General features: G+C 62.5%; 113 protein-coding genes, 5 tRNA genes and 1 rRNA gene (1 of these 119 cut by a window edge). 41 read left to right on the top strand and 78 right to left on the bottom strand.

Annotated elements, in window-relative coordinates; genetic code table 11:
- Window positions 1-2,423: the 5' portion of an ATP-dependent chaperone ClpB gene (clpB, locus tag BCL93_RS15205; RefSeq protein ID WP_112056089.1), read on the bottom strand. 181 nt of this gene lie to the left of the window's left edge; the window shows 2,423 of its 2,604 coding nt (coding positions 1-2,423); the start codon lies at window positions 2,421-2,423; its stop codon lies beyond the left edge, outside the window.
- A gap of 162 nt (window positions 2,424-2,585) precedes the next feature.
- Here clpB and BCL93_RS17285 point away from each other — a divergent pair, with 162 nt between their 5' ends.
- Window positions 2,586-2,741, top strand: a complete 156-nt coding sequence (locus BCL93_RS17285; RefSeq protein ID WP_181463112.1) for a hypothetical protein — start codon at window positions 2,586-2,588, stop codon at window positions 2,739-2,741.
- Here BCL93_RS17285 and pgeF read toward each other — a convergent pair.
- Entirely contained in the window at window positions 2,738-3,502 is a 765-nt protein-coding gene (gene pgeF / locus BCL93_RS15200; protein WP_112056088.1) for a peptidoglycan editing factor PgeF, read from the bottom strand. The genes BCL93_RS17285 and pgeF overlap by 4 nt on opposite strands.
- Window positions 3,503-3,530: 28 nt before the next feature.
- Window positions 3,531-4,490: a 23S rRNA pseudouridine(1911/1915/1917) synthase RluD gene (rluD, locus tag BCL93_RS15195; RefSeq protein WP_112056087.1), complete on the bottom strand. Its 960-nt coding sequence runs from the start codon at window positions 4,488-4,490 to the stop codon at window positions 3,531-3,533.
- A 149-nt stretch (window positions 4,491-4,639) separates the two neighbouring features.
- Here rluD and BCL93_RS15190 point away from each other — a divergent pair, with 149 nt between their 5' ends.
- Entirely contained in the window at window positions 4,640-5,449 is an 810-nt protein-coding gene (locus BCL93_RS15190; protein ID WP_112056086.1) for an outer membrane protein assembly factor BamD, read from the top strand.
- A 174-nt stretch (window positions 5,450-5,623) separates the two neighbouring features.
- Here BCL93_RS15190 and BCL93_RS15185 read toward each other — a convergent pair whose 3' ends face one another.
- On the bottom strand, window positions 5,624-7,255 hold the full coding sequence (locus tag BCL93_RS15185) for an NAD+ synthase (protein WP_112056085.1): 1,632 nt from the start codon (window positions 7,253-7,255) through the stop codon (window positions 5,624-5,626).
- Between the two features lie 110 nt (window positions 7,256-7,365).
- Here BCL93_RS15185 and BCL93_RS15180 point away from each other — a divergent pair, with 110 nt between their 5' ends.
- Window positions 7,366-7,629: a PP0621 family protein gene (locus BCL93_RS15180; protein WP_112056084.1), complete on the top strand. Its 264-nt coding sequence runs from the start codon at window positions 7,366-7,368 to the stop codon at window positions 7,627-7,629.
- A 66-nt stretch (window positions 7,630-7,695) separates the two neighbouring features.
- Here BCL93_RS15180 and thiO read toward each other — a convergent pair whose 3' ends face one another.
- On the bottom strand, window positions 7,696-8,805 hold the full coding sequence (gene thiO / locus BCL93_RS15175) for a glycine oxidase ThiO (RefSeq protein ID WP_112056083.1): 1,110 nt from the start codon (window positions 8,803-8,805) through the stop codon (window positions 7,696-7,698).
- Between the two features lie 146 nt (window positions 8,806-8,951).
- Between thiO and BCL93_RS15170 the strand changes: the two genes are divergently transcribed.
- Window positions 8,952-9,497 (top strand): GspH/FimT family pseudopilin, encoded by a 546-nt coding sequence (locus BCL93_RS15170; protein ID WP_112056082.1) that lies wholly within the window; start codon window positions 8,952-8,954, stop codon window positions 9,495-9,497.
- Window positions 9,498-9,514: 17 nt separating this feature from the next.
- Here BCL93_RS15170 and BCL93_RS15165 read toward each other — a convergent pair whose 3' ends face one another.
- From BCL93_RS15165 to rplU, 16 genes are all read right to left on the bottom strand, one after another.
- Window positions 9,515-11,293: a pilus assembly PilX N-terminal domain-containing protein gene (locus BCL93_RS15165; protein WP_112056081.1), complete on the bottom strand. Its 1,779-nt coding sequence runs from the start codon at window positions 11,291-11,293 to the stop codon at window positions 9,515-9,517.
- Window positions 11,241-11,792, bottom strand: coding sequence for a PilW family protein (locus BCL93_RS15160; protein ID WP_112056080.1), 552 nt, complete (start codon window positions 11,790-11,792; stop codon window positions 11,241-11,243). Before BCL93_RS15160 ends, BCL93_RS15165 begins: the two co-directional genes overlap by 53 nt.
- Before the next feature lie 11 nt (window positions 11,793-11,803).
- Window positions 11,804-12,274 carry a type IV pilus modification PilV family protein gene (locus tag BCL93_RS15155; protein ID WP_258396611.1) on the bottom strand — a complete coding sequence of 157 codons (471 nt, stop codon included), beginning with the start codon at window positions 12,272-12,274 and terminating at the stop codon, window positions 11,804-11,806.
- 15 nt (window positions 12,275-12,289) lie between these two features.
- A complete protein-coding gene (locus BCL93_RS15150; RefSeq protein ID WP_112056100.1) occupies window positions 12,290-12,784 on the bottom strand; it encodes a GspH/FimT family pseudopilin in 495 nt (164 codons plus the stop codon).
- Complete coding sequence (locus BCL93_RS15145; protein WP_112056099.1) at window positions 12,775-13,191, bottom strand: type IV pilin protein; 417 nt, start codon at window positions 13,189-13,191, stop codon at window positions 12,775-12,777. Before BCL93_RS15145 ends, BCL93_RS15150 begins: the two co-directional genes overlap by 10 nt.
- A gap of 174 nt (window positions 13,192-13,365) precedes the next feature.
- On the bottom strand, window positions 13,366-14,319 hold the full coding sequence (ispH, locus tag BCL93_RS15140) for a 4-hydroxy-3-methylbut-2-enyl diphosphate reductase (RefSeq protein ID WP_112056078.1): 954 nt from the start codon (window positions 14,317-14,319) through the stop codon (window positions 13,366-13,368).
- Window positions 14,320-14,392: 73 nt separating this feature from the next.
- Window positions 14,393-14,839, bottom strand: a complete 447-nt coding sequence (fkpB, locus tag BCL93_RS15135; protein ID WP_112056077.1) for an FKBP-type peptidyl-prolyl cis-trans isomerase — start codon at window positions 14,837-14,839, stop codon at window positions 14,393-14,395.
- Between the two features lie 13 nt (window positions 14,840-14,852).
- Window positions 14,853-15,395, bottom strand: coding sequence for a signal peptidase II (gene lspA, locus BCL93_RS15130; protein WP_112056076.1), 543 nt, complete (start codon window positions 15,393-15,395; stop codon window positions 14,853-14,855).
- The gene (ileS, locus tag BCL93_RS15125; protein ID WP_112056075.1) at window positions 15,388-18,237 is read right to left on the bottom strand and encodes an isoleucine--tRNA ligase; all 2,850 of its coding nucleotides are present in this window, start codon (window positions 18,235-18,237) and stop codon (window positions 15,388-15,390) included. Before ileS ends, lspA begins: the two co-directional genes overlap by 8 nt.
- Before the next feature lie 10 nt (window positions 18,238-18,247).
- On the bottom strand, window positions 18,248-19,381 hold the full coding sequence (ribF, locus tag BCL93_RS15120; RefSeq protein WP_112056074.1) for a bifunctional riboflavin kinase/FAD synthetase: 1,134 nt from the start codon (window positions 19,379-19,381) through the stop codon (window positions 18,248-18,250).
- Window positions 19,382-19,539: 158 nt separating this feature from the next.
- Window positions 19,540-21,123: a murein biosynthesis integral membrane protein MurJ gene (gene murJ / locus BCL93_RS15115; RefSeq protein WP_258396608.1), complete on the bottom strand. Its 1,584-nt coding sequence runs from the start codon at window positions 21,121-21,123 to the stop codon at window positions 19,540-19,542.
- Window positions 21,124-21,346: 223 nt separating this feature from the next.
- A complete protein-coding gene (gene rpsT / locus BCL93_RS15110; RefSeq protein ID WP_112056073.1) occupies window positions 21,347-21,613 on the bottom strand; it encodes a 30S ribosomal protein S20 in 267 nt (88 codons plus the stop codon).
- Window positions 21,614-21,859: 246 nt separating this feature from the next.
- On the bottom strand, window positions 21,860-22,999 hold the full coding sequence (gene proB, locus BCL93_RS15105) for a glutamate 5-kinase (RefSeq protein WP_112056072.1): 1,140 nt from the start codon (window positions 22,997-22,999) through the stop codon (window positions 21,860-21,862).
- Window positions 23,000-23,088: 89 nt separating this feature from the next.
- Window positions 23,089-24,279 (bottom strand): Obg family GTPase CgtA, encoded by a 1,191-nt coding sequence (gene cgtA / locus BCL93_RS15100; RefSeq protein WP_112056071.1) that lies wholly within the window; start codon window positions 24,277-24,279, stop codon window positions 23,089-23,091.
- Between the two features lie 87 nt (window positions 24,280-24,366).
- Entirely contained in the window at window positions 24,367-24,624 is a 258-nt protein-coding gene (rpmA, locus tag BCL93_RS15095) for a 50S ribosomal protein L27 (RefSeq protein WP_112056070.1), read from the bottom strand.
- 33 nt (window positions 24,625-24,657) lie between these two features.
- Window positions 24,658-24,969 (bottom strand): 50S ribosomal protein L21, encoded by a 312-nt coding sequence (rplU, locus tag BCL93_RS15090; RefSeq protein ID WP_092527040.1) that lies wholly within the window; start codon window positions 24,967-24,969, stop codon window positions 24,658-24,660.
- Between the two features lie 261 nt (window positions 24,970-25,230).
- Between rplU and ispB the strand changes: the two genes are divergently transcribed.
- From ispB to BCL93_RS15025, 12 genes are all read left to right on the top strand, one after another.
- On the top strand, window positions 25,231-26,205 hold the full coding sequence (gene ispB / locus BCL93_RS15085; protein ID WP_112056069.1) for an octaprenyl diphosphate synthase: 975 nt from the start codon (window positions 25,231-25,233) through the stop codon (window positions 26,203-26,205).
- Between the two features lie 116 nt (window positions 26,206-26,321).
- Window positions 26,322-26,398 (top strand) — tRNA-Pro (locus BCL93_RS15080).
- Window positions 26,399-27,648: 1,250 nt separating this feature from the next.
- Entirely contained in the window at window positions 27,649-28,362 is a 714-nt protein-coding gene (locus BCL93_RS15070) for a GntR family transcriptional regulator (protein WP_112056068.1), read from the top strand.
- Between the two features lie 25 nt (window positions 28,363-28,387).
- Window positions 28,388-29,605 (top strand): CaiB/BaiF CoA transferase family protein, encoded by a 1,218-nt coding sequence (locus BCL93_RS15065; RefSeq protein ID WP_112056067.1) that lies wholly within the window; start codon window positions 28,388-28,390, stop codon window positions 29,603-29,605.
- Window positions 29,606-29,617: 12 nt separating this feature from the next.
- Entirely contained in the window at window positions 29,618-30,907 is a 1,290-nt protein-coding gene (locus BCL93_RS15060) for a TRAP transporter large permease (protein WP_112056066.1), read from the top strand.
- A 57-nt stretch (window positions 30,908-30,964) separates the two neighbouring features.
- Window positions 30,965-32,011 (top strand): TRAP transporter substrate-binding protein, encoded by a 1,047-nt coding sequence (locus BCL93_RS15055; protein WP_112056065.1) that lies wholly within the window; start codon window positions 30,965-30,967, stop codon window positions 32,009-32,011.
- Between the two features lie 10 nt (window positions 32,012-32,021).
- Window positions 32,022-32,543 carry a TRAP transporter small permease gene (locus BCL93_RS15050; protein ID WP_112056064.1) on the top strand — a complete coding sequence of 174 codons (522 nt, stop codon included), beginning with the start codon at window positions 32,022-32,024 and terminating at the stop codon, window positions 32,541-32,543.
- The gene (locus tag BCL93_RS15045; RefSeq protein ID WP_112056063.1) at window positions 32,536-34,494 is read left to right on the top strand and encodes an aconitate hydratase; all 1,959 of its coding nucleotides are present in this window, start codon (window positions 32,536-32,538) and stop codon (window positions 34,492-34,494) included. The genes BCL93_RS15050 and BCL93_RS15045 overlap by 8 nt, the downstream gene beginning before the upstream one ends.
- The gene (locus BCL93_RS15040; RefSeq protein ID WP_112056062.1) at window positions 34,494-35,426 is read left to right on the top strand and encodes a hydroxymethylglutaryl-CoA lyase; all 933 of its coding nucleotides are present in this window, start codon (window positions 34,494-34,496) and stop codon (window positions 35,424-35,426) included. The genes BCL93_RS15045 and BCL93_RS15040 overlap by 1 nt, the downstream gene beginning before the upstream one ends.
- A 3-nt stretch (window positions 35,427-35,429) precedes the next feature.
- Window positions 35,430-36,674, top strand: coding sequence for an MFS transporter (locus tag BCL93_RS15035; RefSeq protein WP_112056061.1), 1,245 nt, complete (start codon window positions 35,430-35,432; stop codon window positions 36,672-36,674).
- A gap of 307 nt (window positions 36,675-36,981) precedes the next feature.
- Complete coding sequence (locus BCL93_RS15030) at window positions 36,982-38,133, top strand: alcohol dehydrogenase catalytic domain-containing protein (protein WP_112056097.1); 1,152 nt, start codon at window positions 36,982-36,984, stop codon at window positions 38,131-38,133.
- Window positions 38,130-39,164, top strand: a complete 1,035-nt coding sequence (locus BCL93_RS15025; RefSeq protein WP_112056060.1) for a proline racemase family protein — start codon at window positions 38,130-38,132, stop codon at window positions 39,162-39,164. Before BCL93_RS15030 ends, BCL93_RS15025 begins: the two co-directional genes overlap by 4 nt.
- A gap of 45 nt (window positions 39,165-39,209) precedes the next feature.
- On the opposite strand, the gene BCL93_RS15020 is transcribed toward BCL93_RS15025, so the two are convergent.
- Window positions 39,210-40,679: a sigma-54 interaction domain-containing protein gene (locus tag BCL93_RS15020; protein ID WP_112056059.1), complete on the bottom strand. Its 1,470-nt coding sequence runs from the start codon at window positions 40,677-40,679 to the stop codon at window positions 39,210-39,212.
- A 260-nt stretch (window positions 40,680-40,939) separates the two neighbouring features.
- Between BCL93_RS15020 and speB the strand changes: the two genes are divergently transcribed.
- From speB to BCL93_RS14990, 6 genes are all read left to right on the top strand, one after another.
- Window positions 40,940-41,890: an agmatinase gene (gene speB / locus BCL93_RS15015; RefSeq protein ID WP_112056096.1), complete on the top strand. Its 951-nt coding sequence runs from the start codon at window positions 40,940-40,942 to the stop codon at window positions 41,888-41,890.
- A 119-nt stretch (window positions 41,891-42,009) separates the two neighbouring features.
- On the top strand, window positions 42,010-43,395 hold the full coding sequence (locus tag BCL93_RS15010; RefSeq protein WP_112056058.1) for a YjiH family protein: 1,386 nt from the start codon (window positions 42,010-42,012) through the stop codon (window positions 43,393-43,395).
- Between the two features lie 11 nt (window positions 43,396-43,406).
- Entirely contained in the window at window positions 43,407-45,035 is a 1,629-nt protein-coding gene (locus tag BCL93_RS15005) for a 5-guanidino-2-oxopentanoate decarboxylase (RefSeq protein WP_112056057.1), read from the top strand.
- 81 nt (window positions 45,036-45,116) lie between these two features.
- The gene (locus tag BCL93_RS15000; protein WP_112056056.1) at window positions 45,117-46,433 is read left to right on the top strand and encodes a purine-cytosine permease family protein; all 1,317 of its coding nucleotides are present in this window, start codon (window positions 45,117-45,119) and stop codon (window positions 46,431-46,433) included.
- On the top strand, window positions 46,430-47,179 hold the full coding sequence (locus tag BCL93_RS14995) for an MBL fold metallo-hydrolase (RefSeq protein WP_112056055.1): 750 nt from the start codon (window positions 46,430-46,432) through the stop codon (window positions 47,177-47,179). Before BCL93_RS15000 ends, BCL93_RS14995 begins: the two co-directional genes overlap by 4 nt.
- A gap of 26 nt (window positions 47,180-47,205) precedes the next feature.
- Window positions 47,206-48,651, top strand: a complete 1,446-nt coding sequence (locus BCL93_RS14990) for an aldehyde dehydrogenase family protein (RefSeq protein ID WP_112056054.1) — start codon at window positions 47,206-47,208, stop codon at window positions 48,649-48,651.
- A 145-nt stretch (window positions 48,652-48,796) separates the two neighbouring features.
- Here BCL93_RS14990 and BCL93_RS14985 read toward each other — a convergent pair whose 3' ends face one another.
- Window positions 48,797-49,135: a hypothetical protein gene (locus tag BCL93_RS14985; protein ID WP_112056053.1), complete on the bottom strand. Its 339-nt coding sequence runs from the start codon at window positions 49,133-49,135 to the stop codon at window positions 48,797-48,799.
- Window positions 49,136-49,357: 222 nt separating this feature from the next.
- On the opposite strand from BCL93_RS14985, the gene BCL93_RS14980 reads away from it, so the two are divergent.
- The 4 genes from BCL93_RS14980 to BCL93_RS14965 all read left to right on the top strand — a co-directional run bounded on the left by BCL93_RS14980 (window position 49,358) and on the right by BCL93_RS14965 (window position 52,293).
- On the top strand, window positions 49,358-49,846 hold the full coding sequence (locus BCL93_RS14980; protein ID WP_112056052.1) for a hypothetical protein: 489 nt from the start codon (window positions 49,358-49,360) through the stop codon (window positions 49,844-49,846).
- 210 nt (window positions 49,847-50,056) lie between these two features.
- Window positions 50,057-50,743 (top strand): type 1 glutamine amidotransferase domain-containing protein, encoded by a 687-nt coding sequence (locus BCL93_RS14975; protein WP_112056051.1) that lies wholly within the window; start codon window positions 50,057-50,059, stop codon window positions 50,741-50,743.
- A gap of 138 nt (window positions 50,744-50,881) precedes the next feature.
- Window positions 50,882-51,694 (top strand): 2,5-didehydrogluconate reductase DkgB, encoded by an 813-nt coding sequence (gene dkgB, locus BCL93_RS14970; RefSeq protein ID WP_112056050.1) that lies wholly within the window; start codon window positions 50,882-50,884, stop codon window positions 51,692-51,694.
- A 185-nt stretch (window positions 51,695-51,879) separates the two neighbouring features.
- The gene (locus tag BCL93_RS14965; RefSeq protein ID WP_112056049.1) at window positions 51,880-52,293 is read left to right on the top strand and encodes a hypothetical protein; all 414 of its coding nucleotides are present in this window, start codon (window positions 51,880-51,882) and stop codon (window positions 52,291-52,293) included.
- A gap of 21 nt (window positions 52,294-52,314) precedes the next feature.
- On the opposite strand, the gene BCL93_RS14960 is transcribed toward BCL93_RS14965, so the two are convergent.
- On the bottom strand, window positions 52,315-52,530 hold the full coding sequence (locus BCL93_RS14960; protein WP_112056048.1) for a hypothetical protein: 216 nt from the start codon (window positions 52,528-52,530) through the stop codon (window positions 52,315-52,317).
- Between the two features lie 186 nt (window positions 52,531-52,716).
- Entirely contained in the window at window positions 52,717-53,277 is a 561-nt protein-coding gene (locus BCL93_RS14955; RefSeq protein ID WP_112056047.1) for a DUF1439 domain-containing protein, read from the bottom strand.
- A 163-nt stretch (window positions 53,278-53,440) separates the two neighbouring features.
- Between BCL93_RS14955 and BCL93_RS14950 the strand changes: the two genes are divergently transcribed.
- Complete coding sequence (locus BCL93_RS14950; RefSeq protein ID WP_112056046.1) at window positions 53,441-54,238, top strand: TlpA family protein disulfide reductase; 798 nt, start codon at window positions 53,441-53,443, stop codon at window positions 54,236-54,238.
- 189 nt (window positions 54,239-54,427) lie between these two features.
- The gene (gene rapA, locus BCL93_RS14945; protein WP_112056045.1) at window positions 54,428-57,370 is read left to right on the top strand and encodes an RNA polymerase-associated protein RapA; all 2,943 of its coding nucleotides are present in this window, start codon (window positions 54,428-54,430) and stop codon (window positions 57,368-57,370) included.
- Window positions 57,371-57,567: 197 nt separating this feature from the next.
- Here the strand turns inward: rapA and BCL93_RS14940 are convergent, their stop codons facing one another.
- On the bottom strand, window positions 57,568-58,473 hold the full coding sequence (locus BCL93_RS14940; protein WP_112056044.1) for a TIGR01777 family oxidoreductase: 906 nt from the start codon (window positions 58,471-58,473) through the stop codon (window positions 57,568-57,570).
- 318 nt (window positions 58,474-58,791) lie between these two features.
- Between BCL93_RS14940 and BCL93_RS14935 the strand changes: the two genes are divergently transcribed.
- The 10 genes from BCL93_RS14935 (at window position 58,792) to BCL93_RS14890 (ending at window position 68,224) form a co-directional block, all read left to right on the top strand.
- On the top strand, window positions 58,792-59,808 hold the full coding sequence (locus BCL93_RS14935) for an NAD(P)/FAD-dependent oxidoreductase (RefSeq protein WP_112056043.1): 1,017 nt from the start codon (window positions 58,792-58,794) through the stop codon (window positions 59,806-59,808).
- 178 nt (window positions 59,809-59,986) lie between these two features.
- The gene (locus tag BCL93_RS14930; RefSeq protein ID WP_112056042.1) at window positions 59,987-60,355 is read left to right on the top strand and encodes a sirohydrochlorin chelatase; all 369 of its coding nucleotides are present in this window, start codon (window positions 59,987-59,989) and stop codon (window positions 60,353-60,355) included.
- Between the two features lie 152 nt (window positions 60,356-60,507).
- Window positions 60,508-61,419, top strand: a complete 912-nt coding sequence (locus tag BCL93_RS14925; RefSeq protein WP_112056041.1) for a MerR family transcriptional regulator — start codon at window positions 60,508-60,510, stop codon at window positions 61,417-61,419.
- Window positions 61,420-61,493: 74 nt separating this feature from the next.
- On the top strand, window positions 61,494-62,942 hold the full coding sequence (gene phrB, locus BCL93_RS14920) for a deoxyribodipyrimidine photo-lyase (protein WP_112056040.1): 1,449 nt from the start codon (window positions 61,494-61,496) through the stop codon (window positions 62,940-62,942).
- Window positions 62,943-62,969: 27 nt separating this feature from the next.
- The gene (locus BCL93_RS14915; protein ID WP_112056039.1) at window positions 62,970-63,428 is read left to right on the top strand and encodes a nuclear transport factor 2 family protein; all 459 of its coding nucleotides are present in this window, start codon (window positions 62,970-62,972) and stop codon (window positions 63,426-63,428) included.
- 105 nt (window positions 63,429-63,533) lie between these two features.
- Window positions 63,534-64,337 (top strand): SDR family NAD(P)-dependent oxidoreductase, encoded by an 804-nt coding sequence (locus BCL93_RS14910; RefSeq protein ID WP_112056038.1) that lies wholly within the window; start codon window positions 63,534-63,536, stop codon window positions 64,335-64,337.
- On the top strand, window positions 64,334-65,650 hold the full coding sequence (locus BCL93_RS14905; protein WP_112056037.1) for an NAD(P)/FAD-dependent oxidoreductase: 1,317 nt from the start codon (window positions 64,334-64,336) through the stop codon (window positions 65,648-65,650). Before BCL93_RS14910 ends, BCL93_RS14905 begins: the two co-directional genes overlap by 4 nt.
- Window positions 65,647-66,411, top strand: coding sequence for a DUF1365 domain-containing protein (locus BCL93_RS14900; RefSeq protein WP_112056036.1), 765 nt, complete (start codon window positions 65,647-65,649; stop codon window positions 66,409-66,411). The genes BCL93_RS14905 and BCL93_RS14900 overlap by 4 nt, the downstream gene beginning before the upstream one ends.
- Complete coding sequence (locus BCL93_RS14895) at window positions 66,408-67,676, top strand: SAM-dependent methyltransferase (RefSeq protein WP_112056035.1); 1,269 nt, start codon at window positions 66,408-66,410, stop codon at window positions 67,674-67,676. Before BCL93_RS14900 ends, BCL93_RS14895 begins: the two co-directional genes overlap by 4 nt.
- Window positions 67,673-68,224 (top strand): DUF2878 domain-containing protein, encoded by a 552-nt coding sequence (locus tag BCL93_RS14890; RefSeq protein ID WP_309251239.1) that lies wholly within the window; start codon window positions 67,673-67,675, stop codon window positions 68,222-68,224. Before BCL93_RS14895 ends, BCL93_RS14890 begins: the two co-directional genes overlap by 4 nt.
- Before the next feature lie 49 nt (window positions 68,225-68,273).
- Here BCL93_RS14890 and BCL93_RS14885 read toward each other — a convergent pair whose 3' ends face one another.
- Complete coding sequence (locus BCL93_RS14885) at window positions 68,274-70,136, bottom strand: putative bifunctional diguanylate cyclase/phosphodiesterase (RefSeq protein WP_112056033.1); 1,863 nt, start codon at window positions 70,134-70,136, stop codon at window positions 68,274-68,276.
- A 251-nt stretch (window positions 70,137-70,387) separates the two neighbouring features.
- Between BCL93_RS14885 and fabA the strand changes: the two genes are divergently transcribed.
- Window positions 70,388-70,903, top strand: coding sequence for a 3-hydroxyacyl-[acyl-carrier-protein] dehydratase FabA (gene fabA / locus BCL93_RS14880; RefSeq protein WP_092527144.1), 516 nt, complete (start codon window positions 70,388-70,390; stop codon window positions 70,901-70,903).
- 13 nt (window positions 70,904-70,916) lie between these two features.
- Window positions 70,917-72,134: a beta-ketoacyl-ACP synthase I gene (fabB, locus tag BCL93_RS14875; protein WP_112056032.1), complete on the top strand. Its 1,218-nt coding sequence runs from the start codon at window positions 70,917-70,919 to the stop codon at window positions 72,132-72,134.
- A gap of 172 nt (window positions 72,135-72,306) precedes the next feature.
- Here the strand turns inward: fabB and BCL93_RS14870 are convergent, their stop codons facing one another.
- From BCL93_RS14870 to BCL93_RS14855, 4 genes are read right to left on the bottom strand one after another with little or no spacing between them, the layout of a single operon-like run.
- Window positions 72,307-73,062: a lysophospholipid acyltransferase family protein gene (locus BCL93_RS14870; RefSeq protein WP_112056031.1), complete on the bottom strand. Its 756-nt coding sequence runs from the start codon at window positions 73,060-73,062 to the stop codon at window positions 72,307-72,309.
- Window positions 73,059-73,955 carry a sugar nucleotide-binding protein gene (locus BCL93_RS14865; RefSeq protein WP_112056030.1) on the bottom strand — a complete coding sequence of 299 codons (897 nt, stop codon included), beginning with the start codon at window positions 73,953-73,955 and terminating at the stop codon, window positions 73,059-73,061. The genes BCL93_RS14870 and BCL93_RS14865 overlap by 4 nt, the downstream gene beginning before the upstream one ends.
- A gap of 49 nt (window positions 73,956-74,004) precedes the next feature.
- On the bottom strand, window positions 74,005-74,643 hold the full coding sequence (locus BCL93_RS14860) for a single-stranded DNA-binding protein (RefSeq protein WP_112056029.1): 639 nt from the start codon (window positions 74,641-74,643) through the stop codon (window positions 74,005-74,007).
- A 55-nt stretch (window positions 74,644-74,698) separates the two neighbouring features.
- On the bottom strand, window positions 74,699-76,075 hold the full coding sequence (locus BCL93_RS14855) for an MFS transporter (RefSeq protein ID WP_112056028.1): 1,377 nt from the start codon (window positions 76,073-76,075) through the stop codon (window positions 74,699-74,701).
- 173 nt (window positions 76,076-76,248) lie between these two features.
- On the opposite strand from BCL93_RS14855, the gene uvrA reads away from it, so the two are divergent.
- Complete coding sequence (gene uvrA / locus BCL93_RS14850; RefSeq protein ID WP_112056027.1) at window positions 76,249-79,101, top strand: excinuclease ABC subunit UvrA; 2,853 nt, start codon at window positions 76,249-76,251, stop codon at window positions 79,099-79,101.
- A gap of 213 nt (window positions 79,102-79,314) precedes the next feature.
- Here the strand turns inward: uvrA and rplQ are convergent, their stop codons facing one another.
- The 47 genes from rplQ to rrf all read right to left on the bottom strand — a co-directional run bounded on the left by rplQ (window position 79,315) and on the right by rrf (window position 112,946).
- Window positions 79,315-79,698, bottom strand: coding sequence for a 50S ribosomal protein L17 (rplQ, locus tag BCL93_RS14845; RefSeq protein WP_112056026.1), 384 nt, complete (start codon window positions 79,696-79,698; stop codon window positions 79,315-79,317).
- Window positions 79,699-79,737: 39 nt separating this feature from the next.
- Complete coding sequence (locus BCL93_RS14840) at window positions 79,738-80,736, bottom strand: DNA-directed RNA polymerase subunit alpha (protein WP_112056025.1); 999 nt, start codon at window positions 80,734-80,736, stop codon at window positions 79,738-79,740.
- A gap of 78 nt (window positions 80,737-80,814) precedes the next feature.
- Complete coding sequence (gene rpsD / locus BCL93_RS14835; protein WP_112056024.1) at window positions 80,815-81,435, bottom strand: 30S ribosomal protein S4; 621 nt, start codon at window positions 81,433-81,435, stop codon at window positions 80,815-80,817.
- Window positions 81,436-81,447: 12 nt separating this feature from the next.
- Window positions 81,448-81,834, bottom strand: a complete 387-nt coding sequence (rpsK, locus tag BCL93_RS14830; RefSeq protein ID WP_011505752.1) for a 30S ribosomal protein S11 — start codon at window positions 81,832-81,834, stop codon at window positions 81,448-81,450.
- A 39-nt stretch (window positions 81,835-81,873) separates the two neighbouring features.
- On the bottom strand, window positions 81,874-82,230 hold the full coding sequence (gene rpsM / locus BCL93_RS14825) for a 30S ribosomal protein S13 (protein ID WP_092527180.1): 357 nt from the start codon (window positions 82,228-82,230) through the stop codon (window positions 81,874-81,876).
- A gap of 124 nt (window positions 82,231-82,354) precedes the next feature.
- Window positions 82,355-82,468 carry a 50S ribosomal protein L36 gene (gene rpmJ / locus BCL93_RS14820; RefSeq protein WP_031384759.1) on the bottom strand — a complete coding sequence of 38 codons (114 nt, stop codon included), beginning with the start codon at window positions 82,466-82,468 and terminating at the stop codon, window positions 82,355-82,357.
- Between the two features lie 28 nt (window positions 82,469-82,496).
- Entirely contained in the window at window positions 82,497-83,825 is a 1,329-nt protein-coding gene (gene secY, locus BCL93_RS14815) for a preprotein translocase subunit SecY (RefSeq protein WP_112056023.1), read from the bottom strand.
- Window positions 83,826-84,260: a 50S ribosomal protein L15 gene (rplO, locus tag BCL93_RS14810; protein ID WP_112056022.1), complete on the bottom strand. Its 435-nt coding sequence runs from the start codon at window positions 84,258-84,260 to the stop codon at window positions 83,826-83,828.
- A 3-nt stretch (window positions 84,261-84,263) separates the two neighbouring features.
- A complete protein-coding gene (gene rpmD / locus BCL93_RS14805; protein WP_092527186.1) occupies window positions 84,264-84,446 on the bottom strand; it encodes a 50S ribosomal protein L30 in 183 nt (60 codons plus the stop codon).
- A 6-nt stretch (window positions 84,447-84,452) separates the two neighbouring features.
- Window positions 84,453-84,953 (bottom strand): 30S ribosomal protein S5, encoded by a 501-nt coding sequence (rpsE, locus tag BCL93_RS14800; RefSeq protein ID WP_112056021.1) that lies wholly within the window; start codon window positions 84,951-84,953, stop codon window positions 84,453-84,455.
- Between the two features lie 11 nt (window positions 84,954-84,964).
- Window positions 84,965-85,315, bottom strand: coding sequence for a 50S ribosomal protein L18 (gene rplR / locus BCL93_RS14795; protein ID WP_112056020.1), 351 nt, complete (start codon window positions 85,313-85,315; stop codon window positions 84,965-84,967).
- A 9-nt stretch (window positions 85,316-85,324) separates the two neighbouring features.
- A complete protein-coding gene (rplF, locus tag BCL93_RS14790) occupies window positions 85,325-85,855 on the bottom strand; it encodes a 50S ribosomal protein L6 (protein WP_112056019.1) in 531 nt (176 codons plus the stop codon).
- Between the two features lie 9 nt (window positions 85,856-85,864).
- Complete coding sequence (rpsH, locus tag BCL93_RS14785) at window positions 85,865-86,257, bottom strand: 30S ribosomal protein S8 (RefSeq protein WP_092527198.1); 393 nt, start codon at window positions 86,255-86,257, stop codon at window positions 85,865-85,867.
- Window positions 86,258-86,288: 31 nt separating this feature from the next.
- Entirely contained in the window at window positions 86,289-86,594 is a 306-nt protein-coding gene (rpsN, locus tag BCL93_RS14780) for a 30S ribosomal protein S14 (RefSeq protein ID WP_112056018.1), read from the bottom strand.
- Window positions 86,595-86,604: 10 nt separating this feature from the next.
- On the bottom strand, window positions 86,605-87,144 hold the full coding sequence (gene rplE / locus BCL93_RS14775; RefSeq protein ID WP_112056017.1) for a 50S ribosomal protein L5: 540 nt from the start codon (window positions 87,142-87,144) through the stop codon (window positions 86,605-86,607).
- Between the two features lie 18 nt (window positions 87,145-87,162).
- Window positions 87,163-87,480 carry a 50S ribosomal protein L24 gene (rplX, locus tag BCL93_RS14770; protein ID WP_092527208.1) on the bottom strand — a complete coding sequence of 106 codons (318 nt, stop codon included), beginning with the start codon at window positions 87,478-87,480 and terminating at the stop codon, window positions 87,163-87,165.
- Window positions 87,481-87,494: 14 nt separating this feature from the next.
- A complete protein-coding gene (gene rplN / locus BCL93_RS14765; RefSeq protein ID WP_092527211.1) occupies window positions 87,495-87,866 on the bottom strand; it encodes a 50S ribosomal protein L14 in 372 nt (123 codons plus the stop codon).
- Between the two features lie 49 nt (window positions 87,867-87,915).
- Window positions 87,916-88,176 (bottom strand): 30S ribosomal protein S17, encoded by a 261-nt coding sequence (gene rpsQ / locus BCL93_RS14760; protein ID WP_112056016.1) that lies wholly within the window; start codon window positions 88,174-88,176, stop codon window positions 87,916-87,918.
- A 1-nt stretch (window position 88,177) separates the two neighbouring features.
- Window positions 88,178-88,369, bottom strand: coding sequence for a 50S ribosomal protein L29 (gene rpmC, locus BCL93_RS14755; protein WP_092527216.1), 192 nt, complete (start codon window positions 88,367-88,369; stop codon window positions 88,178-88,180).
- A complete protein-coding gene (rplP, locus tag BCL93_RS14750) occupies window positions 88,369-88,782 on the bottom strand; it encodes a 50S ribosomal protein L16 (protein ID WP_092527219.1) in 414 nt (137 codons plus the stop codon). Before rplP ends, rpmC begins: the two co-directional genes overlap by 1 nt.
- Before the next feature lie 15 nt (window positions 88,783-88,797).
- On the bottom strand, window positions 88,798-89,496 hold the full coding sequence (rpsC, locus tag BCL93_RS14745; protein ID WP_112056015.1) for a 30S ribosomal protein S3: 699 nt from the start codon (window positions 89,494-89,496) through the stop codon (window positions 88,798-88,800).
- A gap of 11 nt (window positions 89,497-89,507) precedes the next feature.
- Window positions 89,508-89,840 carry a 50S ribosomal protein L22 gene (gene rplV / locus BCL93_RS14740; RefSeq protein WP_092527226.1) on the bottom strand — a complete coding sequence of 111 codons (333 nt, stop codon included), beginning with the start codon at window positions 89,838-89,840 and terminating at the stop codon, window positions 89,508-89,510.
- 18 nt (window positions 89,841-89,858) lie between these two features.
- The gene (gene rpsS, locus BCL93_RS14735; protein ID WP_072824351.1) at window positions 89,859-90,134 is read right to left on the bottom strand and encodes a 30S ribosomal protein S19; all 276 of its coding nucleotides are present in this window, start codon (window positions 90,132-90,134) and stop codon (window positions 89,859-89,861) included.
- 33 nt (window positions 90,135-90,167) lie between these two features.
- Complete coding sequence (gene rplB, locus BCL93_RS14730) at window positions 90,168-90,998, bottom strand: 50S ribosomal protein L2 (protein WP_112056014.1); 831 nt, start codon at window positions 90,996-90,998, stop codon at window positions 90,168-90,170.
- A 17-nt stretch (window positions 90,999-91,015) separates the two neighbouring features.
- Window positions 91,016-91,312, bottom strand: coding sequence for a 50S ribosomal protein L23 (gene rplW / locus BCL93_RS14725; RefSeq protein ID WP_092527236.1), 297 nt, complete (start codon window positions 91,310-91,312; stop codon window positions 91,016-91,018).
- Window positions 91,309-91,917 (bottom strand): 50S ribosomal protein L4, encoded by a 609-nt coding sequence (gene rplD / locus BCL93_RS14720; RefSeq protein WP_092527239.1) that lies wholly within the window; start codon window positions 91,915-91,917, stop codon window positions 91,309-91,311. Before rplD ends, rplW begins: the two co-directional genes overlap by 4 nt.
- 14 nt (window positions 91,918-91,931) lie before the next feature.
- A complete protein-coding gene (gene rplC, locus BCL93_RS14715; protein ID WP_092527242.1) occupies window positions 91,932-92,570 on the bottom strand; it encodes a 50S ribosomal protein L3 in 639 nt (212 codons plus the stop codon).
- 140 nt (window positions 92,571-92,710) lie between these two features.
- Entirely contained in the window at window positions 92,711-93,022 is a 312-nt protein-coding gene (rpsJ, locus tag BCL93_RS14710) for a 30S ribosomal protein S10 (protein ID WP_092527245.1), read from the bottom strand.
- A gap of 166 nt (window positions 93,023-93,188) precedes the next feature.
- Window positions 93,189-94,382 carry an elongation factor Tu gene (tuf, locus tag BCL93_RS14705; RefSeq protein WP_112056013.1) on the bottom strand — a complete coding sequence of 398 codons (1,194 nt, stop codon included), beginning with the start codon at window positions 94,380-94,382 and terminating at the stop codon, window positions 93,189-93,191.
- A 29-nt stretch (window positions 94,383-94,411) separates the two neighbouring features.
- The gene (fusA, locus tag BCL93_RS14700) at window positions 94,412-96,532 is read right to left on the bottom strand and encodes an elongation factor G (RefSeq protein ID WP_112056012.1); all 2,121 of its coding nucleotides are present in this window, start codon (window positions 96,530-96,532) and stop codon (window positions 94,412-94,414) included.
- 63 nt (window positions 96,533-96,595) lie between these two features.
- Complete coding sequence (gene rpsG, locus BCL93_RS14695; RefSeq protein ID WP_092527250.1) at window positions 96,596-97,066, bottom strand: 30S ribosomal protein S7; 471 nt, start codon at window positions 97,064-97,066, stop codon at window positions 96,596-96,598.
- A 131-nt stretch (window positions 97,067-97,197) separates the two neighbouring features.
- Window positions 97,198-97,572 carry a 30S ribosomal protein S12 gene (gene rpsL / locus BCL93_RS14690; protein WP_092527252.1) on the bottom strand — a complete coding sequence of 125 codons (375 nt, stop codon included), beginning with the start codon at window positions 97,570-97,572 and terminating at the stop codon, window positions 97,198-97,200.
- 150 nt (window positions 97,573-97,722) lie between these two features.
- Window positions 97,723-101,940: a DNA-directed RNA polymerase subunit beta' gene (rpoC, locus tag BCL93_RS14685; RefSeq protein WP_112056011.1), complete on the bottom strand. Its 4,218-nt coding sequence runs from the start codon at window positions 101,938-101,940 to the stop codon at window positions 97,723-97,725.
- Window positions 101,941-102,060: 120 nt separating this feature from the next.
- Window positions 102,061-106,137: a DNA-directed RNA polymerase subunit beta gene (gene rpoB, locus BCL93_RS14680; RefSeq protein ID WP_112056010.1), complete on the bottom strand. Its 4,077-nt coding sequence runs from the start codon at window positions 106,135-106,137 to the stop codon at window positions 102,061-102,063.
- A 233-nt stretch (window positions 106,138-106,370) separates the two neighbouring features.
- Window positions 106,371-106,742 carry a 50S ribosomal protein L7/L12 gene (rplL, locus tag BCL93_RS14675; protein WP_112056009.1) on the bottom strand — a complete coding sequence of 124 codons (372 nt, stop codon included), beginning with the start codon at window positions 106,740-106,742 and terminating at the stop codon, window positions 106,371-106,373.
- Between the two features lie 92 nt (window positions 106,743-106,834).
- Window positions 106,835-107,341: a 50S ribosomal protein L10 gene (gene rplJ / locus BCL93_RS14670; protein WP_112056008.1), complete on the bottom strand. Its 507-nt coding sequence runs from the start codon at window positions 107,339-107,341 to the stop codon at window positions 106,835-106,837.
- Window positions 107,342-107,598: 257 nt separating this feature from the next.
- Window positions 107,599-108,291 (bottom strand): 50S ribosomal protein L1, encoded by a 693-nt coding sequence (gene rplA, locus BCL93_RS14665; RefSeq protein WP_112056007.1) that lies wholly within the window; start codon window positions 108,289-108,291, stop codon window positions 107,599-107,601.
- A gap of 2 nt (window positions 108,292-108,293) precedes the next feature.
- Window positions 108,294-108,725 (bottom strand): 50S ribosomal protein L11, encoded by a 432-nt coding sequence (gene rplK, locus BCL93_RS14660; protein WP_112056006.1) that lies wholly within the window; start codon window positions 108,723-108,725, stop codon window positions 108,294-108,296.
- Between the two features lie 123 nt (window positions 108,726-108,848).
- Window positions 108,849-109,382 carry a transcription termination/antitermination protein NusG gene (gene nusG, locus BCL93_RS14655; RefSeq protein ID WP_092527272.1) on the bottom strand — a complete coding sequence of 178 codons (534 nt, stop codon included), beginning with the start codon at window positions 109,380-109,382 and terminating at the stop codon, window positions 108,849-108,851.
- An 8-nt stretch (window positions 109,383-109,390) separates the two neighbouring features.
- Entirely contained in the window at window positions 109,391-109,759 is a 369-nt protein-coding gene (secE, locus tag BCL93_RS14650) for a preprotein translocase subunit SecE (RefSeq protein WP_112056005.1), read from the bottom strand.
- A 72-nt stretch (window positions 109,760-109,831) separates the two neighbouring features.
- Window positions 109,832-109,907: transfer RNA gene (locus BCL93_RS14645), tRNA-Trp, on the bottom strand.
- Between the two features lie 145 nt (window positions 109,908-110,052).
- A tRNA-Thr gene (locus tag BCL93_RS14640) sits at window positions 110,053-110,127 on the bottom strand.
- Between the two features lie 21 nt (window positions 110,128-110,148).
- Window positions 110,149-110,222, bottom strand: a tRNA-Gly gene (locus BCL93_RS14635).
- A 47-nt stretch (window positions 110,223-110,269) separates the two neighbouring features.
- Window positions 110,270-110,353 (bottom strand) — tRNA-Tyr (locus BCL93_RS14630).
- A 108-nt stretch (window positions 110,354-110,461) separates the two neighbouring features.
- Window positions 110,462-111,301 carry a type III pantothenate kinase gene (locus tag BCL93_RS14625; protein ID WP_112056004.1) on the bottom strand — a complete coding sequence of 280 codons (840 nt, stop codon included), beginning with the start codon at window positions 111,299-111,301 and terminating at the stop codon, window positions 110,462-110,464.
- Window positions 111,298-112,278 carry a biotin--[acetyl-CoA-carboxylase] ligase gene (locus BCL93_RS14620; RefSeq protein ID WP_112056003.1) on the bottom strand — a complete coding sequence of 327 codons (981 nt, stop codon included), beginning with the start codon at window positions 112,276-112,278 and terminating at the stop codon, window positions 111,298-111,300. Before BCL93_RS14620 ends, BCL93_RS14625 begins: the two co-directional genes overlap by 4 nt.
- A 552-nt stretch (window positions 112,279-112,830) precedes the next feature.
- Window positions 112,831-112,946 (bottom strand): 5S ribosomal RNA (rrf, locus tag BCL93_RS14615).
- Between the last annotated feature and the right edge of the window lie 107 nt (window positions 112,947-113,053).

The following is a 113,053-nucleotide window of genomic DNA, read 5'->3' as shown; positions in this document are numbered from 1 at the left end:
GCATCGTCACTGACCTGGAGCGACAGCTCGTGCTCGGCGAGCCGCGCCCGCAGCCGGTCGAGCTGGATGCTGGCAATGGCCTGGATCTGCTCCTGACCGAGGGCGTGGAAGACCACTACCTCGTCGATGCGGTTGATCAGCTCGGGACGGAAGTGGTCGCTGACCACCGCCATCACCATGTCCTTCATGTGCTCGTAGTCCTTCTCGCTATCACCGCTGTCCTCGCCTCCCATGCGCTGGATGATGTCCGAGCCCATGTTGGAGGTCATCACGATCACGGTGTTGCGAAAGTCCACGGTGCGCCCCTGACCGTCGGTCAGGCGGCCATCCTCGAGTACCTGGAGCAGGATGTTGAAGACATCGGCGTGCGCTTTCTCGACCTCGTCGAGCAGCAGCACCGAGTAGGGCTTGCGACGCACCGCTTCGGTCAGATAGCCCCCCTCTTCATAGCCGACATAGCCCGGAGGCGCGCCGATCAGCCGGGCCACGGAGTGCTTCTCCATGAACTCGGACATGTCGATGCGCACCATGGCTTCCTCGGTATCGAAGAGGAAGTTGGCCAACGACTTGCACAGCTCGGTCTTGCCCACCCCGGTCGGCCCGAGAAACAGGAAGGAGCCGTTGGGACGGTTCGGGTCGGCGAGCCCGGCCCGGGAACGGCGCACCGCATTGGCCACCGCCGTGACCGCCTCGTCCTGACCGATCACCCGCTCGTGCAACGCCTCTTCCATGCGCAGCAGCTTGTCGCGCTCGCCCTCGAGCATCTTGGACACCGGAATACCGGTCCAGCGCGACACCACCTCGGCGACTTCCTCCTCGGTGACGTTGGAGCGCAGCAGCGTGTGGGTCGAGGTATCCGCGGTTTCGCTTTCTTCGATCTCGGCGATCTTGCGCTCGAGCTCGGGGATTACCCCGTACTGCAGCTTGGACATCGTTTCATAGTCGTTCTGACGCTTGGCGGCGTCGAGTTCGATGCGCGCCTTGTCGAGCTCGGCCTTGTGCTGGGCCGCGCCCTCGATGCTGGCCTTCTCGGACTTCCAGACCTCATCGAGATCGGCGTATTCCCGGGACAGCTCGTCGATCTGTGCCTCGATACTTTCCAGGCGCTTTTGGGAGGCATCGTCGGTCTCTTTCTTGAGCTGCTCGCGCTCCATCTTGAGCTGGATCAGGCGCCGATCGAGGCGGTCCATTTCCTCGGGCTTGGAGTCGAGTTCCATGCGAATCCGCGAGGAGGCCTCGTCGATCAGGTCGATGGCCTTGTCAGGCAGCTGGCGGTCGGTGATATAGCGCGCCGACAGCTTGGCCGCGGCGATGATCGCGGAGTCGGTGATGTGGAGGCGATGATGGACTTCGTAGCGCTCCTTGAGGCCACGCAGGATGGCGATGGTGTCCTCCTCGGAGGGCTCATCGACCAGCACTTTCTGGAAGCGCCGCTCCAGGGCTGCATCCTTCTCAATGTACTTGCGGTACTCATCCAGGGTAGTGGCCCCCACGCAGTGCAGCTCGCCGCGGGCCAGCGCCGGCTTCAACATGTTGCCGGCGTCCATGGCGCCCTCGGCCTTGCCGGCGCCAACCATGGTGTGCAGCTCATCGATGAACAGGATGACCCGGCCCTCTTCCTGGGCCAGTTCGTTGAGCACCGCCTTGAGCCGCTCCTCGAACTCGCCACGGAACTTGGCCCCGGCCAGCAGCGAGCCCATGTCCAGCGAAAGCACGCGCTTGTCCTTGAGCCCTTCCGGCACCTCGCCGTCAATGATGCGGTTGGCCAGGCCTTCGACGATGGCGGTCTTGCCGACGCCGGGCTCGCCGATCAGCACCGGGTTGTTCTTGGTGCGACGCTGCAGCACCTGGATGGTGCGACGAATCTCGTCGTCGCGGCCGATCACCGGGTCGAGCTTGCCTTCGGCGGCCCGAGCGGTCAGGTCCAGGGTGTACTTGGCCAGCGCCTCGCGGCTTTCCTCGGCGTTGGGGTCATCGACCTTCTGGCCGCCGCGCAGACTGTCGATGGCCGCGGCCACTGCCTTCTGAGTGAGGCCGGTCTGGGTCAGAACCTTGGTGACCGCATTATTCATGGCAAGCGCCGCCACTAGCACCAGCTCGCTTGCGATGAACTGATCGCCGCGCTTCTGGGCTTCCCGATCGGCGAGGTTCATCAGCCGTACGAAGTCCCTGGACGGCTGCACCTCGCCGTCGAACTGGCCGACCTCGGGAAGCCCATCCAGATAATTGGCAAGCGCACTGCGCAACGCCGAGGCATCGCCGCCGGCCTTGCCAACCAGCCCCTTGAGGCCGCCGTCGCGATCTTCGAGCAGCGCCATCAGCAGATGGCCGGGGTCGAGCTGATTGTGACCACGCCCCACCGCCAGGGATTGGGCATCGGCCACCGCGGTCTGCAATTTGCCGGTAAATTTATCGAATCGCATCGCATGTCCTCCATGAAAGCAGCGGCGCGATCGGACGCACCGCCTGCCTGTGTCGTGTCTTGACAGTATCAATGGAGGTATGGTGGCCCGCTTTCAAGGCGCCAGCCTCAGGAAAGGCGCCCGGCTTGATGCAGATCATGATTGGCAGGACGCCCCCGGGACATGAAGCGCGAAGACGCGGTGAATCCCTCCCTGGACGCTCGGCTTTTTCATCTGACCGCCATGGATGGCGGAAATGCCGGAATCGCATGGATGCATTTTCCGGCCCTGAAAAAGACGCTTCGCTTTTCCATGCCCGGGGCCGCGAGAGACACTTAGCGCAGCCAGATCGCGCTGGCCATGCGGCCGGTGACGCCGTCGTCACGGCGATGGGAGTAGAAGCGCGGTTCGCAGGCGGTACAGAAGTGGCCGCCGCTGATGTGGGCGACGCCGAGCCGTTCGAGGCGCAGCCGCGCCAGCCGGTAGATGTCGGCCATGTAGTGGCCGAGACGATAGGGGCTCGGCTCGAAGGCGCTCTTGGCCTCGGGCTGCACCGCCACGAAGGCATCGTGCACTTCGGGGCCCACCTCGAACTGCGCGTTGGAAATCGCCGGGCCAAGCCAGGCCATCAGCTCGCCGGGCTCGGTCCCAAGCGCTGCCACCGTGGCCTCGAGCACGCCCCCGGCAAGGCCGCGCCAGCCGGCATGGGCAATGCCCACTCGGGTACCGCGCTGGTCGCAGAAGAACACCGGCAGGCAGTCCGCGGTCTGCACCACGCAGGCATGGCTAGCATCGAAGGCCACCGCGGCATCGGCTTGGGGCGCCCCCGCAGCATAGACCTGCTGCACGTTGGCGCCATGTACCTGATCGAGCCACAGCAGTGGACGGTCGCTGCCGATCTCGGCCTGCAGCAGCTCGCGACAGCGCGCCACCATCGCCGGGTCGTCACCGACATGCTCGGCGGTATTGAAGGCCGCGAACGGCCCGCCGCTGGGGCCGCTCTCACGGGTGGTGACCAGGGCCCGCACCGTGCTCGGAGCCGGCCAGTCGGGTAGCACCAGAGTGGGGTGCGGGTGCAGCGTCGCAGCGGGGTCCGTCATCACCGGATTCCTCAGCAAAGCAATGGCCTCATCGCATGGTTTCGTGATCGTCGCGCAGGTAGTCGAGCAGCATCAGCATATCGTCGGGCAGCGCGACGCGAAACTCGAGGCGCTGACCGCTTTCCGGGTGCACGAATGCCAACTTACGGGCATGCAGGGCCTGACGCGGGAAGCCGCGCAGCAGATCCTTGAGATCATCGTCGGCCCCCGGCGGCAGCTTGAGACGCCCGCCATAGAGGCTATCGCCAATCAGCGGAAAGCGCTGGTGGGCCATGTGTACACGAATCTGATGGGTCCGGCCGGTCTCGAGCTTGCAGCGCACATGGGTGTGGTTGCGAAAACGCTCGGTGACCCGGTAATGGGTAACGGCCGGCTTGCCAGAAGCAGTGACCGCCTGACGCTTGCGGTCCTTGGGGTGGCGCCCGATCGGCGCCTCGATGCGCCCGCCGGAGGTCACGACCCCGGTGACCACGGCATCGTACTCCCGAGAGACGCTGCGCGCCTGTAGTTGCTCGACTAGATGAGTCTGGGCGGCAAGGGTCTTGGCCACCACCATCAAACCGGTGGTGTCCTTGTCGAGGCGGTGTACGATACCGGCACGAGGCACGCTAGCAAGCGCCGGGCAATGATGCAGCACGGCGTTGAGCAGGGTACCGTCGGGGTTACCGGCGGCCGGATGCACCACCAGGCCGGCGGGCTTGTTGATCACCAGCACGGCGTCGTCTTCATGGACGATGTCCAGGTCGATGGCCTGGGGCTCGAAGCGCAGTTCGTCCTCGACCACGGCGGTCAGCACGAGCTGCTCTCCGCCGTAGATCTTGTCCTTGGGCTTGGCACGGGCGCCGTCGAGGGTCAGGTCGCCGGATTTTATCCAGGCCTTGAGGCGTTCTCGAGAGAAGTCGGCGAAGATCTCGGCCGCCACCTGATCGAAGCGCTGACCGGCCATGGCCTCGGGAATGCGGGCGTCGCGATGTACGGTTTCTGACATGGGGGCTGTGTGCCTTTGAGGTGGCACTGACGAGGCACCAAGGCTCGGCGCTTTGCGGCCTGCCCTGAGTGGTTTATCGTGAGTGCTTTATGATGAGCCGCTGAGTAATTCTACCACGGCCATTCGGGTTGTTTGAGACGAGGACCATGATGCGCGTTTTCCCCCGTGGCACACGGCTGGGCGCCTATGCCCTGACAGCCGCCCTGCTCGCCGGCTGCGCCGGCAACGACACCGTTCCCGATGAGCTCGCGGAAGCCGAGCTCTACCAGCAGGCGATGACGGCGCTGGAGGCGCAGAACTATACCAACGCCGTGAGCCGGCTCGAAGCCCTCGACGCCCGCTATCCCTTCGGCGACCACGCCGATCAGGCGCAGCTGGAGCTGATCTACGCCTACTACCAGACCGACAACTGGGAATCGGCGCGGGCGGCTGCCAGCCGTTTCATCCGCCTGCAGCCGGACCATCCCCAAGTCGACTACGCCTACTACATGCGCGGTCTGGCCGCCTATCAGGCGGGCCGCTTCAGCCTCGAAGGGCTCAAGCTGATCGACATCTCCAAGCGCGACCTAGGCGCGACCCGCGAGTCCTACAACGACTTTCGCGAGCTCATCGAGCGCTTCCCGGACAGCGAGTACGCCCCGGACGCCCAGCAGCGCCTGGTCTATCTGCGCAATGTGCTGGCCCGCCATGAGCTGCAGGTGGCCGACTTCTATCTGCGCAAGGGCGCCTATCTGGCAGCGGTCAAGCGTGGGCGCTGGGTGATCTCCCACTACCCGGAGGCGCCGGCCAATCACGACGCTCTTGCGGTCATGGTCGAAGGCTACCTGGGCCTTGGCATGACCGATCGTGCCCGCGAAGTGCTCGCGACGCTGATCGAGAATGCCCCGGATCACGAGCGCCTCGACGGCCGCACCTTCGACGCCAAATACGTCGACGCGACCCTGCGCCTGGACGGCTGATCTCGCCTCGCCAGAGAGCGCACGAGAACGACACGAAAACGCCCCGCCGGCCAAGCCGACGGGGCGTTGTTCTTTGTGTTTCATCAGCGCAGCGTCAGGTGAGACCCGCTGCGCTATTCAACGACTGACTCGCTGCCTCATTCAGTGGAGGCCACCCCTGACCCGGACGACGCTCTATTCGCCGGGCTGCCAGCCGTTGACGATCGGGTAGCGACGGTCACGACCGAAGCCCCTTGGTGTGACGCGCACGCCTACCGGCGCCTGACGGCGCTTGTACTCACAGCGATCGACCAGCTTGACCACCTGATAGACATCCTCGCGAGCGAAGCCGGCTTCGATGATCGCCTCGGCGCTCATGTCACCCTCGATGTAGCGAACCAGGATGGCATCCAACGTATCGTAGCCAGGCAGTGAATCGCTGTCCTGCTGATCCGGCGCCAGCTCTGCCGACGGCGGACGCTCGATGACCCGTTCGGGAATCGCCGGCTCCTGGTCGTTGCGCCAGCGCGCCAGACGGTAGACCCAGGTCTTGTAGACATCCTTCAGGGCGTTGTAGCCGCCGACCATGTCACCGTAGAGCGTGGCGTAACCCACCGCCATCTCGCTCTTGTTACCGGTGGTCAACACCATCAGGCCTTTCTTGTTGGAGATCGCCATCAGCAACACGCCACGACAGCGTGATTGCAGGTTCTCCTCGGTGGTGTCGCGCTCGGTGCCGGCGAAGCTCTCGGCCAGGGTGTCCATGAAGCTCTCAACCATTGGCGCGATGGGCATCACCTCATAGCCGACGCCCAGCAGCTTGGCCTGTTCTGCCGCATCCGCTCTGGAGATATCCGCGGTGTAGTGATACGGCATCATCACCGCATGCACCCGTTCAGGCCCCAGCGCATCCACCGCAATGGCAAGCGTCAGCGCCGAGTCGATACCCCCTGACAGACCAATCACCACCCCCTTGAAGCCGCTCTTGTTGACGTAATCACGCACCCCGGTGACCAGCGCGCAATAGAGGCTTTCCTCGGGCTCGGGCAGCGGCTCGCACTCGCCGGCCTGAGGCACCCAAGCTTTTTGCTCGCGCAGGAACTGCACCGGCATCAGCCCCACCTGCCAGTGGGGCGCCTGCACCTGCAGCTGGCCATTGGCATCGACACAGGCCGAGCCGCCGTCAAACACCAGCTCGTCCTGGCCCCCCACCTGGTTCACATACACCAGCGGGCGTTGGGCCTCGGCGGCGCGTTCGCGCAGGAGCTCGAGACGCTCGGCGGGCTTATCCTGATGGTAGGGAGACGAATTAAGCGTAATCAGAATCTCCGCGCCCGCCTCGCAGGCCAGACGAACCGGTTCGGTCTTCCAGACATCCTCGCAGATCAGGATGCCGAGCCTGGCGCCCTTGTGCTCGATCACCAGCGGCTCGGTGCCAGCGCTGAAATAGCGCTGTTCGTCGAACACCTGATAGTTGGGCAGCGCCTGCTTGGCGTACTCGTCGAGCCACTCGCCGTTATACAAAAGGCCCGCCAGGTTGTAGGTGTGCCCTTCACGGCGACCGGGGTAACCGATAATCACCAGCACATCTCGGGCGACCTTGGCCGCCATGCGCGCGCGGGCCTCGCGCAGGCGCGTCTCCATGGAAGGGCGTAGCAGCAGATCCTCCGGCGGGTAGCCAGTCAGGAACAGTTCGGGGAATACCACGATATCCGCGCCGTGCTCGATGCGTGCCTCGCGCACCGCTTCGATGGCACGCTCGGCGTTGCCGGGAATATCGCCGACCAGGGGGTCGAATTGGGCCATCACCAGCGTCAGGTCTTGCATGGTCGGGGAAATCTCTCGAAACTCTCGGATAACCGTATTGTCCCGCATGGCCGCCCGAGTAGCAAAACACAAGACCTTCTCACGCGGCCCGACCAGGGAGTCACAAAAGGATGAACCTGTTGATCATTCGCCTGATCATTTTCGCTGTGGTGTTCTGGGCCGGCCTCAAGCTCTACCGCATGTACCGCGACTGGAAGCTGGAACGCGACGAATGGGAGCGCAATGAGGCTCGCCAGGAGGGCGGCCATATGGTGCGCTGCGTCTATTGCCAGGTGCATCTACCCGAGGATGAAGCCCTGCGCGAGCAAGGCGAATGGTTCTGCGGCACGCCCCATCGCGACAAGTATCTTGCCGAACAGCGCCCTTCCGACTGAAGGGGGCTTGCCCCGGCGCCAGGCCGTGTGGAGCGTAGCTGCCGCCCGTAACTGACGCCGGCGCCGCTAGCTATTTTTGCCGCCAAGGCGGCCTTCCAATCGATAGGGGCCCGGATCGATGATTGGTTCGCGGCCCAGCAACTCATCGACCAGCAGGCGCGTCGAGGCGGGTGCCAGCACCAGGCCGTTGCGGTAGTGACCGGCATTGACCCAGAGGTTCTTCACGCCAGGCACCGCACCGATGAATGGAATGCCCTCTGGCGAGCCGGGGCGCAGCCCGGCCCAGTGATGCTCCACCTCGCAGTCAGCAAGCGCCGGCACGATTTGAGTGGCACTCTGCCAAAGCGACTCTCGTGCCTCGCCACTGAGCGCCTTGTTGAAGCCCGCTTCTTCGAGCGTCGAGCCCGCCAGCACGCGACCATCGCCACGGGGAATCACATAGCGCCCGTCCATCAGCACCACCCGCTGCACGAGCCCTGGCGGCGCCTTGAAGAGGATCATCTGCCCCTTCACCGGGTGCACCGGCAGCAAGACCTCGACGCTCTCCAACAGCTGCGCCGCCCAGGCCCCGCCGCAGACGATCACACGATCCGCAGTGACCCTGCCCGCTCGCGTCTGGGCACCGATCACCGCACCACCTGCATCACGTTCAAGACCGACCACCGCTTCGTGCTCACGCAGCGTCACCGCAGACATTGCCGCCAGTCGCGCGCGCAGCGCCTGACCCAGGCGCGGGTTACGAATGCTGCCAAGCGTGGGCATCCATAGCGCCTGCTCACAGCCGGGGGCGGCGGCAGGCTCCTTGGCATAGATCACCTCCGGCCCCACCCGCTCCAGCGGCTTGCCAACCTCACGCGCCCATTCGAGGGCACGCACCTCGTCTTCGACGCGCAGGTACAAGAGCCCCTTCTGGCGATATTCCGGGTCGATGCCGGTTTCCTCCAGGAGCCGCAGGCTGAGCTCCGGGTAGAACCCTTCGGACCAGCGCGACAGCCGCGACACCGGTGTGCCATAGCGCCACGGGTAAAGTGGCGAGACGATGCCACCGCCCGCCCAGGACGCCTCGCGCCCGCACTCGCCGCGCTCGATCAACGTCACCGACTGGCCCGCGTCGGCCAGCTGCAATGCCGTCATCATGCCGATGACGCCACCACCAATAATCAGGAAATCGCTCACAATAGAATACGCTCTGGCTTACGACAGTTTTGGCTAGAGTAATGGAATACCCGAGGGGGTAAAGGACGAACGGGGAACGAACGAAAGAGAACAGCCCGAGGACAGGATGCCCCGGCACATCGAACACTCCAGGGAAGGAGAGAAGCATGCGCACGAGAGAGGATGCTCAACGGTATCATCGCAGGGCTGGCTTCACTCTGATCGAACTGCTGGTGACGCTTACAGTAGTAGTGATCATGGCCACCGTCGCTGTGCCGAGCTATCAGGCTTTCAGCGCGCGGAATGAAGTGGCCGCCGAGGTGATGCGAATCAAGACCACACTGGCAATCGCCCGTAATACCGCAATCACTAGGCGGACAACGATCTCCGTTTGTCCTAGCCCGGGGCCACTTTATGATACTTGTACTTTCGCTAACTGGAGCAATGATTGGGTAATCATTGAAGGCAGAGCCACTAGCGGAGACTTGAGCGGCGATACCGTACTACGAGTCATGGAATCTTCAGGCGATGTGGATGTCAGTTTCAGCCGAAGTGATCGCCCTGTGCGTTATGACTCCTTGGGAAAAGCTAGCGGGCATAACGGCACCTTCACCTTATGTGGGTGGCAAGAAAAAACCACCAGCATTATTGTTAGTAACTTTGGCAGAGTTCGCACCAACACCCAAGAAAGTCGATGCTCGAAAATAGAATAAAAGATCAAAAAAAGCTATTACTGCCAGCTATCCAGCCTTGGCGTCACTTTACCCTGCGCCACCGAGACTTCCTTAAGAGCCTCGTCAAAATGTATATCCCCCGACCCCCTCATATCGATCTGGCCTGCTCTCACAGCTCCAAATATTGAACCACTCCCAGTAACAACAACATCTGTATTCGGAGCAACAATATCCACAAAAGAACTATTGGCGCCACTAACTGTAACACCAGCACTATTAGGATTACCTCCGTACTCACCATAAGAACTATATAATGCTACAGCAGCCCGCTTCCCTTCTCCATCCACATCGCGAACAAACGCACTAGAACTTAAAAGGCTTGACCCACCTCCCAGCTTAGCCTTTCCCGTAACCAATATGGTCAGCGTCGCGCCCTCATCAACGACCAGCTGGGTATTATTACCGAGATCAAAATCTCCATCAACCACCATGGTTACATCACCTTTGACCAACAACTGGCTTAACCTTCCACCAGTGGTCACATCTTGATCAATACGGATATAAGTTTTTTCTCCCTGGGTGCCTAGCTGCGTGGTAGAAGCATCCTTATTGCCAGATCCACCAGAAAAAGAGAAACGCCCCCCTTTTGTAGAATAACAATACACACAGCCTTGTTGATCGAACCACGATGAAGTGCTCAAAATTCCGGAGCTCCCCCAAGCATCATCGAACAATTTCCCGGGTCCCCCACCTTGGCTCGTCACTCCGATAGTGTCGCAGGCGCTAGAATCATTATAAACCTTAGGAACCGAGAGACTCTGAGATTCAAGATATTGATCAGCTAGAGCCATCTTTGCATCATCCCATTTCCACCAATCAGGGTATGAGACACTTCCAGCCGCATTGATCGAAGAAGGCGGATTTCCCGTTGAACCAATTACAACATTTCCACCAGCAGTCACATCACCTTCCATCGTTGAGGCCGAACCAAATGCGATTCCACCTCCAGCGACTAAACTACCATAGATACTGCCATTCATATCTACGCTACCATCTACCACCACGCTTCCATAAACAGGGGTGCCACTGTTCAAGGAAAGGTCCCCAGGAACCTCTACCCTCCCATATATTGGAGAGTTTCCACTCAACGAAATACTAGAACCTTCTGCAATAGTCTTTACCACCGCTTCTTGTCGCTGGCTATTAACAAACGACTGACCATCAACATTAACGCTCTCCCCATAGGCACCGAAGCTAGAGTTATAACTATCAATCTGAGGCCCACCACCTAGACTTATCGCTTCACAGCCCACAACACCTTTCCCATCATCACCGCCTCCTTCATTTACGACCCTTGCAATAACTGGAGCGCTTTTAGCCATACCTCCATCTAGAACACTCCCCATAGCTACAATATATTTACCTCCTTCTTCAGCTTCAATGTACTGATAAAAGCAAGACATAGGGGCTATGCAACCACCATCACTCCCGCTATTCATAGCATCCCAGTCCATATCCTCTATGTCAGCAATAGAAAAATCAGAAACAGGCAACCATTCAGGTACTATTTCGCCATCTTTGAGTTGCTTCCAGCCTTGAGAAAGAGCCTCTTCCGCAGCCATCTGCGCCTGCGCAGCTGCCTTGTAATTTCCCGCCAGCCGCTCATCGATCATGGAAGACTGCATACTGGTCAGCCCCAGCATCAGGGAGGCCGTCAACATGGAGAGAACGACGATCAGCGCCGCGCCTTTTTGCTTTGACTTCATATCAATCGATATCCCCTTATTTGCAGCCAGCCGGTCTTTCTGACTTCTTCCCTGTGCAATCCAAGACATCTGTGCCTGTGCCTGTGCCTGTGCCTGTGCCTGTGCCTGTAGAGGCTGCACCACCAACGGCTGCCGTGCGATTCATGGCATAAAACTCGAACGCTGACGCCTCACCTTGCAGGGACAAGGTAACTCGATACAAGCCGTCAACGCTGTCCGCATTCTCTGTGACATCTAGCTTTCCACTACACCCACTCTCATCCGACAGGCCATCGACAATGGGCTGATCATCGACAGTGTCAAAAAGGGTGCAACTCTCCCCATCTTCGGCATCTTTAAGTTCGTATCTATCCATATCGAACTCGCCACGACGCATTTCGCGCACCACAACATCCGACACGAATGTCAGTGCAGCCTGCTTGTTTCCCAGCGCTTCCACCTGCCGAAAGCTCTGGAAACCGTTCAGGAACAGCTGGCCAGCACCGAGAATGATCACCAGGCCGATGACCATGGCGACCATCAGTTCGACCAAGGAGAAACCTGACTGCCTCTGACCAGAGCTACGCATAAACTTTCTTCTCAATTCAGGTTCGGTAGACGGAAACGGTATGTAAAGTTGCCATCACCTTCCGCACGGCGCTCTTCCCACTTTACAATGACTTCATATTCACAAACTTCTAGCGGACTGCCATCTTTATCTGTATCGCGCAAGAGACTACCTGCATCACGGAGGATTTTTCCCGATCCTGTAAGCCAAGTACTCATCCAAGCAGACTCTATTTTGGAAAGGGAATTAGGATCAGACGAGTCCTCACCGGGACAATAATGTTCCACACTTTCAGCCAAATATTTCCATGCTCGCTCTTGAGCATCAACCGCAGCGAGCGTAGCCACAGAGCGTTGATATCCGATATGAGCGCTCTGCTGCGCCTTGAGTTGCATTCCGGCTACGCCGAGCAGGCCGATGGATAACACCAGCAGTGCGACCAAGGCCTCGACTAAAGTAAAGCCGTTCATGTGGCGACGGCAGCCTTGAAGTTGACGAGACAATTACGTATCTCCTTCTTACTCTGGCGACGTATCAAGCCGGGCGATACGTCCATAGGTGCTGATCTCGAGACCGTAATAGCGAGGTTTTCCATCGCCTTCAAGCGCGATACGGCATGGATTCAAAGTGCAGGCGACTCTGCGCCCAAGCGAATTGAAAGTGATGGTGCTGTCATCAGCAACATTCAAATCAATCTGTCCGCTTCCGGAGGCTTGGCGGAGCAAAACAACGTCTCCATCTTCATTAACAAAAGTGACCTCCCACTGCCATCCCGTACCATCGGAGGTGTCACCCGGCTCCGTGACCACATAGCTCACATTTTCACGGCGCTTGATCGCCTCGCTTCTGGCCAGGTTCAGGCCGATCAGCACGCTGTTGAACTCGGTTGCGAAACGCTGGCGATTGATCATGTCCACGAAGTTGGGCACCGCGACGGTCGCAAAAATGATCGCCACCGCCATGGTTACCAGTAGTTCGATAAGGGTAAAGCCCTTACTTACCTTCACCAGCATTCTCCTGGATCTGGTGGGTCGACTTCATCTCCTGGGCTTGGAGCCGTACCAGAACCTCGTTGCCCTAAGCTATCTACCCAAATAGTCCCACAATCATCAGGAACCCGCCCAGAACCTGTTGCCGATATTAAGAAACCACCTCCACTGGTGGAGATGCTCGGATTACTCACCGAATATGGGTTTTTTTCCGTTAAATCAACATCAAGATCAATAACAGCATACTCATAATTAGATGTGTAATATCTTTCCATCTGGCCTGCTGCTTCCATCAAAGCAGATTTTGCTTCAGCTAAATTAGAGCGCTCTATGTAACTCGTATAGCTCGGATACGCAATGGAGGCGAGGATGGCGATCACCGCCACGGTGATCATCAGCTCGATCAGCGTAAAGCCCGACTGTGTTTTCATTTTTGCCAATCGCGTCACCCGCATACCCACCCTACCAAAACGTCATGTGCCTCATCCCAGTATGTCTCAGTATGGCCTGCCACGTCATACGTAAGCACGATACTGGGCACAAAAAACCGGGCCTGAGCCCGGTTCCTGTTGACCTCGGTCCGCCTGGCGCCCCAGGCGGTCCCGCTAACCGCTGGCGATCACCTGCTCGCGCAGCTCCTTGGGCATCGAGAAGGTGATGGTCTCCTCGCGGCCGGCGAGCTCCTGTGGAGCCTCGGCGCCCAGCGACTGAAGGCGCTCAATCACGCCATTGACCAGCACCTCGGGGGCGCTGGCACCGGCGGTGATGCCAATCTGCTCGACGCCTTCGAGCCAGCCGGCCTCGATCTGCTCGGCGTCGTCGATCAGGTAGGCAGGTGTGCCGACCCGCTCGGAGAGTTCACGCAGGCGGTTGGAGTTGGAGCTGTTGGGGCTACCTACCACCAGCACCAACTGACTGCCGGCGGCGAGTTCGCGCACGGCGTCCTGGCGATTCTGGGTGGCGTAGCAGATGTCATCCTTGCGCGGGCCCTGGATCTCGGGGAACTTGGCGCGCAGCGCATCGATCACCCGGGCGGTGTCGTCCATCGACAATGTGGTCTGGGTGACGAAGGCCAGGCGACTCGGGTCCTTGACCTCGAGTGCCGCCACATCGGCCTCGTTCTCTACCAAATAGATGGCGCCGCCATGACGGGTGTCGTAGCGGCCCATGGTGCCTTCCACCTCGGGGTGACCGTGGTGACCGATCAGGATGCACTCCTCTCCGCGACGCGCGTAGCGCAGCACTTCCATGTGCACCTTGGTGACCAGCGGACAGGTAGCGTCGAAGACCCTCAGGCCCCGGCGTTCGGCCTCTTCCTGCACCGCGCGGGAGACGCCGTGGGCAGAGAAGATCACGATCACGTCGTCGGGTACCTCGTGGAGCTCCTCAACGAAGATCGCCCCGCGTTCGCGCAGGGTGTCGACCACGAAGCGGTTGTGAACCACCTCGTGGCGCACGTAGATGGGCGCGCCGAAGACATCGAGGGCGCGATTGACGATCTCGATGGCTCGATCAACGCCGGCACAGAAACCGCGCGGGTTGGCCAACTGGATATGCATGCTTGCCTAGCCTTGATGCCCGCGGGCATCGCTTGCGGGAAGAAGCGACCCGGGCAGCGCCCGGGCGATGCGTTCAGTGAGTGGTCGCGGGGGCGACCTTGATCACTTCGACCTCGAAGGTCAGGGTACGCCCGGCCAGCGGGTGGTTGAAGTCCACCGTCACCTGCTCGCCATCGATCTCGGCGATCACGCCAGGCAGCTCACCGCCGGCGGCATCGGCGAAGGACATCACCATGCCCACCTCCGGCACTTCGCCCTCGAAGTCGTCACGCTTCATCAGCTGCAGGTTCTGCGGATTGTGCTGACCGAAAGCATGCTCCGGAGTGATCTCGTAACTGCCGGTGGCGCCATCGGTGAGGCCGGACAGCGGGGCCTCGAAGCCCGGTGGCAGGTTGCCGTCGCCGACCTGAAAGGTCGCCGGGGCCTTGTCGCGGGTGGAATCCACCACCGTGCCATCCTCGAGCTTGAGGGTGAAGTGAAGGGTCACTTCCATCCCCTCGTCGATGCGATATTCGCTCATCTAGTTGGCTCCGTCAGGAACTGGCTCGCCCGCGGCGGGCGTCGCGCAGGGATTCGATGATCAGGCCGATGGCGCCCAGGGTAATGGCGACATCGGCCAGGTTGAAGGCCGGGAAGTACGTCTGGCCCCAGTGGAACGACAGGAAGTCGACCACGTAGCCATGCACCAGCCGGTCATAGAGATTGCCCAGGGCCCCGCCGATGATCAGCGCCAGCGCCACGGCCAGCAGGGTCTCGCCGGCGCGCAGCCGACGCATCCACACGGTGAGACCGACACTGGCGCCGATGGCAATGATGGCGAACAGCCAACGCTGCCATCCGGCGTGCTCGGCAAGGAAACTGAAGGCGGCACCAGTGTTATGCAAGAGCGTCAGGTTGAAGACCGGCAGCACCTCCACCGGACTGGCGTAGGCCAACATGGCCGAGGCCAGCACCTTGCTGCCAAGGTCGGCGACGATCACGGCAAGCGACAGCCATAGCCAGCGCAGCGGCCGCGTCATCGGCGGCGCGCTGTGCTGGTCGGCCTGCGCAGCCGCTGATGGCTCTTGATCAGGCATAGTGACGTGTCTCGCCGGGTCCGTCAGGCAGGTTGGTGATGCAGCGCCCGCAAAGGTCCGGGTGCTCGGGGTGGCTACCCACGTCTTCGCGATGGTGCCAGCAGCGCTCGCACTTGGTGTTGGCGCTTTCCACGACGCTGACCTTGAGGCCCTCGAGCTCGGTGGCCTCAGCAGCGCCGCCTTCCGGCGTTTTACTCTCGGACAGGGGTACCAGGCGCACGTCGCTGGTCAGCAGCACGAAACGCAGCTCATCGCCGAGCTTGGCAAGGGTCGCCTCGAGGGCATCATCGACGTAGAGCGTCACCTCGGCGGCCAGGCCGTTCTTGATCTGCTTGGCGTTGCGGGCGTCTTCCAGGCACTTGTTGACTGCCTGCTTGACCTCGAGCACCCGGGACCAGAACTCGCGACCCAGCGGCGCGTCCGCGGCGAGCGTGGAGAGCCCCTCGAAATAGGTCTCGAGCAGCACGCTATCGGAACGCTTGCCAGGAATATTCTCGTAGATTTCCTCGGCGGTGAACGACAGGATCGGCGCGATCCAGCGCGCCAGCGCCTCGACCACCCGATAGAGAGCCGTCTGGGCACTGCGCCGGGCCAGCGAGTCGCGCTGAGTGGTGTACTGGCGATCCTTGATCACATCCAGATAGAAGCCACCGAGTTCCAGCGAGCAGAAGGAATGCACCTGCTGGTAGACCTCGAGGAAGCGATACTCTTCATAGGCGGTTTCGATACGCGCCTGAAGCTGGGCAGCCCGGTCGACCACCCACTGGTCCAGCGACAACATGTCCTCGAAGGCCACGGCGTCCCGCTCGGGCTCGAAGCCATTGAGGTTGGCGAGCAGGAAGCGCGAGGTATTGCGAATACGACGGTAGACGTCGGCGGTGCGCTTCAAGATCTCGTCGGAGACCGCCATCTCGCCGGAATAGTCGGTGGAGGCCACCCACAGGCGCAGGATGTCGGCGCCGAGCTTGTCCATGACTTCCTGGGGCGCGACGACGTTGCCCATCGACTTGGACATCTTGCGGCCTTGGGCATCAACGGTGAAGCCGTGCGTCAGCAGGCCACGATACGGCGGGTGGCCGTCGATGGCGCAGCCGGTCAGTAACGAGGAATGGAACCAGCCGCGGTGCTGATCCGAGCCCTCGAGGTACAGATCCGCCCGCGGGCCTTCGGCGTGGCCGAGCGGGTGCGAGTGGCGCAACACGTGCCAGTGGGTGGTGCCGGAATCGAACCACACGTCCAGGGTGTCGGTGACCTTCTCGTAGTCGGCCGCCTCATCGCCGAGCAACTCGGCGGGCGTCAGGCGGAACCAGGCATCGATGCCCTCGACCTCGACGCGCTTGGCGACGTCTTCCATCAGCTCGACGGTGCGCGGGTGCAGCTCGCCGGTCTGCTTGTGCAGGAAGAACGGGATCGGCACGCCCCAGTTGCGCTGGCGGGAGATGCACCAGTCCGGGCGGTTGGCGATCATCGAGTGCAGGCGAGCCTTGCCCCAGGCCGGCACGAACTGCGTCTGCTCGATGCCGTCGAGCGCCGCTTCGCGCAGGGTACGGCCGTCGCGGGCGGTGACGTCCATGCCGACGAACCACTGCGCCGTGGCGCGGTAGATGATCGGCGTCTTGTGGCGCCAGCAGTGCATGTAGCTGTGGGTGATGGTCTTGTGAGCCATCAGTGCACCGGCCTCATCCAAGGCCGCGACGATCTTCGGGTTGGCCTTCCAGATCATCATGCCGCCGAACATCGGCAGGTCATCGACGTAGACGCCATCGCCCTGCACCGGGCTGATGAAGTCATCGAATTCCAGGCCATAGGCGCGGCAGGTATTGAAGTCGTCCACGCCATGAGTCGGCGAGGAGTGCACGATGCCGGTGCTGCCCTCGTCACAGGTGACGTAGTCGGCCAGATGAACCGTCGAGGCACGGGCGTAGAGCGGGTGACGGAACTCGATCAGGTCGAGGGCCTCGCCGCGGGTAGTGGCGACGACCTCGCCTTCTAGGCCGAAGCGCGCAAGGCAGCTCTCGACCAGGTCCTCGGCCAGCAGCAGCAGGCGATCGCCCACGTCGACCAGGGCGTAGTTGAACTCCGGATGGACGTTGAGTGCCTGGTTGGCGGGGATGGTCCAGGGCGTGGTGGTCCAGATCACTACCGCGGCGGGCTTGGAAAGCTCGGCGAGGCCAAAGGCCGCGGCCAGCTTGGCGTCATCGCCGCTCGGGAAGGCCACGTCGATGGCTTCGGACTTCTTGTCGGCGTACTCCACCTCGGCTTCGGCCAGCGCCGAGCCACAGTCGAAGCACCAGTTGACCGGTTTCAGGCCCTTGAAGACATAGCCGCCCTTGACCATCTCGGCCAGCGCGCGGATCTCACCGGCCTCGTTGACGAAGTCCATGGTGCGGTAGGGGTTGTCCCAGTCGCCGATCACGCCCAAGCGCACGAAGTCCTGAAGCTGGCCCAGGATCTGCTCGCCGGCATACTCGCGGCAAAGCTCGCGGGCCCGCTGCGGCTCCAGACGCTTGCCATGAGTGGTCTCGACCTTGTGTTCGATAGGCAGGCCATGACAGTCCCAGCCGGGCACATAGGGCGCATCGTAGCCGGCAAGGCTCTTCGACTTGACGATGATGTCCTTGAGGATCTTGTTGACGGCATGGCCGATGTGAATGCTGCCATTGGCATAGGGAGGGCCATCGTGAAGCACGAAGCTCTCACGGCCCTTGCGCGCCTCGCGCAGGCGCTGGTAGAGATCCATTTCCTGCCAGCGAGCTACCCGGGCGGGCTCTCGCTTGGGCAGCATCCCGCGCATCGGGAAGTCGGTCTCGGGCAGATTCAGTGTGTGCTTGTAATCGCTCATAGCCTTGGGGTCAGCCGTCATCTTGGTCGGTAGGGGCCAGGCCCACCGAGGAGTCAGAAGTCGCGGCTTCGCGCGCCAGCGGCGCCGATGCCAGAGGAAGTCCGGTAGAACGTGCAATTGAGGAGGCAGCGGAAGGTGCCGCGTCATCAGCGGGGCCAGCAACGTCCTGTCGCGCCTCGCTTTCATGCGTTGTCGCTGCTGTCGTCGCTATCGAGCCATGGCGTGCGAAATAATGCCGCGCCTGGGCCTGATCGACGGTGATCTGCTGCTTAAGGGCCTCCAGCCCATCGAAGGTGATCTCGCCACGCAGCCGGGCGCAGGGGTAGACCCGCAGCCGCTGGCCGTAGAGATCCTCGTTCACATCGAACAGATGCACTTCAAGCACCGGTCGAGTGCTGCCCACCGTGGGCCGCCAGCCGATGTTGGCCACCCCGGGCAGGCGGCGACCATCGGTCAGTTCAGTGACCACCGCATAGACGCCGCGCAGTGCCAAGGGCTGAGGCAGCAGCGGCACGTTGGCGGTGGGCACTCCAATGGTGCGGCCAAGCTGCTGGTCGACGATCACGCGCCCGGCGAGCCGATAGGGCCGCCCCAGCATGCGCGCCGCCTGGGCGAAGTTACCGCTCGCCAGCAGGGTGCGCACCCGGGTGCTTGAAACGCGCTCGTCATCGAGCAGGAAGGTGCGCGTGTGCTCGACGCCAAAGCCGTACTCCTCGCCCACCCTGGCCAGCAGCGAGAAGTCTCCGTCCCGCTCGCGGCCGAAGCGGAAGTCATCGCCGACCACTAGATGGCGCACGCCCAGGCCCGCGACCAGAACACGTTCGATGAACTGTCGCGCGGTCAAGCTGCGCAGCGCATCATTGAACGGCAGGCACAGCACCTGATCGGCGCCGCACTCGGCAAGCAACCGGGCCTTGTCGCGCAACCGGGTAAGCCGCGGCGGTGCCTGATCGCCTGCGAAGAACTCCCGCGGCTGAGGCTCGAAGACCACCACCGTGACCGGCAGCCCCAGCTTGGCGGCGCGCTCGCGCAACTGATCGAGGATCGCCTGGTGGCCACGATGGACCCCATCGAAGTTGCCGATGGTGGCCACGCAGCCTTGCGGTGCCCTGGGCAGATTGTGTAGTCCTCGAATCACTCGCATGCGTGTCTCGCGCGCCAAGTAAAGGGATCGATTATAACGGCCCGGCCGTCCAGCGCCTATCCATGGCGGCGGGCGCCGGGTCGCTATCCGTTAAGCCGCTATCCATTTAACCGCTGGCCGTTCAGATGCCAGCCATTCAGACACTAGTCGTTCAGACGCTAGCCATTCAGACGAAAGTGCCGCAGGCGAACACCCAGTGCCGCCAGCCAGGCGAAATAGGCCAGGGCCCCGCCGGTCACCAAAGCGGCCAGAGTAGCGACGCGCGGCCAAAGCCCCCAGCCGAGCCACACCTGCCAGTTCGGCGCCAGCAGATAGAGCCCCAGCCCCATCACCACACAGCCGCCGCCCAGCTGCAGGGCGAAGCGCCCCCAGCCGGGCTGGAACACCAGCACGCCCTCGCGGCGCAGCCCGCGAGCCAGCAGGCCGGCATTGAGGAAGGCCGAGAGTGCCGTGGCCAGCGCCAGACCGGCATGTGCCAGCGGCCAGATCAGCAGCAGGTTGAAGACCATGTTGGCCACCATGGCAATGATGCCGATCTTGACCGGCGTCTTGGTATCCTGGCGGGCAAAAAAGCCCGGTGCCAATACCTTGATCAGCATGAAAGCCACCAGACCCAACGCATAGGCCCTCAGGCTCATGGCTGCCATGGCGATGTCGTGATCGGTCATGGCGCCATAGTGAAACAGGGTAATCAACAGCGGTTCGGCCAGCACGCCAAGCGCCAGTGCTGCGGGTAGGCCCAGCAGTAGCACCGCACGCAGCGCCCAGTCGAGCATCTTCGCGAAGTGCTCGTTGGACTGCTCGGCGTGGCGCTTGGAGAGTGCCGGCAGAATCACCGTACCGATGGCGATCCCGAACACGCCAAGCGGCAGCTCGACCAGGCGATCGGAATAATACAGCCAGGACACGCTGCCGGCGGCCAGCAAGGATGCCAGCACCGTGTCCAGCAGCAGATTGATCTGGGACACAGATACTCCGAACAGCGCCGGCGCCATCAAACGCAGCACACGCCGCACGCCCTCGTGGGCGAACGACGGCCAAGGCTTGGGTAAAAGCCCCAACCGTGCAAGGAACGGCGCCTGAAAGGCGAGCTGGGCGACACCGGCAATCAGCACCCCCCAGGCCAGCGCCATGGCCGGATCTTCCATCAGCGGCGTGAGCAACAGCGCCGCACCGATCAACGACAGGTTGAGCAGCACCGGCGTGAAGGCTGGCACCGCGAAGCGGTTCCAGGTATTGAGCACGCTGCCGGAAAAGGCCGTCAGCGAAATCAACAGCAGATAAGGAAAGGTCAGCCGCAGCATGTCGGCGGTCATCGCCAGCTTTTCCGGGTCGCGGCCGAAGCCTGGTGCAAACACCCACACCAGCCAGGGCGCCGCGAGCATCGCCACCGCCGTGATCAGCGCCAGCACCACGGTCAGGCTGCCGGCCACTGCATCGAGCAGCTCGCGGACCTCCTCGCGGGTACGGCGAGTCGCGTACTCGGAGAGCACCGGCACGAAGGCCTGATTGAAGGCGCCTTCAGCGAACAGTCGACGCAGGAAGTTGGGAATCTTGAAGGCCACGAAGAAGGCATCGGCACCGCTGCCAGCCCCCAGCAGGGCGGCGATAACCACATCGCGCACCAGCCCCAGCACTCGCGAAAGCATGGTCATGACGCTGACCACCAGCCCCGAGCGCAGCAGGCCGGCGCGAGCGACGGGCTGAGCCGCCGAGGATGTCGTGGGGTCTTGCTGAGCCACGCGCGATCGCCCCTTCTTTGTTCGACTAGAACCTAGGATTCAACTAAAAACCAGGATTCAACTAAAAGCGAGATGCCAGCCACAACACCATGTTCTAACGACAAAATGCTTCGGCGACAAAATGTTTCGGCCATAAAAAAACCGGCCGAAGCCGGTTTTTCCCTGAGGGCTAAGCGCTTGGCGCGCGAGGCGCGCCGGCCATGTCCCTAGGTCAGCGTCCGGCTTACGCAGCCAGCGCCTTAATTCGCTTGTTCAGGCGGCTCTTGATGCGAGCGGCCTTTTTCTTGGACAGCGCGTCCTTGTCAGCGATGCGGTCGATGACCGGCTGAGCTGTCTTGAACTCTGCCATGGCCTGGCTGTGGTCGCCGCCCTGGATCGCCTTGATGACGCGCTTGATGTAGGTACGCACCATGGAACGCTGACCGGCTTTAAGGACGCGACGAGCTTCTGACTGACGAGCGCGCTTACGAGCTTGTTTAGTGTTTGCCACCGTTATCTCCTTGGAGAATCATTACCGGTTTTGCCGGCAACGCTTTATAAATGTTTGACCTTGCTGGGAAAACCACAAGGCTCCCAACCGGTTTGGCCGTAAAAGTAAACGGGCCGTGTCTGAGAGGATGGCATAGTCTATCACGCGATCCTTGCCCTTGCTACAGCCCGCGCGGCCTCTGGGCCGAGCGCCTTATCTCACCACCCGAGATCACATCACCGCTCGTCGCCATATCGCCATCCGACCTTATATCACCACCAGGTTGTCGCGATGGATCAGCTCGGGGGCTTCCATGTAGCCGAGCAGGCTCTCGATCTGGTGGCTTGGCTTGCCAAGAATGCGCACGGCATCCTCGGCGCCATAGTTGATCAATCCCTTGGCGATGCGCTGACCCTGCTCATCGACGCACTCCACCATATCACCACGCACGAAGTCGCCGCTGAGCGCCTTGACCCCGACCGGCAGCAGGCTCGACCCCCGCTCGCGCAGCACCGTCACTGCTCCGGCATCCAGCGTCAGGCGGCCACGCACCTGCAGCTGACCGGCCAGCCAGCGCTTGCGGGCAGCAATCGGCGCCTGCTCCGGGCGCAGCAGCGTGCCCAACCGCTCGCCCTCGATCAGGCGTGTCAGCACCTCGGGCTGGCGACCGCTGGCGATGGCGGTGACCGCCCCGGAACGAGCCGCCAGGCGCGCCGCCCGCACTTTGGTTGCCATGCCGCCGCGCCCTAGCACACCGCCGCCGCCAGCCATCGCCGTCAGCCGCGCATCATCGGCGCGGGCCTCGGGGATCAGGCTCGCCTGGGGGTTATGGCGCGGATCAGCATCGAAAAGTCCTTCCTGATCGGTGAGGATGATCAGCGCATCGGCTTCGAGCAGGTTGGCGACCAGCGCCCCCAGGGTGTCGTTGTCGCCGAAGCGGATCTCATCGGTGACCACGGTGTCGTTCTCGTTGACCACCGGCACCACCCGCAGCTCCACCAGCGTCCGCAACGCCGAGCGGGCGTTCAGGTAGCGCTTGCGGTTGGAGAGATCGTCGTGGGTAAGCAGGATCTGCGCGGTCAGCACACCATGCCGGTCGAAGTGGCCTTCATAGCACTCGGTGAGCACGTTCTGCCCCACCGCGGCAGCGGCCTGCAGCGCATGCACCGCGCTGGGCCGTGCCTGCCAACCCAGGCGCACCATGCCGGCGGCCACGGCGCCGGAAGACACCAGCACCACTTCGATTCCGCGACGGTGAAGCTCGGCGATCTGATCGACCCAGCCGCCGATCGCCGCCTCGTCGAGGCCGCGGCCGTCGTTGGTCAACAGGGCGCTGCCGATCTTCACCACCACTCGCCGCGCACCGGCCAGGGCATCCCGCCCCGGCGCCTGCTCACTGCCCGTCATTCCCTGCTCTCCCAGTCCGACACGGTCCGACCCAATATTGCCCGATGCGTCAGCGGCCAACCGCCATCACACGACCTGACATCGCACAATCAGGGCGCGTACTCGACCTCGACATCGTAATCATCGTCGTCGAAATCGTCATCATCGTCGTCACCAAAGGTTTTGCGCTTGCGGCCCAGCCGCGCCTCGGTGCGCGCTACTGACTCGCGCTCCATGCGCTCACGCATCTCGCGCTCGTGCTCAGCGACAGCCTCGTCCTCATTCTCGAGACGACGCTGCTCGGTCAGCCAGCGATAAACTGACTGCACCAGCGAATCACAGCCCTCGCCGGAGATTGCCGAGATACGGAATACCGGCCCCTGCCAGCCGAGGCGTTCGACGATTTTGTCGGCCACCGCCTGCCGGTCGTCTTCGGGCAGCAGGTCGAGCTTATTGAGCACCAGCCAGCGCGGCCGCTCGGACAGCGCCTGAGAAAAGGTCTCGAGCTCGTGCACGATCGCCTCGGCGGATTCCACCGGGTCGGTCTCATCAAACGGCGCCACATCGACGACGTGCAGCAGCAGGCGGGTCCGGGTCAAGTGCTTGAGAAAGCGCAGTCCGAGGCCGGCGCCGTCGGACGCGCCTTCGATCAACCCCGGCACGTCGGCCATCACGAAGTGCTGATGCTGACCGAGCTTCACCACCCCAAGGTTCGGCACCAGGGTGGTGAACGGATAGTTGGCGACCTTGGGCTTGGCCGCCGAGACCGCACGAATCAGGGTCGACTTGCCGGCATTGGGCATGCCCAGCAGGCCGACATCCGCCATCACCTTCATCTCGAAGCGCAGGTTGCGGCGCTCGCCTTCGGTGCCCGGCGTGGTACGGCGGGGCGCACGGTTGGTCGAGGACTTGAAATGGATATTACCCAGCCCCCGGCGGCCGCCCTGGGCGACCAGCACCACCTGACCGATCTCGGTGACGTCGGCGATCACCTCGAGGGTATCCTCGTCGATCACCGTGGTCCCTACCGGCACCTTGACGTGCAGGTCCTCGCCGGCGCGGCCGCTCATCTGCCGACCCTGACCGGGCCGTCCGTTCGGAGCCTTGTAGAAGCGCTGGTACTTGAAGTCGATCAGGGTATTAAGGGCGTCGTCACCGATCAGGTAGACGCAACCGCCATGGCCGCCATCGCCACCATCCGGGCCACCCTTGGGCACGTACTTCTCGCGCCGGAAGCTCAGGCAGCCGTTGCCGCCGTTGCCGGCTTCAACGATGACAGAGGCTTCGTCGAGGAACTGCATCTCTCACTCTCCTGACGGGATATTACCGTCATGATACGAAAAGGCCCCGCCGGGGCGGGGCCTTTTTCACTGCAGGTTCGCGGCGTCTCAGGCAGAGACGACAGTCACGAACTTGCGGCTTTTCGGACCCTTGGTCTCGAACTTGATCACGCCTTCTTCCAGAGCGAAGAGGGTGTGATCCTTGCCGATGCCAACGCCGGTGCCGGCGTGGAACTTGGTGCCACGCTGACGCACGATGATGTTACCCGGTGCGACGGCCTGACCGCCGAACAGTTTCACACCAAGGCGCTTGGATTCGGAATCGCGACCGTTGCGGGTAGAGCCCGCCGCCTTCTTATGTGCCATTACGAAAACCTCCTGTAAGGGGAACCGCTGCGCTTAGGCAGAGATACCAGTGATCTTGACTTCGGTGAACCACTGACGGTGGCCCTGACGCTTCATGGAGTGCTTACGGCGACGGAACTTGATGATCGACACCTTATCGCCACGGCCATGAGAGACGACTTCTGCCGCCACTTTGGCACCTTCGACCAGCGGAGCGCCAACCTTGACGTCATCGCCATCGGCGACCATCAGCACTTCGTCAAACTGCAGGCTTTCGCCGGTGGCCACTTCCAGCTTCTCGAGCTTCAGGGTCTGGCCTTCCTGAACGCGGTACTGCTTGCCACCGCTCTTGATAACTGCGTACATAGCGTATCTCCAAACACTCATCGGGTTGAGCTCTTCATCGACCTGCGGCGAGTGGCGCCCCTTTTGGCAGCCATCTGACAGGGAGCATGATGAGTCGGGTGCGGGATTATAATCGCCTCGCACCTGTCAAGCAAGCCGGCCTCATTTCCCGGACGGCGACCAGCTTGACGCCCTACCGGGGGGCCCATAGCATAAGCGCCATCATACAGGCCCACAGTGCTCACGAAGGCCGACTCCCACCTCTATACAAGCAGCTAGCCCATGCAGCCTACAGCGTCGCCTATCCATGCGGCGGTGGCCGAGGACTTCGCCGCCGTCAACCGCACCATTCTGGCCCAGCTGGCCTCCCGGGTCCCGCTCGTCGAAACCATCGGCAACTACATCATCGAAAGCGGTGGCAAACGGCTGCGTCCGCTGCTGGTGCTGCTGGCTGCCCGTTCGCTCGACTACGACGGCAACCGCCACATCACCCTGGCGACGCTGATCGAGTTCATGCACACCTCGACGCTGCTCCACGACGACGTGGTCGACGAATCGCACATGCGCCGCGGCAAGACCACCGCCAACGATGCCTGGGGCAACGCGCCCTCGGTGCTGGTCGGCGACTTCCTCTATTCCCGCTCCTTCCAGATGATGGTCGAAGTGGGCTCGATGCGGGTCATGGAAGTGCTCTCCGGCGCGACCTGCACCATCGCCGAAGGCGAAGTGCTGCAGCTGACCAATATCGGCAATCCCGACATCGACGAAGCCGCCTACTTCGAGACCATCCAGGGCAAGACCGCCATGCTCTTCGAGGCCGCCAGCCACAGCGGCGCGATTCTCGCCGGCGCCAACGCCGAGCAGGAAGCCGCCCTGCAGCGCTTCGGCCGCTACCTGGGCCTGGCCTTCCAACTGGTCGACGATTTGCTCGACTATCAGGGCGATGCCAAGGCGATGGGCAAGAACGTCGGCGACGACCTCGCCGAAGGCAAGCCGACTCTGCCGCTGATCCAAGCCATGGCCAAGGGCACCCCCGAGCAGGCCAAGCTGATCCGACGGGCGATCCGCGAGGGCGGCCTCGACCACCTCGACGAAGTGCTCACCATCGTGCGCGAGACCGGCGCGCTGGAGTACACCCGCGAGCGAGCCGTGGCCATGGCCGACCAGGCTCTGGCCGAACTCGATGCCCTGCCGCCCAGCGTCTATCGCGACACCATGGCCGAACTGACCCATCTGGCAGTCGACCGGCAGACCTGAGCCGCGAACGGGATACGAGTGGCCGATAAAACGGAAAAAGCCAACCACCATTAGGGCTTGCATCCCACCAACGGATCCGTATAATGCGTCTCCGTTGGGCCACACGGCTCAAGCATCGGAGTATAGCTCAGCTTGGTAGAGCGCTGCCTTCGGGAGGCAGAGGTCGTAGGTTCGAATCCTGCTACTCCGACCAAAGAATTCAGTAAAAACGGCCACTTAGCTCATACGAGCGGTGGCCGTTTTTCGTTGCTGAGATTATAGATAGCAAGTGGGCCACACAGACAGATGTGGTTTGTGAAGAGGTGTGTAATACCGCTCTGCGATAGATACCGCTTTATCACCCACTTAGCATCGCTTCCCCCTCTCCCCGTTCTTCCTGTTTATACGTCAGCTTTAGCGCATATTACTGCTGGAGCTACTTGGCTTTAGCCCCGCGAAGCTGGCTATATGCAAGGCAGCGCTTGCTGTACGCAACCTATCTGAAGACCTCCTGAAGGCCATTGGTAATGCCCATATATGGAAATATGTTACTAAGCCGCGATGCAAACGGCAGCTTCGAAACGGCAAATCAGGTGCGCCTAGGATTTTCCGATGGTCGCAACGAGACCTGGCTGCGAGACCTGTTGGCCGGGCACTCTGACCTACTGCCTATCAAAGATGTCGGGCGCTAGCGCTCCCAGGCATCACTCCGGGCTGGCTGGCAGCTACGCGTCGGTGATAGAGCGAATCAGGCGGGTGCCAGGGACTTAAAGCGCGACGCCCCAGTACGCAGCGATCCCTGACAGTCTTGCTGCCATGCCACATCGCCGAATATGTGGCCGTCCACGAGCTGATCTGTCTGATGGAGCCCCACCATGCCCCCAGCCTTCTGGCGACTGCTGGATCGAGCCAAGCCTCCATGAGCATCGCAAGGCCGCGCTGGCGCGGCACGGTATTGAGGTGGTGGGGATCTCATAACGCGACAGAGGCGTTCTCAGGAGGTGCCGACAAATCGGCATTCACGACTAGAGGGATATCCTGCCACCTAAAAGACCCCACCGGCATGCCCCTCCCCATTCCGCCACCAGCACCGCATGCTTATCCAACCTGCGCCAGGTTTCACCTATCCGTTCGCACCACTCAATGACCAGCCACTCAATGACGAGGGCGACACGGAAACTTCAATGACGGCAAACAGCTATCGTAGCGAAAGTTACCCGGGCAATACCGAGTAGCTCGAGCGAATGCTGCGATGTCAGTGTCGGGCCTCCCGACTTTTGAGCCGCACACCTGAAACCAGGTCAGCGGAGGTGAGCGGCCGCTTGGCGTCGGAAACCATAGCCAATCTGCCGATATCACCGGCGCGACAGACCAAAATTGCATACAACATCTCGACCAAGGTCCAATATTTTGCGCTCAAAATGCACACTAACCTCAACATTGCATGCAATAACAGGACGCGAGATGGAAAAGGCAACCTCGACACAGACCTCAACGGGAATCCAGACGGCCACCACGAAGGTGCACGACGTCATCAAGCAGCGGATTCTCGATGGCCACTATCAGGCACATGAATACGTTCGGGAGACGAGTGTCGCGCGCGAGCTAGAGGTCAGCCGGACCCCGGTGCGTGAGGCACTGCGCGAGCTGGTTTCCGAGGGTTGGCTGGAAGCGACGCCTCATCACGGCTCTCGTGTGGTGGCCTGGACGGAAAAGGATGCCCGTGAGGTATTCGAATTGCGCCTAGTACTTGAACCCATGGCCATTCGCCTGGCCTGTGAGCATATGAACAAGCAGTGTCTCGCACGGCTCGAGGCCATGGCGAGCCGCATGGAAGACCTTACCGAACGGGTCGAGACGGACTATGACGTGCGTAATGAGATCGCCCTTCTCAATCACGACTTTCACCGCGAGCTCATTCTCGCCGGCGGCAATCAACGACTTGCCAGCTTGCTGGATAGCGTGGTGCGAACCTCAGTGATCCGGCGCAACTTCGGCAACTACAAGCTCGCTAATCTTCGCCGCAGCATGCGCCACCATCGGGAAATCCTAGACGCCATCCTGGCGGGAAGCCCGACATGGGCCGAGAACGTCATGCGCGCCCACCTGCTCGCGGCCCGTGCCCTGCACGTCCAGTTTCCTGATGCCGCCGACGCCTCGGAGGCATCGACCCGTTAACTCCTGCAGAGGGATTACAACAACAATGAGTGATCACGACACGCACGCTCCAACGCCCCTCGACAACATCAAGGTCCTCGAACTCGGCCAATTGATTGCCGGGCCCTATTGCGGCCAGGTGCTGGCCGACTTTGGGGCCCAGGTCATCAAGATCGAGCCCCCCGGCAAGGGAGATGCCATGCGCCAATGGGGCGCAGCCGACAGCGACACTGGCGAGCCTCTTTGGTGGAACGTCATTGGGCGTAACAAACAGTCTCTGACGCTGGATCTACGCCAACCTCGCGGCCAACAGCTATTACGCGAATTGGCCAGCGACGCCGATGTGATCATAGAGAATTTCCGACCCGGCACTATGGAGCGCTGGGGGCTAAGTTACGACGTCCTCTCCCGCGACAACCCTGGCCTGGTGATGGTGCGTGTCACGGGCTTCGGTCAGGACGGCCCCTACGCCTCGCGTGCCGGTTTCGCCTCGGTGTGCGAGGCCATGGGCGGGCTACGTTACTTGAGCGGCCACCCGGATCGACCGCCGGTGCGAGTAGGTATCTCAATCGGAGACACCCTGGCTGGCTTGCACGCTGCGCTCGGCACGATGATGGCACTACATCAGCGTGAGCGAACCGGTCATGGCCAGGTGGTCGACAGCAGCATCTTCGAGTCAGTGCTGGCAATGATGGAGAGCCTAGTCCCCGAGTATGCCCGCGCCGGAAAGATCCGCGAGCGTAGTGGTAGCGTGCTAAAAGGTATCGCGCCTTCCAACGCCTATCCGGCCCGCGATGGCCGAAACGTGATCATCGGTGCCAACCAGGACACAGTCTTTCGCCGACTTTGTGAGGCGATGGGCCAACCGACACTGGCCGACCACCCGGACTACGCCACCCACCGGGCGCGCGGCGAACACCAACAGGCGATTGATGATGTCATTGCGGGTTGGACACAACAACACGACGCCCAGCAGATCGTCGACCATCTAGCCGATGCTGGTGTCCCGGCAGGGCTGGTCTTTCGTGCGCCAGACATGCTTGAGGACCCGCACTTCCAGGCCAGAAAGGCCATCGTCGAAGTGCCCGACCACCACGGTAAGCCCCTGCCGATGCAAAGTGTCTTCCCTCGGCTCTCCAGCACCCCCGGAAGCGTGCGGCATGTAGGCCCCATCCTCGGCGAGCATACCGAGTCCATCCTCTCTGACTGGCTCGGTCTGAACGCCGAGGCTCTCGCCGCCCTGCGCGACGACCAGGTGATCTGACGGAGGCCTCCCATGGATCCCGTTCTTGTGCTTCTCGTACTGATAGGGCTAATCATTTTCGGTGCCCCTATCTTCCTGGCCCTCGGCCTCTCTGGCTTGCTGGGGCTCTACATGGCCCGCGGCTCGATGGCTTTCTTCTTTGCGCCCTCATCGCTGTTCGGCCAGTTGAACGCGTTCGAACTGATTGCCCTGCCTTTGTTCATCCTGATGGGCAACTTCCTGGGAGCGACCCCGGTAGGCTCAAGCCTTTTCACCGCCGCCGTGCGCTGGCTGAACTGGCTGCGAGGCAGCCTTGCAATCTCATCGGTGGGTGCCTCGGCAATGTTCGGCGCGGTGTCCGGGGTCAGCCTGGCCGGCGTCGCAGCCGTCGGCTCCATTGCCGTCCCGCAAATGCTTGACCGCGGCTACAGCCGTTCTCTCGCCGCAGGCTCGGTGGTGAGTGCCGGAGCCTTGGCGATGCTGATACCACCCAGCGTGCCCTTCATCATCTATGGGGCCGTGGCCAGCGTCTCGGTCGCTGACCTGTTCATCGGCGGTATCGTGCCCGGCATCCTGCTGGCACTCGCCCTTTGCGTCTTCATCTATATACGCGTTCGCCTGAACCCCGACGAAGCACCGGTCAGCCAGGAACAATTTACCTGGAAGCAGCGCTGGAGCAGCCTCGCCAATATCTGGCATGCCGGGCTATTGGTGCTGGCGGTGCTCGGCTCGATCTATTCGGGACTGGCGACACCCAGTGAGGCCGCCGGCATTGGAGCGCTGGGTGCCTTCCTGATTGCCACTGTGGTGTTTCGCAGTCTTAGTTGGGCGAAGTTCATGGCGATCATGGGCAACACGGCGAGAATCAGCGGCACCATCCTGCTGATCATTGGCTGCGCCAAGATCTTTGGCGACTATCTCAACATGGTCCGCGTGCCGCAGCTGCTTACCGAAGCGCTCACCTCCTCCGGCTTGCCTACCTGGGCCATTCTGATCGCCATCATGCTGCTGCTGATTTTACTGGGAATGATCGTCGATGCCGTCTCGCTGATCGTCGTCACAACACCGGTGCTACTACCGCTGATCACCGCTCTGGGCTACGACCCTCTGTGGTTCGGCATCATCATGGTGCTCAATCTTGAGATTGCCGTGGTCACACCACCGGTTGGCCTTAACCTTTATGCCCTGAGGGGTGTCTGTCCGGAGCTCAGGATCGAGGAGATCATCCGCAGTGCTCTTCCCTTCGTCATCGTGCAGTTCCTCGTGCTGATGCTGTTCGTGCTCGTGCCCAGTCTCAGCCTGTGGTTGCCGGGGCTCATGTAACCCCGGTCTAGCAACGCCAACGCTACGCTGTTTTACAACAACAAATGGAGATTCAGCATGCACCTCACTCGTCGACAAGTCCTCAAGTACGGCACCTTTGCCACTGCAGGCGCGTCACTGTTCGGTACCAAAGGCCTGTTCGTACCCCAGGCCCAAGCGGCAACGAACATGACTGGCGTCACCTATCTCCCGCCCTCATACAAGGCACTGACCTACGGATCAAGCCGCTTCGTGGAGCTGCTCAAGGAAAACGGCGGCGATGCCCTGTCCGTGGATTTCTACGATTCTGGCCAGTTACTCAAGGCCGATGAGCAGTTGCCCGCCCTGCGCTCGCGCAGCATCGACTTCATGTTCCACACCTTTTCCTACATTACTCGTTCGGTACCTATTCTGGGCGTCACCGGCCTACCTGGGGTGGTAGGTGAGCTGTATCGACATCCCGAGCGCCTCAAGTTAGGCAGCCCCTTGATGAACCTGATCAATGAGGAGCTGGCTAAGGAGAACCTATACCTGCTCACCTCGGGTGGCGGCATCCTCGAGCCGGAGTATATCTGGAGCACGGCAGCCAGCCCGATCCGTCGCCTTGAGGAAGTGCGTGGCAAGAAAATCCGCATCGTAAGCTTCGAGGCCACCAAGGCTCTGGAGCCCTACGACATCGGCGCCACTCGCATCCCCTCCTCGGAAACCTATATGGCGCTGCAACGTGGCACCGTCGACGCAGGGGTATTCAACATCTCGACGATTATCGGCCGCAGCCTCCAAGAACAGCTGAAGTACTGCTACAAGCTGCCGATGACCGGCTTCTCTGTCGCTCCCTTCATGCTTCGTGATACCTGGGACAACCTGGATGACGATGCCCGGGCCGTGCTTGATAAGGCCGTCAGCTGGTACGACGAGCACTTCATCACACACTGCAACGACGACATCTACGCCAACGAATACTGGCCTCAAGTTCAGGAGGCCGGCGTCGAAGTCATTATCCCAAGCGACGAGGAGATCGAGACATTCAATGCCAGCGTCCAAGGCGTCTGGGATCACTGGAAGGCCGAAGTCGGCGAAGAGGTTGGCGAGCGAGCCATTGCCCTGGCACTTGGCAAGGCCTGAGGAGGTTCGCATGACCAAGACGGCCATGAGTGGCTGGGACGGCCTGCTGGCCGTCCTCCACTGGACCACAAAGGCGGTATTGGTATTCATGATGGTATCGATCTGCTACGACGCCATCATGCGCTATGCCTTTGCCGCCCCAACCAGTTGGAGCCTGGAGATCAACTCCTTCCTGCTGGTTTACCTGGCGGTGATCAGTGCCGCCGAGGCCCAGCGCCACGACGCTCACATCCGCATCACCTATTTCAAAGACAAGCTGCCACCGCGCCTGCGCACCAGCATCGACCTGCTCACCGGACTGCTGGGCGCCGCATTCTGCGCCATCCTGGTGTGGCGTGGTGGCATCATGACGCTGCAAGCCCTGGAATATGGGGAGCGCGTTTCAAGCTCGCTGGGAACGCCCATGGTCTACCCCTACGCGCTGCTGCCGATTGGCTTCGCCGCACTGGGGCTGCAATTCCTGATCGACGCGCTCACCGCCATTCCACGCCTGAGCGAGACCACCGATGAGGAGGCGCCCTACCATGGCTAGTACCCTGAGTCACAAGCTGATCGCCGATCACCTGGTCGGCGGCGACATGACGCCCGGCCAAGAAATCGCCCTGCGCATGGACCAAGCCTTGCTGCAGGACGTACTGGGTACTCTGGTAATGCTCGAGCTGGATGCCATGGGCCTGGAGCGCGTACATACCAGCCCCAGCGTGCAGTACATCGACCACACCCTTGTCCAGCAGGATAATATCAACGCCGATGCCCATCTTTTCCTGAAGAGCGCCTGCGAACGGCTAGGGGTCTGGTATAGCGGCCCCGGCAACGGTATCAGCCACCCCGTCCACATGGAGCGTTTCGGCGTGCCGGGCCAAAGCCTGGTGGGCTGCGATAGCCACACTACCGCGGCCGGCGCCTTGGGAATGCTGGCCATTGGTGCTGGCGGCATCGAGGTCGCCATGGCGATGGCCGGCGAACCCCTCTATTTACCGATGCCCGAGATCATCGGAGTATATTTGGAAGGCGAGCTGCCAGACTGGGTCAGTGCCAAGGACATCATCCTTGAGCTGTTTCGTCGCCATGGCGTTGCCGGGGCAAAAAACTGCATTCTCGAGTACCACGGCCCCGGGCTCGCCAACCTGAATGCCATGGACCGCCATGTGCTGGCCAACATGGGCACCGAAATGGGCGCCACCGCCAGCGTCTTCCCCAGCGATGAGGTCATTCGCAACTTCCTTATCGCCCGAGACCGTGAGAGCGAATGGCAGCCGCTTCACGCAGACCCAGGCTGCCACTACGATCGCAGCGAGCGTCTAGACCTCTCCACGCTGGTGCCATTGATCGCGCTACCCTCAAGCCCCGACAACGTCGTCCCGGTCGCAGAGGCCGCAGGCGAGCCGATGTATCAGGCTTACATCGGCTCCTCGGGCAACCCTGGCTTTTGTGACTTTGCGGTGGTCGCCGAGATCGTGAAGGGCCACAGCGTCGCCGATGCGGTGTCCCTGGATATAAACCCCTCGACGCGCCAAGTGCTCGCCGCCCTCATCGCCGAGGGCCACCTCGGTCACTTGGTGTCAGCTGGCGCGCGACTTCACCAGCCCGGCTGCAACGGCTGCATCGGCATGGGACAAGCACCAGCAGCCGGGCGTAACAGCCTGCGCACCGTGCCACGCAACTTCCCCGGCCGTTCCGGAACCCGCGAGGACAGTGTCTTCCTGTGCAGCCCCGAAACCGCCGCCGCCTCAGCGCTCAAAGGAGTGATTACCGACCCAAGAACCCTGGACATGCCATATATCCGGCCCCGGGAACCTGCTCGTATGGCCGTCAACGACCTATGGTTCGTGCCCCCGATGCCGCCAGAGCGTGCCAGGCAGACCAAGCTGCTGGCGACCGATAACACCCCACCGCTGCCACCGCTGGACCCGCTGCCGACTCGCATTGAGGCCCCTATTCTGCTCAAAACAGGCGACAACGTTTCCACCGACGACATCATGCCTGCCGGAGCCCAGGTGCTGCCGCTCTGGAGCAATGTCTTCGCCTCAGCGGACTATGCCTTCGCGGCCCTTGACCCTGACTACGTGAGGCGAGCCCGGGAACACGGCGAGACAGGCCACGTCATCGTGGGTGGTAACAACTATGGCCAAGGCTCGAGTCGCGAAAACGCCGCACTCGTGCCGAGGCTGCTTGGCCTGCAGGTAGTCATCGCCAAGAGCTTCGCGCGAATCCACTGGCAGAATCTTCCAAGCTTCGGCGTGCTGCCGCTGACTTTTGCCGATCCCGGGGATCATGATCGAGTTCTCAAGGCCCAGACGATAACGATCGACGACCTGCCTAATCAACTCAGCGGCGATGGAAAGATCATGGCTCATCTCGATGGCGAGCCATTGCCCCTGTACCACGAACTAAGCCCACGCCAGATCGACATCCTATCCGCAGGCGGAGTAATCAACTGGCTCCGACATCGCCCCGCCAAGACGAAACAGGAGGCCTTTTAATGCATTCCTTCTCACCGCCACCCCGGGTGGAAATTGTTGAAGTCGCACCGCGCGATGGCTTTCAGTCAATCCACGACCCATTGCCCACTGCTGACAAGCAGCGCTGCATCGCGGCGCTGCTGGATGCCGGCATTACCCGTCTCGAGATCGGTTCCTTTGTAAGCCCCAAGGCCATTCCCCAGATGGCCGATACCGGCGAGCTGTTCGCGGACTTCGCCAATCGTCCGGGGTTGCGGCTCTCGGCCCTAGTTCCCAATCTCAAGGGCGTCGAACTTGCGCTGGATCACGGCATCCGAGAGCTGGTCTATGTGGTCTCGGTGTCCGAATCGCACAACCAGGGGAACGTGCGCCGCAGCGTCGACGAATCCCTAGAAGACTTGGGACGCGTGATCGCACGCCTGCGCCAAACCCAGGGCACTCGGCTGCGCCTTGACCTCGGCACCAGCTTCGACTGCCCCTTCGAAGGCACCATCGACTGGCGACAAGTCGATGCCGTGCTTGCCAAGGCATGTCGGCTCGCCGACGACCTCCCCTTGGAAGTGGCGCTCTGCGATACCACCGGCCGCGCTACTCCCTACCAGGTAGCCAATCATTTCAGCCGACTACGCGAGCGACACGATACCGAAGGGCTGGACTGGGCGTTCCATGGCCATGATACCTATGGCATGGGCGTCGCTAACGCCCTCTTCGCTATCCATCACGGCGCCACGGCCGTGGACAGCGCCTGTGCAGGACTCGGGGGGTGCCCCTTCGCCCCCGGAGCCACAGGCAACACCGCCACCGAGGACCTGCTCTATGCCCTGCAAGGCGGCCAGGTCGAGACGGGAATTGACCTGCCAAAGCTGCTCAACGCTGCAGACCTGATTGCTGCCCTTCCAGGCGGCCAGACCGCCAGCCACCTTCGCAAGGTGCCACGTGAGCGCGTGAGCTAGCGGATGACAGTCATCGTCCTGTTGGCCACTACCCTGGTGCTGGCCTTTTCGTCACTGGTGGCACTGTTTCCTGCTGCCATCGCACCGGCGTTAGCCACTTCACTGGGCGTATCCTCTGCGACGGTAGGCTTCCAGATCAGCCTGGTCTTCGCCGGGGCCATGCTCACCTCACTGGTGGGTGGCCCGCTGACCCGGCGTCTGGGCCCCTGTCGGACCAGCCAGCTTTCCCTGGCCCTTCTGGGCGGTGCCGCCGCCATGCTCTCGATACCCAGCTTGCCAACCTTCGCCCTGGCCTCGCTGACTGCCGGGCTCGGTTACGGCATGACAAACCCCTCCGCTTCACTGCTGCTAGTCCGCTTCACACCCGTCGAACGGCGCGGGCTGATTTTCTCATTAAAGCAGTCCGGCGTGCCCTTGGGCGGCGTTATCGCCGGCGCCAGCGCCCCCGCGTTAGCACTTTCGGTAGGCTGGCAAGCTGGCCTCTTGCTGCTGACCGCCATCGCCTTGCTCGGCATCCTCGTCTTGCAATGGCCCCGCGCGCACTGGGATAACCAACGCGATCCCAGCACGCCCTGGCTGGCTTCGCCCTTCTCGGGACTCTCGGTGGTATGGCATCAGCGCTCGCTACGCTACGTCGCCTTGCTTAGCCTCTGCTTCTCGGCAATCCAGCTATCGATCTCGGCCTTCACGGTGTCGCTGCTGGTAGAAGATCTCAGCTTTGGACTGATGGAAGCGGGATTCGTGATGTCGGGGGTACAAATCTGCGGCGTGGCGGGACGCGTAGGATGGGGGTGGATCGGCGACCGGCTAGGCGACCGGCTAACCACACTGTCCATCATTGCGATGACCACGGCGGTGGGCGCTTTACTGGTCGCGAGCCTGACACCCGCCTGGCCAAAACCAGTGGTAGCTGGACTACTATGCCTGCTGAGTCTCTCTTCGCTGGGATGGAACGGCGTCTTCATGGCCGAGATCACGCACTTGGCACCCTTGAACCGCATCGCCGACGCGGCGGGCGGCTGCCTGGTCTTTACCTATGGCGGTGTGCTATTGGGACTGCCGGTAGTCACGGCGCTGCACGGTGTCTTCGACCGCTACACCACAGTCTTCCTTATGCTTGCCGGCGTCTCCATGATCGGGCTATGGCTGATTCGACTGGCAAAACGTGCATGCCAGACATCCTCCCCGGCCGAGGTATCTACCTCCACCGCCAGCCCTGTAACCAGCGCAAGCCGAGACCATCAATAACTCGACGGTTAGATGACAGGGCCCGGGTATGTTCCTTACACAAGCCAACGTCTTGCACAGGCCAGCTCCACAAGCTGAGCGCAGGGCCAGCGCCGTAATTTGACGCCATCCTGATCGGGTAAATCAAGTAGTTACCGGCTCTAGTCACAGCCATACCACGTAAATAATTTCTCCTGCGCATGGGGTTCCTCGCGGCTACTCTTCGGGTGCATATTGTCGGCTAGATGCTCGACAACGCTAACTATCTGACGACAAGAGGAGACCCGCTGTGCCTGCCGACACACCGACCGATCAGCTACCCACCTCCATGGCCGCGATGCTTTTGACCGGCCATGGCGACATCGACAAGCTCGTCTACCACGATGACGTGGCGGTGCCCCAGCCGGGACCCGGCGAGGTGCTGGTGCGTGTCACCGCAACGGCCAAGAACAACACCGACCGCAAGGCCCGCGAGGGGCTTTACCCCACCAAGGACAAGGGCGATGTCACGTCCTTTGCCATGGGCGGCTCGCCGACGCTGACCTTCCCGCGCATCCAGGGCGCCGATGTGGTCGGCCATGTGGTCGCGGTCGGGAAAGGCGTGGCCAGCGTCCGGATCGGTGAGCGCGGCCTTCTCGACTTCAACCTCTACCCCGATGAGCGCCGCGACCTGAACCTGGTGCCGGATTACTACGGCCACGGCGCCGACGGCGGCTTCGCCGAGTACATCGCCGTGCCCTCGGATCAGTTTCATGCGGTCAGCAACCCGGGGTTACATGATGCCGAGCTTGCCGCCATGGGCATGTGCTCCTACCAGACCGCCTACCACATGATGACGTCCGCTCGGGTCTCGGCCGGCGAGCGAGTGCTGGTCACCGGCGCCAGCGGCGGCGTGGGCACGGCGCTGATTCAGCTGTGCCGCATCGTCGGTGCGATTCCCTATGCACTTAGCCAGCCGGACAAGGCCCAGGCCCTGCTCGCGCTGGGCGCTGAAGCCGTACTGGACCGCGGCGACATGACGGACTTTACCGAGCAGGTGAAGGCCGTTACCGGCGGCGCGCCCATCGATGCGGTGATGGACCTGGTCGGTGGCGAAATGACCGATCGCTTCATCGACACCATGATCTTCGACATGCGCCGTCGCAGCACCTACCCGCGCCTGTCCATTGCCGGCGCCAGCGGCGGCAACCTCAGCGAGATCATGTGGACACGCGTCTATCTTTACCAGGTGCAGATCTTCGGCGTGTCACACGGCACCCGTGCCGAAGCCGAACAGCTCGTCGAATGGATCCGCAGCGGCCAGCTCAAGCCGGTGCTGCACGCCGCCTTCAAGCTCTCCGCCCTGCACGACGCCGAGCGCTACTTCGTCAATCGCGGCAGCAACTACCTGGGCAAGATCGTGATCGTGCCCGATGCCCAGTGGGCCAAGCACGGCGCCCCCTTCGCCCTTAACGACGCCCCTCAGGAGAGCGCCCAATGAGCCAGCCGCTGAGCTTTCAACTGATCGACACCCATGCTGGCGGCGACGTCAGTCGCATCGTCATCGGCGGCATCGCGCCGTTGCCCGGCGCTAGCGTACGCGAGCAGATGCACTACCTGCGCGATGACGCCGACGGCCTGCGCCGGCTCTTGCTCGAGGAGCCCTACGGGATTCCCGAGATGTCGGTAGACCTGATCGTACCGGCCACCGATACGACCGCCGCGGCGGGCTACATCATCATGGAGGTGATGGGCTATCCCATCTATTCCGGCTCGAACACTATCTGCACCGCCACCGCGGTGCTTGAGAGCGGCATCGTGCCCAAGCAGGAGGGGCACCAGCAGTTCAAGCTGGAATCGCCGGCCGGGCTGGTGCAGATCGATGCACGGGTCGAGAACGGCGTGGTCGAGTCCATCACCTGCGAGGGCTTACCCAGCTATATCGACACCTACCAGGCCAGCATTCAGGTGCCCGGCATCGGCAAGGTCACCTATTCGATTGCCTACTCCGGCGGTTTCTATGCGCTGGTGGATGCTACCGAGCTCGGCTTCTCACTGGTGCGCGAAGAAGAGCGGGCACTGGCCGAGTGCGCCCACAAGATCGTCGAGGCCATTCAGGCCGAGCGCGGCTTCTCTCACTACAGCCTGGGCGACGTGGGCCCGCTGCCCTTCCTGCACTTCATGGGCCCGGTCGAACGGGTAGCGGACGATTTCTATCGCTCGCGATCGACCACCTACGTACACCCCGGCGTGATCTGTCGCAGCACCACCGGCACCGGCACCTCGGCACGTCTGGCACTTATGCACCACGAGGGCCGCATCAAGCCGGGCGACAGACTGGAAACCGTCTCGCTGCGCGAGACCGGCTTTATCGGCGAGTTCACCGGCACCCACTTGGAAGGCAGCCAAGCGGTGGTGGAAAACACCATCACCGGCAAGGGCTATGTGTTGGCCCGCTCGGAGATCGTCGTCAACGGCGACGACCCGATGGTGGAATGCCAAGGGCTTCGCCATATCCTGACGCAGGGCTAGCAAGCGACAGGAAGGAAAGAAGAAAGAACAGACGCTAGGCGCCCCCTATGACGCCGGATTGATGCGCAGCCCATGGCGCTGCATCTTGCGCACCACGCTTGGCTGGCTGATGCCCAGCCGTTCGGCGATGGCATAGCTGCTGCCAAGCTCACCGCATAGCGACGCCAGAATGTCGCGTTCGATGCGCGCCATGGCGTCCTTGAGACCCTCGCCCTCGGCCAGCCGACCCGCGCCCGTCCCAGCGGCGGGCGGTCTTGCCCGTGCCTGGGGCTCACTCACTGGGCACTCACTCACGTGGGGGTCGTTGACCGCGGACAGGGCATCCCCTTCGGGCGTCGCGATCACGCGCTCCGCGGCCGACAACCAGGCGCGCTCCAGCCAGTTCTCAAGCTCGCGTACGTTGCCCGGCCAGTCGCGTCCCATCAACTCCTGCCAGACGCCACTGTCGAGAATCTTGTCGCCGCCATAGCGACGGTTGAGCTGCTTGAGCTGGCGCTCGACCAGCCCGGGAATGTCCTCGCGGCGCTCCCGCAGCGGCGGCAGGGTCACGGGAATCACGTTCAGCCGGTAATACAGATCGAGCCGGAAACGGCCTTCCTCCACGGCCTCGGCCAGGTTCTGGTTGGTGGCGACCACCAGCCGGAAGTCGACCCGACGCGGCGTGGTGTCGCCCAGCCGCATCAAGCTACCGTCCTGAATGACCTTGAGCAGCTTGGTCTGCATCGCCAGCGGCAGTTCGCCGATCTCATCGAGAAACAGGGTGCCGCCGGCCGCCTGCTCCAGCAGGCCGGCCTTGCCCCTGGGATTGCTACCGCTGAACGCCCCCGGCTGATAGCCGAACATTTCCGACTCGAACAGGCTCTCGGGGATGGCGCCGCAGTTGACGTCGATGAAGGGCCCGTCGCCCCGCGCGCTCCAGCGGTGCAGCTGCCGGGCGAAAGCGGTCTTGCCCACACCGGACTCGCCCAGCATCAGTACATTGGCATCGGTCGGCGCGACGCGCTTGAGCAGCAGGGCGATCTCCTGCATCACGCTGCTGCGCACTTCCAGTACGCCAGAAAGGCCTGCCAGTGCCGGGTCCTGTTCGCCGGCCGCCGCGCCCTCTCCGACGCTGCGCTTGAGGTGGTCGCTGAAGCGCTGCTGCAGCAGGGCGTACTCCTCCTGAAGCAGCTGAAGATCGGTTAAATCCATCGAGCGGCTGACCACGCAGGCCAGCCGCCCCTCGCTGAACACCGGATGCGCCTGGGCGACCACCCGCCGACCGGTGCCAGTGTGCTGCAACAGCTGCGCCGGCTTGCCGGTGCTGAGCACCTCGAGGCTCACCGAAGGCTTGAGCACGCCCTCCTCCACCAGGGTGCGGACATTGCTGCCACGCAGCGCCTCGCAGGACATGCCATAGACAGCGGCGGCCCCGGGGCTTACGTCGCGCACCTGGCCGCCGGCATCGACCACGAAAAAGTGATCATGCGCGGTATCAATGATGGTTCTGAGAATGGCGCTGTCCAGCTCGCTCATGAGGTGTCCTCGGCCGATACACTTTTGAATCAATGATGCAAAGATGCATCATCATCGCCCACCAGGCAATGCATTACTGCATCGCCGATGACCCAACTTGTTGAAATTCAATGATGTGAAAGTTGGCACGTTTCCTGCTCTATAACCCCATATAGGGATTCCTGACCGGGACGACTGATCAGGACTCTTTGCAAGGACTCTTACAGGGGCTCCTGACAAGAGACGCCTTGAATACCGACACCAAGAACAAGGAGCAGGACGTGAGCGACTTCAACCAGCCATTAGGCGGCAATGACATGCCACGTTTCGGAGGCCCGGCCACCATGATGCGGCTGCCGACACAGGAATCCGCCGCCGGCCTCGACGCCGCCTTCATCGGCATTCCGCTGGATATCGGCACCTCGAACCGTCCCGGTGCCCGCCTGGGGCCGCGTCAGATTCGCGATGAATCCCGCATGCTGCGCCCTTACAACATGGCCACTCGCGCGGCGCCCTTCGACAGCCTGCAGGTTGCCGATATCGGCGATGTGCCGATCAACACCTTCCACCTGCCCAAGAGCATGGACATCATCAGCAACTTCTACGATGAGGTCCTCTCCCACGGCTGCGTGCCGCTTACCCTGGGCGGCGATCACACCGTGACGCTGCCGGTGCTACGCGCTATCGCCAAGAAACACGGTCCGGTGGGGCTGATCCATATCGATGCCCATGCCGACGTCAACGATCACATGTTCGGCGAGCCGATCGCCCACGGCACCCCGATCCGCCGCGCCCAGGAAGAAGGCCTGCTCGACAGCCGCCGGGTCGTCCAGATCGGCCTGCGCGGCACCGGCTATTCCGCCGACGACTTCGACTGGTGCCGCGACCAGGGCTTCCGCGTGGTCACCGCCGAGCAGTGCTGGCACAAGTCGCTCGAGCCACTGATGGCCGAGGTGCGTGAGCAGATGGGCGATGGCCCGGTGTATATCACCTTCGACATCGACGGCCTAGACCCGGCGTTCGCCCCGGGCACCGGCACCGTGGAAGCCGGCGGTCTGACTATGCCCCAGGGCATGGAGATCGTGCGCGGCGCCCGCGGCCTCAACGTGGTCGGCGGCGACCTGATGGAAGTCGCCCCGCCCTACGACACCAGCGGCAACACCGCGCTGATGGGCGCCACCCTGCTCTACGAAATGCTCTGTGTGCTCCCGGGCGTCATGCATCGCGACTGACGGCTGACGTCCTCAAGAGACGTCACCACTGACTCGGCCAGCGGCAAGCCCCTGGCCGCCACGTCTGAATGACACACCCAACACCCTAAGCCCATTACAACTCCAATAGGGAACACCTCATGTCTTCATCACTAGACTCGACCGACGAGATTGCCACCCACCCCGAGCCGCTGAACCGCCGAGGGCTACTGAAATTTCTGATTCCTTCGTTGCTCGGGGTCGGTCTGTTTCTGGTGCCCTTTTCGGTCAACGACTCCATCAACATCGGCATGGGGCTGATGGCCGATGGCCTGAAGGCGGCACTGGGCGACGCCCTGCCCGCCATCGCCGTGTTCGTGCTCTGCCTGTCGGTGGTCCTCACCGCCGTGGTCAAGCTCGCCAAACCCGCTTGGGGCAAGCAGGGCATCGGCAAGGAGCTCTTCGATGTGGCGCCGCTGTGGTTTGGCATGCGCGGCCTCGGCGCGCTGTTCGCGCTGATGACCTACTTCCAGGTCGGCCCTGCATTCATCACCGCCTCCTATACCGGCGGCGTGATGCTCAACGACCTGGCGCCGGTGCTGCTGACGTTCTTCTTCTTCGCGGCGATTCTGCTGCCGCTGCTGGTCGACTTCGGCTTCATGGAGTTCATCGGCAGCCTGGTGCGCAAGCCGTTTCGGATGATCTTCGGCCTGCCCGGCCGCAGCGCCATCGACGCCACCGCGTCCTGGATGGGCTCCGGCACCGTGGGGGTGCTGATCACCACTCAGCAGTACGAGCAGGGCTACTATAACCAGCGCGAAGCGGCGGCCATCGCCACCAACTTCTCGATCGTGTCGATCGCCTTCGCCCTGCTGGTGACCAGCTTCATCGGTATCAACCACCTGTTCGTGCCGTTCTATCTGACCGTGGTGGTCTCGGGACTTATCGCGGCGATCATCGTCCCGCGCCTGCCGCCGCTGTCACGCAAGGCGAATACCTACCATGAACCGGTCGGCTGCCAGATCGCCGAAGAAAGCACCGGCGACATGGGCCTTTTCCGCTACAGCCTGAGCATCGCCGTGGCACGCGCCGAAACCGCCCCCGGCCCCCGCGCGCTGGTTCGTGTCGCGCTGTTTAACGTCGCCGACATCTTCCTCGGCCTGTTGCCGCTGGTGATCGCCATCGGCACGGTCGCCCTGGTGCTCGCCGAATTCACGCCGCTGTTCACCTGGCTTTCCTACCCGATGGTGCCGGTGCTCGAGTGGCTGCAGATTCCCGAGGCAGCGGCCGCCGCGCCGGCGACGCTGGTGGGCTTCGCCGACATGTTCCTGCCGGCGGTGCTGGCCAAGGACATCGATAGCGAACTGACCCGCTTCGTGATCGCCTGCCTGTCGCTGACCCAGCTGATCTATATGTCGGAAATCGGCGCCCTGCTGCTCAAGTCGAAGATCCCGCTGAAGCTCTGGGAACTGGTGGTCATTTTCCTGCTGCGCACCGCCATCACTCTGCCGATCATTGCCCTGATCGCCCACGTCTTCGTCTTTTGAGGAGTTCCACGATGACCTGTGCCGACCTTCTCATCGCCCTGCTGCGCGACCGTTACGGCGCCGATACCGTCTTCGGCATTCCCGGCGTGCATACCGTCGAGCTCTACCGGGGCCTCGCCGACAGCGGCCTGCGCCACGTCACGCCGCGCCACGAACAGGGCGCCGGCTTCATGGCCGACGGCTATGCGCGAGCCACCGGCAAGCCGGGGGTCTGCTTCATCATCACCGGCCCCGGCATGACCAACATCGCCACGGCGATGGGTCAGGCACTGGCGGACTCGGTGCCGATGCTGGTGATCTCGAGCGTCAATCGCCGCGACACCCTGGGTCGCGGTCAGGGTCGGCTGCACGAGCTGCCGAGCCAGCAGCAGCTGCTGGCCGGCGTCGCCCGCTTCAGCCATACCCTGCTCGACCCGGCGGCCCTGCCGGAGGTGCTGGCCCGGGCCTTCGCGGTCTTCGAAGGCATGCGCCCGGGGCCGGTGCATATCGAGATTCCCATCGACCTGTTCGATGCGCCGGTGGCGGTACCCACCCAGTGGAGCGCACCGATCATTCATCGCCCGGCACCTGACCCGGCGGGGCTCGCCACCGCCGCCGCTTGGCTGCATGAAGCCCAGCGCCCGCTGGTCCTGCTGGGCGGTGGCTGCGCCTCAGCGCCTGAGGCGGCCCGCGCGCTGGTCGAACGCCTGGATGCGCCCACCGTCACCACCATCAACGCCAAGGGGCTGCTGGGCTGTGGCGAGGGCGAAGGCAGCGATGGCCGCTCGCCGCGACACCCGCTTGACCTGGGGGCCAACGCCGCCCTGCCCGCCGTGCGCGAGCTCGCCCGTAACGCCGATGTCATTCTCGCCATCGGTACCGAGCTTGGCGAGACCGACTACGATGTGGTGTTCGACGATGGCTTCCTGCTGACGGGCCGGCTGATCCGCGTCGATCTCGACCCCGAGCAGCTGGTGCGCAATCAGTCGCTCTCCCTTGGCCTGATCGCCGATGCCGGCGCCACCCTTAACGCTCTGCTGGCCCACTTCCCGACCGCCCTGTCGCGTCAGGGACACCTGCGCACCGCCGCGACGATGGAAGCCCTGGCGCTAGAGCAGGACCCGGCGTTCGCGCCCTTCGTGCCGCTGTTCGAAACGCTCGCCGAGGTGATGCCCGAGGCGATCCTGGTCGGCGACTCCTGCGCACCGGTCTACGCCGCCAATCACCTGGTCGCCAAGTCCGAGCCGCGGCGCTTCTTCAACGCCTCCACCGGCTACGGCACTCTCGGCTATGGCCTGCCCGCGGCTCTCGGCGCCAAGCTGGCTCGCCCGGACCTGCCGGTGGTGGCGCTGGTCGGCGATGGCGGCGTGATGTTCACCCTCGCGGAGATCGCCACCGCTGTGGAGGAACGCCTGCCGGTGGTGATCCTTTTGTGGCACAACGGCGGCTACGAAGAAATTCGTCGCTACATGGCCGCTAACGGCGTCACCCCTATCGGCGTCAACCTTCATGCCCCCGAGTTCCAGACCCTGGCAAGCGGCTTTGGCTGCCTGGCCACTCGGGCCGACGACCCTGCAAGCCTGGCCAAGGCACTAGCGCAGCGCCCCGAACAGGGCCCTCTGCTGATCGAGATAGATGCCCATCGCTGGTCCGCCGGCTGATGGTCTCGACCTGAACGTATCCGTGGCATCGAAACATCCCGCACCATCCCTTCATCCCATCCCTCGATAAGGAAAACAATAATGAGCCAATCCTCGTCTCCCTTCGGCCAGGACACCCTGTCCGCCGATAACGTCGAACGCAGCCTGGGCATGCCTGGCACCTTCGCCCTGTGGCTGGGTGCCAACGTGGTGGTCACCACCATCCTGACCGGCATGCTGCTGGTGCCTAACCTGAGCTTCCTGCATGCCATGCTGCTGGTGCTGATCGGCTCCGCGGTCGGCATCATTCCGCTGGTACTGATCGGCCTGATGGGCCAACAGACCGGCATGACCACCATGGTGCTGGCGCGCGGCACCTTCGGGCGCCTGGGGGCGATGTTCCCCGCCTGGGTCAATCTGTTCGCGCTGGTCGCCTGGAGCTGGATCCAGGCGCTGCTGGCCGGCATGAGCCTCGACTATGCGGTGTCCAGCCTGACCGGCTATTCCAACGTCGCGCTGTTCACGGTGCTCTGCGAGGCATTGGTAGTGATGATCACCCTGCGCGGTCACCTGGGCATCGAGAAGGCCGAAAAGCTCGCCGCCGTGCTGATGCTGGTGCTGTCCGGGGTGGTGGTCTTCGCCCTGGCAAGCAACTACGACCTGCCCTCGATCACCGACATGGAAGCGACGGGCGCCCTCGGTGCCGGCGTGGCCTTCGATATCATCATCGCCACCGCCTTTTCGTGGATTCCGCTGGCCGCCGACTACAACCGCCACTGCCGCTCGCCCAAGGCCGCGGTCATCGGCACCTGGAGCGGCTATGTCACGGCCACACTGACAGCCATGGGCCTCGGCGCCACCGTCTCGGCCCTGTCGGTCTCCATCGGCTTCCCGCAGACCTATGACCCGACCCAGCTGCTGAGCAGCTTCGGCTTCGGGCTGCCCGCCGCTCTGGTGATCTTCTTCTCGGTGCTGACCACCAACGTGATGTGCGTCTACAGCGCGACCCTGTCGTACATGAGCGTGCGCACCCGCAGCCCCTTCTGGAAGCCGGCCCTGATCATCGGCGTCATCTCGGTGCTGGGCTCGCTGATTCCGGGCATCCTCGACCAGTTCCAGACCTTCCTGCTGATCATCGGCAGCGTCTTTATCCCGGCCTTCTCGCTGATGATCGTCGACTACTTCCTGGTCGGCCGCGAGCGCTACACGCCCAAGCACCTGATCACTGACGCCGCGACCCTGCCGGCGATCAATCCGCAGGCGCTCGGTTGTTACGTGGTCGGGGCGGTGCTCGCCTACTACTGGAACTGGGTCTCGCCGCTGAGCTTCGGCGCCTCGCTGCCGGTGTTCGTGCTGACCGGGGCGCTCTACTTCGTCATCAGCAAGCTGACCAAGCGCCAGCAAAGGGTCGAGGCATGAGTTCAGCAACGTCACGCCTCGAGCGCATCGCGCCGGATCAGTGGTATCGCATCCAGCGCCTGAGTGATGGCATCACGCTGATCGACGAGCCGTGGATCAAGCCGTTCTTCCGCTGCAATCTCTGGCATGTGCGCGGACGCGATCGCGATCTGCTGGTGGACTTCGGCCTGGGCGCCGTCCCCCTGCGCCGGCATGTTGCTCTGCTCGCCGAACGCGATCTGGTCGGCGTGGCCAGCCACACCCACTTCGATCATATCGGGGCGGCCAGCGAGTTCGACTACTGCCACGTGCATGCTGCCGAGGCCGACATCCTCGCCGCGCCAGACAATGCCCGCACCCTGGCCGACGCGTTTCTGAATGATGAGATGTTCGATGCCCTGCCCCCGGCGCCCTATGCCCACAGCGGCTACCGCATCCCCGTACCGCCCAAGATCGCCCACCTCGAAGACGGCGACGTCATCGATCTGGGCGACCGGCGCTTCGAGGTCATTCACACGCCGGGCCACTCGCCCGGCGGCATCGCGCTTTGGGAAGCCGCCAGCGCCACCCTGATCTCTGGTGACCTGGTCTATGACGGCCCGCTGATCGAGGACGCCTGGCACAGCAACCTCGATGACTATGCCGCCAGCATGCGGCGCCTGCGCGCCCTGCCGGCCCGCGTCGTTCACGGCGGCCACTTCCCGAGTTTTTCGGGTGAGCGCCTGAACACCATGATCGACGACTGGCTTGCCCATCACGACCTATGACATCTCTACCTATGACGGAGCGCGTCATGCAAAAGCTCGACCAGCAGTTCATCAATAATCATTGGGTGGCCAGTCACGGGCAGCGCCGACTGGCCGTCATGGACCCGTTTCGCGAAGAGGTGATCGCCGAGGTCACCGCCGGTGATGCGGCCGATGTCGAGGCCGCCGTCAGCGCGGCTCGCCAGGCGCAGCCGGCCTGGGAAGCCCTTGGCGGTAATGCACGCGGAGACTACCTGGACGCCTTTGCCGAGGCCCTGAGCGCACGCCGCGAGGCGCTGATCAGGCTCTCGTCCACCAACAACGGCAAGGCGCTGATGGAAGCCGGCATCGACCTGGACGATGCCATCGCCTGCTACCGCTACTATGCCGGTCAGGCCCGCGCCCTGGAGGCCCGGCAGGGACGCCTGGTGGAACACGCCATGGCCGGCGTCGAAGCCCGCTGCTATGAAGACCCGGCCGGCGTGGTCGGCCTGATCGCGCCCTGGAACTTCCCGCTGGTGACCAGCGCCTGGAAGCTCGCCCCGGCGCTGGCCGCCGGCTGCACCGCAGTCTTCAAGCCGTCGGAAGTCACGCCGCTGCCCGAGCTGGCGCTGGCCGAGATCGCCCTCGAGATCGGCCTGCCCGCCGGCGTGCTCAACCTGCTGAACGGTGACGGCGACGGCATCGGGATCCCCCTGACCCAGCATCCCGGCATCGACAAGCTCTCCTTCACCGGCAGCAACGCGGTCGGCGAGAAGGTCATGCAGGCCGCCGCCCGGGGCGCACGCGGCGTCTCGCTGGAGCTCGGCGGCAAGTCGCCGATCCTGGTGCTCGACGATGCCGACGTCTCGCAGGCCGCCGACTGGGTGATGGCCGGCATCTTCTTCAACAGCGGCCAGATCTGCTCGGCCACCTCGCGACTGATCGTCCATGAAGCGATCAGCGAATCGCTGTATGCCGCCCTTTGCGAGCGTATCGATGCGCTGACGCTGGGCAACCCGCTGGATGAGGCCATCGACATGGGCCCGATGACCAGCGCCCGTCAACGCGATGCCGTGCAGTCCTATCTGGCGCTGGCCGAACGCGAAGGGCTCGAGGCCGTCCGCGATGCCCGCCATCGCACCCTGCCGGGTCAGGGCTACTTCCTGGCACCGACGCTGTATCGCGACGTGCCTACCGATAGTCGCCTGTGGCGCGAGGAAATCTTCGGCCCGGTGCTGTGCTCAAGGAGCGTGGCAAGCGAAGAAGAGGCGATTGCGCTCGCCAACGACTCGGCGTTTGGCCTCGCCGCCACCGTGATCAGCGGCGACGCCGAGCGTGCCAAGCGCGTCGGCCGCGCCCTCAGGGCCGGCAGCATCTGGTTCAATACCGAGCAGCTGGTGCTGCCCGAGACCGGCTGGGGCGGCTTCGGTATCAGCGGCATCGGTCGCGAGCTGGGCCCCTGGGGACTTGCCGGCTATCTCGAGGTCAAGCACATCGTCGGGCCGGCCTGAGCCCGGCCCCTAAGCCCAGAAGTGAGGCTGCCAAGCGACCGTCCGGCCAGCCTTGCCCGCACATAAAAAGAGACCGCCGAGGCGGTCTCTTTTTAACGTTCGATCTTGCGCCCAGTTAGCGCCCGATCGTCGGACGCGGGAGCCATCAGGCAGCGCCGGGCACCGCGGGGAAGTGGGTGAGGGCGTGGTGATAGAGGATGCTGGCATAGCCGTTGCGGTGGAGAAGCTTGTGAATCTTGGCCGGGTCCTGATCCTCGAGAGCGCGGCGCAGCTTGGCCTGCTGCTCGGCGTCGATCGCCTCATGCCAGTGGAAGGGCCTGCCCTCGGCCAGGGCCTCTTCGGCCTGCTGCATGAGGTCGATTTCCACTCGCCCGCCCTGCTGATAGAGCAGGTCGAAGCCTTCCTGGCGCTCCGCGGCGGGAACGTCGCAGGGCTTCTCCATCGCTTCCAGTACATTGACGTAGTAATAGCTAAGCGGCTGCATCTCGGCTCCTTTTAAGGGAATTGTTGTCTTGCCAACGAGCGTTTTGCCGTATTTGCCGACCACCTCTCAACGGGGTGGCGCTCTTCGAGTGTATCTCACCCATGGCGATCCGACAGCCACCCTCGCGCTTGCGCTTGAGACCCCATCACTGCTCTGGCGTTGCCATACTCATGGGGACCCTGTAGGGGTAATCTCTGGAATCCGCTCATTGGCAGGTGATTCATGGCTCGACGTCCCTTTGCTCTCTCGACAACCGACGTTTCCTCGACAACCGACGTTTCCTCGACAGCCACGGCGTCCTCGACAGCGACCACCGCAACCGCCTCACCTCAGCCGGCCTGGCTCAAGGAGTGTCTGATCTCACTGGCGATCGCCGCGCTGATCTCCGGGCTGTCGCTGGGCGCGGGCCTCACCTGGCAGGCACAGGGCCTGGGTTGGCTGGCGGCCGGGCCGCTGGTGGCCGCCATTGGCTGGAGCCTGGCCTGGGGGTTCGTGCTGATACGCCATCTGCACCAGTCACTGATCGGCGTCCTGGGCTTCTGGCTGGTTCAGGGTGCGCTATGGCACGGCAGCTACCGGGATGGACCGCTTGGCGGACTCGAGATACCGCTGCTGGTCCTCTGGGCGCTGATGCTTGCCGGCCTGGCCTTGACCCTGCTGGCGCTCTGGCTTGGCAAGGCTCGCAGCAACCGCAACAGGGCGAGGCTGTAAAGTCGACCCACCTTCAAGAGCACTTCGCGAGCAGGCGCGCACGCTGGACCAGGTTCCCGTTCAGCATATGCACATACCGCATATCTTGTATCAGTATTCATCAGTTCTCGAATACAGCCTGTGTCTCTAGGATGGCTATCATTAATTCGCCGCCTAGGGCGGCAAGGCATCACTTGTTACCGTTTTCCAAGCCATCACCAGGAGCCTCACATGAGCAAACGTATTCTGATGGTACTGACCTCTCACGACCGTCTCGGCAATACCGGCAAGAAGACCGGCTTCTGGCTCGAAGAGCTGGCGGCACCCTACTATGCCTGCCTGGATGCCGGCGCCGAGGTGACCCTGGCATCCCCCCTGGGCGGCCAGCCGCCGCTGGACCCCACGAGTGACGCGGAAGACAGCCAGACCGACGCTACCCGTCGCTTCAAGCAGGACGATGCGGCCAACGCCAAGCTGGCCAGCACGCACCGCCTGTCAGACATGAAGGCCGACGACTTCGACGCCATCTTCTATCCGGGCGGCCACGGCCCGCTGTGGGACCTGGTCGACAATAAAGATTCGATCCGCCTGATCGAGACCTTCTGGGCTCAGCAGAAGCCGGTAGCGGCGGTCTGCCATGCGCCCATCGTGCTGCTCAACGCACGCGATGAGTCAGGCGCGCCGCTGGTTAAGGGCCGCGAGGTCACCGGGTTCACTAATGGCGAGGAAGACGCCGTAGGCCTGACCGAGATCGTTCCGCAACTAGTCGAGGATGCGCTGATCGGCTGCGGCGGCATTTACTCCAAGGCCGACGACTTCACTCCCTACACTCGCCGGGATGGCCGTCTGATCACTGGCCAGAACCCGCCCTCCTCCGAGCCAGTGGCCAAGGTGCTGCTCGAGGCTCTCGGCCTCTGAGTCGCCACGCGCCGTCATCGACGCGTCTCATCCCGCCCTTGAATCCGGCGGGATGATCCCAAGATTTATTAGTCAGCTATCGAGCATGGCGAGAGGTACTCGCCAAGCCCGAATCTTCATCACTGTCACGGAGGTTGCATGACTCAGCACACCGCTATTCCCAATCCCGGGCTCGGCACCTTCCGTCTTAAGGGCGATACCCTCAAGAGCGCCGTCAGCAACGCCCTGGAACTGGGCTATCGCCATATCGATACCGCCCAGATGTACGGCAACGAGGCCGAGGTCGGCCAGGCGATCGCCGAGAGCTCGGTGCCGCGTGACGAGATTTTCCTGACCACCAAGGTCTGGCACGACACGCTCACTCCCGATGCTCTCAAGAAGAGCGTCGACGAGAGCCTGGACAAGCTCGGCACCGATCACGTCGACCTGCTGCTGATCCACTGGCCGTCGCCGAACGATGAGGTGCCGATGCGCGATTACCTCACCGCTCTGCGCGAGGTACAGAAGGCCGGCAAGACCCGTCATATCGGCGTGTCCAACTTCACCATGGCGCAGATCGACCAGGCAGTGGATATCCTCGGCGAAGGCGCACTGCTGACCAACCAGATCGAGGTCCACCCCTTCCTGCAGAACCGCGCGCTGGTGGAGCACTGCAAGCGTCACGACATCGCGGTCACCGCCTTCATGCCGCTGGCCGTCGGCAAGGTGATGGAGGACGAGACCCTCAAGCGCATCGCCGCGAACCATGACGCCACCCCGGCACAGGTCACCCTGGCCTGGCTTCAGGCGCTGGATATCGTGACCTTCCCGTCGTCTACCAAGGCCGATCACCTCAAGAGCAACATCGAGGCGCTGAAGATCACCCTGAACAACGACGAGCTCGACGAGATCGCGACGCTCGACCGGGGTGAGCGCATCGCCAACCCCGACTTCGCGCCCGACTGGGACTGATCACGAGGGACGGCAGCGACATAGATAAGATGTAGACGAAATAAAAAAGGGCGGTGGCCATGAGCCACCGCCCTTTTTTGCGTCTCGATAGGCCCAACCACTCGCACGCATAGCGACAATTCAGCGGCATGGCGCCTCGCCGTACGCAACACTCATGGCATAGACATGGCAATCAGGTGGCCACGATGCAGCGACTATCCCTGGACAAGGCAACCCTCAGGGTTCGTGATCTCGATGCGCTGACGCTGGCCTTCGGTGAGTTGCTGCCGCTGTTGATCGCTACCCCAACAGGGGCGGTTTTCGAGCTGGGCAGCGATGCCCGAGGGCATACCCAGGTACTGATGCTGGTGATGAGCGAAACGCCATCGCCACCACGACGCATGACCCTCGAAGTGCCCGACGCCGACTTTCCAGCGCTGTGTAAACGCCTGACCGCCCGCGGCGCCCGCCTCTACCAGAGCCAGGGCAGCAGTTCCCCGGGCTGTGCCTGGCGGGTGCTGAGCTGTCCACTGCCCGAGGGGCATCATCTGCAAGTGGTCACCATCGACCCACGGCGCTGTGCGCCGGTGAGCATCCGGCCCGCCGCCGCGGGCGCCTGAACGCCCCTCTGGGCGCCGCCCTCAGCCTCGATCCGCCTGCTTGCGCTGACGATTGCGCCGATAGGTCCTCGCCACCGCCAGTGCCAGTGCTGACGCGACCATCAGCCCAAGCGTCAGCCCCTGCCAGGGGCGAGCGGCGTCGCCCATCACGGTTTCCAGGGTAATGACGGCGATCAGACCAACGGCCTGACTCGCTATTGCCAGAGCGCGCAGGATGTCGAAGGCAGGCTTGGCCATGGAAGCTCCCGGTGTGGATCGTTTGACCCGGTGTGGATCGTTTGAATCGTGTGAGGGGTGTGGATAAATCAGAGTCACGACTGAGACGCCACCCTCGCGTGGCACCTCATGATACCCAATGCCGGCGGCCGAATCCGTCGCCTTGGCGGCGGCTGGCCTGGCCTGGCTAGTTTTGTCTCGTCTCGTCTAAAGCCCCGGCTTCAGCACCAGCTTGCCGGGCTCGATATCCAGCGTCACGGCTCGCGACGCCAGGCGCTCCTTCCAGCCCCAGCCCATGGCGTCCGGGTCCAGGCGATACACCGGTACGCTCTCCAGGGTCTGGGCGACCAGGCGCACCACCATATCGGTGATCGGGGCGACATCCACCGGCAGCCAGGGCGCGTCGATGCGGCTGTCGAGCAGCGTCAGGCGACGCAGGTAAATCGCCCCCTCATCGTTGTCGTAGTAGGGCATGCCCTCAAGACTCAGCGACACATCGGCGGGCAGGTTGGAAGCGAAGGCGTTGACGGCGACGCGACCGGCGACCGCGATGCGCACCACGTCGCGACCGTCCGGGCCGACGGCAAGATCGGTGGACGTAAGCTTCAGCGACAGCGGCGAACCGGCCTTGAGCTGAGCCCGGTCGAAGCCTTCCACGGCCGCCGTCAGCTCTTGCTGCAGGGTGTCTTCGCTGACCGAATAGGAAAGCGTGGAGCAGCCACTCAGGCCAAGCAGGCAGATCAGAATCAAGGGGACAAGGTGGCGCATCGGGGAGCCTCCGGCAGATGGATGCGGCCATCCTGTCCCATTCTTGCCCTTGCGCCAAGAGCCAGCGCCTCTTTCCACTGACGGTCACGCCGTCCTCCCCGTGACAGCCATCGGGCCAGGCAGTAGGCTAACTTCTTTTCGCTACTTACCGGAGCCCGACGACATGGATGCCCTGGCCCTCGGTCCGCTGTTGATCTCGCTGCCGCGCCTCTATGCGCTGACGGCGGCTCTTGTTCTGCTGGTCCTCAGCCTGGTGCTGCTGGGCCTGCCGCGGCGCGCTCATACCCGCTGGTTCAATGGCCTGCTGCTCAGTTGGCTGGTCGCGGCGCGCCTGGGGCATGTGCTCACGCACCTCGACAGCTTCGCCACAGCACCGCTGGATGCCCTCAAGTTCTGGCAGCCAGGTTATCTGGGCCTGGCGGGGCTCGCCGCCGCCAGCGTCTGGACGGCCTGGACGCTGCGTGACCACATGGGGCGCATGTTGGGCGGCCTGGCGCTGCTGCTCGGCTGCTCGGTGCTGTGGCTGGCACTGGTCGGCTGGAATCCGCTGGGGTCGAGCGCCACCCTGCAAAGGCTGCCTGAGCTGACGCTTGAGAATCTCGACGGCGAGCCCATCGCACTGGAGTCGCTCAGCGGCCAGCCGGTGCTGATCAATCTGTGGGCCACCTGGTGTCCGCCCTGCCTGCGCGAGATGCCGCTACTCGCTGAGGTGGCCAGTCGCGATGACATCACCGTGGTCGCCGCCAATCAAGGGGAAGAGCTCCTTCAGGTCGTGCGCTACCTGGACGATAACAACCTCAGCTTCGACCAGGCCCTGCTCGACCCGCAGCAGCGCCTGGGCGTGATCGCCGAGTCGCCGGGACTGCCCACCAGCCTCTACTTCAATGCCGACGGCCGGCTGATCGAACGTCATGTGGGCGAACTCACCAGGGCCCAGCTCGACGCCTGGACGACGCGCTGAACGCTCGCTCTGCCCACTCGTTCATCCCCAGGGCCGCATGACGTCACTGACATGCGGCCATCGTCTTCCCGGCTGACGCCTTACCTACTTAAGCCGCGCCCCGCTTTGCTGTAAGATACCGCGCCCTGTCGTCGTCGGCCGCTTTGTGCCGGCTGCGTGCGCATCGACCCTTTCAGTATCCGAGGCAGCATGAGCGAATTTTCTCCCGGCCAGCGCTGGATCAGCGACGGCGAAGCCGAGCTGGGCCTGGGCACCGTCCTGAACTGCGATTTCCGTACCGTCACCGTGCTGTTTGCCGCCAGCGAGGAAACACGCACCTACAGCGTGCGCCAGGCCCCCCTGACCCGCGTGGCCTTCGGCAGCGGCGACCGCATCCAGTCCGCCGAGGGCTGGCAGATGCTGGTCGACGACAGCAAGGAAGAGCGCGGCCTGATCGTCTATATCGGCGAGGACGACCAAGGCCAGCTGCGCGAACTGCCCGAAGCCCAGTTGGCCGACACCATGCAGTTCGACCAGGCCCGGGACCGCCTGCTGACCGGCCAGGTCGACCGCAACGACTGGTTCAACCTGCGCTTTCGCACCCTGCACCACCACAATCGCATCGAGCAGAACCCGGCGCTGGGTCTCGCCGGCCCCAAGGTCGACCTGATCGATCACCAGCTCTACATCGCCGACGAGATCACCAACCGCCACGCCCCCCGGGTGCTGCTGGCCGACGAAGTGGGCCTGGGCAAGACCATCGAAGCCGGCCTGATTCTGCACCGGCTGCTGCTCACCGGCCGCGCCGAACGTGCGCTTATCCTGGTACCGGACAGCCTCACGCACCAGTGGCTGGTCGAGTTGCTGCGCCGCTTCGCCCTCAATGTCACCCTGCTCGACGAGCACCAGAGCCAGGCCCACAGCGAAGGCAATCCCTTCGAGACCGGCCAACTGGTGCTGGCGAGCCAGCAGTGGTTGTTCAACAACCCGCACCGTCAGGCCCAGGCCGAGGCCTGCGAATGGGACATGCTGATCGTCGACGAGGCCCATCACCTGGACTGGACCCCGGACGAACAGGGCCCCGGCTATAGCTGCGTCGAGCGCCTGTCGAGGACCATCGACGGCGTGCTGCTGCTGACTGCTACCCCCGAGCAGATGGGCCTTGAGAGCCACTTCGCACGGCTGCGCCTGCTCGACCCGGACCGCTATCAGGACCTCGAGCGCTTCAAGGCCGAGGAGGCCGGCTACGTGCAGGTGGCCGAAGCCATCGATGCCCTGGAGACGCTGCCCGCCGCCACCGCAGCCGAGGGCGACGCCGCACGGGCACGGATCGACGCGGTGATCGACGACGCCGACAGCCAGGCCCTGCTCGATACCCTGGTCGAGCCGGAGAGCGACGACGCCCAGCGCGAGGCCGCCCGGCGCCAGCTCACCGAGCAACTGCTCGATCGCCATGGCACCGGCCGGGTGATGTTCCGCAACAGCCGCCGTCACGTCGGCGGTTTCCCGGCTCGCGAGCTGCACGTCAGCGAGCTCGCCCAGCCTTCGGCCTATCGCCGGGTGCTGCGCCGAATCGAACGCGACGAGGACTACCTCGACGAGCTGTTGATCGAAACCGGGCTCGATCACCCTGACGTGCTGATCTATCCAGACGCCATGTACCGGGCGCTGGGCGAGGACCCGCTCAACGCCGAGCCCTGGTGGCAGTTCGATCCCCGAGTGACCTGGCTGCTCGAGCAGCTCACCGAGGTCGGCGACGACAAGATGCTGGTCATCGCCCATGACCGCGACACCGCCCTCGAGCTCGCCGAAGGCTTGCGGGTGCTGGGCGGCGTGCATGCACCGGTGTTCCACGAGGGCCTGACTCTGGTCGAGCGCGACCGCGCCGCGGCCGCCTTCGCCGACACCGAAGACGGCTGCCAGGTGCTGGTGTGCTCGGAGATCGGCTCCGAGGGCCGCAACTTCCAGTTCTGCCGGCACCTGGTGATGTTCGACCTGCCCCAGCATCCTGATCAGCTCGAACAGCGCATCGGCCGCCTGGATCGCATCGGCCAGCAGCACACCATCCAGCTGCATGTGCCGGTCTTCGAACAGAGCCCCGGCGCCCGCCTGCTGCGCTGGTACCGGGAAGGGATGGACGCCTTCAGCGCCCCCCACGGGATCGGCAGCGAGCTGTTCGACGCCTTCGGCGACGAGCTGGCCGAGGCGCTGCTCGACGAGGAAGGCCTCGAGGAGCTGATCACCGAGACCCGCGCGCTGTTCGAGACCAAGCTCAAGGAGCGCGAGGCCGGTCGCAACCGCCTGCTCGAGCACAACGCCTGCCGCCCGGCGCGCGCCGCCAAGGTGATCGAGGCGATTCGTGAGCTTGACGATGACAAGGCGCTGCCCCGCTATCTGGAACAGGCGTTGGATATCTTCGGCGTCGACAGCCAGGAACTCGGCGGCGAGATTGTGCACCTGCAGCCGAGCCCGCAGATGCTCGACGGCCTGCCGGGGCTGGTGAAGGGCGAAGACGGCTTTTCGGCCACCCTGTCCCGCAGCAAAGCCCTGGCCCGGGACGACGTTCAGCATCTGTCCTGGGAGCACCCACTGGTGCGCGAGATGATGGGCCGTCAGCTCGATGGCAACATGGGCAACACGGCGCTGGCCCTGCTCAAGCACCCGGCGATTCCCGGCGGCCGTCTGATGACCGAGCTGGTCTTCCGCACCCACTGCCCGGCGCCCAAGAAGCTGCACATCAACCGCTTCCTGCCGGCCACCGCGGTGCGCGTACTGCTCGACGAAACCGGCAACAACCTGTCGTCGAAGGTCTCCTTCGGTGGGCTCGCCAAGAACCTAACCAAGGTCAAGAAAGCGGTGGCCCGCGACCTGATCAAGGACCGCCACGATCAGCTGCGAGAGCTCTTGACCCAGGGCGAGCAGGAAGCCGAACGGGAACTGCCGAGCATCGTCGAGGCCGCCCAGACCCGCATGCGCGAGACCCTGGACGGCGAGCTTTCTCGCCTCAAGGCGCTATCCCGTCACAACCCGGCGGTACGCGAGGATGAGCTGAAGGCCCTCGCCGATACCCGGGCCACACTGGACAGCGCCATCGAAGGCACCCGGCTGCGCCTGGATGCGGTGCGGGTGATCGTCACCATCGACACCGACTAGCTCGGCGCTGACGGGCTTTGACCACTCGCGCCACGCGGGCGCCCGCTTGCGGACAAGCCCCAAGGCATCGATGGAACCCAGCGCGCCCGGCCAAGTTGGCCGGGCGCGCTGGGTTTTACGGAAATGTTGGTGCTAAGGGAGATGCTGGTGCTAAGAGATATGCCGGTGCGGAGATAGCCGCACCGGCTGTGAAAGGCCTAGCGCCCGAGGATCGCCGTCAGCGCCTGATCGAGAGTCGGGTACTCGAAGCGAAAGCCGGCTTTCTCGAGGCGCGCCGGGCGCATGTCGGCACCAGTCAGCAGCAGGTTGGCCATGTCGCCGAGGCCTACCTTGAGCACGCAGGCCGGCACCGCCATGAAGGCCGGCCGCTTGAGGTGCCGGGCCAGGGTGGCGGTAAAGGCGGCGTTGGTCTCGGGCTTGGGGGCCGAGGCATTGAAGGGGCCGCTGAGCTCCTCGTGCTCGAGCAGAAACTCGAGCAGCCGCAACATGTCCTCACGGTGGATCCAGGGCATGAACTGACGCCCGCTGCCGAAGGGGCCACCCAGCCCCAGCTTGAAGGGCGTGAGCATCTTCGCAAGGGTTCCACCGTCTTTCTCGAGCACCAGCCCCGTGCGCACCAGTACGACCCGAACGCCATGGGCCTCGGCTGCCTTGGCCTCCTGCTCCCAGCGTTCGCATAGGCGGTGGGCGAATTCATCGTGCGGCGAGGTGTCCTCGGTCACCCGGGTGTCGCCCTGGTCGCCGTAGTAGCCCATCGCCGAGCCGGAGATCATCACCCGCGGCGCCGCGCCCTCCTCGGCAAGCTGACCGCACAGCTTGACCAGCTCCCGGGTGATATCGACGCGAGAGTCCACCAGCCGGGTCTTCTGCGCCTCGCTCCAGCGCTTACCGGCGATCGATTCGCCGGCGAGGTTGATGATCGCCTCTGGCCGCGCCTCGGCGAATGCCATTACCGAGTCCGCGATCCTCGCATCCGCCGGCAGCAGGTCCCGCGCGCTGGCCGGATCCCGGGACACCACCAGCAGGTCGTGTCCCGCCTCGGCCAGGCGTTGGCACAGGGGCCTACCAACGAAGCCGGTTCCACCAGTGACCAGAATACGCATGCTGCCTCCTAGAATGCTGAATCGAATGTGATACCTACCGACGTCGAACCGTCTCGCCTTGGCAAGCTAACCCGAGGAAAGATGCTGCCACAGCGCCTGAGAACAAAAATCCGTGGACAGCGGGCTGAGAACAGGAGCCTGATAACAAGCGTGGCTCATGACGATCCTGCCACGCCAGGACTCGCTGCCTGCATCAGTCCCAGAAGGCGGTGGCGGACCACCGCAGGACAGGCTAAATGTTATACAGCGTTTGTACGACTCTGTTAACCTAGTAACTAATCGCTGCAGCGCCAGCCACGCCAGTCTCCCGGAGGATTCATGACTGCCACCCCTTCCATCGCCATTATCGGCGCCGGCCTATCGGGGCTCGCCTGTGCTCAGGTACTCGCCGATCGCGACATCTCAAGCGAGGTCTTCGACAAGGCACGTGGACCGGGCGGCCGCCTGACCAGCCGTCGGCTGCCCGGCGCCGTCGTCGATCTGGGGGCTCAGTATTTCACCGTCCGCGAGGCACGCTTCTCCGAGCAAGTCGAAGCCTGGCGCAAAGCCGGGCTGGTGGCTCCCTGGCCGCAGCGACTGTGGCGGGTAGAGGCCGACGGCTGGCAGCCCCACTATGACGATCAAACGCGCTACAGCGCCGCGCCGCGCATGAGCGCCCTGACACGTTCGCTGGCCGAAGGCCTCAATCTGCATGTCCAGACACGCATTACCGCCCTGCACCAGAAAGCCGACGGCTGGTGGCTGGCCGACGACACAGGCCGCGATCATGGCCCCTATGCCCGGGTAGTGGTCACGGTGCCCACTCCTCAGGCCGAGCCGCTGGTCGCGCCCCACGACCCGGCGCTGGCCGCCGACTGCCTCGCCATCGTGCAAAAACCCTGCTGGGCTGGCCACGTGGTCTTCGATGAGCCCCTGCCGGAACTGCCTGGCGTCGATGCTGACTGGCAGGCCGCCTTCGTCAATGTCGGCCCGCTGGCCATGATCAGCCGCAACGACACCAAGCCCGGCCGCCAATCGCAGGACGAAAGCCTGACCCTGCTCGCCAGCCCCGAGGCCAGCACTGCCTGGCTGGAGGACGATGCCGATACGGTAGCAGAGCGGCTATTCTCGGCCTTCGAGACATTCTACGCCCAGCCGTTACCCAAGCCGCGCCTCATCGGTGCTCACCGCTGGCGCTATGCCAGGCCATCCGGACCGATCTCGGGCCCTGGCTACCGGCTCAGCGCCCGGGGCATTGCACTGTGTGGCGATGCCTTCCGTTCGCCACGAATCGAAGGGGCCTGGCTGTCCGGGCACGACCTGGGCCAAGCCCTGGCCGCCGAGATCGGTCGCTAACGAGATCGGTCGCTGAGAAGTGGTAAGAAGTTGATAGTTGGAAGACTGATAGCTGAGAGACTGGCCCTCGGCCAGCCCCATGACCGGTAACGCCGCTACCACCAGTCGCCCTGATGAGGCCCGGCGTCGGCGTTGCCACCGATACGACCGCTCATTTCCTGCACGCCAAGAGGTTTTCATGTCACACGCCCTGATCCTGCTCGCCCACGGCTCTCGTGATCCGCGCTGGAAGGCCCCCTTCGAATCCCTCGCCGAGACCCTGGCGGGGCGTCTCTCTACCCCGTTGCGCATGGCCTACATGGAGCTCTGCGAGCCGTCGCTGGAAGCCACCGTGGCCGAGCTTCGCGACAGCGGCATCGAGCGGGCCGACATCCTGCCGCTATTCTTCGCCGCCGGTCGTCACCTTCGCGAAGACGTACCGGGGCAGATCACCGCCCTGGGCGAGGCCCATCCCGATATCGAACTGACGCTGCTGCCGCCGGTGGGCGAGCATCCGGCCTTCGTCGATGCCCTGGCCGGCATCATCGACGAGCGCGCCAACGGCTGATCCGCGGCGGTAACGGGACGCCGCTCGCCCCACACTTTGTACAACATCATTGCCTTGTATAATATTTTGCACCATTCTTAGGCCCATCAGCGACGTAGCGCAGTGTTTGCCGGTCGCTGTTTCGACTGACACAGCGAGAGGCTCCCCAGCGCATGACTACCAAGGCGACCCACCCGGCCGATACGCCGCTCTATCCCATTCGTGAGGTTTCGCGATTGACGGGGGTCAACTCGGTGACCTTGCGGGCCTGGGAACGACGCTACGGTCTGATTCGTCCTCAGCGCACCGCTAAGGGCCACCGCCTCTACGCCTACGAAGACGTGGAGCGTGTCGAGCATATCCTGCAATGGCTCAATCGCGGCGTACCGGTCAGCCAGGTGCGCGAGCTGCTTGACCAGCCGGCGCCGGCCGAGCCTCAGGCGCCTGCTATTGGCGACTGGGCGGGTCAGCGCCAGCAGTGGCAAGCCGCCGTCGAAGCCCTTGATCTCGAACGCCTGGATACGCTCTACCATCAGGCCATGACGCTCTACCCGGTGGCCACCTGCGTCGGCGAGCTGTTCAAGCCGCTGGTCGCGTCGCTCGAGGAAAACTGGGGCGACCAGCTCGGCGCGGCGCTGCAGCGCGCGACCCTGGAATCCTTCCTGCGCAGCCGTATCGGCACCCGCCTGTATCACGGCAACCAGGTGGGCACCGGCGGTCTGGTGCTGATCAGCCGGTTGCCGGACGCCCACGGCATGCTCTGGGAGCTGCTGATCGCCCTGACGGCAAGCGACGCCGGTTATCGCGTGCAGCTGTTCGACGACGCCCTGCCCCTCAGCGAGATGCCGCTCGCCGTGCAACGCCTGAACGCCGCCGCCATGCTGGTGTGCAGCGGCCAGGCCGAGCGCACCGAACTGTTCCGGCGCCAGCTGCCCAAGCTCGCAGAGCAGCTCACCGTGCCGCTGGGCCTCTGCGGGCCGGTGGCGCGCATCCGCGAGCAGGAGCTGAGCGATACTCAGGTAGCGGTGCTCGGCGATGACCCGCTCCAGGCCATCTCCCGGCTCAAGCCGCTGACGCGAGGCTGATCGCGGCCAGCCCCGAATCACCCCTGACACGGCCTCCTCAAACACGGTTTTCCCTCACAATGACAGGAGTGATCATGCAAGGTGTGACTCAGGCTGGCGCTGCCCCTCGACTGGTCTGGCTGCGCAGCGATCTGCGACTTCACGACAACACTGCCCTGAGTGATGCTGCCCGTCAGGGCCCGGTGATCGCCGTCTTCCTGCGCTGCCTGCCCCAGTGGCAGGCCCACGGCCACGGGGCCAACAAGCTCGACTTCCTCAATCGCGGCGTCGCCGCCCTGGCCGAGGATCTCGCCGGTTACAACATCCCGCTGCTGCACCGCGAGATTGATCACTTCGATGCCGCCCCGGCCACCCTGCTCGCCCTGGCCGAAGAGGTCGGCGCCTGCGCCCTGCACTTCAACCGCGAATACCCCCTCAACGAATGGCGCCGCGATGAAGCGGTCATCCATGCCTTCGACCGCCAGGGCCTGACGGTCAAGGCGTACACCGACGCCATTGCCTTCGCCCCCGGCGAGTTGCGCACCGGGCAAGGCGCCTACTACAGCGTCTTCACGCCCTTCGCCAAGGCCTGGCACCGGGCACTCACGCCCGAGCGCCTGGCCCTGCACGACGCACCCGCCGTCCAGGCACCGCTTGAAATCTCAAGCGAACCGATACCCGCGCTGCCCGCCCTTTGCGACGCCCCCGCCGCACCGGAGCGCTGGCCCGCCGGCGAGCAGGCCGCCGCCGATCGGCTGGAGCGTTTCCTGCGCTTTCGCGGCCGCCACTACAAGGCGCAGCGCGACCTGCCGGCGGTCGCCGGCACCAGCGAGCTCTCCCCCTATCTGGCGCTGGGGATGCTTTCCTTTCGTCAGTGCTGTCAGGCGGTGCTGGCCGAAAACGACGGCCGACTCGACGAGGGCGACGCAGGCCTTACCGCCTGGGTCAACGAGCTGGTCTGGCGGGAATTCTATCAACACATCGTCATCGGCTTTCCTCGAGTGTGCCGTCACCGGGCCTTTCAGCAACACACCGAGGCCCTGGCCTGGCGCGACGACGAGACCGCCTTCACGGCCTGGTGTGAGGGACGCACCGGCTATCCGATCGTTGATGCCGCCATGCGCCAGCTGGTCGAGACCGGCTGGATGCACAATCGGCTGCGCATGGTCACCGCCATGTTCCTGACCAAACATCTGCTGATCGACTGGCGCCGCGGCGAAGCCTTTTTCCTGCGCCACCTGATCGACGGTGAGTTCGCCGCCAACAACGGCGGCTGGCAGTGGGCCGCGTCCACCGGCACCGATGCCGCCCCCTATTTCCGCATTTTCAACCCCACCACCCAGTCCCAGCGCTTCGACCCGGAAGGCACCTTCATCAAGACCTATCTGCCCTCTCTGGCGACGCTTTCGGCCAAGCAGCGCCATGCGCCACCGGCAGGCGATCTGCTCGGCCAAGCCGACTATCCGGCGCCGATCGTCGACCACAAGGCCGCCCGCGCGAGGGCGCTAGACGCCTTCAAGGCCCTCAAGAGCGACGCGTCCTGACGGGGCGCGCCCTGAACAGGAGTCATCATGTCTCGTGACCCGGCCCTCGACGCTTTCTGCGCCTTCTTCAATAAGCTAGACAAGACCTGTACAGATCAGTTGGGCAACGTATACACTGATGACATTGTCTTTCAGGACCCGCTGCACCGCATCGAGGGACTGAGCGAACTTGAAACCTACTTCGCGGCCTTGTACACCCATGTAGAGGAATGTCAGTTCACCTTCCACCATCAGCAGCGCCAAGGCGACACCGCATTCGTCACCTGGACCATGACGCTGCGCCACCCCCGCCTGTCTGGGGGAAAGGCCTATGAAGTGGAAGGTTGCTCACGGCTGACGTTCGCGCCGCCCCGGGCCGGCAGCGACCAAGAACCACAAAAGGTGCAGCACCACCGCGACTACTTCGATGCCGGGGAACTGCTCTATGAGCGGCTCCCCGGGCTCGGCTGGGTGATTCGTCACCTCAAGCGACGCGCCGGGGCCTGAAACCCATTGGCCACTGCCGACGTAGCTTATAGAAATGCCGCCGCAAGAAGGACCGCGAGGCGCGTGCCCATCGAGGCCGACACGGCCGTCTGGCCAGGAGGAAGCATGACCACAACACCGCATCCGCAGCGCATCTGGTTGACCGGGGCGACCTCGGGCATCGGCCGCGCCCTGGCCGAACGCCTGCTCGACGACGGTCATCGGGTGGCCTTGAGCGCCCGCAGCGCCGAGAAGCTTCAGGCGCTGACCGAAGGTCATGACAATGCCCTGGCGGTACCGCTGGACATCACCGACCGCGCGGCCGTAGCGGCAGCCGGCGAGCAGATCATGGAGGCCTTCGGCGGGCTCGAGCTTGCGCTGCTCAATGCCGGGACCTGCGAATACCTGGACGCCCGAGACTTCGATGTCGATCTCGTAGAGCGAGTCTTCGCCCCCAACTTCCACGGCGCCCTCTATACCATCGAGGCGGCGCTGCCGCTGCTGCGCCAGGCACGCGACATCGATGGCAGCCGGCCGCTGCTGGCCGCCACGTCCAGCGCCTCTGCCTACGTCGCCCTGCCCAGAGCCGAGGCCTACGGCGCCTCCAAGGCGGCGCTCAGCTACTTCATGGAATCGCTGCGCCTGGACCTCGCCGCCGAGGACATCGACGTCAGCGTGATTCATCCGGGCTTCGTCAAGACGCCGCTCACCGAGCGCAACGACTTCCCGATGCCGATGCGCGTCAGCGTCGATACCGCCGTCGAGGCCATCCTCAAGGGCCTCGAGCGGCGCTCGCTGGACATTCACTTCCCCAGGCGCTTCACCTACCTAGTCAAGCTGATGGGCATCCTGCCGCCCGGGCTGCGCTGGCGACTCGGCAAGCGCATGACCCGCGACCGCGATACCCGGGCAGCAGGAGGCAAGACATGAGCCGGCAGCGCATCGCCGTGATTGGAAGCGGCATCAGCGGCATGGCCGCGGGCTACTATCTGTCCAAGCATCACGACATCACGCTCTTCGAGGCCAGCGAGCGCCTGGGTGGGCACACCGCCACCATCGATGTGACGCTGGACGGTTGCGACTACGCCATCGATACCGGCTTCATCGTCTTCAACGACTGGACCTACCCGCACTTCCAGGCCCTGCTGGTCGAACTGGGCGTACCCAGCCAGCCCACCGAGATGAGCTTCTCGGTGCACGAACGCGCCTATGACTTCGAGTACAACGGCCACACCCTGGGCTCTCTCTTTGCCCAGCGGCGCAACCTCCTGCGCCCGCGCTTCTACCGCATGCTGGCCGACCTGCTGCGCTTCAACCGCGCGGCGGTCCGCGACCTGGACAGCGGCCGCCTGGACCCGGCGCTAACGCTTGGCGACTACCTGGACGCCGGCGGTTACGGCGAGGACTTCCGCCACCGCTACCTGCTGCCGATGGGCGCGGCGATCTGGTCGGCCAGCATCCGTGACCTGATGGGCTTTCCGCTGACCTTCTTCGTACGTTTCTTCAAGAACCATGGCCTGCTATCGGTCAGCCATCGCCCCCAGTGGCACACCCTGGTGGGCGGCTCCCGGGCATACATCCCAGCGCTGACTGCACCCTATGCCAAGGGCATTCGTCTGCAGAGCCCGGTGCAGGGCATCCGTCGACGCGCCGACGGCGTCGAGATCACAAGCCGCCATGGCGTCGAGCACTTCGACCAGGTAGTACTGGCCTGCCACTCGGATCAAGCCCTTGCGCTGCTCGAGGATGCCAGCGACGCCGAGCGTGAGATTCTCGGTGCCATGCCCTATCAGGACAACGAGGTGGTGCTGCACACCGACACTCGCCTGCTGCCCCGCCGCGAGCGCGCATGGGCCAGTTGGAACTACCGTCTGGACGGTCGCGGCAATGCCGCCCGAGTCTCAGTGACCTATGACATGAACATCCTGCAACGCCTGGAGGCGCCGCACACCTTCTGCGTGACCCTCAACGACAGCGCCAGCATCAATCCACGCCAGATACTGGGGCGTTTCACCTACGCGCATCCCTGCTTCACCCTGGCCGGTCAGGCTGCCCAGGCGCGCCATGCCGAGATATCCGGCACCGACAAGCGCACCCACTTCTGCGGCGCCTACTGGCGCAACGGCTTCCACGAGGATGGCGTATGGAGTGCTCGCCGCGTGGCCCTGGCGCTGGGTGACACGCCGCGCCCGGCCGACGACGCCCGCACAGGCAGCGAGACCGGTGCGGAGGCGCCCGCATGATCGCCGCCCCCCGCTCCCGGATCTATCACGGCCACCTGCGCCATCGACGCTACTGGCCCAGGACTCATGCCTTTCGCTATGGACTGTGGATGGCCTGGCTGGATCTCGACGAGCTGCCGGCGCTATTTCGCGGCGTGCCGGGCTTCGGCGAAGGGCGGCTGGCACTGGCCCGTTTTCGCCGCGCCGACTATCTCGCGCCCCATGAGCGCCCGCTGAAGCAAGTGGTCAGGGAAGAGCTCGAACGCCAGCTCGGCGAGGCCCCCGACGGCCGGGTGTGCATGCTGACCCAGCTGCGCACCCTCGGGGTGGCCTTCAACCCGATCACCCTCTACTACGCTTACAACGCCGATGACCGACTGGTCGCGCTGCTGGCCGAAGTCACCAATACGCCCTGGGGCGAGCGGGTGCGCTATGCCTGCCGTGTCGACCCGGCGCGTCACAGCCACCAGGCCAGTTTCGACAAGGCCATGCACGTCTCGCCCTTCAACCCCATGGACATGATCTATCGCTGGCGCTTCTCGACGCCCGGCGAGCACCTGATGATGCACATGGAAACCTGGAAGGACGAAGCGCTGCACTTCGATGCCACCCTGACCCTGAAGGCCCGGGCCGCGACCCGTGGCGCACTGGTGGCCACCCTGGTCCGACAGCCCTTCATTAGCCTCAAGACCCTGGCCGGCATTCACCTGGAGGCCCTGCGTCTGTGGGCCAAACGGGTGCCGATCCATGACCATCCCCACCGCGAGGAGACACCGTCGTGAGTACGATCCGCTCTGCCACCTCAGCGCCGCAGTCGGACACGGGCGACCGCCTGACCCGACTGCTCAAGCCCCGCCTGCTCGCCCAGTTGAACGATCTCGAAGGCGGCCAGATCACCCTGATCGAAGGCGATCAGAGCCATACGCTGGGCCGCGGTGGCCCCCTTTCCGTCACGGTCGTGGTCAAGCGCGCCCAGGCCTGGCGCCGGCTGGCGCTGGGCGGCACGGTAGGCGCCGCCGAGGCCTACATGGACGGCGACTGGGAAGCCGATGACCTGGTCGGCCTGACCCGGCTGTTTGCCGCCAACATGGAAAGGGTCAATGGCGAGGTCGAGAACGGCAGCGCCCGCCTCGGCCGCTGGCTGTTGACCGCCGCCTATGCCCTGCAGCGCAACACGCAGCGCGGCGCCCGGCGCAACATTTCGGCCCACTACGACCTGGGTAACGACCTGTTCGCCACCTTCCTCGACACCGAGCACTGGATGTACTCGAGCGCCGTCTTCCCTCACCCGGAGGCGAGCCTCGAGGAGGCATCGACCCACAAGCTCGACGTGATGCTCGACAAGCTCGACGTGGGCCCTGACAACCATCTGCTGGAAATCGGCACCGGCTGGGGAGGGCTCGCTATCCATGCCGCCAAGAGCCGCGGCTGTCGGGTGACTACCACCACCATCTCCGACGAGCAGTACGCCCATACCGCGAAGCGCATCGAGGAAGAGGGGCTTGGTGAGCGAATCACCCTGCTCAAGCAGGACTATCGGGCACTGGAGGGCCGCTATGATCGGTTGATCTCGGTGGAGATGATCGAGGCGGTGGGCCACCAGTATCTCAACACCTACCTCGAGACCCTGGATCGACTGCTCACCGACGATGGCATGGTGATGCTGCAGGCGATCACCATCCGTGATCAGCGCTTCGAGGCCGCCAAGCGTGAGATGGATTTCATCAAGCGCTATATCTTCCCCGGCGGCTTCCTGCCCTCGCATCGCGCCATTCTCGACGGCATGACCCGTCACACCTCGCTGAACGTGCTCTCGCTCGACGAGATTGGGCTGCACTATGCGCGCACCCTGCGCGAGTGGCGCCATCGCTTCGAGTCGCAGTTGGACCGGGTACGCAAGCTCGGCTATGACGAGCGCTTCATTCGCATGTGGCGTTACTACATGTGCTACTGCGAAGGCGGCTTCCTGGAACGCAGCATCGGCACCTGCCACCTGCTGATGGCGAAACCCGGCGCCCGCCGTGACGCCTTGACGGGATCGCCGTGACCCGGCCTGGTCCCAGTGGCTGGATGGCCTCGGTAGCCAATATCGTGGCCTTTCAGGTCGGCTGGTTTGCCTGCGTGCTGGGGGGCAGCGCGATAGGTAGCGGAGTGGCGGCGATGATCGTGGCCGGGCACCTTTTCTGGCTAGGGCGGCCGGGGGAATGGCGGCTGCTGGCGGCTTTCGCCACCCTGGGGCTGATCATCGATGGCAGTTTCGTACTGCTCGGCGGCTTTGGCTTCGATGCCACCGCTGGCGGTGAGGCCGCCCTGGCGGGCGCGGGGGCAGGCGCCTTGATGGCGCTACCGCTGCCTCTCTGGCTGTGGCTGCTGTGGCCGCTGTTTGCCACCTTGCCGCAGCATTCCCTGGTCTGGCTATGGCAACGCCCTTGGCTGGCGGCGCTGGGGGGGGCGACGAGCGGTCCGCTGTCCTATCTGGCCGGCGCACGGCTGTCCGGGGTGGAGCTGGCGCCTTGGCTGCTGCCAGCGGAGGCGCTGGTGTGGGCGGCGCTATGCCTGGGGCTCAGCCATCGCCTGGGGCGGAGGCGTTCTTGACCACCAGCGCTAACCTCCAGCCATGAAAGCCGTTACACAAGCGAGCTGGCTAGGCCGGGGCGATAGCCGCACCATCGCCTGAGTAAACCCCAGTGCCCTCTTGCCTGAGCCGTGCCTCGATCTCGTCTGGAGGCACCGGGCGCGAGAACAGGAAACCCTGCACTTCGGGACAGCCCTGCTTGCGCAGGAAGTCCCGCTGCGCCGGCGTCTCGACGCCTTCCGCCACCACCGTCAGCGACAGCCCTTGGGCCATCGCCAGCACCGCGCCGACGATCGCCGCATCCGCACGATCATCAGGCAGCGCACGCACAAAGGCCCGATCAAGCTTTAGCTTGTCTACCGGCAATCGCTTCAGGTAGCTCAGGGAAGAATAGCCGGTCCCGAAATCATCGATGGCGATCTGGTGGCCCTTGTCGCGCAATGATGTCATGCGCGGGTAAACATCGCCGGCGCGCTCATCGAGCAGCACCGACTCGGTAAGCTCGAGTCCGAGCAGCTGGGCCGGCACCTTGTAACGGGCCAGACAGGCGGAAATCCGCGATTCCAGGTCGCCCTGAATCAGCTGCAGCGCCGAAATATTTACCCAGACCGGCACTCGCGGCAGCCCGGCCTGTTGCCAGCGCGCCAACTGTGAGACCGCCTGCTCGATCACCCAGGCACCCAGCGGCGTCATCAGGCCATGGCGCTCGGCCAGCGGGATGAAGTCTCCTGGCGACACCATGCCCAGCCGTGGGTGACGCCAACGCATGAGCGCCTCCATGCCTACCAGAGAACCATCCTTGAGGCTGTACTGAGTCTGATAATGCAGCTCAAGCTGACCACCTTGGGCGAGCGCCGCGCGCAGATCGTTGACCAGTTCGAGCTGCCGATCCCCCGGCTCATCCAAGGCAGGCTGAAAGCGCTTATGATGGTTGCGGCCGTGGCGCTTGGCGCTGTAGAGAGCGCTTTCCAGCCGCTGCAGTAGCACATTGGAGTCGCGGCCATCATCCGGTGCCCGACAGCTGCCGACGGTCAGCCCCAGGCGCAGCGACTGACCATCCTGTTCGAAGGGTGCCGTCAGATGCTCGCAGAGCCCGGCCACCCAGGTATCATGATCGTCGAAGTTGGTGGTGCGGATGACCATGAATTCATCGCCACCCAAGCGCCCCACCACACCCCCAGCGACCTGCCGCGCCAGCCGCTGTCCAAAGCGCGACAGCAGCCGGTCACCCGCCTCGACGCCCATGGCATCGTTGATGGCCTTGAAGCCGTCGATGTCGATCAGCGCCATGTCCAGCCCCTCGCCGGCCCGCAGGTGGCGCAGCCGCGAACTCAGCAGATCGTGAAGGCGCCGACGGTTGGGCAGGCCGGTCAAGGGGTCCTCGAAGCCAATTCGCCGCATGTCCTGCTCGCGCGCCTTGTGACGAGAAATGTCGGTAAACAGTCCCACGTAATGACTGACCTTGCCATTCTCTCCACGGTAGGCTTGAATGCGCAGCCATTCCGGGTACTGGTCGCCCTGCTTGCGCTGGTTCCAGATCTCGCCTTCCCATTTGCCGAGCGAGGTGAGAGCCTCCCAGTAGCGATCGTAGAAGGCCTTGTCGTGACGTCCGGCCGATAGCATCGACGGGTCCTGGCCACGCACCTCCTCGAGGGCATAGCCGGTGATCTGGGTAAAGGCAGGATTGACCGTGAGGATACGGTGGCGGGCGTCGCAGATCATGACGCCGTCCTCGGAGCTCAGCATCACCTGCTCCCCCAAGGCTCGGCGGGCATGCTCCTGGCGCACCATCCGCCAGGCATCCCACAGCCCCAGAGCGAGCAGCAGCAGGGTCATCAGGCGCACTCCCACTCCGCTGGCCCAGGGCAGGGCGGCGACGCCGAGCAAGCCCAGCCAGACCATTGGTCGATTAAGTGTAAAGAGCGGCCACATAAGGGATCATCAGTTTTACGGTCCATGGACTCGAGTACGAAAGAAGTTCGTACCTTTCATTATTCTATCGGCGAACGCTACCATGGGTTTAATGGTTAATCACCAAAATGGTGAGGGCGCGGTGCCTAGCCTCTCGTCAGCCGGACCGCTGCCAAGGGTGGCGACGTGCAATCATCTGGTGCTGCCAGTAGAATGGCCCGCAGTCTAGCCGGCCTCCGGCCCACCCTAATGTCGACTCTCGGAATGATTCTGTGACCAAGCAACACTCCTTTAGCCACGAAGAGCTGCTGGCATGCAGCCAAGGTGAACTGTTCGGCCCGGGCAATGCCCAGCTGCCGGCACCCAACATGCTGATGCTCGACCGCGTCACCCATATCCACGAGGAAGGCGGTGAATACGGCAAAGGCGAGCTGATTGCTGAACTCGATATCCACCCGGACCTGTGGTTCTTCGACTGCCATTTCCCCGGCGACCCGGTCATGCCCGGCTGCCTGGGCCTGGATGCCATGTGGCAGTTGGTCGGCTTCTACCTGGGCTGGCTTGGCCACCCGGGACGCGGCCGTGCTCTGGGCTGTGGCGAGGTCAAGTTCTCTGGCCAGATCCTACCGGAAGCGAAGAAGGTCAAATACCATATCAACGTCAAGCGCATCATTACCCGGCGCCTGATTCTTGGCATCGCCGATGGCACTGTGTCCGTCGACGGCCGCGATATCTACCAGGCCAATGACCTGCGGGTCGGCCTGTTCACCTCCACCGCGAATTTCTGATCAGGAGGCTCCCATGCGACGAGTGGTAGTCACCGGGCTGGGCATCGTGTCTTGCCTCGGCAACGACCGGCACCAGGTCCTCGATGCGCTCAAGGCAGGGCGCTCTGGCATCCGTTTCAAGGACGACTACGCTGAACGCGGCTTCCGCAGCCAGGTGGCGGGCGTCGTGGATATCGACCTCGACGCGCTGGTCGATCGCAAGCTGCGCCGCTTCATGGGGGATGCCGCAGCCTATGCTTATGTGAGCATGGCTCAGGCCATCGAAGACTCGGGCCTTACCCCAGAGCAGGTATCGAACGAGCGTACCGGTCTGATCGCCGGCTCCGGCGGCGCGTCCAGCGCCAACCAGGTCGAAGCTGCCGACGTCTTGCGCGAGAAGGGCCTGCGCCGTGTGGGGCCCTACCGGGTCACCCGCACCATGGGCAGTACCGTCTCGGCCTGTTTGGCGACCCCATTCAAGATCAAGGGCGTCAACTACTCGATCTCCTCGGCCTGTGCGACCTCGGCTCACTGCATCGGCAGCGCCGTCGAGCAGATCCAGCTGGGCAAGCAGGACGTGGTGTTTGCCGGCGGTGGCGAAGAAGAGCACTGGACCCTGTCCTGCCTATTCGACGCCATGGGCGCGCTGTCGACCCACTATAACGAAACGCCGGACAAGGCGTCGCGCCCCTATGATCAGGCCCGCGACGGCTTCGTGATCGCCGGTGGTGGCGGCATGCTGGTGCTCGAAGACCTGGAGCACGCTCAGGCACGCGGCGCCAAGATCTATGCCGAAGTGGTCGGCTATGGTGCCACCTCGGATGGTTACGACATGGTGGCGCCATCCGGCGAGGGCGCGGCCCGCTGCATGCGTCAAGCCATGGCCACGGTCAAGGGCAGCATCGACTACGTCAACACGCACGGTACCTCCACGCCTGTGGGTGATGTTGCCGAGCTGAAGGCCATTCGCGAGGTGTTCGGGGATCGGACGCCGGCGATGAGCTCGACCAAGTCGCTGACCGGCCATTCACTGGGCGCCACCGGCGTGCAGGAAGCGATCTACTCGCTGATGATGATGGAGCATCGCTTCATCGCTGCCTCGGCCAACATCGAGAAACTCGATGACCAGGCAGAGGGCTTCGACATCGTCACCGAACGTCGAGACGACGCCGAGGTGACGCGCGTGCTGTCCAACAGCTTCGGCTTCGGCGGCACCAATGCCTGCCTGGTGCTGGAGAAGTTCAGCAGCTGACGTTCAGGCCTGTCGCCCCGCGAACGCAAAGAAGGCGCCCCTTGGGGCGCCTTCTTTGTTTATCGCACTGTGTTTCTAGTGTGTTGTTTATAACGTTGTTTATGACATCACGGACAGATTCGTCGGCGGCTCACTCGCACTCACTAGACACTGACTGACAGGTCCGGCGACATCAGTTGCTCACGGTCGCTTTGGCGGGCGTGCTTTCGGGCCTCGGCACCTCGGATATCTCCGCCAGGCGACCCTCGATCCAGGCTTCGACATCTACCAGCACCTCTTCTGCCGTGCGACCGTCGGTCTCGATCGGCGGGCCAATCTCGAGCGTCAGGCGCCCCGGATTCTTGACCCAGTGCCGTCCCGGCCAACGCTCACCGGCATTGTGCGCCACCGGCAGCACCGGCACCCCGGCGCGGCAGGCGATCACCGCACCGCTCTTGTTGTAGCGCCGGCGCTCGCCCGTTGGCACCCGGGTACCCTCCGGAAAGATCAGCACCGACAGTCCCTCATCGAGACGCTCCTTCCCCTGGATAAGCACCTGCTTCATGGCCCGAGCCGGCTTGGAGCGATCCAGTGCAATCGGCTTGAGCAGCCTCAGCCCCCAGCCGAAGATCGGGAAGTTCAGCAGCTCCTGCTTGAGCACCGTGCACACCGGCGGCTTGATCAATTGAAGATAGATGGTCTCCCATTCGCACTGGTGATTCGAGAGAATCACGCAGGCGCCCTCGGGCACGTTCTCGCGCCCGTGGAAGTCATAGCGCACGCCGCAGGTAATACGAAACCAGGCGATAACCACATGATTGTAGAGATTCAACAGTCGATAGCGCGAACGCAACGGCAGCAGCGGCGCTAAGGGCAGCAGAAAAATCCCGCTAAGGATCATGGCCAGGAAGTAACCGGCGTAGAAGAGCAGACTGCGCAGGGTATTCATGCGTTGCCCCCCCGGTGATCAATAGGTGAGTCGGAAGGACGATAGGCCTGGCACCAGGCGTCGAGCATGCGGCCGACTTCAAGACGCCAGGGTTTCTGGTGTACGCCGAACACCTGCAGTACGCGACGACAGTTAAGCACCCGACGCAGGGGTTGCCCGTGATGATGATCAAGCGCCTTGAGTTCGCCAAGCAGCAGCGGCTGGCCGAGGCCTTCGAGGCGAGTGACCAGTTGAGTACGCACCATCGAGGCGAAGGCGAAAGCGCTGACCGGTTCGGTACCCGCCAGATGGTAGACCCCCCAGCTTTCTGCACCGCAGTGAATCTGCTGCAGCATGCCGATCAGGGCCATGGCCGCCGCATCCGCCGACGTCGGGCAGAAGATGACATCCTGAGCCGCGCTCAACTCATCGCCGCTGACCAGTCGATCGAGCATGCTGCCAAGCCAGGCGCCACTCCCTTCCAGGGAGAACAACGGCCCCAATCGCACGATCAGGTGGCGGGGGTGTCGCTCGCGAATCTGCTGGCCGACGGCCATCAGTTGGCGCAATCCTTCGTCACGCGGCTCGGGCCTGACGTGTTCATCGATAGGGCCCTCGAAGCCGTCTTCATAGAGCTGATCCGATACCGCCCACACCAGCGGCACACCGAGTTCCCGGCAGCTCGCCAGGCAACGCTCGACCGCCTCGGCATGGGCCGTGACGGCTGCCGGCTCGATATCCATCGGCTGCACCAGCGGCGGAACCAGCACCGCATCAGGTGAGATCTCGGCGAGCCGGCCGACCTCGAGTTCCACCCCGGCCTCGATCACCAGCTCGGTATCGGTACGACGATTGGCCTCACGGGCCAGTGCCAGGCTCAGACAGTGCCCGGCATCCAGTATCAACAGCTTCACGAAGGCTCCTTCATGGGCACCGATTCAGCGCAGGAAAAGGCTGGTCGCCTCAGAACGGAATCTCATCATCGAAGTCGTCGAAGCTGCCCGGATTCGGTGCGCCGAAGTTGTTACCCTGCTGCGGCTGCTGGGGCGGTTGCTGCGGCGGGCGCTGGGGCTGTCCGCCCTGCTGCGGGCCGCCTTGCTGACCATAATTGTTGCCCTGGGGAGGCTGCTGGGGCGCGTTGCCGTAGTTGCCGGCACCGCCACCCTGCTGAGCAGCATTACCCTGCGGCATGCCGCCCTGGTTCATGCCGCCCGCATAGTTGCCCCCCTGAGGATCGTTCTGCGGGGAGCCACCCTGACCGCCGCTTCGCGAGTCGAGCATCTGCATATCGTTGCAGACGATCTCGGTGGAATAGCGATCCTGACCGTCCTGACCCTGCCATTTGCGGGTCTGCAGACGACCTTCGACATAAATGCGTGAGCCTTTCTTGACGTACTGCTGAGCGATCTCGGCGAGCTTGTTGAACAGCACCACTGTGTGCCACTCGGTGCGCTCCTGGCGCTGTCCGCTCTGGCGATCAGTCCAGCTGTCGGTGGTGGCGATGCGCAGGTTGGCGACCGGGTTGCCGGAAGGCAGAAAACGTACTTCCGGGTCCTGGCCCAGATTGCCGATCAGGATGACCTTGTTTACACCACGGGCCATGTTTTACTCCTTGATTGCGGGCGACCGCCTGGCCGCCCCGATGAATGGTGACCGTCTAGCGGTCCTGAGCCCCGGCCACTCGCGCCAGGGCCTCGCTGTCCAGTTGCTGACGGTCAACCTTGAGGTAGGCAAGACGCTCCTCAGGTACCACCAGCACGTCTTCGACGCCTGCCACTTCGGCGAAGCGTTGCATCAGGGTTTCCAGGGCATCCTCATGGGTACGCTCATCAAGCGCCACCACTTCGCTCGAAAGATGACGCGGTGTAGGCATGCCATACATCACCCCCAGCCACAGCACCCCTACCAGCGTAGCACCGTAGAAAACCGCGTCTTGTCCCCACTGCTGGCTCAGGGCACCGCCCAGCACGCCACCGAGGAAGGCTCCGAGGAACTGGCTGGTGGAATAGACTCCCATGGCGGTGCCCTTGGTACCCGCCGGTGCCAGCTTGCTGATCATCGAGGGCAGGGTTGCCTCGAGCAGATTGAATGCGGTGAAGAAGACCATCAGCAGCACAGCCAGGCTCCACCAGCCGGTATTCATCAGGCCCATGCCCAGCAGGCTCAGCGTCAGCCCGGACACCGCCAGCACCATCATGCTCTTCATGCGCTGACGCTTCTCGGCGATGATCACCAGCGGCACCATCGCCACGAAGGCAAGCCCCATGATGCCGAGATAGACCCAGCCATGCTGATTGGCCGGCACCCCCAGCGCGGCGAGGCGAACCGGCACCGCGACGAAGATCATCATCAGCAGCAGGTGCAGGGAGAAGATCGAGATATCCAGGCGCACCAGGTCGCCGCGTCTCAGCATCGACTTGAGCTGGCCGCGATCGAGGCCGACGTCCCGGTGGCGCATGCGGCGCGGTGCCGGAGGCACCAGCTTCCACAGCACCAGAATTCCCACCAGCGCCAGGGCGGCGGTGAACCAGAACACCCCGCTGAGGCCATAGTGGGCGGCCAGCAAGGGACCAAGCACCATGGCCACGGCGAAGGCCACACCGATCGACAGGCCAATAGTGGCCATCGCCGCGGTACGCACCTGCTCACGGGTCTGGTCGGCGAGCAACGCCATGATGGCGGCGGCTACCGCACCACAGCCCTGCAGGCCGCGGCCGATGATGATGTCCACGATGCTGTCGGCCTGGGCGGCCACGGCGCTACCCAGGAAGAACAGCAGCAGGCCGGCGGTAATCACCGGCTTGCGGCCGATGCGATCCGACAGTTGTCCGAAGGGGATCTGCAGCACGGCCTGGGAGAGCCCGTAGATACCCAGTGCCACGCCGACCAAGAAAGGGGTGGCGCCGGCCAGGTCGCCGGCATGCAGAGCGAGCACCGGCAGCACCATGAACAGGCCCAGCATTCGCGAGGCATAGAGCCCCGCCAGGCCACTGATGGCGCGCCGCTCGGGGGCGGTCAGCAAACGAGAAACCATGGAGAATAGAAATCCCAAACGCATGAAAGGGGCGCGAAACACGCCTTAGTAGACCCCGTATTCTACCGGCTAGGCCATGCCCAGGGAAAGGCAGTGGGGCGTAAAGCTGCCTGGCTTTGGCGCCGCACTCGCCAAGCCCGTATACTCGAGCTTTTGTGCTGCACGAGGTGGCAATGGACAAGATCCTGGTCAGGGGTGCCCGCACCCACAACCTCAAGCAAATCGACGTCGAGCTGCCACGCGACAAGCTGATCGTCGTCACCGGCCTGTCCGGTTCGGGCAAGTCCTCACTTGCCTTCGACACCCTCTATGCAGAGGGTCAGCGGCGCTATGTGGAATCACTGTCCACCTACGCCCGCCAGTTCCTGTCGATGATGGAAAAGCCCGATGTCGATCATATCGAGGGGCTGTCACCGGCGATCTCCATCGAACAGAAGTCTACCTCGCATAACCCGCGCTCGACCGTCGGCACCATCACCGAGATCTACGATTATCTGCGCCTGCTGTTCGCCCGCGCTGGCACGCCGCGCTGCCCCGAACACGGTGAGGATCTGGAAGCCCAGACCATTTCTCAGATGGTCGATCAGGTCCTTGGCCTGCCCGAAGGCAGCAAGCTGATGCTGCTGGCACCGGTGATCAAGGGCCGCAAGGGTGAACACCTGCAGCTGCTCAGCGAGCTGCGTGCTCAGGGCTTCGTACGGGCGATGATCGACGGCCAGGTGCTCGAGCTTGACGACCTGGCGCCGCTGGAAAAGAACAAGAAGCACGACATCAGCGTGGTGGTCGATCGGGTAAAGGTGCGCGAGGGCCTGACCCAGCGCCTGGCAGAGTCCTTCGAGACCGCTCTGGGGCTCGCCGACGGCGTAGCGATCGTTCACTTCATGGACGGCGACCAGGAAGACATCAACTTCTCGGCGCGCTTCGCCTGCCCGGTGTGTGGCTACTCGATCGCCGAGCTCGAGCCGCGCATGTTCTCCTTCAACAATCCGGCCGGCGCCTGTTCCACCTGTGACGGTCTCGGCGTTCAGCAGGTCTTCGACCCGGACAAGCTGATCAGCCATCCGGAGCTGTCGCTGGCCGAAGGCGTGATCAAGGGCTGGGACCGGCGCAGCGTCTACTATTTCAGCCAGCTACAGGCCGTCGCCGCGCACTACCGCTTCGCCCTGGAGACTCCTTGGCAGGACCTGGCCCGGCACGAGCGGGACGTCATCCTGCACGGCAGCGGCCACGACGACGTCTCCTTTAGCTACGTCAACGACCGTGGCCGCCAGGTGACGCGGGAACACCCCTTCGAGGGCGTGCTGCCCAACATGCAGCGCCGCTACCGGGAAACCGAATCGAGCATGGTCCGCGAGGAGCTGTCGCGCTACATTGCCGTCCAGCCCTGCCCCAGCTGCCACGGTTCGCGGCTGCGTAAGGAGTCGCGCCACGTCTACATCGACGACCGGACCCTGCCACAGCTGGTCGGCCTGCCGATCGGCGAGGCGATGAGCTACTTCGAGTCGCTGGCCCTGCCGGGCCGCAAGGGCGAGATCGCGGTCAAGATCATCCATGAGATTCATGCGCGCCTGGAATTCCTCGTTAATGTCGGCCTGGACTATCTGAACCTGGAACGCAGCGCCGAGACCCTCTCCGGCGGCGAAGCCCAGCGCATCCGCCTGGCGAGCCAGATCGGCGCGGGCCTGGTCGGGGTGATGTACATCCTCGACGAGCCCTCGATCGGTCTGCACCAGCGGGACAACGACCGCCTGCTCAAGACGCTCGAACGGCTGCGGGACCTGGGCAATACCGTGATCGTGGTCGAACATGATGAGGAGGCCATCCTCGCCGCGGATCATGTGCTGGATATCGGCCCCGGCGCCGGGGTCCACGGTGGCGAGATCGTCGCCCAGGGCACCCCACAGCAGATCAAGGACACGCCCGGCTCGCTGACCGGCCAGTACCTGTCCGGCACGCGACGCATCGAGGTACCGCCCTGGCGCATCCCCGGCAACCCCGAGAAACAGCTTAGGCTCATCGGCGCGTCAGGCAACAACCTGCGCGACGTCACCCTGACGCTGCCGCTAGGCGTGCTGACCTGCGTCACCGGGGTTTCCGGCTCGGGCAAGTCGACGCTGATCAATGGCACTCTGATGCCGATCGCCGCCCGGGAGCTCAACAAGGCCACTACCCTCACGCCGGCGGCTCACACCGGCATCGAGGGCCTTGACCAGCTCGACAAGGTCATCGACATCGACCAGAGCCCGATCGGCCGTACCCCACGCTCCAACCCGGCTACCTATACCGGCATCTTCACGCCTATCCGCGAACTGTTCTCCGGCACCCAGGAGGCGCGGTCCCGTGGCTACAAGCCGGGGCGCTTCAGCTTCAACGTCAAGGGCGGCCGCTGCGAGGCCTGCCAGGGCGAGGGCATGATCAAGGTCGAGATGCACTTCCTGCCGGACATCTACGTGCCATGCGACGTCTGCAAGGGCAAGCGCTATAACCGCGAGACGCTCGAGATCCAGTACAAGGGCAAGAGCATCCACGAGGTGCTGGACATGACGGTAGAGGACGCACTGGAATTCTTCAGCCCCGTGCCGGCCATTGCCCGTCGCCTGCAGACACTGCTGGACGTGGGCCTGTCCTATATTCGCCTGGGGCAGAGCGCCACCACCCTGTCCGGCGGCGAAGCCCAGCGCATCAAACTCGCCCGGGAGCTCGCCAAGCGCGACACCGGCAAGACGCTGTATATCCTCGACGAACCCACCACCGGCCTGCACTTCGAGGACATCCGCCAACTGCTGACGGTTCTGCACAGGCTGCGCGACCATGGCAACACCATCGTGGTCATCGAGCATAACCTGGACGTAATCAAGACCGCCGACTGGCTAATCGATCTCGGCCCCGAAGGCGGCTCAGGCGGTGGACAGATCATTGCCGAAGGCACGCCCGAGCAGGTCGCGGCCAACCCGAGTTCCCACACCGGGCACTTCCTCAAGCCCTTGCTGGAACGCGTTGCCACTGCCGAGACAGTCGAGGGCTAGGCAGCACCCCGCAAGTCTCGGAACAAGGCCCCGTCGACCTGGTGTCGACGGGGCCTTTTGTTGTCTGACACAGCACGGCTCACCATCGACAAGGGCAGATAAAGCCGCAAAGACGAGAAGAGCCCACCAGGAAAAAACAGCAGGCATAAAAAAACCGACTCCCGGAGGAGTCGGTTTTCTGTGTCGGATGCCCGATGCGAGGCAGCACGAGGATCAATCCTCGGCGGCTTCCTCGACGACCGGACGATCGACCAGTTCGACGTAGGCCATGGGGGCGTTGTCGCCGGTGCGGAAGCCGCACTTGAGGATACGGACGTAACCGCCCGGACGCTCGACGTAACGCGGACCCAACTCATTGAAGAGCTTGCCGACCGCTTCTTTGGAGCGGGTGCGGCTGAAGGCCAGACGACGGTTGGCGACACTGTCCTGCTTGGACAAGGTGATCAGCGGCTCGACGTGACGACGCAGCTCCTTGGCCTTGGGCAGGGTTGTCTTGATCACTTCATGCTCGACCAGAGACACGCACATGTTCTTGAACATGGCCTGACGGTGCGAGCTGTTGCGATTTAATTGGCGACCACTCTTACGATGACGCATGGTTGTAATTCCTTACCAAACTGGGACTCGAGGCGACGCTCACGCGGATGCCTTGTCGTCCTTCAGGCTTGCCGGCGGCCAGTTTTCCAGCCGCATGCCAAGGGACAGACCGCGCGTAGCCAACACATCCTTGATCTCATTCAAGGACTTCTTGCCGAGATTCGGGGTCTTCAACAGCTCCACCTCGGTGCGCTGGATCAGATCGCCGATATAGTAAATATTCTCGGCCTTGAGGCAGTTGGCACTGCGTACGGTCAACTCGAGATCGTCTACGGGGCGCAGCAGGATGGGATCAATCTGATCCTCTTCCTCTACCACTTCCTGTTCCTTGTCGGCTTCCAGGTCGACGAACGCAGCCAGCTGCTCTTGCAGGATGGTCGCGCTGCGACGGATCGCCTCTTCCGGATCCAGGGTGCCGTCGGTTTCCAGGTCGATGATCAGCTTGTCGAGGTCAGTACGCTGCTCGACACGCGCGGCATCCACGGAATAGGAAACACGACGCACAGGGCTGTAGGTCGCATCCAGCTGCAGGCGACCGATGGCGCGGGACTCGTCCTCGGCACCATCGCGGGTATCCGCCGGCTCGTAGCCACGACCGCGAGCCACCTTGAGCTGCATTTTCAGCTCGGCGCCTTCGTTGACGTGTGCGATCACATGGTCGGGATTAATGATCTCGACATCATGGTCGACGGCAATATCGCCGGCCGTGACGACGCAGGGGCCCTGCTTGTTCAGCGTGAGCATTGCTTCGTCGCGGCTATGCATTTTGATTGCCACGTCTTTGAGGTTCAGGAGCATCTCGATGACGTCTTCCTGGACCCCTTCGATCGCACTGTACTCGTGATCGACTCCTGCAATTTCGACTTCCACCACGGCACAGCCGGGCATGGAAGACAACAGGATACGACGCAGAGCATTCCCCAGGGTGTGACCGAAACCGCGCTCGAACGGCTCGAGCACGATCTTCGCGTGGTGCGCGCTGATCTCTTCGACCTTGATATCGCGAGGACGGAGAAACTCTGTCACTGAACGCTGCATATGAACACCTTTCAGGCTGCCAAACGGATACTCGGTACTCGACCGGGCCACCTAGGTGGCCCGGCGCCGCTAAGCGGATTACTTCGAGTACAGCTCGACGATCAGGTTTTCGTTGATGTCGGCAGACAGGTCGCCGCGTTCAGGCAGAGCCTTGAAAGTGCCTTCCATCTTCTTGGAGTCGACGTCGACCCAGGCCACATCACCACGGTTAGCGGCGATGGACAGCGCATTCTGGATGCGCGCCTGGTTCTTGGCCTTCTCGCGAATGCTGACCACGTCACCCGGCTTGACCTTGTAGGACGCCACGTTGACGGTGCGGCCGTTCACGGTGAGGGCCTTGTGACTGACCAGCTGACGCGCTTCAGAGCGAGTCGAGCCGAAGCCCATGCGGTAGACGACGTTGTCCAGTCGGGTTTCGAGAAGCTGCAGCAACACTTCGCCGGTCGCGCCCTTAACACGGGCCGCTTCCTTGTAGTAGTTGCGGAACTGCTTCTCGAGTACGCCATACATGCGACGTACTTTCTGCTTCTCACGAAGCTGCAAGCCGTAGTCGGAAAGACGCTGACGGCGCTGGCCGTGTACACCCGGAATCTGCTCGGATTTACACTTCTTCTCGAAGGGAGTCACACCACTCTTCAGAAAGAGGTCGGTGCCTTCACGACGAGACAGTTTACACTTCGGTCCAATATAACGAGCCATGAGTCTGTCTCCTTAAACGCGGCGTTTCTTCGGCGGACGGCAGCCGTTGTGGGGAACGGGCGTCGCGTCGGTGATGCTTTGCACGCGGAAACCGGCGGCATTGAGAGCACGCACGGCGGACTCACGACCAGGTCCAGGACCTTTGACCAGCACGTCGACGTTTTTCACACCATACTCGGCTGCAGCAGTCGCTGCACGTTCACTTGCCACTTGAGCAGCGAACGGGGTGCTCTTACGAGAACCACGAAAACCCGAACCACCGGCTGTCGCCCATGACAGAGCGTTGCCCTGGCGGTCTGTGATCGTCACGATAGTGTTGTTAAAAGAGGCGTGGATATGCGCAACGGCATCCACCACCTGCTTTTTAACCTTTTTGCGATTACTACGCGGGTTAGCCATGTTGATGTTTCTTCCTGTCTTAACGCCAGAACATGCGTGTTATTTGCGAATCGGCTTACGCGGGCCCTTACGGGTACGCGCATTGGTCTTGGTACGCTGACCACGCAGCGGAAGACCACGACGATGACGCAGACCACGATAGCAACCCAGATCCATGAGACGCTTGATGTTAAGCGTCGTATCACGGCGAAGGTCGCCTTCTACGGTGTACTTGCCGACCTCGGTACGCAGGCTGTCGACTTCATCAGAAGACAGTTCCTGGACCTTGGCGGTCGGCGCGATACCGGCAGCTGCACAGATATCCACTGCGCGAGTACGGCCGATCCCGAAGATATAGGTCAGCGAGATCGCCGCATGCTTGTTGTCCGGGATATTGACGCCTGCAATACGGGCCATCAGCTTACTCCGAAATTTGAGCGGCTTGCTCGTTTAATCATCTACAAAAGGCGCAACAGCATACCCCTTTACCCAGCGAAGGGCAAGGGGCATGCCGGCACCCGGTTGAGTACAGCCGCCAGGTTTAACCCTGGCGCTGCTTGTGCCGAGGCTCCGTGCAGATGACGCGGACAGCGCCATTGCGACGGATAATCTTGCAGTTACGGCACATCTTCTTCACGGAAGCTCGAACTTTCATCGTTCTCTCCAAATCGCGTGCGACACGCTTAGCGCATGCCGCCGCTACCGTAGCCTTTCAGGTTGGACTTCTTCATCACCGAGTCGTACTGGCTCGACATCAAGTGCGACTGTACCTGCGACATGAAATCCATGATGACAACCACCACGATCAGCAATGACGTCCCGCCAAAGAAGAAGGGGACGTTCCAGGCCACGATCAGGAATTGGGGCATCAAGGATACGGCGGTGATGTACAGGGCACCAAACAAAGTCAGACGCGTCATGACCTTGTCGACATAGCGAGCGGTCTGCTCACCAGGACGAATGCCCGGCAGGAAGGCCCCTGACTTCTTGAGGTTGTCAGCGACATCCTTGGGGTTGAAGACCAGCGCTGTGTAAAAGAAGCAGAAGAATACCACCGCGAGCGCGAAAAGCAAGATGTACAGCGGTTGACCCGGCCCGAGAGCCAAGGACGCCTGTTGCAACCAGTCCAGCCCCTCACCGGAGCCGACCCACTGTCCAAGCGATGCCGGGAACAGCAGAATGCTGGACGCAAAGATCGCCGGGATGACCCCTGCCATGTTGACCTTGAGCGGCAAGTAGCTGCTCTGGCCCGCATACATCTTGTTGCCCACCTGGCGGCGCGGATAGTTCACCGTAATGCGGCGTTGACCGCGCTCAATGAACACCACGAAAGCCACCGTGGCGATGCCGAGGATCGTCAGTGCCAGCAAAGGCAGCACGTTCCAGGCACCGTCGTTGCGAGCCAGCTCGAAAGACTGACCTACCGCGCCCGGCAGACCCGCGACGATCCCCGAGAAGATCAGCAGCGAGATGCCGTTGCCGATGCCCTTCTCGGTGATCTGCTCACCCAGCCACATCATGAACACTGCCCCGGCCACGAAGGTAACCACGGCGGTGAAATAGAAGCTGAAGTCAGCGGTGTAGGCAATCCCTTGCCCGGCCAGGCCGACGGACATGCCGACAGCCTGAACCAGTGCCAGGATCACCGTACCGTAGCGGGTATATTGGCTGATCTTGCGGCGGCCGGCCTCGCCTTCCTTCTTCAACTGTTCCAGTTGAGGCGAGACCGCCGACAGGAGCTGCATGATAATCGACGCCGAGATATAGGGCATGATGCCCAGGGCGAAGATACTCATGCGCTCCAGCGCACCACCCGAGAACATGTTGAACATGCCAAGGATGGTGCCCTGCTGCTCCCTGAACAAGGCAGCAAGCTGGTCAGGATTGATACCGGGCACGGGAATGTGAGCACCGATTCGGTACACCACAATGGCGAGGAGCACAAAGCGCAAACGCGCCCAGAGTTCACTCAGACCGCTGCCCATCGCCGGCATGTTTCCTGACTTAGCCATTTAGTCCTCTACCTTGCCGCCAGCGGCTTCGATCGCGGCCCGGGCACCCTTGGTGACCTTGAGCCCGCGGACGGTAACCGCTTTGTTCAGTTCGCCAGAGAGGAGCACCTTCGCGTAGCGCGTGGCGTCCTTGAGCACGTTGGCTTTCTTCAGCGCGTCCAGGTCGACGACGTCGCCGTCTACCTTGGCAAGCTCGGCCAGGCGAACTTCTTCGCTGACCAGAGATTTCGCTGAGGTGAAACCAAACTTCGGCAGACGACGCTGCAGCGGCATCTGACCGCCTTCGAAGCCGGGCTTCACGGAGCCGCCGGTGCGTGACTTCTGGCCCTTATGACCGCGGCCACCGGTCTTGCCCAGACCGGAGCCGATGCCACGACCGACACGCTTTTCAGCGTGCTTGGAACCCGGTGCCGGGCTCAGGCTATTGAGTTTCATGGATTACTCTCCCTCTACACGCACAAGGTAATTCACCTTGTGGATCATGCCGCGCACGGCAGGGGTGTCTTCCAGCTCGACCGTATGACCGATGCGGCGCAGGCCAAGACCATTGATGGTGGCCTTGTGCTTGCCCAACACGCCGATGGTGCTGCGGATCTGGGTAACCTTGATCGTTGCTGCCATGGTGCCTTACCCCGTGATCGCTTCGACAGACAGGCCACGTTTAGCGGCGATGTCTTCCGGAGACTGCATGGCGGCGAGACCGTTAATGGTCGCACGCACCACGTTCACCGGATTGGTGGAACCGTAGCACTTGGCCAGGACGTCATGGACGCCAGCCAGTTCGAGCACGGAGCGCATAGCGCCGCCAGCGATAATCCCGGTACCTTCAGAGGCCGGCTGCATGTACACCTTGGAGGCACCGTGACGGGCCTTGACCGGGTACTGCAGCGTGTGACCGCTGAGGCTCACCTTGATCATGTTGCGACGCGCCTGGTCCATGGCCTTCTGGATCGCGACCGGCACTTCACGTGCCTTGCCGCGGCCAAAACCGACACGACCACTACCATCGCCGACGACAGTCAGAGCGGTGAAACCGAAGATACGGCCACCCTTGACTACCTTGGCGACACGGTTGACCTGCACCAACTTCTCTTGCAGATCGCCGCTGTTCTGTTCGTTCTTCGCCATCGTAAAACCCTTTAGAATTCCAGGCCGCCTTCACGAGCGGCGTCGGCCAGGGCCTTGACTCGACCGTGGTACCGGAAACCGGCACGATCGAAGGCAACCTGAGTGATGCCTGCTTCCTTAGCGCGTTCAGCAATCAGCGCGCCCACCTTGGCGGCGGCGTCTGAGTTACCGGTCGCACCCTCACGAAGCGCCTTGTCCAGTGTGGAAGCACTGGCCAGGACCTTGCCACCATCCGGCGAGATGATCTGCGCGTAGATGTGGCGTGGGGTACGGTTGACGCTCAGGCGATACACGCCCAGCTCGCGGATCTTGGCGCGAGCGCGGCGGGCACGACGGAGACGAGATTCTTTCTTCGCGTTCATAACCCTGCCTTACTTCTTCTTGGCTTCTTTACGACGGATCTGCTCGTCGCCGTACCGGATACCCTTGCCCTTATAGGGCTCAGGCGGACGGAAGGCGCGGATTTCCGCGGCGACCTGGCCGAGACGCTGCTTATCGGCGCTTTTCAGCACGATAGTGGTGTTCTTGGGCGTTTCCGCCACAACACCTTCCGGCAGCGTGTATTCGACCGGGTGTGAGAAGCCCAGTGTCAGGTTGAGCGTCTTGCCACTTGCCTGGGCACGATAGCCGACGCCATTGATCTCGAGGGACTTGGTGAAGCCCTCTGTGACACCGGAAACCATGTTCTGGACCAGTGCACGGGTGGTTCCAGCCATCGCCCAGCTTTTGGCTGACTCGGTCGGAGCGAAGGTCAGCTGACCTTCTTCCTGGCCGATCACGACTTGGTCGTGAACGGTCATCGCGAGTTCGCCCTGACCGCCCTTGACGGTCAGTTGATTGCCGTCGAGTTTGACCTCGACGCCGCTCGGCAATTTAACCGGATATTTGGCTACGCGGGACATTCCAAACTCCTAGAATACGGTGCAGAGGACTTCACCACCAACACCAGCATGACGGGCCGCACGATCGGTCATCACGCCATTCGAGGTGGAAACGATCGCGATGCCCAGGCCGTCGGCAACTTTCGGCAGCTCGGCCTTGCCCTTGTACGAGCGCAGCGACGGTTTTGACACCCGCTGAATGTGCTCGATGACGGCCTTGCCCTCGAAGTACTTGAGAGTAACGGCCAGTTCAGGCTTGGTGCCTTCAGCGACGCTGTAGTCGTTGATAAAGCCTTCTTCTTTCAGTACGCGGGCCACCTCGACCTTCAACTTCGAAGACGGCATGGTGACCGTCTCCTTGGTGGCCATCTGCGCATTACGGATACGAGTGAACATATCCGCCAGCGTATCTTGCATGCTCATTACGTTGCGCTCCTGATAATTCTACGTGGCGTTACCAGCTGGACTTCTTCAGTCCAGGGACATCGCCACGCATGGCGGCTTCACGCAGCTTGTTACGGCCCAAGCCAAACTTGTTGTAGTAGCCGTGCGGACGACCAGTGATGCGGCAGCGGTTACGCTTACGCACCGGGCTGGAGTCGCGCGGCAACTGCTGCAGCTTGAGCTGCGCGTCGAAGCGCACTTCGTCAGAAGCGTTCACGTCACTGATGAGGGCCTTGAGCTCTGCGCGCTTGGCAGCGTACTTAGTTACCAGCTTCGCACGCTTATGCTCGCGCCCTACCATGCTTTTCTTTGCCATGATCCCACCCTTATTTCTTGAACGGGAAGTTCAGCGCACGCAGCAGCGCACGGCCTTCTTCATCGGTGTTGGCAGTCGTGGTGATAGTGACATCCAGACCACGAATCCGGTCGATCTTATCATATTCGATCTCCGGGAAGATGATCTGCTCACGCACCCCCATCGAATAGTTGCCACGGCCGTCGAAGGACTTCGGGTTGAGACCACGGAAGTCACGAACGCGGGGGATCGCGATGTTCACCAGGCGATCCAGGAAGTCCCACATGCGCTCGGCGCGCAGTGTGACTTTGATCCCGATCGGCCAACCTTCACGCACTTTGAAGCCCGCGATGGACTTGCGTGCCTTGGTTACCATCGGCTTTTGACCGGAAAGCTTCTCCAGGTCGCCGACGGCATTGTCGATCAGCTTCTTGTCGCTGGTCGCTTCGCCAATGCCCATGTTCAGAGTCACTTTAGTGATCCTGGGCACCTGCATCACGTTGGCGTAGCTAAACTGCTCTTTGAGTTGAGCTGCCACCTCGTTTTGATAACGTTCTTTCAAGTTCGCCATTTTGCTACCCGACTCACGTTAGGCGTCGATCTGCGTTTGCGTCGACTTGTAGATACGTACCTTGGTACCGTCTTCTTTCACCTGGAAGCCGACTCGATCCGCTTTGCCGGTCTCCTGATTGAAGATGGCCACGTTGGACGCGTGAATCGGAGCTTCGCGCTCGACGATACCGCCTTGATTGCCTGCCATGGGATTGGGCTTGGTGTGACGCTTGATCATGTTCACACCTGCCACCACGTAGCGGTCGTCCTGGAGGACGCGCTTGATGGTGCCACGCTTGCCCTTATCCTTGCCGGCAATGACGATCACTTCATCGTCACGTTTGATTTTTTGCATATCCGCCTCGCTCCTTACAGCACTTCAGGCGCCAAGGAAATGATCTTCATGAACTTTTCGGTACGAAGTTCACGAGTGACCGGACCAAAAATACGGGTGCCGATCGGCTGCTCGTTGGTGTTGTTCAACAGAACCGCCGCATTTCCATCGAAGCGGATCAGCGAACCGTCGTTACGACGGACGCCACTACGAGTGCGAACCACGACCGCCTTCATGACCTGGCCTTTCTTGACCTTGCCACGCGGAATGGCTTCTTTGACTGTTACTTTGATGATATCGCCTACGCGAGCATAGCGACGGTGAGAACCGCCCAGCACCTTGATGCACTGCACCCGGCGCGCCCCGCTGTTGTCGGCGACATCCAGCATTGACTGCGTCTGAATCATCGGTTTTCTCCAAACCTAATCTGACTGCACTGGTTTCGAGCGCGGGGCGTTAACCCTTGGCCTGCTCGACCACTTCGACCAGCGTCCAGGCTTTCTTTTTAGACAGGGGACGGCATTCCTCGATGGAAACCGTGTCACCGGCCTTCGCCTGGTTCTGCGCGTCATGGGCGTGCAGCTTGGTGGAGCGCTTCACGTATTTGCCGTAGATCGGATGGCGCTCGCGGCGCTCGATCATCACGACGATAGATTTGTCCATCTTGTCACTCACCACTTTGCCGGTGAGCGTCCGGACTTTCTTTTCTTCGGACATCTCAGTCACCTGCCTTCTCGTTGAGCACAGTCTTCACGCGGGCGATATCCCGACGAACCTGCTTGAGCAGATGGGTCTGGCTCAGCTGGCCAGTGGCCTTCTGCATGCGCAGGTTGAACTGCTCGCGGAGGAGTTCGAAGAGCTGCGCCTGCAGGTCTTCTACTGACTTTTCACGAATTTCCTGGGCTTTCATCACATCACCGTCCGTTTCACAAAGGTGGTGGAGACCGGAAACTTCTGAGCGGCCAGGCCGAAGGCCTCACGAGCCAGCTCTTCAGAAACGCCTTCAATCTCGTAGAGGACGCGGCCGGGCTGGATCTGTGCGACCCAGTACTCGACAGAGCCCTTGCCCTTACCCATACGGACTTCAAGGGGCTTCTTGGAGATCGGCTTGTCCGGGAAGACCCGGATCCAGATCTTGCCGCCACGCTTTACGTGACGAGTGATGGCACGACGCCCAGCTTCGATCTGGCGCGCGGTAACGCGACCACGACCGGTAGCCTTCAGGCCATATTCGCCGAAACTAATCTTGCTTCCGCGATGTGCAAGGCCGCGGTTGCGACCCTTCTGCACTTTGCGGAACTTCAAACGCTTAGGTTGTAACATCGATCCGCTCTCCCCTTACCTGGAACCTTTCTTCTTGGAGGGCGCACTCTGAGGCTGCTTAGCCTTGGCGCGGACCTCTTCGATGCCCCCGAGGATTTCACCCTTGAAGACCCAGACCTTGACGCCGATGACGCCGTAGGTGGTGTGAGCTTCGTAGGTGGCGTAATCGATGTCGGCACGCAGCGTATGAAGCGGCACACGGCCTTCGCGGTACCATTCGGTACGTGCGATTTCCGCACCACCAAGACGACCAGAGAGCTGGATCTTGATGCCGCCAGCGCCCAGGCGCATGGCGTTCTGTACGGCGCGCTTCATGGCACGACGGAACATGACACGACGCTCGAGCTGGCCGCAGACGTTCTGGGCAACGAGCTTGGCATCGAGTTCCGGCTTGCGTACTTCTTCGATGTTGACGTGAACTGGCACGCCCATCATTTGGGTGACTTCGCGACGCAGACGGTCGACGTCCTCACCCTTCTTGCCAATCACGATGCCCGGACGGGCAGTGTGAATGGTGATACGAGCATTGTTGGCCGGGCGCTCGATGTGGATGCGACTCACGGACGCATTCTTCAGACGCTCCTCGATGAAGCGACGCACTTCGAGATCGTTATTCAGCTTGTCGGCATAGGTACCGCGCTCGGCGTACCAGACCGACGTGTGGTCTTTGACGATACCCAGCCGAATGCCTGTCGGATTTACTTTCTGACCCATCTGGTCGACTCCTACTTCTCGGCTACCATAACGGTGATGTGGCAGGTGCGCTTCAAGATACGATCCGCACGGCCCTTGGCGCGCGGCTGGATGCGCTTGAGCGTCATGCCCTCATCGACGCAAATGGTCGAGACACGCAGCTCGTCGATGTCCATGCCGTTGTTTTCTTCCGCATTCGCGATGGCGGACTGCAGCACTTTCTTAACCAGCTTGGCAGCCTTCTTCGGTGAGAAGGTCAGCAGGTCGAGTGCCTCGGCGACAGGTTTACCGCGCACCTGGTCAGCCACCAAACGGGCCTTCTGGGCGGATAAACGAGCGCCACGCAGCTTAGCTGTGACTTCCATCTCTCAATCCTCTTTGGCTTACCGTTTGGCTTTCTTGTCCGCCGCATGACCGCGATAGGTGCGGGTAGCAGCGAATTCGCCCAGCTTGTGGCCAACCATTTCCTCGGAGACGTGCACCGGGACATGTTGACGCCCGTTATGGACCGCAATGGTGAGCCCGACCATATTCGGCAGGATCATGGAACGACGCGACCAGGTCTTGATCGGTTTGCGGTCGTTCTTCTCCACTGCAGTCTCAACCTTCTTCAGCAGATGAAGGTCAATAAAAGGACCTTTCTTCAGTGAACGTGGCACAGCCGTTACCTCTTAATGTCTTGGCAATTTCGATCAGCTACGGGCCTTGCGGCGACGTAAGATCAGCTTGTCGGTGCGCTTGTTCTTGCGAGTCTTGTAACCCTTGGTGGGGACGCCCCACGGGGTGACCGGGTTACGACCACCGCTGGTGCGGCCTTCACCGCCACCGTGCGGGTGATCCACCGGGTTCATCGCAACACCGCGAACTGTCGGGCGAACGCCACGCCAGCGTTTGGCACCGGCCTTGCCCAATTGACGGAGGCTGTGCTCAGAGTTGCTCACTTCGCCCAGGGTCGCGCGGCATTCGGCCAGAATCTTGCGCATCTCGCCGGAGCGGAGACGCACAGTGGCGTAGTTGCCTTCACGCGCTACGAGCTGGGCACTGGTGCCGGCACTGCGTGCGATCTGAGCGCCCTTACCGGGCTTCAGCTCGATGCAATGCACGGTGGAACCCACCGGAATGTTGCGCAGCGGAAGGGTGTTGCCCTTCTTGATCGCAGCATTGACACCGGACTCGACGCGATCACCCGCCTTCACACCCTTGGGTGCGATGATGTAGCGACGCTCACCGTCCAGGTACTTCAACAGTGCGATATGAGCGCTACGGTTCGGATCGTACTCCAGGCGCTCGACGACGGCCTGAATGCCATCCTTGATGCGCTTGAAGTCGATCTGACGGTAGTGCTGACGGTGCCCACCACCCACGTGACGTGTGGTGATACGACCGTTGTTGTTACGCCCACCCGAGCGCGACTGCTTTTCCAGCAGCGGCGCGTACGGCCGACCCTTGTACAGATCGTCTCCGACGATCTTGACGAGGTGGCGACGACCGGCGGATGTGGGTTTGGTCTTGACGATTGCCATTATCCGTACTCCTGCCCTTATTCGGCGCCAGAGAAGTCTTCAAGGGTCTCACCCGCGGCGAGGGTTACATACGCCTTGCGGTAACCCTTGCGCTGGCCCAAGCCATTGGCGGTGCGCTTGGTCTTGCCCTTGATGTTCAGGACCTGTACGCGGTCAACCTTCTTACCGAACAGCGCCTGGACGGCCTGTTTGATTTCCGGCTTGGTCGCGTCAGAGGCCACCTTGAACACGTACTGGTTGTTCTCGGCGGCGGAGGCGGCCTTCTCGGTCATGTGCGGACCAAGCAGAACCTTGAATACGCGTTCCTGGTTCATGCCAGCTTCTCCTCGAATTTGCGCAGGGCGGAGACGGTGACCAGCACCTTGTCGAAGGCGACCAGGCTCACCGGATCGGCAGCAGCGACGTCCACCACATCCACGTGCGGGATGTTGCGAGCGGCCAGGTAAAGGTTCTCGTCAACTTCTTCAGTGACGATCAGTGCCTTTTCCAGGTTCAGCTCTTTGAGCTTGGCGGTCAGCTGCTTGGTCTTGGGTGCATCGACGGAGATGTCCTCGACGACGACCAGACGCTCCTGGCGGACCAGCTCGGACAGAATCGAGCGGATCGCGGCGCGGTACATCTTGCGGTTGACCTTCTGGGTGTAATCCTGCGGGCTAGCCGCAAAGGTCACACCGCCGGCACGCCAGATCGGCGAGCGGATGGTACCGGCGCGAGCGCGACCGGTGCCCTTCTGACGCCACGGCTTCTTGCCACCGCCACGCACATCGGCACGATTCTTCTGGGCGCGAGTACCCTGACGACCGCCAGCCAGATAGGCAGTAACGACCTGATGGACCAGCGCTTCGTTGAATTCTTTGCCAAAGGTTGCGTCGGACACTTCGACCGTGCCGGCACTAGCACCTGAAAGATTCAGATTCATTGGATCAAACCCCCTTAGCGAGCTTTCACGGCACTGCGAACAACAACGTCGCTGCCCGGTGCACCCGGTACGGCGCCCTTGATCAGCAGCAGATTGCGTTCAGCGTCGACGCGCACGACTTCTAGGCTTTGCACGGTGCAGCGGACGTTGCCCATCTGACCGGCCATTTTCTTGCCCTTGAAGACGCGACCCGGGGTTTGACACATACCGATGGAACCCGGAGCGCGGTGCGCCAGAGAGTTACCATGGCTGTTGTCTTGGGTGCGGAAGTTCCAGCGCTTGACGGCGCCCTGGAAACCCTTGCCCTTGGAGGTGCCAGTCACATCGATCTTCTGACCAGCTTCAAAGAGGGATACGGTGAGCTCGCCACCCACTTCCGGAGCTTCATCACCTTCAGCCAGGCGGAACTCCATCAGCGAACGACCGGCCTCGGTACCTGCCTTGGCAAACTGCCCAGCTTGCGCCTTGGTCAGGTGCTTGGCCTTGCGTGAGCCAGAGGTAACCTGCACGGCGCTGTAGCCGTCGACGTCGACGGTCTTAACGCGCGTGATGCGGTTAGGCTCAACTTCGATAACGGTTACGGGCACGGATGCGCCATCTTCGGTGAAGACACGGGTCATCCCGGCCTTCTTACCGACTAAACCGATAGTCATGTTCAGTCTCCTATAGTGTACGGGGCTATCACCCGCTATGGCTGCCCTTTCCAGAGCATTCCACTAGCACATTGTGTGACGCCATCCCGGCGTGACGGCGGCTGCTCGATGAGCGGCGACCGTGAGTGTCTAGTGTGGTCTCAGTCGAGTTTGATCTGAACGTCCACGCCAGCGGCGAGGTCGAGCTTCATCAATGCATCAACGGTCTTTTCAGTGGGTTCGACGATGTCGAGCACACGCTTATGAGTGCGGATCTCATACTGGTCACGCGCGTCCTTGTTGACGTGCGGAGAGACCAGGATGGTGTAGCGCTCACGATTGGTCGGCAGCGGGATCGGACCGTGCACCTGAGCACCGGTACGCTTGGCGGTCTCAACAATCTCCGCGGCGGACTGGTCAATCAGGCGATGATCGAACGCCTTCAACCGAATGCGAATCTTCTGGTTCTGCATTTGCCCTAAACTCCAATGGATGTCGACGGCGCGAGCCGTCTACCCACGCATTCAAAGGATGCGCATTATAGGCATGCAGCCTCGCAGAGTCAAACCCTGCGAGACAACATGCGCAGAAAGGGGGCTCCCGCAGGAGCCCCCTTCGATCATCGGGTGAGCCTAAGGCTTACTGGACGATCTTGGCGACAACACCGGCGCCAACGGTACGGCCGCCTTCACGAACAGCGAAGCGCAGGCCGTCTTCCATGGCGATCGGGGCGATCAGGGTAACGGTCATCTTGACGTTATCACCCGGCATCACCATCTCGACGCCTTCCGGCAGTTCACAGGTACCGGTCACATCGGTGGTACGGAAATAGAACTGCGGACGGTAGCCCTTGAAGAACGGAGTGTGACGACCACCCTCGTCCTTGGACAGCACATAGACTTCGGCTTCGAAGACAGTGTGCGGCGTGATGGTGCCCGGCTTGGCCAGAACCTGACCACGCTCGACGTCATCACGCTTGGTGCCACGCAGCAGGGCGCCGACGTTCTCGCCAGCACGACCTTCGTCGAGCAGCTTGCGGAACATCTCGACACCGGTAACGGTGGTCTTGACGGTGTCTTTCAGACCGACGATTTCGACTTCTTCGCCTGCCTTGACCACGCCACGCTCGACACGACCGGTCACAACGGTACCGCGACCAGAGATGGAGAACACGTCTTCGATCGGCATCAGGAACGGCTGATCGATAGCGCGCTCCGGCTCCGGGATGTAAGCGTCCAGGGCCTTGATCAGGTTGGCAACGGCGGTAGTTCCCATGCCGTTGTCGTCCTTGCCTTCCAGCGCCATCAGCGCAGAGCCGATGATGATCGGGGTGTCGTCACCCGGGAAGTCGTACTCGCTCAGGAGTTCGCGAACTTCCATCTCGACCAGCTCGAGCAGCTCTTCGTCGTCGACCATGTCGGCCTTGTTCAGGAACACGACGATGAACGGCACGCCGACCTGACGCGAGAGCAGGATGTGCTCACGAGTCTGCGGCATGGGGCCGTCGGCAGCGGAACAGACCAGGATAGCGCCGTCCATCTGGGCAGCACCGGTGATCATGTTCTTGACGTAGTCAGCGTGACCCGGGCAGTCGACGTGAGCGTAGTGACGCTCTTCGGACTGGTATTCCACGTGAGCGGTGGAGATGGTGATACCGCGCTCACGCTCTTCCGGGGCGTTGTCGATGGAGTCGAACGCACGAGCGTCGCCACCGAAGACTTCTGCAGAAACGCGGGTCAGAGCCGCGGTCAGCGTGGTCTTGCCGTGGTCAACGTGACCGATGGTGCCGACGTTGATATGCGGTTTGGAACGTTCGAATTTTTCCTTAGCCACTGCTATAACCTCTTTACGTTAGCTAACGGTTAACCGTTCTGGTTGATGACGGCTTCCACGATGCTGGAGGGCGCCTCGTCGTACTTCGCAAACTCCATGGAGTAGCTTGCACGGCCCTGGGTCTGAGAACGCAGATCGGTTGCATAACCGAACATCTCAGCCAGCGGCACCATTGCGCGGATGGTCTTCCCTGAGGAAGTATCATCCATGCCCTGCACCAGACCGCGACGACGGTTAAGATCGCCCATGACGTCACCCATAAACTCCTCGGGGGTCACGACTTCGACCTTCATCATCGGCTCCAGCAGCACGGCCTTGGCCTTTTTGGCACCTTCTTTGATCGCCATGGAAGAAGCGATCTTGAACGCGGTCTCGTTAGAGTCCACGTCATGGTAGGAACCATCGTACAGCGTGACCTTGACGTCGATCATCGGGTAACCCGCGATGACACCGTTCTTCAGCTGTTCATAGGCCCCTTTCTCGACAGCAGGCACGTATTCCTTCGGAACCACGCCGCCGACGATCTCGGACGAGAACTTGAAGTGCATCTCCTCGTCGTCGCCCTTGTCTTCCGCGGTCAGCGGTTCGATGCGCAGGTACACATGACCGAACTGACCGCGACCGCCTGACTGACGAACAAACTTGCCTTCCTGTTCGACTTTGTGGCGGATGGTCTCGCGATAGGCGACCTGCGGCTTGCCGATGTTGGCATCGACCTTGAACTCGCGACGCATGCGGTCAACGATGATATCGAGGTGCAGCTCGCCCATGCCGGAGATGATGGTCTGGCCGGTTTCCTCGTCGGTCTTGACCTGGAAGGACGGATCCTCCTGAGCCAGCTTACCGAGGGCGACACCCATCTTCTCCTGGTCGGCCTTGGACTTTGGCTCCACGGCCACCGAGATCACCGGATCCGGGAACTCCATGCGCTCAAGCACGATCTTGTCGGTCAGGTCGCACAGGGTATCACCGGTGGTGACATCCTTCAGGCCGATGCAGGCGGCGATATCGCCGGCCAGCACTTCCTTGATCTCTTCGCGAGAGTTGGAGTGCATCTGCACGATACGGCCGACACGTTCCTTCTTGCTCTTCACAGAGTTGAAGACGCTGTCGCCAGACTTCAAGACCCCGGAATACACACGGATGAAGGTCAGAGTGCCAACGAACGGGTCGGTGGCGATCTTGAAGGCCAGCGCGGAGAAGGGCGCACTGTCATCGGCCTCACGGGTCGCGATGGTGCCATCCTTGTCGTCCAGCTCACCCTCGATGGCCTTGACCTCGGTGGGTGACGGCATGTACTCGATGACGCCATCCAGCACGGCCTGCACGCCCTTGTTCTTGAACGCGGAGCCACAGGTCACCAGGACGATCTCGTTGTCGAGGGTACGACGACGCAGGCCGGCCTTGATTTCCTCGATGGAGAGTTCGCCCTCCTCGAGGTACTTCATCATCAGCTCTTCAGACGCTTCGGCGGCCGCTTCGACCATCTCTTCGCGGTACTTCTCAGCGGTTTCCTGAAGCTCTGCCGGGATATCAACCAGGTCATAGTTCATGCCGTGGTTGTCTTCGTCCCACAGGATCGCCTTCATCTGAATCAGATCGACGACGCCCTTGAACTCGTCCTCGGCACCCCAGTTGATCTGGATCGGCACCGCATTGGCGTTCAGGCGCGTCTTCAGCTGGTCGAGGACCATGAAGAAGTCGGCGCCGGCACGGTCCATCTTGTTGACGAACACCATGCGCGGAACTTCGTACTTGTTGGCCTGGCGCCAGACGGTCTCGGTCTGCGGCTGCACACCGGAACTGCCACACAGCACGACGACCGCGCCATCGAGCACACGCAGGGAACGTTCGACTTCGATGGTGAAGTCAACGTGCCCCGGGGTGTCGATGATGTTGATGCGGTGCTCATCGAACTGCTTGTTCATGCCCTGCCAGAAACAGGTGGTCGCTGCGGAGGTGATGGTAATACCACGCTCCTGCTCCTGCTGCATCCAGTCCATGGTGGCTGCGCCATCATGGACCTCACCGACCTTGTGGGACAGGCCGGTGTAGAACAGGACACGCTCGGTAGTGGTGGTCTTCCCGGCGTCGACGTGGGCAACGATACCGATATTACGGTAGCGCTTAAGCGGTGTCTTACGTGCCACGATGGAATTCCCCGTTGGTTGGAGGCGCCCCGACATATGGGCGCCTCAAGTTGCGAAGCCTGCTTAGAAGCGGTAGTGCGAGAAGGCCTTGTTGGCCTCCGCCATGCGGTGCACGTCTTCACGCTTCTTCACAGCGGCGCCCTTGCCTTCAGCGGCATCGAGCATCTCACCGGCCAGACGCTGCACCATGGTCTTTTCACCACGGTTACGAGCAGCGTCAGCCAGCCAGCGCATGGCCAGCGCCTGACGACGCGAGGGACGCACTTCCACGGGCACCTGGTAGGTAGCACCACCGACACGACGAGATTTCACCTCGACCATGGGCTGGATGGTTTCCAGCGCCTTGTCGAAGATCTCCAGCGGGTCATCATTGTTGCGCTCGGACACGCGGTCCAGGGCGCCATAGACGATACGTTCAGCTACAGACTTCTTGCCGCTGATCATGAGGTGGTTCATGAACTTTGCCAGGCGCTCGCTTCCGAACTTCGGATCCGGGAGGATTTCGCGCTTCGCAGCAACTCTTCTTCTAGGCATGATAAGCCCTCAAAACTAAGGGGTCCTTCAGGTAAACCCGGGACTGATACAGGACTCGCCTGCAACGCCCGACCTTACTCTTATCAGACCGGTGCAATATGGTATGGCGGTTCCGGCGGCGCGCGAGTCGTTTAGGACTTCGGACGCTTGGTGCCGTACTTGGAACGGCCCTGCTTACGGTTCTGGACACCGGAGGTGTCGAGAGCGCCGCGAACGGTGTGATAACGCACACCCGGCAAGTCCTTCACTCGGCCGCCGCGAATCAGCACGACAGAGTGTTCCTGCAGGTTGTGACCTTCACCACCGATGTAGGAAGACACTTCATACCCGTTGGTCAGACGAACACGGCACACCTTACGCAGTGCGGAGTTCGGCTTCTTCGGGGTAGTGGTGTAAACGCGGGTGCAAACCCCGCGACGTTGCGGGCAGGCCTGCAGCGCCGGGACGTCGCTCTTGACGACGGGACGCTTGCGCGGCTTGCGCACGAGCTGGTTAATAGTTGCCATGGTCTGTAGCTGACTCCAATGGTTGCCTTGGCCTTTCGATAGCGAGCGCGGGCGTACCCACCCCACTTTCAAAGGCTGCGCATTCTACTGTCTCGGAGCGATCCGCGTCAAGGCCGGCGCCATTCGGCGCCGGCCTTGAGCTGGCTCCGGCTAGATCTCGTCGTCATCCCCGTCGAGAGCGGTGAGCTGAGCGCCCAGTTCCTGCTCGACGTCCTGAGCCGACGGTTGGAGCACGCGCTCGGCGTCTTCGCGACGACGGCGACGCTCCGCATGGTGGGTCAAGCCGGTACCGGCCGGGATCAGACGCCCCACCACCACGTTTTCCTTCAAGCCGCGCAGATAATCGCGCTTGCCGGTCACCGCCGCTTCGGTCAGCACCCGCGTGGTCTCCTGGAAGGAGGCCGCAGAGATGAACGACTCGGTGGCGAGACTCGCCTTGGTGATACCCAGCAGCAGGCGGTCGTACTTGGCCGGGAACTTGTCTTCCTGTTCCAGACGCGCGTTCTGCTCGAGCACACGCACCACTTCGACCTGATCACCGGTGATGAAGTCGGAGTCACCGGCATCGGTGATTTCGACCTTGCGCAGCATCTGACGAACGATCACTTCGATGTGCTTGTCGTTGATGCCCACGCCCTGGAGGCGGTAGACCTCTTGCACCTCGGCGGTGATGTACTTGGCCAGCTCGCTGACGCCCAGCAGACGCAGGATGTCGTGCGGGTTGCTGGGGCCATCGGAGATGACCTCGCCCTTCTCGACCGTCTCGCCTTCGAATACCGCGATCTGGCGCCATTTCGGGATCAGCATCTCGAACGGATCGCTATCGGCCGGCGTGATCGTCAGGCGACGCTTGCCCTTGGTCTCCTTGCCGAAGCTGAGCACGCCGCTGATCTCGGCAAGAATCGCCGATTCCTTGGGCTTACGCGCTTCGAACAGGTCGGCCACGCGGGGCAGACCACCGGTGATATCCTTGTTGCCGGTCGCTTCCACCGGAATACGGGCGACCACTTCGCCGACACCAACCTCGGCACCGTTCTCGATCGAGACGATGGCCTTGCCGGGCAGCAGATACTGCACCGGGGTGTTGGAACCCGGCAGCGAGATGTGCTGACCGGCGTCGTCGGCGAGCATGATCATCGGACGCTTTTCGCGGCCGGAGGCCGGGCGCGCGGCGGACTCGATCACCTCGATAGAGGACAGGCCGGTCATCTCATCCACGCTGCGGTGGATGGAGACACCTTCGTCCATGTCGATGTACTGGGCCTTACCTTCGACCTCAGCAACGATCGGATGGGTGTGCGGGTCCCACTTGGCGACGGTCTGGCCGCCTTCGACCAGCTCGCCGTCCTTGACCGACAGCTCGGCACCGTAGGGCAGCTTGTAGTACTCGCGTTCACGGCCGTGGTCGTCGGCGACGGCCAGGGCGCTGGAGCGGGATACCACCACCAGCTTGCCGTCGGCGCGTTCCACTGACTTGATGTTGTGCAGGCGCACCTTGCCGCCGTGCTTGACCTGCACGCTGTCGACGGCCGAGGCACGAGAGGCCGCACCGCCGATGTGGAACGTCCGCATGGTCAGCTGGGTACCCGGCTCACCGATCGACTGGGCGGCGATGACGCCGACCGCCTCACCGGTGTTGACCTGGTGACCGCGCGCCAGGTCACGACCGTAGCAGGACGAGCAGACGCCGTGAGAGGTGTCACAGGTGATGGTCGAACGCACCACGATCTCGTCGACGCCCATGGTGTCGAGCTCGGCACACCAGGCTTCGTCGAGCAGCGTGCCACGCGCGATCAGCACTTCGTCGCTGGCCGGATCGACCACATCCTGTGCGACCACACGGCCCAGCACACGCTGTGCCAGGGAGACGATGATGTCGCCGCCCTCGATGACCGGATGCAGCGTCAAACCGTTCTCGGTGCCGCAATCGGGTTCGGTGATCACCAGATCCTGCGCCACGTCGACCAGGCGACGGGTCAGGTAACCGGAGTTGGCCGTCTTGAGGGCCGTATCCGCCAGACCCTTACGAGCACCGTGAGTGGAGATGAAGTACTGGAGTACGTTCAGACCCTCACGGAAGTTGGCGGTGATCGGCGTCTCGATGATCGAACCATCCGGCTTGGCCATCAGGCCACGCATGCCCGCCAGCTGACGGATCTGAGCGGCACTACCACGGGCACCGGAGTCGGCCATGATGAACACGCTGTTGAAGGAGTCCTGTTCGACTTCTTCCCCGTCGCGGTTGATCACGCTCTCCTTGGAGATGCCAGTCATCATCGCCTTGGCGACCTTGTCGTTGGCCTTGGACCAGATATCGATGACCTTGTTGTACTTCTCGCCCGCGGTCACCAGACCGGAGGAGAACTGGTCCTCGATTTCCTTCACTTCGTCCTCGGCCGCATCGACGATGCCCTTCTTGGCATCGGGGATGACGAAGTCGTTGACGCCGATCGAGGCGCCGGACCAGGTGGCCAGACGGAAGCCGGTGTACATCAGCTGGTCGGCGAAGACCACGGCGTCCTTGAGACCGGTACGACGATAGACCTCGTTGATCAGCCCAGAGATCGCTTTCTTCTTCATCGGCTGGTCGACCAGCTCGAAGGGCGCGCCCTTGGGCAGGATGCGGAACAGCATCGCGCGACCGACGGTGGTGTCATAGAGCGAAGTGCGCTCGATCAGCTCACCGCCTTCTTCCTCGGGCAGAAACTCGGTCAGACGTACCTTGACCCGGGCGTGCATGGACACGTTCTGGGTGCCGAAGGCGCGCTCGACCTCTTTGAGGTCGGAGAAGATCATGCCTTCGCCCTTGGCGTTGATCTTCTCGCGGGTCATGTAATACAGACCCAGCACCACGTCCTGGGACGGCACGATGATCGGATCACCGTTGGCCGGCGACAGCACGTTGTTGGTGGCCATCATCAGCGCACGGGCTTCGAGCTGAGCTTCCAGGGTCAGCGGCACGTGGACCGCCATCTGGTCACCGTCAAAGTCGGCGTTGTAGGCGGCACACACCAGCGGGTGCAGCTGGATCGCCTTGCCTTCGATAAGCAGCGGCTCGAAGGCCTGGATGCCCAGACGGTGCAGGGTCGGCGCACGGTTGAGCAGGACCGGATGCTCGCGGATGACGTCGGCGAGGATGTCCCACACCTCCGGCAGCTCGCGCTCGACCATCTTCTTGGCGGCCTTGATGGTGGACGCCTGGCCGCTGGACTGAAGCTTGGAGTAGATGAACGGCTTGAACAGCTCGAGCGCCATCTTCTTCGGCAGGCCGCACTGGTGCAGACGCAGAGTCGGACCCACGGTGATCACGGAACGACCGGAGTAGTCGACGCGCTTGCCCAGCAGGTTCTGACGGAAACGTCCCTGCTTGCCCTTGATCATGTCGGCAAGCGACTTCAGCGGACGCTTGTTGGAACCGGTGATGGCACGACCACGGCGACCGTTGTCGAGCAGCGCATCCACGGATTCCTGCAGCATGCGCTTCTCGTTGCGCACGATGATATCCGGCGCATTGAGATCAAGTAGACGCTTGAGACGGTTGTTGCGGTTGATCACGCGACGATACAGATCGTTGAGATCCGATGTCGCGAAACGACCGCCGTCCAGCGGCACCAGCGGACGCAGGTCCGGCGGCAGTACCGGCAGCACTTCCATGACCATCCAGGCCGGCGCGTTGCCGGACTTGGAGAAGGCCTCGAGCAGCTTGAGGCGCTTGGACAGTTTCTTGATCTTGGTCTCGGAGTTGGTCTGCGGAATTTCTTCGCGCAGATGATTGATCTCCTCGTCCAGATCGATGTCCTTGAGCAGCGCCTGCACGGCTTCGGCGCCCATGCGGGCATCGAAATCGTCGCCGAACTCCTCGAGAGCCTCGAAGTACTGCTCGTCGTTGAGCAACTGACCACGCTCGAGGGTGGTCATGCCCGGATCGACGACCACGAAGCTCTCGAAATAGAGCACGCGCTCGATGTCACGCAGGGTCATGTCCAGGAACATGCCGATGCGCGACGGCAGCGATTTCAGGAACCAGATATGCGCGACCGGGCTTGCCAGTTCGATATGGCCCATGCGCTCGCGGCGAACCGCGGCCTTGGTGACCTCGACGCCGCACTTCTCGCAGATGATACCGCGGTGCTTCATGCGCTTGTACTTGCCGCACAAGCACTCGTAATCCTTCACCGGGCCAAAGATCTTGGCGCAGAACAGGCCGTCACGCTCCGGCTTGAAGGTACGGTAGTTGATGGTCTCGGGCTTCTTTACCTCGCCGTAAGACCAGGAGCGGATCAGGTCCGGTGACGCGAGAGTGATTCTGATCGCGTCGAACTCTTCGGACTGTGCCTGCGACTTGAGAACTTTAACCAAATCTTTCATAGGTCGGCTCCGTTGCGGAGTTGTCATAGGCGGGGGCGGCGTGTTGCCCGCCCCCGCGGACCATCTTTCTCGAGCACTGTCGTGAGTACTGTCGCCAGTACTGACTCAAGTCCCGGGTGCTTAGCCTTCCAGCTCGATGTCGATGCCCAGCGAGCGGATTTCCTTCACCAGTACGTTGAAGGATTCCGGCATGCCCGCCTGCATGGTGTGATCGCCATCCACGATGCTCTTGTACATCTTGGTACGACCTTCCACGTCATCGGACTTGACCGTGAGCATCTCCTGGAGGGTATAGGCAGCACCGTAGGCTTCCAGGGCCCAGACCTCCATCTCACCGAAGCGCTGACCACCGAACTGCGCCTTGCCGCCCAGCGGTTGCTGGGTGACCAGCGAGTACGAGCCCGTGGAGCGCGCGTGCATCTTGTCGTCGACCAGGTGGTTGAGCTTGAGCATGTACATGTAGCCCACCGTGACCGGACGGTCGAAGGACTCGCCGGTACGCCCGTCGTAGAGCGTCATCTGACCGGAATCCGGCAGGTCGGCCAGGCTCAGCAGATGCTTGATCTCATGCTCTTTGGCACCGTCGAAGACCGGTGTAGCCATCGGCACGCCACCCTGGAGGTTCTTCGCCAGGGCGATCACCTCGTCGTCGGACAGCGAACTGATGTCCTCAAGCCGTGCGCCCTCGGTGTTGTAGACCTTGCCGAGGAAGTCACGCAACTGGACGACCTGCTGTTCGCGGGCCTCGCGCAGCATGTGCTCGATCTTGACGCCAAGACCACGAGCCGCCATGCCCAGGTGAGTCTCGAGGATCTGACCGACGTTCATGCGCGACGGCACACCCAAGGGGTTCAGGACCACGTCGACCGGCTCACCGCCGCCGTCGAAGGGCATGTCCTCGATCGGCATGATCGCGGAGATGACACCCTTGTTACCGTGACGGCCGGCCATCTTGTCACCCGGCTGGATGCGACGCTTGACCGCCATGTAGACCTTGACGATCTTCAGCACGCCCGGCGCCAGGTCGTCGCCCTGGGTCAGCTTCCGCTTCTTGTCCTCGAAGCGCTCGTCCATCTCCTTGCGACGGTTCTCGAGCTGTTCATCGGCCTGGGCCAGCAGCTCGTTGAAGGACTCGTCCTGCATGCGCAGCTTGAACCACTGCTGACGCGGTAGTTCTTCGAGGTACTCCTCGGAGAGCACATCATCCTTCTTGAGCTTGGGCCCACCGTTGACCGGCTGACCGGACAGGGTGCGCTTCAGGCGCTCGAAGGTGGCCTCTTCGGCGATGCGGTAGGTCTCCTGGAGATCCTTGCGCACCTCATCGAGCTGCATCTGCTCGATGGACAGCGCGCGAGAGTCCTTCTCGACGCCGTCGCGGGTGAAGACCTGAACGTCGATGACCGTACCCTTCATGCCGGTCGGGGCACGCAGAGAGGTATCCTTCACGTCGGAGGCCTTCTCACCGAAGATGGCACGTAGCAGCTTCTCTTCCGGCGTCAGCTGGGTCTCGCCCTTGGGCGTGACCTTACCGACCAGAATGTCGCCCGGGCCGACCTCGGCACCGATATAGACCACGCCGGCCTCATCGAGCTTGGACAGCGCAGACTCACCGACATTGGGAATATCCGAGGTGATTTCCTCGGCACCGAGCTTGGTGTCGCGAGACACGCAGGTCAGTTCCTGGATATGGATGGTGGTGAAGCGATCTTCCTGCACCACGCGCTCCGAGAACAGGATGGAGTCCTCGAAGTTGTAACCGTTCCAGGGCATGAAGGCGATGCGCATGTTCTGGCCCAGCGCCAGGTCGCCCATGTCGACGGACGGACCGTCGGCGAGGATATCGTCCTTCGATACCTGGTCACCCGGGCGCACGATCGGGCGCTGGTTCATGCAAGTATTCTGGTTAGAACGGGTGTACTTGGTGAGGTTGTAGATATCCACACCAGCTTCACCGCCGATGATCTCGTCCTCGTTGACCCGTACCACGACGCGACGAGCGTCGACCGAGTCGATCACGCCACCGCGACGCGCCACGGCGCAGACACCGGAGTCACGGGCGACGAAGCGCTCCATGCCGGTGCCGACCAGCGGCTTGTCGGCACGCAGGGTCGGCACGGCCTGACGCTGCATGTTGGCACCCATCAGGGCACGGTTGGCGTCATCGTGCTCGAGGAACGGGATCAGGGCCGCGGCCACGGACACCACCTGACGCGGCGACACGTCCATCATGGTGACCTTGTCCGGCGCCATGAAGGTGGTCTCGCCACGGTGACGGACCTGCACCAGGTCATCGACCAGGTGACCGTTCTCGTCAACGGTGGCCGAGGCCTGGGCGATGACGAAGTTGCCTTCCTCGATGGCGGAGAGCTGTACCACTTCATCGGTGATCTGACCGCCCACGACCTTACGGTACGGCGTCTCGAGGAAACCATAGCTATTGGTGTGGCTGTAAGTGGCCAGCGAGTTGATCAGGCCGATGTTCGGGCCTTCCGGGGTCTCGATCGGGCACAGGCGACCATAGTGGGTCGCGTGAACGTCACGCACCTCGAAGCCGGCGCGCTCACGGGTCAGGCCGCCCGGGCCGAGGGCCGAGACGCGACGCTTGTGAGTGACCTCGGACAGCGGGTTGTTCTGGTCCATGAACTGGGACAGCTGGCTCGAACCGAAGAACTCCTTCACCGCCGCCGCGACCGGCTTGGCGTTGATCAGATCCTGCGGCATCAGGCCTTCGCTTTCGGCCATGGACAGGCGTTCCTTGACCGCACGCTCGACGCGCACCAGGCCAACGCGGAACTGGTTTTCGGCCATCTCGCCAACGCAGCGGATGCGGCGGTTGCCCAGGTGGTCGATATCGTCGACGTCGCCGAAGCCGTTGCGGATCGCAATCAGCTCCTTGAGCACATCGAGGATGTCGCCGTTGTCGAGCACACCGGAACCGGTATCACCGTCACGACGCAGACGACGGTTGAACTTCATCCGGCCTACGCCCGACAGGTCGTAGCGGTCTTCGGTGAAGAACAGGTTGTGGAACAGCGTCTCGGCGGCTTCCTTGGTGGGCGGCTCGCCGGGGCGCATCATGCGGTAGATCTCGACCAGTGCCTCGAGCTGGCTGCGGGTGCTGTCCAGCTTCAGGGTGTCGGAGATGAACGGACCGCAGTCAAGGTCGTTGGTATAGAGCGTTTCGAGCGTGGTGATGCCAGCGGTGGCCAGCTTCTCGAGCAGCTCTGCCGTGATCTCGGAGTTGCACTCGCAGATCAGCTCGCCGGTCTTCGGATCGACCTGATCCTTGGCCAGCGTCTTGCCGTACAGGTACTCCATCGGCACTTCGAGACGCTCGAGGCCCGACTTTTCCATCTGACGGATATGCTTCTGGGTGATGCGGCGACCTTCCTCGACGATCACGCTGCCATCGACATCCTTGATGTCGAAGGTGGCGGTTTCGCCGCGCAGGCGCGACGGCACCAACTCGACCGAGAAGCCGCTCTTTTCGATGTGGAAGGTGCTGGTCTCGAAGAAGTTATCGAGGATCTCCTCGGCGCTCATGCCCAGCGCGCGCAGCAGGACGGACGCCGGCAGCTTGCGGCGACGGTCGATGCGCACGAAGACGTTGTCCTTGGGATCGAACTCGAAGTCGAGCCAGGAACCACGGTAGGGAATGACCCGCGCGGAGTACAGAAGCTTGCCGGAGGAGTGGCTCTTGCCCTTGTCATGGTCGAAGAACACACCCGGCGAGCGATGCAGCTGGGAGACGATGACACGCTCGGTACCGTTGACCACAAAGGTACCGTTCTCGGTCATCAGGGGGATCTCCCCCATGTAAACTTCCTGCTCCTTGATATCCTTGATCGCCTTGTTGGATGACTCGCGATCGTAGATGATCAGGCGTACCTTGACGCGCAGCGGTGCCGAATAGGTGACCCCGCGCAGCTGACATTCCTTGACGTCGAAGGCCGGCGTGCCGAAACGATAGCTGACATACTCGAGAGCAGCGTTGCCCGAGAAGCTCTCGATCGGGAATACGGACTTGAAGGCGGCGTGCAGGCCGAGCTCGAGCCGCTCTTCCGGCGAGCGATCCTGCTGGAGGAAGTCGTAGTAGGAATCAAGCTGGATGGCCAGCAGGTAGGGCACATCCATCACTTGGGGCAGTTTGCCGAAATCCTTGCGGATGCGTTTTTTCTCAGTGTATGAGTAAGCCATCTGTATTCCCCAGCTTGTTCACCATGGGTGACCGATGCGTGTCGGCGCCACCTGACGGGATGGGTCCCGTCAGGCGCTGACGGCAAGCCCCCTCGTGGAGGCTCGCCGTCGGAATTCGGCTAGCGGCGTCGCATGAAAGCGGGCAGCTAGTAACAACAGAAAAAGGCCGGTAGCGGGAAGCCCGCCACCAGCCGTGGAAGCTTACGCAGCGCGTGAAGCCGTGGGCACAAGAATTACTTGAGCTCCACGCTCGCGCCGGCTTCTTCCAGCTTCTTCTTCGCTTCTTCGGCGTCGTCCTTGGACATCGCTTCCTTGATAGTCGCCGGTGCGCCGTCAACGGCACCCTTGGCTTCCTTCAGGCCGAGACCAGTGATCTCGCGGACGGCCTTGATGACGTTGACTTTCTTGTCGCCAGCGCCGGTCAGCACCAGGTCAAATTCAGTCTGCTCTTCTTCGGCAGCGGCTTCACCGCCACCCGGGCCGGCGACAACAGCAGCAGCTGCGGTCACGCCGAACTTCTCTTCCATCGCTTCGATCAGCTCAGCCACTTCCATGACGGTCATGTCGGCGACGGCGTTGATGATGTCTTCTTGGGTAAGTGCCATGTTCAATTTCCTAGACTTTGCGGAGCCTCGGCCAGGGGACCAAGTGCTCGTGATTCAATGGTCGGTTCAGGCTACTCGGAGAAGCGCGCCAATCAGGCAGCGGCCGCTTCTTCCTTCTGGTCGCGCAGTGCCGCGAGAGTACGGACCAGCTTGCCGGCAGAAGCTTCCTTCATGACGGACATCAGCTTGGCGATCGCCTCATCGTGTGTCGGCAGCGTGGCCAGACGGTCAAGATCGGAAGCCGGGATGAACTCGCCTTCGTATGCCAGCGCCTTGACTTCGAAGTCCTTCTGACTCTTGGCGAACTCCTTGAACAGACGAGCGGCAGCGCCCGGATGCTCGTAGGAGAAGGCCAACATGGTCGGACCTGAGAAAGTCTCGTCCAGAATCTCCCAGGGAGTTCCGGACAAAGCGCGGCGTGCCAAGGTGTTGCGAACAACACGGATCTGCACGCCATTCTCGCGCGCCTGCTTGCGCAGGCTGGTCATGGCACTAACGTCCACACCGCGAGAATCGGCAACTACGACGGAGAGAGCGTCCTTAGCGGCCTCACTGACCTCGGCAACAATTGCCTTCTTGCCTTCGAGAGCTAGTGGCACAGTGATCACTCCTTCGTGCCGGGACTGAGAGACTCACGTCTCACAGCTCCGGGGGTTACCATCTCTCCTCACCTAGTGGTGAGAAGGCTTGGGTGATGGTGCACACCAGTGACTGGCGGCCACACCATCTGCGCAGGCTTCCCCTGAGGGAGATTAAGCCGTGACTCGCATGCGAGACACGGCACCTGCGGTCTTTGACGGTGCCCCGGACTCCACGAGGAAGGACGGGGACCGCAAAGTATCTTTGGCTGCGTCGATCACGCGTAAGCGGAATGATCGACGGTCAGACCCGGGCCCATGGTGGTGGACAGGGTCAGCTTCTTGAAATACACACCCTTGGAGGTGCTGGGCTTGAGGCGCTTGAGGTCGGCGACCAGCGCTTCAAGGTTGCCGCGGATATCGTCAGCGGCGAAATCCACTTTGCCCAGGGTGGTATGAATGATGCCGTTTTTGTCGGTACGGAAACGCACCTGACCGGCCTTGGCGTTCTTGACCGCGGTGGCGACGTCCGGCGTCACGGTGCCGACCTTCGGGTTCGGCATCAGGCCACGCGGGCCGAGAATCTGACCCAGCTGGCCGACGACGCGCATGGCGTCCGGCGAGGCGATGACCACGTCGAAGTCGAGCTGGCCTTTCTTGACCTGCTCGGCCAGGTCGTCCATGCCAACGATATCGGCACCGGCTTCCTTGGCAGCGTCAACGTTGGCGCCCTGGGTAAAGACGGCTACACGCACGTCTTTGCCAGTGCCGTTGGGCATGACGGTAGCGCCACGCACGACCTGGTCGGATTTCCGCGGATCGACGCCCAGATTGATGGCGACGTCGAGGGATTCCTTGAACTTGACGGTGGACAGCTCGTTGAGCAGTGCCACGGCTTCATCCAGGGAATAGACCTTGGAAGCGTCAACCTGTTCTTTGATCTTCAGAGCGCGCTTGGACAGTTTAGCCATGATCAGAGACCCTCCACGTTGAGGCCCATGCTACGGGCGCTACCGGCAATGGTACGCACCGCGGCGTCAAGATCAGCAGCCGTCAGGTCCGGCTCCTTGGTCTTGGCGATCTCTTCGAGCTGCTCGCGGGTCACAGTACCGACCTTGTTCTTGTTCGGCTCACCAGAGCCGGACTTGATGCCAGCGGCCTTCTTCAGCAGGACGGCGGCGGGCGTCGTCTTGGTGATGAAGGTGAAGCTGCGGTCGGAATAGACAGTGATGACGACCGGTGTCGGCAGGCCTGCTTCAACATCCTGGGTCTCGGCGTTGAACGCCTTGCAGAACTCCATGATATTGACGCCGTGCTGACCCAGCGCGGGGCCCACGGGAGGACTCGGGTTAGCTTTACCAGCTGCGACCTGCAGCTTGATGTAAGCCTGTACTTTCTTGGCCATGATAGGACTCCAATTGGGTGCTAGCGCCTTGCGGCTCCCCGGTTGAATGGCCGCCTCGGCGACCTGACTACTTCTGACTGGCGCTTGATCACACTTACCTGATCACGCCATCCGGGCCGAGATTCAGTCCTTCTCGACCTGGGAAAACTCGAGCTCGACAGGGGTCGCACGGCCAAAGATCAGCACGCTGACCTGGACGCGACTCTTGTCGTAGTTGACCTCTTCGACCACACCATTGAAGTCGGCGAAGGGGCCATCGATAACGCGCACGGACTGACCCGGCTCGAAGACTGTCTTCGGCCGCGGCTTGTCGGTGCCGTCCTGGACACGACGCAGAATGGCATCGGCTTCTTTCTGACTGATCGGTGCCGGCTTTTCTTTAGTGCCACCGATGAAACCGAGAACGCGAGGCGTCTCGTTGACCAGATGCCAGGTTGCGTCGTCCATCTCCATCTCGACCAGCACGTAGCCGGGATAGAACTTGCGCTCACTCTTGCGGCGCTTGCCGTCGCGCATCTCGACCACTTCTTCGGTCGGCACCAGAATTTCGCCGAAGCGATCTTCCATGCCATACATCTTCACGCGCTCAATAAGCGAGCGCATGACATGCTTTTCGAAGCTGGAGTAGGCATGCACGACATACCAACGCTTGGACATGGAATCTCCTAACCAATGACGCCGGACATCGCCCAGCCAAGAAGGGTATCAATCAGCCACAGCATCAGACCTACCACCAACACAGCCACCATCACGATCGCGGTGGTCTGAATGGTTTCTTGGCGGGTCGGCCAGACGACGCGCTGAATTTCCTTGCGCGCACTGCGGGCCAGCTCCAGGAGATTGCGCCCCTTGGTGGTGGTGATAGCCACACCGGCGGCAAGCGCACACAGCGCGACGACGCCCAATACACGATAGAGCAGCGCTTGATCGGCGAAATAGGAGTTACCGACAACGGCAACGACTACCAGAGAGACGACAACCGCCCACCTGAGCCCGTCGTGGCGCGACTCCTGCACCTCGGCGTTTTGTTTCATGCGAACGAGACTCCTCAGGGTGCAGCAATCGAAACATGAAAGTATAAGGGATATTACCAGCCTGGGGAAGACTGGCAGGCCAGGAGGGAATCGAACCCCCAACCTGCGGTTTTGGAGACCGCTGCTCTGCCAATTGAGCTACTGGCCTGTATCTGCGCTTCCACTGGAAGCCCTTTGCAGGCATCCCGTAACAGCGGGCGCTATCATAGCGAAAGGCCCTCTGCCTGACAACCCCCGGCAAACCACCGGAGGCAAAAAAGAAAAGGCGAGCTTGCGGCTCGCCTTTTCTAATATGGAGCTCGTGGGCGGAATTGAACCGCCGACCTCACCCTTACCAAGGGTGTGCTCTACCCCTGAGCTACACGAGCAAAACGCGTTACAGCAAAAACTGGAGCGGGCAGCGGGGATCGAACCCGCATCATCAGCTTGGAAGGCTGAGGTTCTACCATTGAACTATGCCCGCCTGCCCGCTCTTACTACCGAATCGACAACAGGCGCTTCGGCAAAATCTGGTGGAGGGGGAAGGATTCGAACCTTCGAAGCTTTCGCGGCAGATTTACAGTCTGCTCCCTTTGGCCACTCGGGAACCCCTCCGAATCACGCGGTAAATTCTACCGCTTTTCGCAACAATGTCAAGCGCTTATCCTACTTTTTCCGAAGCGTGGCCCGGAAACGCTTGCCCTGCGAACGCGCTGCATTCTGTCAAAGCAGCATGGAGAATGCAAGGCTTGCGCGAATTTTTTCCAGCGTCACAGGGGCCGGCACCTCCGGCGCCCCCGACAGTCGCCCTGCTCGCTCGGCCGCTGTCTGCGGGAAGCAAGCCTCCAGCCCCCCATAGACCATGTCCGGCCACAGAGCATGCGGAACCCGGATGCCTCGCGACACTACTCGCGCATCGCCGCCGGTCAGCAGCAGTGGCAACGCCACACCTTCACGGTCGCAGACTTCGCCATAGATGCGGTTCACGGCACTGACCGCCGCCATATAGATGCCATGATTGACCGCCTCGACGGTATTACGCCCAGGTGCCAGCAGCTCATCGGCTTCGCTGTCCGGGTCGATCGCCACGTTGCGAGTACCCAGCTTGAGGCTCTCCTTCATCAGGCGCAGGCCCGGCAGGATATAGCCGCCGAGATGGCGCCCACCGGGCAGCACAAAGTCGATGGTAATTGCACTCCCGCAGTCGACCGTGCAACAGGCCCCTGCCAGCTGGTAGCTCGCCAGAGCCCCCAACCAACGATCCACGCCGAGCCGGCCGGGTTCGTCATATCCATTGACGACGCCAAGCGACTCTCGCACCGGTCGTGCTACATGCACCACACCGACCTCATGGCGCAGCAGCTCAACGGTTTCCTGCAGCACTTTCTGACGGGCTACGCTTGAGATACGCACCGCCCTCACCACATCGAGGTCGGGAATATCCGAGCCGGGTCGCCATTCCTCGCGTGTCCACACCGCACCACGCGAACGGATCTCGCTACTCACGCTGTCCTTAAGGCGCCACTTCGACAGGGTATTGCCGATATCCAGGTCCAGAATCATGAATGACCACGCACGCTGATTTCGCCGCTCGCCAGTGACTGGCGCTCTCCGTCCTGCCATACCACCAGGTTACCGGCGGTATCGACCCCCTCGGCTACCGCTTCCTGGCGCCGCGGGCCCTGAATGATATCGATGGCCTGGCCAGCGTGAGCGTGACGTGCGTTCCAGGCGTCCTGCCAGGCAGCAAAGCCTTGTGTTTCGAAACGCGGCAGCAGAGCCAACAGAGCATCGATGATATCGGCGGCTAGGCGGTTACGGGTCACACCGGGCTGCTGATCATGAACCGCCGCCGCAGGCTGGTCGATGCCCTCACGCACCATCTCCGGAAGAGTGACATTGATGCCAATCCCGATCACTACCTCACAGGGGCCCGATAGATCACCGCTGACCTCGAGCAGGATGCCGGCAAGCTTTCGCGATGGCCCCTTGCCGAGCACCAGGACGTCATTAGGCCACTTGAGCGCGACCTCGACGCCATGACGCTCGAGCACCTCGGCAAGCGCCACCCCAACCGCCAGGCTCAACCCCTCCAGCGAGGCGGCACCGGACTCGAATCGCCAGCCCAACGACAGCAGCAGCCCACGCCCCCAGGGACTGGTCCAGCCACGGCCACGGCGCCCACGACCGGCGCTCTGGGACTCGCTCAAGCATACCTCGCCGTGCCCGGCCCCCTGCTCGAAGCGTTCACGTAGATAGCGGTTGGTCGAGGGGAGGCCCTCTTCTATGAACAGTCGCGCCATCTGCTGGCGGCTGTCACGAGATAGCTCAGCGATGATCGCCGGCCCATCCAGCAGCTCGATAGGGTTGGCCAAGCGATAACCCAGCCCCTTGACCGCCTCCAGAGGGATATCCATTGCCTCGAGCTTCTTGAGCTGTTTCCACACCGCAGTACGGGATACGCCCAGACGCTCACCCAACTGCTCGCCAGAGTGAAAGTCACCGTCACTCAACAAGCGAATCAGTTCACCGATGGTCATGCGCACCTTCCCGCCGCAAAAACCGCCATTCTAGCGGATGCCGGCAGCCCCCGGAAATCATCGCGACCAAAGTTGCGCCCCCCCTTTGTCTTGGCCCGGGACCTTACACGCTGATATCTAACGCCAGAATCGACCAACCCAAGGCCAAGATCGGGGTATCAGCTACCTGCCATTCATTGTCGTCAGTAATGCGACATTTACTTCCATTGATCGAGATAAGTGAGATAGGCGAGAGAACGACCGAAGTCATTCTAAGAACCGCTTATCAGCCCCCGTTAGGCGCAGACTTGTGGGCTACCACCCTCTACGACGCTTTGGCCTCAAGCCACAGACACAAAAAACCCCGGGCGCGTCAGCGGCCGGGGTGAGAAGGAAGAGCTATCGAGGCGCACCCATCGGGCGAGCCTTTCTGTCGCGTGATTGTCGCGGGGCTATCGTGTCGTGTCCTGCCGAGAGCTGCCGTGCTGCCAGCCGGCATTTCCTGGTCATTCCCACCGCCCAGACATGAAAAAACCCCGGCCTGTTAAGGACCGGGGTTTTCTCTAAATAAGTGCCTGACGATGACCTACTCTCGCATGGAGAAACTCCACACTACCATCGGCGCTAAGCGGTTTCACTTCCGAGTTCGGCATGGGATCGGGTGGTTCACGCTCGCTATGGTCGTCAGGCGAAACGGGTTGATGAGACGCCTTGGCGGCTCATCGCAATATGAAATCATGCTGACGTGATCGTCTCTTGTTACTGCTCGCGTATCCGTCAATTGTGCGCGTCATGC

This window comes from Onishia taeanensis (assembly GCF_003268885.1).
In the GTDB taxonomy this organism is placed as follows: Bacteria; Pseudomonadota; Gammaproteobacteria; order Pseudomonadales; family Halomonadaceae; genus Onishia; species Onishia taeanensis_A.
This window is presented reverse-complemented; position numbering and strand designations above follow the sequence as displayed.

Coding starts and splice junctions, on each gene's coding strand:
- rapA (WP_112056045.1), top strand. CDS start 54,428: ATGAGCGAATTTTCTCCCGGCCAGCGCTGGATCAGCGACGGCGAAGCC.
- BCL93_RS15020 (WP_112056059.1), bottom strand. CDS start 40,679: ATGAGCGAGCTGGACAGCGCCATTCTCAGAACCATCATTGATACCGCG.
- BCL93_RS15165 (WP_112056081.1), bottom strand. CDS start 11,293: ATGTCTTGGATTGCACAGGGAAGAAGTCAGAAAGACCGGCTGGCTGCA.
- rpsE (WP_112056021.1), bottom strand. CDS start 84,953: ATGGCGAAGAACGAACAGAACAGCGGCGATCTGCAAGAGAAGTTGGTG.
- rpmD (WP_092527186.1), bottom strand. CDS start 84,446: ATGGCAGCAACGATCAAGGTTACCCAGATCCGCAGCACCATCGGCGTG.
- BCL93_RS15065 (WP_112056067.1), top strand. CDS start 28,388: ATGAGTGATCACGACACGCACGCTCCAACGCCCCTCGACAACATCAAG.
- rpsM (WP_092527180.1), bottom strand. CDS start 82,230: ATGGCCCGTATTGCAGGCGTCAATATCCCGGACAACAAGCATGCGGCG.
- rpoC (WP_112056011.1), bottom strand. CDS start 101,940: ATGAAAGATTTGGTTAAAGTTCTCAAGTCGCAGGCACAGTCCGAAGAG.
- proB (WP_112056072.1), bottom strand. CDS start 22,999: ATGACGGGCAGTGAGCAGGCGCCGGGGCGGGATGCCCTGGCCGGTGCG.
- rpsN (WP_112056018.1), bottom strand. CDS start 86,594: ATGGCAAAGAAAAGCATGGTAGGGCGCGAGCATAAGCGTGCGAAGCTG.
- BCL93_RS14985 (WP_112056053.1), bottom strand. CDS start 49,135: ATGCAGCCGCTTAGCTATTACTACGTCAATGTACTGGAAGCGATGGAG.
- BCL93_RS14885 (WP_112056033.1), bottom strand. CDS start 70,136: ATGTGGCCGCTCTTTACACTTAATCGACCAATGGTCTGGCTGGGCTTG.
- cgtA (WP_112056071.1), bottom strand. CDS start 24,279: ATGCAGTTCCTCGACGAAGCCTCTGTCATCGTTGAAGCCGGCAACGGC.
- BCL93_RS17285 (WP_181463112.1), top strand. CDS start 2,586: ATGAAGCGCGAAGACGCGGTGAATCCCTCCCTGGACGCTCGGCTTTTT.
- BCL93_RS14900 (WP_112056036.1), top strand. CDS start 65,647: ATGATCGCCGCCCCCCGCTCCCGGATCTATCACGGCCACCTGCGCCAT.
- rplK (WP_112056006.1), bottom strand. CDS start 108,725: ATGGCCAAGAAAGTACAGGCTTACATCAAGCTGCAGGTCGCAGCTGGT.
- rplB (WP_112056014.1), bottom strand. CDS start 90,998: ATGGCAATCGTCAAGACCAAACCCACATCCGCCGGTCGTCGCCACCTC.
- BCL93_RS14940 (WP_112056044.1), bottom strand. CDS start 58,473: ATGCGTATTCTGGTCACTGGTGGAACCGGCTTCGTTGGTAGGCCCCTG.
- BCL93_RS15045 (WP_112056063.1), top strand. CDS start 32,536: ATGGCTAGTACCCTGAGTCACAAGCTGATCGCCGATCACCTGGTCGGC.
- ileS (WP_112056075.1), bottom strand. CDS start 18,237: ATGAGCGATTACAAGCACACACTGAATCTGCCCGAGACCGACTTCCCG.
- rpsQ (WP_112056016.1), bottom strand. CDS start 88,176: ATGTCCGAAGAAAAGAAAGTCCGGACGCTCACCGGCAAAGTGGTGAGT.
- rpsD (WP_112056024.1), bottom strand. CDS start 81,435: ATGGCTCGTTATATTGGACCGAAGTGTAAACTGTCTCGTCGTGAAGGC.
- secY (WP_112056023.1), bottom strand. CDS start 83,825: ATGGCTAAGTCAGGAAACATGCCGGCGATGGGCAGCGGTCTGAGTGAA.
- pgeF (WP_112056088.1), bottom strand. CDS start 3,502: ATGACGGACCCCGCTGCGACGCTGCACCCGCACCCCACTCTGGTGCTA.
- rpmJ (WP_031384759.1), bottom strand. CDS start 82,468: ATGAAAGTTCGAGCTTCCGTGAAGAAGATGTGCCGTAACTGCAAGATT.
- BCL93_RS15185 (WP_112056085.1), bottom strand. CDS start 7,255: ATGCAAGACCTGACGCTGGTGATGGCCCAATTCGACCCCCTGGTCGGC.
- BCL93_RS14950 (WP_112056046.1), top strand. CDS start 53,441: ATGGATGCCCTGGCCCTCGGTCCGCTGTTGATCTCGCTGCCGCGCCTC.
- BCL93_RS14905 (WP_112056037.1), top strand. CDS start 64,334: ATGAGCCGGCAGCGCATCGCCGTGATTGGAAGCGGCATCAGCGGCATG.
- BCL93_RS15150 (WP_112056100.1), bottom strand. CDS start 12,784: ATGCTGGTGAAGGTAAGTAAGGGCTTTACCCTTATCGAACTACTGGTA.
- phrB (WP_112056040.1), top strand. CDS start 61,494: ATGCAAGGTGTGACTCAGGCTGGCGCTGCCCCTCGACTGGTCTGGCTG.
- BCL93_RS14960 (WP_112056048.1), bottom strand. CDS start 52,530: ATGGCCAAGCCTGCCTTCGACATCCTGCGCGCTCTGGCAATAGCGAGT.
- BCL93_RS14965 (WP_112056049.1), top strand. CDS start 51,880: ATGCAGCGACTATCCCTGGACAAGGCAACCCTCAGGGTTCGTGATCTC.
- BCL93_RS14955 (WP_112056047.1), bottom strand. CDS start 53,277: ATGCGCCACCTTGTCCCCTTGATTCTGATCTGCCTGCTTGGCCTGAGT.
- BCL93_RS14990 (WP_112056054.1), top strand. CDS start 47,206: ATGCAAAAGCTCGACCAGCAGTTCATCAATAATCATTGGGTGGCCAGT.
- BCL93_RS14620 (WP_112056003.1), bottom strand. CDS start 112,278: ATGACCATCGGTGAACTGATTCGCTTGTTGAGTGACGGTGACTTTCAC.
- BCL93_RS15000 (WP_112056056.1), top strand. CDS start 45,117: ATGAGCCAATCCTCGTCTCCCTTCGGCCAGGACACCCTGTCCGCCGAT.
- BCL93_RS14975 (WP_112056051.1), top strand. CDS start 50,057: ATGAGCAAACGTATTCTGATGGTACTGACCTCTCACGACCGTCTCGGC.
- BCL93_RS15005 (WP_112056057.1), top strand. CDS start 43,407: ATGACCTGTGCCGACCTTCTCATCGCCCTGCTGCGCGACCGTTACGGC.
- BCL93_RS15190 (WP_112056086.1), top strand. CDS start 4,640: ATGCGCGTTTTCCCCCGTGGCACACGGCTGGGCGCCTATGCCCTGACA.
- rpmC (WP_092527216.1), bottom strand. CDS start 88,369: ATGAAAGCCCAGGAAATTCGTGAAAAGTCAGTAGAAGACCTGCAGGCG.
- BCL93_RS15055 (WP_112056065.1), top strand. CDS start 30,965: ATGCACCTCACTCGTCGACAAGTCCTCAAGTACGGCACCTTTGCCACT.
- BCL93_RS15180 (WP_112056084.1), top strand. CDS start 7,366: ATGAACCTGTTGATCATTCGCCTGATCATTTTCGCTGTGGTGTTCTGG.
- uvrA (WP_112056027.1), top strand. CDS start 76,249: ATGGACAAGATCCTGGTCAGGGGTGCCCGCACCCACAACCTCAAGCAA.
- BCL93_RS14910 (WP_112056038.1), top strand. CDS start 63,534: ATGACCACAACACCGCATCCGCAGCGCATCTGGTTGACCGGGGCGACC.
- BCL93_RS14995 (WP_112056055.1), top strand. CDS start 46,430: ATGAGTTCAGCAACGTCACGCCTCGAGCGCATCGCGCCGGATCAGTGG.
- BCL93_RS15070 (WP_112056068.1), top strand. CDS start 27,649: ATGGAAAAGGCAACCTCGACACAGACCTCAACGGGAATCCAGACGGCC.
- BCL93_RS14925 (WP_112056041.1), top strand. CDS start 60,508: ATGACTACCAAGGCGACCCACCCGGCCGATACGCCGCTCTATCCCATT.
- BCL93_RS14860 (WP_112056029.1), bottom strand. CDS start 74,643: ATGGCCCGTGGTGTAAACAAGGTCATCCTGATCGGCAATCTGGGCCAG.
- BCL93_RS14855 (WP_112056028.1), bottom strand. CDS start 76,075: ATGGTTTCTCGTTTGCTGACCGCCCCCGAGCGGCGCGCCATCAGTGGC.
- dkgB (WP_112056050.1), top strand. CDS start 50,882: ATGACTCAGCACACCGCTATTCCCAATCCCGGGCTCGGCACCTTCCGT.
- BCL93_RS14980 (WP_112056052.1), top strand. CDS start 49,358: ATGGCTCGACGTCCCTTTGCTCTCTCGACAACCGACGTTTCCTCGACA.
- rplU (WP_092527040.1), bottom strand. CDS start 24,969: ATGTACGCAGTTATCAAGAGCGGTGGCAAGCAGTACCGCGTTCAGGAA.
- fabB (WP_112056032.1), top strand. CDS start 70,917: ATGCGACGAGTGGTAGTCACCGGGCTGGGCATCGTGTCTTGCCTCGGC.
- BCL93_RS15040 (WP_112056062.1), top strand. CDS start 34,494: ATGCATTCCTTCTCACCGCCACCCCGGGTGGAAATTGTTGAAGTCGCA.
- rpsK (WP_011505752.1), bottom strand. CDS start 81,834: ATGGCTAACCCGCGTAGTAATCGCAAAAAGGTTAAAAAGCAGGTGGTG.
- rplF (WP_112056019.1), bottom strand. CDS start 85,855: ATGTCCCGCGTAGCCAAATATCCGGTTAAATTGCCGAGCGGCGTCGAG.
- BCL93_RS14915 (WP_112056039.1), top strand. CDS start 62,970: ATGTCTCGTGACCCGGCCCTCGACGCTTTCTGCGCCTTCTTCAATAAG.
- ribF (WP_112056074.1), bottom strand. CDS start 19,381: ATGCGAGTGATTCGAGGACTACACAATCTGCCCAGGGCACCGCAAGGC.
- rpsG (WP_092527250.1), bottom strand. CDS start 97,066: ATGCCTAGAAGAAGAGTTGCTGCGAAGCGCGAAATCCTCCCGGATCCG.
- ispH (WP_112056078.1), bottom strand. CDS start 14,319: ATGCATATCCAGTTGGCCAACCCGCGCGGTTTCTGTGCCGGCGTTGAT.
- rpsC (WP_112056015.1), bottom strand. CDS start 89,496: ATGGGTCAGAAAGTAAATCCGACAGGCATTCGGCTGGGTATCGTCAAA.
- rplA (WP_112056007.1), bottom strand. CDS start 108,291: ATGGCTAAACTGTCCAAGCGCGCTCTGAAGATCAAAGAACAGGTTGAC.
- rplO (WP_112056022.1), bottom strand. CDS start 84,260: ATGAAACTCAATAGCCTGAGCCCGGCACCGGGTTCCAAGCACGCTGAA.
- BCL93_RS14870 (WP_112056031.1), bottom strand. CDS start 73,062: ATGAATACCCTGCGCAGTCTGCTCTTCTACGCCGGTTACTTCCTGGCC.
- rplN (WP_092527211.1), bottom strand. CDS start 87,866: ATGATTCAGACGCAGTCAATGCTGGATGTCGCCGACAACAGCGGGGCG.
- rluD (WP_112056087.1), bottom strand. CDS start 4,490: ATGTCAGAAACCGTACATCGCGACGCCCGCATTCCCGAGGCCATGGCC.
- BCL93_RS15030 (WP_112056097.1), top strand. CDS start 36,982: ATGGCCGCGATGCTTTTGACCGGCCATGGCGACATCGACAAGCTCGTC.
- BCL93_RS15170 (WP_112056082.1), top strand. CDS start 8,952: ATGCGCACGAGAGAGGATGCTCAACGGTATCATCGCAGGGCTGGCTTC.
- BCL93_RS14840 (WP_112056025.1), bottom strand. CDS start 80,736: ATGCAGCGTTCAGTGACAGAGTTTCTCCGTCCTCGCGATATCAAGGTC.
- rplR (WP_112056020.1), bottom strand. CDS start 85,315: ATGAACGCGAAGAAAGAATCTCGTCTCCGTCGTGCCCGCCGCGCTCGC.
- rplW (WP_092527236.1), bottom strand. CDS start 91,312: ATGAACCAGGAACGCGTATTCAAGGTTCTGCTTGGTCCGCACATGACC.
- rpsJ (WP_092527245.1), bottom strand. CDS start 93,022: ATGCAGAACCAGAAGATTCGCATTCGGTTGAAGGCGTTCGATCATCGC.
- nusG (WP_092527272.1), bottom strand. CDS start 109,382: ATGTCCAAGCGTTGGTATGTCGTGCATGCCTACTCCAGCTTCGAAAAG.
- BCL93_RS15025 (WP_112056060.1), top strand. CDS start 38,130: ATGAGCCAGCCGCTGAGCTTTCAACTGATCGACACCCATGCTGGCGGC.
- rplP (WP_092527219.1), bottom strand. CDS start 88,782: ATGTTACAACCTAAGCGTTTGAAGTTCCGCAAAGTGCAGAAGGGTCGC.
- rplQ (WP_112056026.1), bottom strand. CDS start 79,698: ATGCGTCATCGTAAGAGTGGTCGCCAATTAAATCGCAACAGCTCGCAC.
- BCL93_RS15145 (WP_112056099.1), bottom strand. CDS start 13,191: ATGAAAACACAGTCGGGCTTTACGCTGATCGAGCTGATGATCACCGTG.
- rplE (WP_112056017.1), bottom strand. CDS start 87,144: ATGGCGAACTTGAAAGAACGTTATCAAAACGAGGTGGCAGCTCAACTC.
- BCL93_RS14935 (WP_112056043.1), top strand. CDS start 58,792: ATGACTGCCACCCCTTCCATCGCCATTATCGGCGCCGGCCTATCGGGG.
- BCL93_RS15160 (WP_112056080.1), bottom strand. CDS start 11,792: ATGCGTAGCTCTGGTCAGAGGCAGTCAGGTTTCTCCTTGGTCGAACTG.
- rpsL (WP_092527252.1), bottom strand. CDS start 97,572: ATGGCAACTATTAACCAGCTCGTGCGCAAGCCGCGCAAGCGTCCCGTC.
- BCL93_RS14625 (WP_112056004.1), bottom strand. CDS start 111,301: ATGATTCTGGACCTGGATATCGGCAATACCCTGTCGAAGTGGCGCCTT.
- rplL (WP_112056009.1), bottom strand. CDS start 106,742: ATGGCACTTACCCAAGAAGACATCATCAACGCCGTCGCCGACATGACC.
- rpsH (WP_092527198.1), bottom strand. CDS start 86,257: ATGAGCATGCAAGATACGCTGGCGGATATGTTCACTCGTATCCGTAAT.
- BCL93_RS14930 (WP_112056042.1), top strand. CDS start 59,987: ATGTCACACGCCCTGATCCTGCTCGCCCACGGCTCTCGTGATCCGCGC.
- rplD (WP_092527239.1), bottom strand. CDS start 91,917: ATGAATCTGAATCTTTCAGGTGCTAGTGCCGGCACGGTCGAAGTGTCC.
- rpoB (WP_112056010.1), bottom strand. CDS start 106,137: ATGGCTTACTCATACACTGAGAAAAAACGCATCCGCAAGGATTTCGGC.
- rpmA (WP_112056070.1), bottom strand. CDS start 24,624: ATGGCACATAAGAAGGCGGCGGGCTCTACCCGCAACGGTCGCGATTCC.
- fkpB (WP_112056077.1), bottom strand. CDS start 14,839: ATGAGCGAATATCGCATCGACGAGGGGATGGAAGTGACCCTTCACTTC.
- BCL93_RS15010 (WP_112056058.1), top strand. CDS start 42,010: ATGTCTTCATCACTAGACTCGACCGACGAGATTGCCACCCACCCCGAG.
- BCL93_RS15050 (WP_112056064.1), top strand. CDS start 32,022: ATGACCAAGACGGCCATGAGTGGCTGGGACGGCCTGCTGGCCGTCCTC.
- rplC (WP_092527242.1), bottom strand. CDS start 92,570: ATGACTATCGGTTTAGTCGGTAAGAAGGCCGGGATGACCCGTGTCTTC.
- secE (WP_112056005.1), bottom strand. CDS start 109,759: ATGAAACAAAACGCCGAGGTGCAGGAGTCGCGCCACGACGGGCTCAGG.
- BCL93_RS15060 (WP_112056066.1), top strand. CDS start 29,618: ATGGATCCCGTTCTTGTGCTTCTCGTACTGATAGGGCTAATCATTTTC.
- lspA (WP_112056076.1), bottom strand. CDS start 15,395: ATGCCTGATCAAGAGCCATCAGCGGCTGCGCAGGCCGACCAGCACAGC.
- rplV (WP_092527226.1), bottom strand. CDS start 89,840: ATGGAAGTCACAGCTAAGCTGCGTGGCGCTCGTTTATCCGCCCAGAAG.
- ispB (WP_112056069.1), top strand. CDS start 25,231: ATGCAGCCTACAGCGTCGCCTATCCATGCGGCGGTGGCCGAGGACTTC.
- BCL93_RS15035 (WP_112056061.1), top strand. CDS start 35,430: ATGACAGTCATCGTCCTGTTGGCCACTACCCTGGTGCTGGCCTTTTCG.
- rplX (WP_092527208.1), bottom strand. CDS start 87,480: ATGCAAAAAATCAAACGTGACGATGAAGTGATCGTCATTGCCGGCAAG.